The organism is Nocardia sp. NPDC127606 (genome assembly GCF_042671725.1).
GTDB lineage: Bacteria > Actinomycetota > Actinomycetes > Mycobacteriales > Mycobacteriaceae > Nocardia.
Genome location: NZ_JBHXWQ010000003.1, coordinates 397,168 through 511,100 on the forward strand (window position 1 = coordinate 397,168; position 113,933 = coordinate 511,100).

Annotated in this window: 102 protein-coding genes and 2 tRNA genes (1 of these 104 running past the window's edge); 58 read left to right on the forward strand and 46 right to left on the reverse strand. The window is 66.4% G+C overall.

Going from position 1 to position 113,933, the window contains the following annotated elements:
* Positions 1-218: the 3' end of an NAD-dependent DNA ligase LigA gene (gene ligA, locus ACFVJ5_RS17450; RefSeq protein WP_379221892.1), read on the forward strand. It extends 1,879 nt beyond the left edge of the window; only the last 218 of its 2,097 coding nucleotides appear in the window; the start codon falls outside the window, past its left edge; the stop codon is at positions 216-218.
* Positions 219-251: 33 nt separating this feature from the next.
* On the opposite strand, the gene ACFVJ5_RS17455 is transcribed toward ligA, so the two are convergent.
* Complete coding sequence (locus ACFVJ5_RS17455; protein WP_379221215.1) at positions 252-563, reverse strand: hypothetical protein; 312 nt, start codon at positions 561-563, stop codon at positions 252-254.
* A gap of 339 nt (positions 564-902) precedes the next feature.
* Between ACFVJ5_RS17455 and ACFVJ5_RS17460 the strand changes: the two genes are divergently transcribed.
* The 3 genes from ACFVJ5_RS17460 (at position 903) to ACFVJ5_RS17470 (ending at position 3,032) form a co-directional block, all read left to right on the forward strand.
* Complete coding sequence (locus ACFVJ5_RS17460; RefSeq protein WP_379221217.1) at positions 903-2,081, forward strand: ATP/GTP-binding protein; 1,179 nt, start codon at positions 903-905, stop codon at positions 2,079-2,081.
* A 20-nt stretch (positions 2,082-2,101) separates the two neighbouring features.
* Entirely contained in the window at positions 2,102-2,446 is a 345-nt protein-coding gene (locus ACFVJ5_RS17465) for a hypothetical protein (RefSeq protein ID WP_378991589.1), read from the forward strand.
* A 70-nt stretch (positions 2,447-2,516) separates the two neighbouring features.
* Positions 2,517-3,032: a GNAT family N-acetyltransferase gene (locus ACFVJ5_RS17470; protein WP_379221219.1), complete on the forward strand. Its 516-nt coding sequence runs from the start codon at positions 2,517-2,519 to the stop codon at positions 3,030-3,032.
* Positions 3,033-3,037: 5 nt separating this feature from the next.
* Here the strand turns inward: ACFVJ5_RS17470 and ACFVJ5_RS17475 are convergent, their stop codons facing one another.
* Positions 3,038-3,688, reverse strand: coding sequence for an amino acid-binding protein (locus tag ACFVJ5_RS17475; protein WP_358105186.1), 651 nt, complete (start codon positions 3,686-3,688; stop codon positions 3,038-3,040).
* A gap of 299 nt (positions 3,689-3,987) precedes the next feature.
* Here ACFVJ5_RS17475 and gatC point away from each other — a divergent pair, with 299 nt between their 5' ends.
* Together gatC and gatA are read left to right on the forward strand one after the other, a co-directional pair.
* Positions 3,988-4,284: an Asp-tRNA(Asn)/Glu-tRNA(Gln) amidotransferase subunit GatC gene (gene gatC / locus ACFVJ5_RS17480; RefSeq protein ID WP_101466314.1), complete on the forward strand. Its 297-nt coding sequence runs from the start codon at positions 3,988-3,990 to the stop codon at positions 4,282-4,284.
* Entirely contained in the window at positions 4,281-5,768 is a 1,488-nt protein-coding gene (gatA, locus tag ACFVJ5_RS17485; protein WP_379221221.1) for an Asp-tRNA(Asn)/Glu-tRNA(Gln) amidotransferase subunit GatA, read from the forward strand. The genes gatC and gatA overlap by 4 nt, the downstream gene beginning before the upstream one ends.
* A 79-nt stretch (positions 5,769-5,847) precedes the next feature.
* On the opposite strand, the gene ACFVJ5_RS17490 is transcribed toward gatA, so the two are convergent.
* Both ACFVJ5_RS17490 and ACFVJ5_RS17495 read right to left on the reverse strand, forming a co-directional pair.
* Positions 5,848-6,279 carry an SRPBCC family protein gene (locus tag ACFVJ5_RS17490; protein ID WP_379221223.1) on the reverse strand — a complete coding sequence of 144 codons (432 nt, stop codon included), beginning with the start codon at positions 6,277-6,279 and terminating at the stop codon, positions 5,848-5,850.
* A gap of 40 nt (positions 6,280-6,319) precedes the next feature.
* Positions 6,320-7,081: a hypothetical protein gene (locus tag ACFVJ5_RS17495; protein ID WP_379221225.1), complete on the reverse strand. Its 762-nt coding sequence runs from the start codon at positions 7,079-7,081 to the stop codon at positions 6,320-6,322.
* Positions 7,082-7,248: 167 nt separating this feature from the next.
* Here ACFVJ5_RS17495 and ACFVJ5_RS17500 point away from each other — a divergent pair, with 167 nt between their 5' ends.
* Together ACFVJ5_RS17500 and ACFVJ5_RS17505 are read left to right on the forward strand one after the other, a co-directional pair.
* Positions 7,249-8,412 carry a sensor histidine kinase gene (locus tag ACFVJ5_RS17500; protein WP_379221227.1) on the forward strand — a complete coding sequence of 388 codons (1,164 nt, stop codon included), beginning with the start codon at positions 7,249-7,251 and terminating at the stop codon, positions 8,410-8,412.
* Positions 8,413-8,421: 9 nt separating this feature from the next.
* Positions 8,422-9,087 carry a response regulator transcription factor gene (locus tag ACFVJ5_RS17505; protein ID WP_358105204.1) on the forward strand — a complete coding sequence of 222 codons (666 nt, stop codon included), beginning with the start codon at positions 8,422-8,424 and terminating at the stop codon, positions 9,085-9,087.
* Positions 9,088-9,097: 10 nt separating this feature from the next.
* Here the strand turns inward: ACFVJ5_RS17505 and ACFVJ5_RS17510 are convergent, their stop codons facing one another.
* A complete protein-coding gene (locus tag ACFVJ5_RS17510; RefSeq protein WP_379221229.1) occupies positions 9,098-9,994 on the reverse strand; it encodes a hypothetical protein in 897 nt (298 codons plus the stop codon).
* Between the two features lie 154 nt (positions 9,995-10,148).
* Here ACFVJ5_RS17510 and ACFVJ5_RS17515 point away from each other — a divergent pair, with 154 nt between their 5' ends.
* Positions 10,149-12,593, forward strand: coding sequence for a protein kinase (locus ACFVJ5_RS17515; RefSeq protein ID WP_379221231.1), 2,445 nt, complete (start codon positions 10,149-10,151; stop codon positions 12,591-12,593).
* A 115-nt stretch (positions 12,594-12,708) separates the two neighbouring features.
* On the opposite strand, the gene ACFVJ5_RS17520 is transcribed toward ACFVJ5_RS17515, so the two are convergent.
* Genes ACFVJ5_RS17520 through ACFVJ5_RS17530 form a run of 3 tightly spaced genes read right to left on the reverse strand, consistent with a single transcriptional unit; the run spans position 12,709 to position 16,271 of the window.
* Entirely contained in the window at positions 12,709-15,201 is a 2,493-nt protein-coding gene (locus ACFVJ5_RS17520; RefSeq protein ID WP_379221233.1) for an FtsX-like permease family protein, read from the reverse strand.
* Complete coding sequence (locus ACFVJ5_RS17525) at positions 15,198-15,920, reverse strand: ABC transporter ATP-binding protein (RefSeq protein WP_379221235.1); 723 nt, start codon at positions 15,918-15,920, stop codon at positions 15,198-15,200. The genes ACFVJ5_RS17520 and ACFVJ5_RS17525 overlap by 4 nt, the downstream gene beginning before the upstream one ends.
* Before the next feature lie 27 nt (positions 15,921-15,947).
* Positions 15,948-16,271: a hypothetical protein gene (locus ACFVJ5_RS17530; RefSeq protein WP_379221237.1), complete on the reverse strand. Its 324-nt coding sequence runs from the start codon at positions 16,269-16,271 to the stop codon at positions 15,948-15,950.
* A 156-nt stretch (positions 16,272-16,427) separates the two neighbouring features.
* Between ACFVJ5_RS17530 and ACFVJ5_RS17535 the strand changes: the two genes are divergently transcribed.
* The 3 genes from ACFVJ5_RS17535 (at position 16,428) to ACFVJ5_RS17545 (ending at position 21,440) form a co-directional block, all read left to right on the forward strand.
* A complete protein-coding gene (locus ACFVJ5_RS17535) occupies positions 16,428-17,741 on the forward strand; it encodes a sensor histidine kinase (protein ID WP_379221239.1) in 1,314 nt (437 codons plus the stop codon).
* Positions 17,742-17,767: 26 nt separating this feature from the next.
* Positions 17,768-18,427, forward strand: a complete 660-nt coding sequence (locus ACFVJ5_RS17540; protein WP_379221894.1) for a response regulator — start codon at positions 17,768-17,770, stop codon at positions 18,425-18,427.
* Between the two features lie 100 nt (positions 18,428-18,527).
* Entirely contained in the window at positions 18,528-21,440 is a 2,913-nt protein-coding gene (locus tag ACFVJ5_RS17545; RefSeq protein WP_379221240.1) for a protein kinase, read from the forward strand.
* 54 nt (positions 21,441-21,494) lie between these two features.
* On the opposite strand, the gene ACFVJ5_RS17550 is transcribed toward ACFVJ5_RS17545, so the two are convergent.
* Genes ACFVJ5_RS17550 through ACFVJ5_RS17560 form a run of 3 tightly spaced genes read right to left on the reverse strand, consistent with a single transcriptional unit; the run spans position 21,495 to position 25,015 of the window.
* The gene (locus ACFVJ5_RS17550; protein WP_379221242.1) at positions 21,495-21,995 is read right to left on the reverse strand and encodes an NADPH-dependent FMN reductase; all 501 of its coding nucleotides are present in this window, start codon (positions 21,993-21,995) and stop codon (positions 21,495-21,497) included.
* A gap of 12 nt (positions 21,996-22,007) precedes the next feature.
* Complete coding sequence (locus ACFVJ5_RS17555) at positions 22,008-22,673, reverse strand: hypothetical protein (protein WP_379221244.1); 666 nt, start codon at positions 22,671-22,673, stop codon at positions 22,008-22,010.
* A gap of 20 nt (positions 22,674-22,693) precedes the next feature.
* On the reverse strand, positions 22,694-25,015 hold the full coding sequence (locus tag ACFVJ5_RS17560; protein ID WP_379221246.1) for an FdhF/YdeP family oxidoreductase: 2,322 nt from the start codon (positions 25,013-25,015) through the stop codon (positions 22,694-22,696).
* A 296-nt stretch (positions 25,016-25,311) separates the two neighbouring features.
* Here ACFVJ5_RS17560 and ACFVJ5_RS17565 point away from each other — a divergent pair, with 296 nt between their 5' ends.
* From ACFVJ5_RS17565 to gatB, 8 genes are all read left to right on the forward strand, one after another.
* Entirely contained in the window at positions 25,312-26,553 is a 1,242-nt protein-coding gene (locus ACFVJ5_RS17565; RefSeq protein ID WP_379221248.1) for an FUSC family protein, read from the forward strand.
* A gap of 13 nt (positions 26,554-26,566) precedes the next feature.
* Positions 26,567-27,478 carry a LysR family transcriptional regulator gene (locus tag ACFVJ5_RS17570; RefSeq protein WP_379221250.1) on the forward strand — a complete coding sequence of 304 codons (912 nt, stop codon included), beginning with the start codon at positions 26,567-26,569 and terminating at the stop codon, positions 27,476-27,478.
* A gap of 47 nt (positions 27,479-27,525) precedes the next feature.
* A complete protein-coding gene (locus ACFVJ5_RS17575; protein WP_379221252.1) occupies positions 27,526-28,161 on the forward strand; it encodes a DUF1345 domain-containing protein in 636 nt (211 codons plus the stop codon).
* Positions 28,162-28,238: 77 nt separating this feature from the next.
* On the forward strand, positions 28,239-29,048 hold the full coding sequence (gene fdhD / locus ACFVJ5_RS17580; RefSeq protein ID WP_379221254.1) for a formate dehydrogenase accessory sulfurtransferase FdhD: 810 nt from the start codon (positions 28,239-28,241) through the stop codon (positions 29,046-29,048).
* 109 nt (positions 29,049-29,157) lie between these two features.
* Entirely contained in the window at positions 29,158-30,048 is an 891-nt protein-coding gene (locus tag ACFVJ5_RS17585) for a hypothetical protein (protein WP_379221256.1), read from the forward strand.
* A gap of 28 nt (positions 30,049-30,076) precedes the next feature.
* The gene (locus tag ACFVJ5_RS17590) at positions 30,077-31,111 is read left to right on the forward strand and encodes an ATP-dependent 6-phosphofructokinase (protein WP_379221258.1); all 1,035 of its coding nucleotides are present in this window, start codon (positions 30,077-30,079) and stop codon (positions 31,109-31,111) included.
* Between the two features lie 61 nt (positions 31,112-31,172).
* Entirely contained in the window at positions 31,173-32,549 is a 1,377-nt protein-coding gene (locus ACFVJ5_RS17595) for an alpha/beta hydrolase family protein (protein ID WP_379221260.1), read from the forward strand.
* A 45-nt stretch (positions 32,550-32,594) separates the two neighbouring features.
* Entirely contained in the window at positions 32,595-34,100 is a 1,506-nt protein-coding gene (gatB, locus tag ACFVJ5_RS17600) for an Asp-tRNA(Asn)/Glu-tRNA(Gln) amidotransferase subunit GatB (protein ID WP_379221262.1), read from the forward strand.
* Positions 34,101-34,155: 55 nt separating this feature from the next.
* On the opposite strand, the gene ACFVJ5_RS17605 is transcribed toward gatB, so the two are convergent.
* Entirely contained in the window at positions 34,156-35,277 is a 1,122-nt protein-coding gene (locus tag ACFVJ5_RS17605) for a PQQ-dependent sugar dehydrogenase (RefSeq protein ID WP_379221264.1), read from the reverse strand.
* Positions 35,278-35,416: 139 nt separating this feature from the next.
* On the opposite strand from ACFVJ5_RS17605, the gene ACFVJ5_RS17610 reads away from it, so the two are divergent.
* Positions 35,417-36,268, forward strand: coding sequence for a DoxX family protein (locus ACFVJ5_RS17610; RefSeq protein ID WP_379221266.1), 852 nt, complete (start codon positions 35,417-35,419; stop codon positions 36,266-36,268).
* Here the strand turns inward: ACFVJ5_RS17610 and ACFVJ5_RS17615 are convergent.
* Entirely contained in the window at positions 36,261-36,752 is a 492-nt protein-coding gene (locus ACFVJ5_RS17615; protein ID WP_379221268.1) for a MarR family winged helix-turn-helix transcriptional regulator, read from the reverse strand. The genes ACFVJ5_RS17610 and ACFVJ5_RS17615 overlap by 8 nt on opposite strands.
* Before the next feature lie 86 nt (positions 36,753-36,838).
* Between ACFVJ5_RS17615 and ACFVJ5_RS17620 the strand changes: the two genes are divergently transcribed.
* Positions 36,839-38,458, forward strand: coding sequence for a DHA2 family efflux MFS transporter permease subunit (locus ACFVJ5_RS17620; RefSeq protein WP_379221270.1), 1,620 nt, complete (start codon positions 36,839-36,841; stop codon positions 38,456-38,458).
* A 191-nt stretch (positions 38,459-38,649) separates the two neighbouring features.
* Here the strand turns inward: ACFVJ5_RS17620 and ilvD are convergent, their stop codons facing one another.
* Positions 38,650-40,491, reverse strand: a complete 1,842-nt coding sequence (gene ilvD / locus ACFVJ5_RS17625; RefSeq protein WP_379221272.1) for a dihydroxy-acid dehydratase — start codon at positions 40,489-40,491, stop codon at positions 38,650-38,652.
* Positions 40,492-40,795: 304 nt separating this feature from the next.
* On the reverse strand, positions 40,796-41,560 hold the full coding sequence (locus ACFVJ5_RS17630) for a PH domain-containing protein (protein ID WP_379221274.1): 765 nt from the start codon (positions 41,558-41,560) through the stop codon (positions 40,796-40,798).
* A gap of 314 nt (positions 41,561-41,874) precedes the next feature.
* Between ACFVJ5_RS17630 and ACFVJ5_RS17635 the strand changes: the two genes are divergently transcribed.
* From ACFVJ5_RS17635 to ACFVJ5_RS17655, 5 genes are all read left to right on the forward strand, one after another.
* A complete protein-coding gene (locus ACFVJ5_RS17635; protein WP_379221276.1) occupies positions 41,875-43,803 on the forward strand; it encodes an acetolactate synthase large subunit in 1,929 nt (642 codons plus the stop codon).
* Positions 43,800-44,303 carry an acetolactate synthase small subunit gene (ilvN, locus tag ACFVJ5_RS17640; protein ID WP_019048314.1) on the forward strand — a complete coding sequence of 168 codons (504 nt, stop codon included), beginning with the start codon at positions 43,800-43,802 and terminating at the stop codon, positions 44,301-44,303. The genes ACFVJ5_RS17635 and ilvN overlap by 4 nt, the downstream gene beginning before the upstream one ends.
* A 75-nt stretch (positions 44,304-44,378) precedes the next feature.
* Entirely contained in the window at positions 44,379-45,380 is a 1,002-nt protein-coding gene (gene ilvC, locus ACFVJ5_RS17645; RefSeq protein WP_174551969.1) for a ketol-acid reductoisomerase, read from the forward strand.
* A 158-nt stretch (positions 45,381-45,538) separates the two neighbouring features.
* Positions 45,539-46,630 (forward strand): DUF4185 domain-containing protein, encoded by a 1,092-nt coding sequence (locus tag ACFVJ5_RS17650; RefSeq protein WP_379221278.1) that lies wholly within the window; start codon positions 45,539-45,541, stop codon positions 46,628-46,630.
* A gap of 143 nt (positions 46,631-46,773) precedes the next feature.
* Positions 46,774-48,132: a DUF2252 domain-containing protein gene (locus tag ACFVJ5_RS17655; RefSeq protein WP_379221280.1), complete on the forward strand. Its 1,359-nt coding sequence runs from the start codon at positions 46,774-46,776 to the stop codon at positions 48,130-48,132.
* On the opposite strand, the gene ACFVJ5_RS17660 is transcribed toward ACFVJ5_RS17655, so the two are convergent.
* Positions 48,102-48,764 carry a hypothetical protein gene (locus tag ACFVJ5_RS17660; protein ID WP_379221282.1) on the reverse strand — a complete coding sequence of 221 codons (663 nt, stop codon included), beginning with the start codon at positions 48,762-48,764 and terminating at the stop codon, positions 48,102-48,104. The genes ACFVJ5_RS17655 and ACFVJ5_RS17660 overlap by 31 nt on opposite strands.
* Before the next feature lie 109 nt (positions 48,765-48,873).
* Between ACFVJ5_RS17660 and ACFVJ5_RS17665 the strand changes: the two genes are divergently transcribed.
* From ACFVJ5_RS17665 to ACFVJ5_RS17675, 3 genes are read left to right on the forward strand one after another with little or no spacing between them, the layout of a single operon-like run.
* Positions 48,874-49,599: a TetR/AcrR family transcriptional regulator gene (locus ACFVJ5_RS17665; RefSeq protein WP_379221283.1), complete on the forward strand. Its 726-nt coding sequence runs from the start codon at positions 48,874-48,876 to the stop codon at positions 49,597-49,599.
* Positions 49,600-49,653: 54 nt separating this feature from the next.
* Positions 49,654-50,538 (forward strand): AAA family ATPase, encoded by an 885-nt coding sequence (locus ACFVJ5_RS17670; RefSeq protein ID WP_379221285.1) that lies wholly within the window; start codon positions 49,654-49,656, stop codon positions 50,536-50,538.
* Complete coding sequence (locus ACFVJ5_RS17675) at positions 50,538-51,911, forward strand: VWA domain-containing protein (protein ID WP_379221287.1); 1,374 nt, start codon at positions 50,538-50,540, stop codon at positions 51,909-51,911. Before ACFVJ5_RS17670 ends, ACFVJ5_RS17675 begins: the two co-directional genes overlap by 1 nt.
* 1 nt (position 51,912) lies before the next feature.
* Here the strand turns inward: ACFVJ5_RS17675 and ACFVJ5_RS17680 are convergent, their stop codons facing one another.
* Both ACFVJ5_RS17680 and ACFVJ5_RS17685 read right to left on the reverse strand, forming a co-directional pair.
* On the reverse strand, positions 51,913-52,386 hold the full coding sequence (locus ACFVJ5_RS17680; RefSeq protein WP_379221289.1) for a nitroreductase family deazaflavin-dependent oxidoreductase: 474 nt from the start codon (positions 52,384-52,386) through the stop codon (positions 51,913-51,915).
* A 32-nt stretch (positions 52,387-52,418) separates the two neighbouring features.
* Positions 52,419-52,874: a carboxymuconolactone decarboxylase family protein gene (locus ACFVJ5_RS17685; protein WP_301902310.1), complete on the reverse strand. Its 456-nt coding sequence runs from the start codon at positions 52,872-52,874 to the stop codon at positions 52,419-52,421.
* A 182-nt stretch (positions 52,875-53,056) separates the two neighbouring features.
* On the opposite strand from ACFVJ5_RS17685, the gene ACFVJ5_RS17690 reads away from it, so the two are divergent.
* A complete protein-coding gene (locus tag ACFVJ5_RS17690) occupies positions 53,057-55,540 on the forward strand; it encodes a tetratricopeptide repeat protein (protein ID WP_379221291.1) in 2,484 nt (827 codons plus the stop codon).
* Here ACFVJ5_RS17690 and ACFVJ5_RS17695 read toward each other — a convergent pair.
* Positions 55,500-56,027, reverse strand: a complete 528-nt coding sequence (locus ACFVJ5_RS17695; protein ID WP_379221293.1) for a DinB family protein — start codon at positions 56,025-56,027, stop codon at positions 55,500-55,502. The genes ACFVJ5_RS17690 and ACFVJ5_RS17695 overlap by 41 nt on opposite strands.
* A gap of 89 nt (positions 56,028-56,116) precedes the next feature.
* Between ACFVJ5_RS17695 and ACFVJ5_RS17700 the strand changes: the two genes are divergently transcribed.
* On the forward strand, positions 56,117-57,076 hold the full coding sequence (locus ACFVJ5_RS17700; RefSeq protein ID WP_379221295.1) for a helix-turn-helix transcriptional regulator: 960 nt from the start codon (positions 56,117-56,119) through the stop codon (positions 57,074-57,076).
* A gap of 37 nt (positions 57,077-57,113) precedes the next feature.
* Positions 57,114-57,491, forward strand: a complete 378-nt coding sequence (locus ACFVJ5_RS17705; protein ID WP_357212580.1) for a hypothetical protein — start codon at positions 57,114-57,116, stop codon at positions 57,489-57,491.
* Positions 57,492-57,497: 6 nt separating this feature from the next.
* On the opposite strand, the gene ACFVJ5_RS17710 is transcribed toward ACFVJ5_RS17705, so the two are convergent.
* Complete coding sequence (locus ACFVJ5_RS17710; RefSeq protein ID WP_379221297.1) at positions 57,498-58,769, reverse strand: hypothetical protein; 1,272 nt, start codon at positions 58,767-58,769, stop codon at positions 57,498-57,500.
* Positions 58,766-58,981, reverse strand: coding sequence for a hypothetical protein (locus ACFVJ5_RS17715; protein WP_056812051.1), 216 nt, complete (start codon positions 58,979-58,981; stop codon positions 58,766-58,768). Before ACFVJ5_RS17715 ends, ACFVJ5_RS17710 begins: the two co-directional genes overlap by 4 nt.
* Before the next feature lie 968 nt (positions 58,982-59,949).
* On the opposite strand from ACFVJ5_RS17715, the gene ACFVJ5_RS17720 reads away from it, so the two are divergent.
* Positions 59,950-60,237, forward strand: a complete 288-nt coding sequence (locus tag ACFVJ5_RS17720) for a hypothetical protein (RefSeq protein WP_379221299.1) — start codon at positions 59,950-59,952, stop codon at positions 60,235-60,237.
* A gap of 48 nt (positions 60,238-60,285) precedes the next feature.
* Here the strand turns inward: ACFVJ5_RS17720 and ACFVJ5_RS17725 are convergent, their stop codons facing one another.
* Both ACFVJ5_RS17725 and ACFVJ5_RS17730 read right to left on the reverse strand, forming a co-directional pair.
* Entirely contained in the window at positions 60,286-61,314 is a 1,029-nt protein-coding gene (locus ACFVJ5_RS17725) for a DNA cytosine methyltransferase (RefSeq protein ID WP_379221301.1), read from the reverse strand.
* A complete protein-coding gene (locus ACFVJ5_RS17730; RefSeq protein ID WP_379221303.1) occupies positions 61,314-63,137 on the reverse strand; it encodes an ATP-dependent endonuclease in 1,824 nt (607 codons plus the stop codon). The genes ACFVJ5_RS17725 and ACFVJ5_RS17730 overlap by 1 nt, the downstream gene beginning before the upstream one ends.
* Positions 63,138-64,083: 946 nt before the next feature.
* Between ACFVJ5_RS17730 and ACFVJ5_RS17735 the strand changes: the two genes are divergently transcribed.
* From ACFVJ5_RS17735 to drmB, 6 genes are all read left to right on the forward strand, one after another.
* Positions 64,084-65,112: a DNA cytosine methyltransferase gene (locus ACFVJ5_RS17735; protein WP_379221305.1), complete on the forward strand. Its 1,029-nt coding sequence runs from the start codon at positions 64,084-64,086 to the stop codon at positions 65,110-65,112.
* 45 nt (positions 65,113-65,157) lie between these two features.
* Positions 65,158-66,264, forward strand: a complete 1,107-nt coding sequence (locus ACFVJ5_RS17740) for a DNA cytosine methyltransferase (protein WP_379221307.1) — start codon at positions 65,158-65,160, stop codon at positions 66,262-66,264.
* 225 nt (positions 66,265-66,489) lie between these two features.
* Positions 66,490-71,199, forward strand: coding sequence for a DEAD/DEAH box helicase (locus ACFVJ5_RS17745; protein WP_379221309.1), 4,710 nt, complete (start codon positions 66,490-66,492; stop codon positions 71,197-71,199).
* 7 nt (positions 71,200-71,206) lie between these two features.
* The gene (locus ACFVJ5_RS17750; RefSeq protein WP_379221311.1) at positions 71,207-72,940 is read left to right on the forward strand and encodes a UvrD-helicase domain-containing protein; all 1,734 of its coding nucleotides are present in this window, start codon (positions 71,207-71,209) and stop codon (positions 72,938-72,940) included.
* A complete protein-coding gene (locus ACFVJ5_RS17755) occupies positions 72,940-76,068 on the forward strand; it encodes a helicase-related protein (protein WP_379221312.1) in 3,129 nt (1,042 codons plus the stop codon). The genes ACFVJ5_RS17750 and ACFVJ5_RS17755 overlap by 1 nt, the downstream gene beginning before the upstream one ends.
* Positions 76,069-76,070: 2 nt before the next feature.
* On the forward strand, positions 76,071-77,822 hold the full coding sequence (drmB, locus tag ACFVJ5_RS17760; RefSeq protein ID WP_379221314.1) for a DrmB family protein: 1,752 nt from the start codon (positions 76,071-76,073) through the stop codon (positions 77,820-77,822).
* Positions 77,823-78,020: 198 nt separating this feature from the next.
* On the opposite strand, the gene ACFVJ5_RS17765 is transcribed toward drmB, so the two are convergent.
* Genes ACFVJ5_RS17765 through ACFVJ5_RS17795 form a run of 7 tightly spaced genes read right to left on the reverse strand, consistent with a single transcriptional unit; the run spans position 78,021 to position 84,844 of the window.
* A complete protein-coding gene (locus ACFVJ5_RS17765; protein ID WP_379221316.1) occupies positions 78,021-78,563 on the reverse strand; it encodes a DUF3558 family protein in 543 nt (180 codons plus the stop codon).
* Positions 78,560-81,034 (reverse strand): WXG100 family type VII secretion target, encoded by a 2,475-nt coding sequence (locus ACFVJ5_RS17770; RefSeq protein ID WP_379221318.1) that lies wholly within the window; start codon positions 81,032-81,034, stop codon positions 78,560-78,562. Before ACFVJ5_RS17770 ends, ACFVJ5_RS17765 begins: the two co-directional genes overlap by 4 nt.
* Positions 81,031-81,339 carry a hypothetical protein gene (locus ACFVJ5_RS17775; RefSeq protein WP_379221320.1) on the reverse strand — a complete coding sequence of 103 codons (309 nt, stop codon included), beginning with the start codon at positions 81,337-81,339 and terminating at the stop codon, positions 81,031-81,033. Before ACFVJ5_RS17775 ends, ACFVJ5_RS17770 begins: the two co-directional genes overlap by 4 nt.
* A 44-nt stretch (positions 81,340-81,383) precedes the next feature.
* On the reverse strand, positions 81,384-82,013 hold the full coding sequence (locus ACFVJ5_RS17780) for a DUF3558 family protein (protein WP_379221322.1): 630 nt from the start codon (positions 82,011-82,013) through the stop codon (positions 81,384-81,386).
* A complete protein-coding gene (locus tag ACFVJ5_RS17785) occupies positions 82,010-82,408 on the reverse strand; it encodes a hypothetical protein (RefSeq protein WP_379221324.1) in 399 nt (132 codons plus the stop codon). Before ACFVJ5_RS17785 ends, ACFVJ5_RS17780 begins: the two co-directional genes overlap by 4 nt.
* Positions 82,409-82,421: 13 nt before the next feature.
* Positions 82,422-83,192, reverse strand: coding sequence for an ESX secretion-associated protein EspG (locus ACFVJ5_RS17790; protein WP_379221325.1), 771 nt, complete (start codon positions 83,190-83,192; stop codon positions 82,422-82,424).
* Complete coding sequence (locus ACFVJ5_RS17795) at positions 83,189-84,844, reverse strand: hypothetical protein (RefSeq protein ID WP_379221327.1); 1,656 nt, start codon at positions 84,842-84,844, stop codon at positions 83,189-83,191. The genes ACFVJ5_RS17790 and ACFVJ5_RS17795 overlap by 4 nt, the downstream gene beginning before the upstream one ends.
* A 286-nt stretch (positions 84,845-85,130) precedes the next feature.
* On the opposite strand from ACFVJ5_RS17795, the gene ACFVJ5_RS17800 reads away from it, so the two are divergent.
* Complete coding sequence (locus ACFVJ5_RS17800; RefSeq protein WP_379221329.1) at positions 85,131-85,580, forward strand: hypothetical protein; 450 nt, start codon at positions 85,131-85,133, stop codon at positions 85,578-85,580.
* A 60-nt stretch (positions 85,581-85,640) separates the two neighbouring features.
* Here ACFVJ5_RS17800 and ACFVJ5_RS17805 read toward each other — a convergent pair whose 3' ends face one another.
* The 3 genes from ACFVJ5_RS17805 to ACFVJ5_RS17815 all read right to left on the reverse strand — a co-directional run bounded on the left by ACFVJ5_RS17805 (position 85,641) and on the right by ACFVJ5_RS17815 (position 87,354).
* On the reverse strand, positions 85,641-86,069 hold the full coding sequence (locus tag ACFVJ5_RS17805) for a zinc-binding dehydrogenase (protein ID WP_379221330.1): 429 nt from the start codon (positions 86,067-86,069) through the stop codon (positions 85,641-85,643).
* Between the two features lie 47 nt (positions 86,070-86,116).
* Complete coding sequence (locus ACFVJ5_RS17810; RefSeq protein ID WP_379221332.1) at positions 86,117-86,635, reverse strand: hemerythrin domain-containing protein; 519 nt, start codon at positions 86,633-86,635, stop codon at positions 86,117-86,119.
* A 74-nt stretch (positions 86,636-86,709) separates the two neighbouring features.
* Positions 86,710-87,354: a hypothetical protein gene (locus ACFVJ5_RS17815; RefSeq protein ID WP_379221334.1), complete on the reverse strand. Its 645-nt coding sequence runs from the start codon at positions 87,352-87,354 to the stop codon at positions 86,710-86,712.
* 76 nt (positions 87,355-87,430) lie between these two features.
* On the opposite strand from ACFVJ5_RS17815, the gene ACFVJ5_RS17820 reads away from it, so the two are divergent.
* Entirely contained in the window at positions 87,431-87,874 is a 444-nt protein-coding gene (locus ACFVJ5_RS17820) for an NUDIX domain-containing protein (protein WP_379221336.1), read from the forward strand.
* Here ACFVJ5_RS17820 and ACFVJ5_RS17825 read toward each other — a convergent pair.
* Positions 87,864-89,159 carry a hypothetical protein gene (locus tag ACFVJ5_RS17825; protein WP_379221337.1) on the reverse strand — a complete coding sequence of 432 codons (1,296 nt, stop codon included), beginning with the start codon at positions 89,157-89,159 and terminating at the stop codon, positions 87,864-87,866. The two genes, ACFVJ5_RS17820 and ACFVJ5_RS17825, sit on opposite strands and share 11 nt — an antisense overlap.
* Before the next feature lie 170 nt (positions 89,160-89,329).
* On the opposite strand from ACFVJ5_RS17825, the gene ACFVJ5_RS17830 reads away from it, so the two are divergent.
* Positions 89,330-89,533 carry a cold-shock protein gene (locus tag ACFVJ5_RS17830; RefSeq protein ID WP_378626291.1) on the forward strand — a complete coding sequence of 68 codons (204 nt, stop codon included), beginning with the start codon at positions 89,330-89,332 and terminating at the stop codon, positions 89,531-89,533.
* On the opposite strand, the gene ACFVJ5_RS17835 is transcribed toward ACFVJ5_RS17830, so the two are convergent.
* Together ACFVJ5_RS17835 and ACFVJ5_RS17840 are read right to left on the reverse strand one after the other, a co-directional pair.
* Complete coding sequence (locus tag ACFVJ5_RS17835; protein WP_379221339.1) at positions 89,534-89,803, reverse strand: hypothetical protein; 270 nt, start codon at positions 89,801-89,803, stop codon at positions 89,534-89,536.
* An 88-nt stretch (positions 89,804-89,891) separates the two neighbouring features.
* Positions 89,892-90,674 (reverse strand): MHYT domain-containing protein, encoded by a 783-nt coding sequence (locus tag ACFVJ5_RS17840; protein ID WP_379221341.1) that lies wholly within the window; start codon positions 90,672-90,674, stop codon positions 89,892-89,894.
* Between the two features lie 418 nt (positions 90,675-91,092).
* Here ACFVJ5_RS17840 and ACFVJ5_RS17845 point away from each other — a divergent pair, with 418 nt between their 5' ends.
* Positions 91,093-91,296 (forward strand): cold-shock protein, encoded by a 204-nt coding sequence (locus ACFVJ5_RS17845; protein WP_056812000.1) that lies wholly within the window; start codon positions 91,093-91,095, stop codon positions 91,294-91,296.
* 72 nt (positions 91,297-91,368) lie between these two features.
* Here ACFVJ5_RS17845 and ACFVJ5_RS17850 read toward each other — a convergent pair whose 3' ends face one another.
* Positions 91,369-92,172, reverse strand: coding sequence for a DNA polymerase beta superfamily protein (locus tag ACFVJ5_RS17850; protein WP_379221343.1), 804 nt, complete (start codon positions 92,170-92,172; stop codon positions 91,369-91,371).
* A gap of 135 nt (positions 92,173-92,307) precedes the next feature.
* Here ACFVJ5_RS17850 and serA point away from each other — a divergent pair, with 135 nt between their 5' ends.
* Both serA and ACFVJ5_RS17860 read left to right on the forward strand, forming a co-directional pair.
* Positions 92,308-93,906, forward strand: coding sequence for a phosphoglycerate dehydrogenase (gene serA / locus ACFVJ5_RS17855; protein WP_379221345.1), 1,599 nt, complete (start codon positions 92,308-92,310; stop codon positions 93,904-93,906).
* Between the two features lie 118 nt (positions 93,907-94,024).
* Complete coding sequence (locus ACFVJ5_RS17860) at positions 94,025-95,032, forward strand: 3-isopropylmalate dehydrogenase (protein WP_379221347.1); 1,008 nt, start codon at positions 94,025-94,027, stop codon at positions 95,030-95,032.
* Positions 95,033-95,190: 158 nt separating this feature from the next.
* On the opposite strand, the gene ACFVJ5_RS17865 is transcribed toward ACFVJ5_RS17860, so the two are convergent.
* A complete protein-coding gene (locus ACFVJ5_RS17865; RefSeq protein ID WP_379221896.1) occupies positions 95,191-96,366 on the reverse strand; it encodes an MFS transporter in 1,176 nt (391 codons plus the stop codon).
* Between the two features lie 302 nt (positions 96,367-96,668).
* Between ACFVJ5_RS17865 and ACFVJ5_RS17870 the strand changes: the two genes are divergently transcribed.
* From ACFVJ5_RS17870 to ACFVJ5_RS17885, 4 genes are all read left to right on the forward strand, one after another.
* Positions 96,669-97,442: a fumarylacetoacetate hydrolase family protein gene (locus ACFVJ5_RS17870; protein ID WP_379221349.1), complete on the forward strand. Its 774-nt coding sequence runs from the start codon at positions 96,669-96,671 to the stop codon at positions 97,440-97,442.
* Positions 97,443-97,462: 20 nt separating this feature from the next.
* Positions 97,463-98,938: a glutamate--tRNA ligase gene (gltX, locus tag ACFVJ5_RS17875; RefSeq protein ID WP_379221351.1), complete on the forward strand. Its 1,476-nt coding sequence runs from the start codon at positions 97,463-97,465 to the stop codon at positions 98,936-98,938.
* 192 nt (positions 98,939-99,130) lie between these two features.
* Positions 99,131-99,202, forward strand: a tRNA-Gln gene (locus tag ACFVJ5_RS17880).
* A 27-nt stretch (positions 99,203-99,229) separates the two neighbouring features.
* Positions 99,230-99,302, forward strand: a tRNA-Glu gene (locus tag ACFVJ5_RS17885).
* Between the two features lie 51 nt (positions 99,303-99,353).
* Here the strand turns inward: ACFVJ5_RS17885 and ACFVJ5_RS17890 are convergent.
* Positions 99,354-100,055, reverse strand: a complete 702-nt coding sequence (locus ACFVJ5_RS17890; protein WP_101466364.1) for an IclR family transcriptional regulator — start codon at positions 100,053-100,055, stop codon at positions 99,354-99,356.
* 63 nt (positions 100,056-100,118) lie between these two features.
* Here ACFVJ5_RS17890 and leuC point away from each other — a divergent pair, with 63 nt between their 5' ends.
* The 3 genes from leuC (at position 100,119) to ACFVJ5_RS17905 (ending at position 102,994) form a co-directional block, all read left to right on the forward strand.
* Positions 100,119-101,543, forward strand: coding sequence for a 3-isopropylmalate dehydratase large subunit (gene leuC / locus ACFVJ5_RS17895; protein WP_364401667.1), 1,425 nt, complete (start codon positions 100,119-100,121; stop codon positions 101,541-101,543).
* Positions 101,544-101,578: 35 nt separating this feature from the next.
* Complete coding sequence (leuD, locus tag ACFVJ5_RS17900; RefSeq protein ID WP_379221353.1) at positions 101,579-102,187, forward strand: 3-isopropylmalate dehydratase small subunit; 609 nt, start codon at positions 101,579-101,581, stop codon at positions 102,185-102,187.
* 156 nt (positions 102,188-102,343) lie between these two features.
* Positions 102,344-102,994: an HU family DNA-binding protein gene (locus ACFVJ5_RS17905; protein WP_379221355.1), complete on the forward strand. Its 651-nt coding sequence runs from the start codon at positions 102,344-102,346 to the stop codon at positions 102,992-102,994.
* Positions 102,995-103,115: 121 nt separating this feature from the next.
* Here the strand turns inward: ACFVJ5_RS17905 and ACFVJ5_RS17910 are convergent, their stop codons facing one another.
* The 3 genes from ACFVJ5_RS17910 to cofC form a co-directional block, all read right to left on the reverse strand.
* Complete coding sequence (locus ACFVJ5_RS17910; RefSeq protein WP_379221357.1) at positions 103,116-104,063, reverse strand: NUDIX domain-containing protein; 948 nt, start codon at positions 104,061-104,063, stop codon at positions 103,116-103,118.
* Positions 104,060-106,228, reverse strand: coding sequence for an RNA degradosome polyphosphate kinase (locus tag ACFVJ5_RS17915; protein WP_379221359.1), 2,169 nt, complete (start codon positions 106,226-106,228; stop codon positions 104,060-104,062). Before ACFVJ5_RS17915 ends, ACFVJ5_RS17910 begins: the two co-directional genes overlap by 4 nt.
* Positions 106,229-106,300: 72 nt before the next feature.
* A complete protein-coding gene (cofC, locus tag ACFVJ5_RS17920; protein ID WP_379221361.1) occupies positions 106,301-106,972 on the reverse strand; it encodes a 2-phospho-L-lactate guanylyltransferase in 672 nt (223 codons plus the stop codon).
* 31 nt (positions 106,973-107,003) lie between these two features.
* Between cofC and ACFVJ5_RS17925 the strand changes: the two genes are divergently transcribed.
* Positions 107,004-107,999: an NAD(P)H-dependent glycerol-3-phosphate dehydrogenase gene (locus ACFVJ5_RS17925; protein ID WP_379221363.1), complete on the forward strand. Its 996-nt coding sequence runs from the start codon at positions 107,004-107,006 to the stop codon at positions 107,997-107,999.
* A 44-nt stretch (positions 108,000-108,043) separates the two neighbouring features.
* Positions 108,044-109,135, forward strand: coding sequence for a D-alanine--D-alanine ligase family protein (locus ACFVJ5_RS17930; RefSeq protein ID WP_379221365.1), 1,092 nt, complete (start codon positions 108,044-108,046; stop codon positions 109,133-109,135).
* A 66-nt stretch (positions 109,136-109,201) separates the two neighbouring features.
* Here the strand turns inward: ACFVJ5_RS17930 and ACFVJ5_RS17935 are convergent, their stop codons facing one another.
* Positions 109,202-109,951, reverse strand: a complete 750-nt coding sequence (locus ACFVJ5_RS17935; protein ID WP_379221367.1) for a DUF3515 domain-containing protein — start codon at positions 109,949-109,951, stop codon at positions 109,202-109,204.
* 119 nt (positions 109,952-110,070) lie between these two features.
* Here ACFVJ5_RS17935 and ACFVJ5_RS17940 point away from each other — a divergent pair, with 119 nt between their 5' ends.
* Genes ACFVJ5_RS17940 through ACFVJ5_RS17950 form a run of 3 tightly spaced genes read left to right on the forward strand, consistent with a single transcriptional unit; the run spans position 110,071 to position 112,071 of the window.
* The gene (locus ACFVJ5_RS17940) at positions 110,071-111,075 is read left to right on the forward strand and encodes a thiamine-phosphate kinase (protein WP_379221898.1); all 1,005 of its coding nucleotides are present in this window, start codon (positions 110,071-110,073) and stop codon (positions 111,073-111,075) included.
* Positions 111,076-111,086: 11 nt separating this feature from the next.
* The gene (locus ACFVJ5_RS17945; RefSeq protein WP_358064032.1) at positions 111,087-111,770 is read left to right on the forward strand and encodes a uracil-DNA glycosylase; all 684 of its coding nucleotides are present in this window, start codon (positions 111,087-111,089) and stop codon (positions 111,768-111,770) included.
* A 49-nt stretch (positions 111,771-111,819) separates the two neighbouring features.
* Positions 111,820-112,071, forward strand: coding sequence for a hypothetical protein (locus ACFVJ5_RS17950; protein ID WP_266291645.1), 252 nt, complete (start codon positions 111,820-111,822; stop codon positions 112,069-112,071).
* 201 nt (positions 112,072-112,272) lie between these two features.
* Here ACFVJ5_RS17950 and ACFVJ5_RS17955 read toward each other — a convergent pair whose 3' ends face one another.
* The 3 genes from ACFVJ5_RS17955 to rpmB all read right to left on the reverse strand — a co-directional run bounded on the left by ACFVJ5_RS17955 (position 112,273) and on the right by rpmB (position 113,868).
* On the reverse strand, positions 112,273-113,061 hold the full coding sequence (locus ACFVJ5_RS17955) for an enoyl-CoA hydratase/isomerase family protein (protein ID WP_379221369.1): 789 nt from the start codon (positions 113,059-113,061) through the stop codon (positions 112,273-112,275).
* Between the two features lie 9 nt (positions 113,062-113,070).
* Positions 113,071-113,577, reverse strand: coding sequence for a GNAT family N-acetyltransferase (locus tag ACFVJ5_RS17960; RefSeq protein WP_379221371.1), 507 nt, complete (start codon positions 113,575-113,577; stop codon positions 113,071-113,073).
* A gap of 99 nt (positions 113,578-113,676) precedes the next feature.
* Positions 113,677-113,868: a 50S ribosomal protein L28 gene (gene rpmB / locus ACFVJ5_RS17965; RefSeq protein ID WP_011210730.1), complete on the reverse strand. Its 192-nt coding sequence runs from the start codon at positions 113,866-113,868 to the stop codon at positions 113,677-113,679.
* Between the last annotated feature and the right edge of the window lie 65 nt (positions 113,869-113,933).

Genomic DNA, 113,933 nt, shown 5'->3' on the forward strand with positions numbered 1-113,933 from the left:
CGAAGGAGGCGATCCTCGTTCGCGGCGGCAAGGCGGCGGGCTCGGTGTCGAAGAAGACCGCGTTCGTGGTGATCGGCGAGGCGCCCGGTTCGAAAGCGGCCAAGGCCGAAGAACTCGGCGTCCAGATCCTCGACGAAGACGGCTTCCGGCGGCTCCTGGAGGGTGGCCCCGACGCGGTCAGGGTCGCACCGGACGAGGATCCGGTCGTGGCGGACTAGCCGAGTCCGGCGTCGTGAACAGCCCGGTTCACGTCAGTTCGGGGTGACGGTGACCGTGTTGCCGATCTGGGTCTTCATGTCGAACGACGCGCACTGCCCGTTGCTGAGCTCCTGGGTACGCAGCGGCCGCTTCTTGATGTTGGTCTGGATCTCCACCGTCACATCGGTGCTCGACATCGAGCACACCTTCGACACCGGAGCCTCGGTGTAGGACACCGACCCCGCACCCTGACACGAGTTGGTCGAGTTCCCCAGAAACACCCGCGCGGTCCCCGTCGGGCACGGATCAGCCAGCGCGCTGGGCGCACTCACCAGCGCCGCGGGCACGAGCGCTCCCGCGGTCACCGCGGCAACGACAACTCCGCGAACAATTACCCGAACCGCCACTGTTCCGCCTCTCCGTGAATTTCAGCCAGACTACGGGACGGGGAGGCTTTGTGGCGCGGCGAGCTTTGAAGTGGTTGTCGCCTTTGCCCGTGCCCGGTGAGTTACCCATGTACTGACGAGATCAGGGGGAGTCGGCGGCGCTGCGGCGAATGGGCGCTGGTCGTCGCGCCCGATCGGTCTCCGATTCGGCCGAGAATGCTGGAGCCGTGGACCAGCCTGCCGCGTCGGCGAATACCCGACATCCCTTAGTCTTGCCAAGAATCTCGGAGAGGCGGACCCTTGCTGCGCAGTTTTCAGGTGACCAATCATGGATCGCTGGCGGAGGCTCAGCAGTTGCGGCTGACGAAGGGGGCAGGCGGGCCGTTGGCGGTGCCGGTGACCGCGGTGCACGGGGTGGCGGCTGCCGGGAAGACGAGCGTGATCGACGCGATCGGGCAGATGCGGGACGCGGTCCTGAATTCCGTGAGCGGATGGGACCCCTACGCGGGCCCGGTGCGACGACCGCATCTCGGGTTCGCCGAGCGGCCGACGGAATTCGTCGCCGGATTCGTCGCCGAGGGCGTGCCCTATACCTACGGGTTCCGGCTCGACAACGCCGACGTGGTCGCGGAGTGGCTGTACACCCACCCTCGGTCGCGCAAGCGGATCGTGTTCGAACGCCGTGGTGACGAGGTGAAGATCGGGCCGATGTTCGAAGCGGCTCGGTACGGGGTGGCGGCGCTGGTGCCGTTGCTGCGGCCGAACGCGCTGCTGCTGAGCTTGGCGGGGCAGATGTACGCCGAGGCGCTCGTGCCCGCGTACCGGTGGTTCGCGGCGAATCTGACTGTGCAGCAGGGTGATGTCGACACCGACGCGCTCGCGCACGACCTCGGCAGCCATATCTCCCGCTCGCCCGACAACGCGGCGCGTCTGCTGATGCTGTTGCGCACCGCCGATCTCGGGATCGAGGATCTGCTCGTCGCTGAGCACGATCCGATGTACGCGGACTACCTGCGTGATCTGGACGCCGAAATCGGCGCGCTGGCAGGCCATCTCGACCACCCCGAGCAGATTCTCGTGGAACGCGAGCTGAGCACCCTGCGCGCGGCGCGTGACGCGCTGTACCGACGCATGGTCGACCGTCGCGGCGCGGGGCTGAGCCTGGTGCACGAGGGCATCGATGTCCCGTTCGAACTGGCCGACGAATCCACCGCCACCCGTTCGCTGCTGCGTGTACTGCCCGCGATGTTGGAAGCCCTCGACACCGGCCAGGTGCTCGCGGTCGACGATCTCGGCGTCGGCCTGCCGGTCGAGGAGACCGACCGCCTCGTCCAGCTGTTCCAGAACCCGGAGACCAATTCCCGTGGCGCACAACTGATCTACACCACGGCCGATCGAGCGCTGATCGACCGCGGCAACGGACGCTCGCAGCGCACCCGCACGGCGGTGTGGCAGGTGCGCCGTGCGCTGGGGGTCAGCGAACTCACGCCGCTGTGAGCGGGGCATAGCATGGGCGCATGCTCGAAGTGGTGATGGCGGTAGCGCTGGTGACGATGCTGGTGGTGACGATCGCGGCCGTCGTCTCCGGACGGACCGGCCGGGGGCGGGCGAACCTCGAACACGGGTCGCTCTACGTGACCGGTGTCAGCCCGCTGCCCGCGATGACCGGTGAGCACTACGTGACGATCACCGGCACCGTCACCGGCCCGTCGATCACCGGCAAGGTCGTCTACCGCCGCTTCGCCTGGGATGCCGCCCACTGGCCCGCACCCGGCGACCACCTCGCCGTGGCCTACCCACCGCACAATCCCGACGACTGGCACGCCGAGCACCCCGGCTTGCGCCCCTACCTCGGCTCCTGAGCGACCTCACCGGCCCCGCCGGGCATGGGTGAGTCGAAGCTCACAAGCGTCCGGATGGGACCATTCGGGGATGCACGGTAGCGATGACCAGACCACCGGACTTCTGATCCGCCCCGCCCGCCCCGACGAATACGACGCGGTCGCCGCGCTGACCGTCGAGGTGTACGTGGGCGACGGCTACGTCACCGACGGGGACGACTACGTGCGGGAACTCGCCGACGTGCCGCACCGGGCCGCCGAGGCCGAGGTCCTCGTGGCCGTGCACGACGGTGAGGTCGTCGGTTCGCTCACGGTCGCGAAGCCCGGCACGCCCTACGCGGAGATCGCTCAGCCCGGCGAACTCGAGTTCCGGATGCTCGCGGTGTCCAAGCGGGCACGCGGACTCGGAGTCGGCACCGCACTGGTTCGCGCCGTCGTCGACGAGGCGAGATCAGGCGGTTTCGACGCGGTCGCGCTCACCACGATGTTCTCGATGGTCGACGCACACCGGCTGTACGAACGGCTCGGCTTTGTCGGTGTCCCCGAACGTGATTGGGCCACCCACGACGGACTGCAACTGTTCGTGATGCGGCTCGCGCTGCGCTGACCCGATCAGTTCAGGACGGTGGCGACGATGCCGGCGAGGTAGCCGAGCCGCGCCACCTCCGACGGGCGGAAATCGGGCCCACCGGGGCGGCCGAGGAGCAGTGCCCTGCCGGTGTTGCCCAGCGGTGCGGCGGCCAGCTTGGTGTCCATGTCGCGCCAGATCTCCGGCACCCATTCGGCCTCACCGTCGAGCCACATCGGCTTCTCGATGGGCATCCACGGGGCCGAACCCGCTTGTGTCTCAGGGGCGCTCGGGCTGCCGACGATGCGGTAGGCGCCCGCGGGGCCCAAGCCGATGATCGTGGACCAACCGACGCGCAGCACGCGGGGGCAGCCGTCGACGAGCACCTGGAGGCGGTCGTCACGGGCGCTGGCGACCTGGTCGATCAGCTCGAGCTCGCGGTGGGTGTCGAGGACGCCGGAGTACGGGCGAATGGAGTCGACGCTCACATCGCGGACCGACTCCGCGGCGGTGATGAGGGTGTCGGGCAGTGCGCCGGTAGGGACTTCGACGACGAGATCGTCGATCGCGAACCCGGCGCCGCGTTCCACGACATCGAGCGAGAGAATGTCCGCGCCGACCCCGCCGAGGGCGAGTGCGAGGGAGCCGAGGCTTCCCGGTCGATCCGGAAGTTGCACGCGGAGCAGGTATGACACGTGCGTTCCTTTCCATAACGGCCGGGGTTGTTCGAGACGAATACCCGGTGAAGCAATACTTACACCCCTGAACGCGGGTTCTCGACCCGAAGTATGACCCCATCGGCACGACATGCGCGAACTTTCGTGCGAGGCGGGTGCGTCCGAGCTGCGGGGGCGGGCGCGTCGAAACCGATATGACGCGCCGATCAGGCGTACCTGCGCCTGCGCTCCGGCCATGCGCAGGCTGTGGATTGCTTCGCAACCGTGTGAATTAGGCTGTACCGATACTGCCCACCGAAGCCGAAAGGGGTCCCGCGGTGCCCGCAATCTCCCGCGACGAGGTCGCTCACCTCGCCCGGCTGTCCCGGCTGGCGTTGACCGACGCCGAACTCGACCAGTTCGCCGGTCAGCTGGATTCGATCCTCAGCCACGTGCAGACCATCACCGAGGTCGCCGCCGACGTCCCCGCCACCGCGTCGCCGAATCCGACAACCAATGTGACCAGGCCCGATGTGGTCACCCCCGGCCTCACCCCCGAGCAGGCGCTGGACCAGGCGCCCGCTGTGGAAGAACAGCGTTTCCTGGTCCCGCAGATCCTGGGAGAGGGCGAATGAGCGAGTTGACCCAGCTGTCGGCTTCCGAGCTGGCAGCCAAGATCCACGGCGGCGAGGTGTCCTCCACCGAGGTCACCCAGGCGCACCTGGATCGCATCGGCAAGGTCGACGGTGAGCTCAACGCCTTCCTGCACGTGGCGGGGGACGAAGCCCTCGCCGCGGCCGCCGTGGTCGACGCCGCGCTCGCCGCGGGCGAGAAGCCCGCCTCGTCGCTGGCGGGAGTTCCGTTGGCGCTCAAGGACGTTTTCACCACCACCGACATGCCGACCACCTGTGCCTCGAAGATCCTCGAGGGCTGGATGTCGCCGTACGACGCGACGGTCACCGCGCGGCTGCGTGCCGCGGGCATCCCGATTCTCGGCAAGACCAACATGGACGAGTTCGCGATGGGCTCCTCCACCGAGAACTCCGCCTACGGTCCGACCCGCAACCCGTGGGACACCACCCGCATCCCCGGTGGTTCCGGTGGCGGTTCGGCGGCGGCGCTGGCCTCGTTCCAGGCGCCGCTGGCGATCGGCACCGACACCGGTGGCTCGATTCGTCAGCCCGCCGCGGTCACCGCGACGGTCGGCGTGAAGCCCACCTACGGCACCGTCTCGCGCTACGGCCTGATCGCGTGCGCGTCGTCGCTGGATCAGGGTGGTCCGTGTGGTCGCACCGTGCTCGACACCGCGTTGCTGCACGAGGTGATCGCTGGGCACGACCCGCGCGACTCCACTTCGCGCAACGTTCCGGTGGCGCCGGTGGTGGCCGCCGCCAAGCAGGGCGCCAACGGTGACCTGACCGGCGTGCGCGTCGGCGTGGTGCGCGAATTGCACTCCGACAGTTACCAATCCGGTGTCATCGCCTCCTTCGACGCCGCCGTCGCGGTGCTGAAGGAACTGGGCGCCGAGGTGGTCGAGGTGTCGTGCCCGAGCTTCGAGTACGCGCTGTCCTCGTACTACCTGGTGATGCCGTCGGAGGTGTCGTCGAACCTGGCGCGCTTCGACGCCATGCGCTACGGCCTGCGCGTCGGTGACGACGGCAGCCACAGCGCCGACCAGGTGATGTCGCTGACCCGTGAGGCCGGTTTCGGTCCGGAGGTCAAGCGCCGCATCATGATCGGCACCTACGCGCTGTCGGCGGGTTACTACGACGCCTACTACGGCCAGGCGCTCAAGGTCCGCACGATGATCGCGCGCGACTTCGACGCCGCCTACGAGCAGGTCGACGTGCTCGTCTCGCCGACCAGCCCGTTCACTCCGTGGAAGCTGGGCGAGAAGGTCGACGACCCGCTGGCCATGTACCTGTCGGACCTGTGCACGCTGCCGACCAACCTGGCGGGTCACCCCGGCATGTCGGTGCCCTCGGGTCTGTCGGCCGAGGACAACCTGCCGGTGGGTCTGCAGATCATGGCGCCCGCGTTGGCCGACGACCGCCTGTACCGGGTGGGCGCGGCCTACGAGGTGGCGCGTGGCGCGCTGCCGATCCCGAGCGCGGTCTGAGAAGTTCCCCCGAGCGGGGCGTGCCGGTTCGAAAGAACCTGGTGCGCCCCGCTTTCGGCGGTGTGCCCGCCGTGGTGGTTTACGCCACCGCGCGGCGGCCGACGCCCGCCGTCATCGCGGTGAAGCCGGCCCGCAGGTGCTTGCCGAGCGCCACCGTCACCACGGGGCTCAACCAGCCGGCCAGGGTGAATCGGGACTCGTAGCGGCACCGGTCGGGGCCGAGGGGAACGACGGTGTGCGAGCGCAGGCTGTGCAGTGCGCCCAGCGGCACCGGCTTCATGGTGTAGCTGAACTCGACGCCCGGGGTGTGGGTGCGGATCCACTCCCGCTGCGGACGGCGGTTGCTGCCCAGCTGGACCTGCATGTCGATGGTCGAGCCCGGTTCCAGCGTGCTCGACGCCTCGTAGCAGAAGGTGTTCCACTCGCCGTAGCGCTCGAAATCTGTGAGCACCTCCCACACCTTCGCGGCGGGGGCGTCGATCTCGATCGTTTCGTCGATGACTAGAGACATGTGTGAAAACTAGGACATGTTCTAGTTTTCGGCAACCGCATCAGACGAAGCGCCGGCGGAACTTGCGCAGCGCGTCGATGATCACGGCCGAGGCCGCCGTCACCGCGAACAAGCCGAGAACGGTGCGGGCGAGCGGCCAGAGATTGGGGCGGTCGGCCGGGTCGGTCTGGGCGAAGACGTTCTCGACCACCGGTGCGCCGTACTCCTGACGTCGCGAGTTCACGTCCACGGCGGTGAACGCGATATCGGCCATCACGCCGCAGCGAGCACGGGAGAACTCGTCGTCGCGCAGCTGGCAGGAGGCGTGGATGCGCCGGTTCAGCGCCGCGTCCACGGAGCGCCGCGCCCACCCGCCGAGGGGTTCGTCGACCCGCTCGGCGTAGCGCAGCACGTCATAGCCCAGGTCGTGCGCCTTGCACGCCGACTCGAACTCGGCGGGCAGCGTCACCGGCGAGGAGCAGCCGCCGTTCGGATTCACCAGCAGCCCGTCCAGCCGGACGGGGTCGTAACCGAACTTGTAGCCGAAATCTCGGGGGATGAGCGAAGTGGCGTCCGGGCTGTCGTCGATGAGCGCGCGCACCGCGGCGGCGGCCGCGACATTCTCGGTGCCGGTGGGGGTGGTGCCGCCCATGGCGCCCGGTGCCGACATGACCACGGCGGCGGCCATGGCCAGCCCGGCCGTGCACAGCGCGACACCGCTACGACGGCGGTGCTGCGCGGAATCGGGGGACGGCGCGGAGGCGGCGGAATCTGCGGTACGGGCGCGAGCAGCGGCGGGTACCGGGCGAAGCGGGGTGTTCATGGCCTCCGACAGTAAGGAGCGGGTCTCGCGGCGGGTATCCCGCTGCGGACCGGTTTATCGGGGCGCGCGGGTGGCATGCCCGGCGCCGGGGTCACACCAGGGTAGGGGGTCGTATTCGGTTCGTGGGTATGAGGTCCGCTGACCGGACGGTTCGTAGGCTGACTGTCATGTCCGCACCACTGCGCCCCGCCGCGCGAGGAATACCCGCGCGCACCTGGTTCGACTTCGCAACGGTGCTGGTCGCGCTGATTTTGTACAGCATCGCGTGGCCGACGTTGTTCGTCACCCACGAGGTCTCGCCGGTCACCGCGCCCCTGCTGTCGGCGCTGGCGGCCTTCCCGATCCTGTTCGTGCGGGTCAACCCGGCGATGGGGTGGGCGATCTCCGCGGGGGCCGCGCTGCTGTTCTCGATCGGCATGCAGCCGGGCGCGGACAACGATCTGCCCTTCCAGGTCGTGCACATCATCGTGCTGTTCGTGCTGCTGTTCGCGGTGGCGTTGCGGGCCTCGGTGCCGATCGTGGTCGTCGCCTGGGCGGCCACCTCGATGCTGTTCGCCACGACGATGCCCGGCTCGCAGAGCGGTCCGCTGTGGGGCTGGGCGATGGGGTTCGGCGCACTGGCCCTGTTCGGCTATCTCGTACGGATCCTGCTGGCCTCGCGGCGCAAGCTCGAGCGGCAGGAAGAGGTGACCGAACTCGAGCGCGCGCGCCGGGCGATCCTCGAGGAGAAGGCGCGCATCGCCCGTGACCTGCACGATGTGGTGGCCCATCACATGTCGATGGTCGTGGTGCAGGCCCAGACCGCGCCGTACCGGATCGACGACCTCGACCCGGCCTCGCGCGCCGAGTTCGAGTCGATCGGCGCCACCGCCCGCACCGCGCTCAACGAGATCCGGGGCCTGCTCGGGGTGTTGCGCAGTGACGGCCAGCTGCCCGAACACGCACCGCAGCCGCGCGCCTCGGACGTGCCCGCGCTGTGCGCGTCGGCCCTGCGCGCGGGTCTGCCCGTCGACTGGACGGTGACCGGAGACCTGGAATCGGTGCCGGAGACGACCGGGCTGGTCGTCTATCGGGTGGTGCAGGAGTCGATGGCCAACTGCGCGCGGCACGCACCGGGTGCCGCGGTGCACGTGGCAGTGGCTGTCGATCCCGGCGAGGTGAGCGTGACCGTGCACAACGCGGCGACCGCCACGGTGCCCCAGCCCGGTGCGGGCGGCGGCCACGGCATCGACGGCATGCGCACCCGCGTTGTCGCGGTCGGCGGTGAGCTCCACGCGGCGCCCACGCTCAGCGGCGGATTCGAGGTCTCGGTGAAACTGCCCACCCACTAGGGTGGTTGGGTGGCTATTACCGTTTTGATCGCCGACGACCAGGCGATGGTGCGCCAGGGTTTCGGCGCCCTGCTGGGTGCGCAGACCGATATCAGCGTCGTCGGCGACGCACCCGACGGCAAGGTGGCGGTGGCCGAAGCCAAGCGGCTGCGTCCCGACGTGGTGCTGATGGATGTGCGGATGCCGGAGATGAACGGTCTCGACGCCGCCCGCGCGATCCTCACCGCGAATCTCGATCCGCCGGTGCGGGTGCTCATGCTCACCACCTTCGACATCGACGACTACGTCTACGAGGCGCTGAGCATCGGGGCGAGCGGGTTCCTGCTCAAGGACGCGCCCGCCGAGGAATTGGTGCGTGCGGTGCGGGTGGTCGCCGACGGTGAGGCGCTGCTCGCGCCGACGATCACCCGCAGGCTCATCGCCGACGTCACCCGCAGGCGCAATACCGTGCGCGCCGCACCCGCGCCCGCGCTCGGCACCCTGACCCCGCGCGAACGCGAGGTCCTGGAACTGGTGGCCAAGGGGCTGTCGAACACCGAGATCGCCGCGGCGCTGTTCGTGGCCGAGCAGACCGTGAAAACCCATGTCTCCAAGGTCTTCTCGAAGCTCGGTCTGCGCGACCGCGCCCAGGCGGTGGTCCTGGCGTATGAATCCGGCCTGGTCGTTCCCGGCTGAGCCGGCCCGCTCAGCGCGGGCAGACGCCGCCGCGCAGGTTCGGCAGGTGCCGGGCCAGCAGCAGCGCCATCCGGTCGAGCAGCGCGGTGGTGTCGTCGAACGAACCCGAATCAGCTTGTGCCGCAAGGGCTACCGCGAGCTGACCGCTGCCCACGGGCACCAGTCCGAACTGGCGCACGGTGTAGATCCCGGTGACGTCGTCGGGTCCCCAGCCGCCCTTGAACTCGGTGTCGTCGAGCAAGCCGAGACCCCACCCCTGATCTTCGGTGATCTCACCCATCAGCGTGGTGACGACCTCGGCCTGCGGCAGGCACGGCAGGCGCGACGCGAACCGCACCTGGTTGGCCAGCGACCATTCGGTGCCGCCGAAGGAGGTGTCGTCGAGTTCGGTGCGGGTGCCCGACTTGCCGGTGGCCGCGTCGCCCGCCTCGTCGAGGATCTGCTGCACGGCGTCGGCGGCTTCCGGTGCGTCACCGAGGGATTCCCACAGGCCTTCGGCGGCGTCGTTGTCCGACACCGTGATCGCGGCCTCCACCATCTCGAAGATCGACTGGTCGGAGTCGTGGCGCAACGCGGCGACCGCGAGCGGGATCTTGATCGTGGACCAGGCGATGCCGGTGGTCCAGTCGCCGTAGATCGTCATCCGGCCGCCGCCGACCGGCATCAAGGCCATGCCGACCTGGCCCGGCAGCTTCGACTGCAAGAGGGTGAACTCCGCGGCCAGCGAATCGGGCAGCCCGATGGACAGACCGGGATGCCAGGCGTCTTCGCTGTTGACGGTGACCGTGGGCGCGCTCACCGCCGTCGGTGTGCCCGGCGTGGCACACGAGGTGGACAGTGCGGCAGTCGCCAGCACCCCACTGAGCAGCAGCCTGCGACAGGCAGCCGCTGTTCCGGTCGACTTCACCACCGAATCCTCCCCACCACCCATTGCGCGTGCTCCGGCGGTGCAAACTTCTCGTCGAGCGCGTCCGGTCACTCCCGGACGACTGTTAGCAAGTTTCACCGATTTTCGGCGAGAATTCGAATGAGCGTGGTCACACGGTCGGAAGGGGGGCGTAATGCACGACATCGGTGAGGTGTTCGCGGGGTTCACCATCGAGGCGATGCTGGGTCAGGGCGGCATGGGCACGGTGTATCTGGCCCGGCATCCGCGCCTGGACCGGCTGACCGCGCTCAAGCTGCTCAACCGGGATCTGTTCGCCGACGAGCGCGTTCGCGCGCGGTTCGAACGGGAGGCGGATCTGGCCGCCGGGCTCGACCATCCCGGCATCGTCACCGTCTTCGACCGGGGGACCGAGGGCGAACAACTCTGGATCAGCATGCAGTACGTGGACGGGATCGACGCCGCGACGGTCGACCCGATGGCGCTGCCGCCCGAGCGGGCCGTGCAGATCATCGAAGGGGTCGCCGACGCACTGGACTACGCGCACAGCAGGGGAGTGCTGCACCGAGATGTGAAGCCCGCCAACATCCTGCTGGCCCGCTCCACCGGCGGCCAGGGCGAGCGGGTGTTCCTCACCGACTTCGGCATCGCCCGGCTGCGCGCCGACTCCACCCACCTCACCCAGCAGGGCATGTTCACCGCGACACTGGCTTACGCGTCGCCGGAACAGATGACCGGCGCCGAACTCGACCATCGCTCCGACCAGTACTCGCTGGCTTGTTCGCTGTACTGGTTGTTCACCGGACTGGCGCCCTTCGACTCCGCCGACCCGAACGAGATCATCCGCGGCACCCTCTACGCCCCGCCGCCACCCCTGGCGCTGCGCCGCGCGGGTCTGCCGCCGATCATGGACGCCGTCCTCGCCGCCGCGATGGCGAAACACCCTGCGGCACGGTTCGATTCCTGTACGGCGTTCGCCAAGGCGGCCCGCCAGGCGCTGACCTCCAAGACCCCACCGGTCCTACCGCGCCCGCCCGCGAACCCGGCGCCGGGTTACTACCCGCCCGCCCCGCAGCAGGGACCTGGCGCGCCCTTCGCTCAGCCGGGTATGGCGCAGCCCGGGTACCAAGGCCCGCCCGTACAGCCCGCGCCACAACCTCATTGGCAACCGCCCTCGCGGCCCTTCGGTGCTGTCGCGCCGGTCGCCCCGCGACCGGCCCCGCCCAGCGGTGCGATGCCGCCCGCCGAAGTGCCTCCGGTGGCCCAGCGTCCGGCAGCGGGTCCCGGTGCCGGACCGCCGAATGCGCGCCAACCCGCGCCCGGTGCGGCGCCCATGCCTGCCGCCGCGCCGGCGGTTGCGGCGTCATCTGCCGTGCCGCCACCGGCGGGCGTACAGCGTCCCGCCGCGCCGGGGGCCGCCGACGCCGCGGCGGTGCCCGTCGGCGGTGCCGGAATACCTTCCAGCCCAGTATCTCTCGACAAGACGCCCGCTACGGTGGCTCGATCGGACAGCGCCGCAGCGCCCAGCGGTGAGGATCCTGACGAGGTATCGGCCACCGCGGCGACCGATGTCGTGTCGATGCGTGACGCGGACGAACTGAACGCCGCGAACGCGGCGGCCCTGACCAAGGTGACGTCGATCGCCGGTGCCTCGAATGCGGCCCCAGCCGGGCCTGTGACGCCGGAGGAGGCGGCAGGGCAGTCCAGCCGGCCGAGACAGCCCGGCAGCGCAGCACAGGGCAATGCGGGGCAGCCGGGCAGTGCGGGTCAACCGGGCAGTGCGGGTCAACCGGGCGGCGCGGGGCCTCGAGGAGACGCGGGGCAGTCGGGGGCGGCGGGTCGGTCGGGTGGTCCGGTCATGCCGGGTGGTGCGGGTCAGCAGCACGGGGCGGGGCCGCGGGGGCCGTGGATGGTGCCGCATCGGGGGTATTGGCCGGTGCCTCGCCGGGTGTCGGGGATGCAGCGGTTCGGGTGGGTTGTGTTGGTGGCACTGGTTCTGGTGCTGGTCGCGTTGGTTGTCGCGTTGGTCGTGGTGGTGTTGCCCGGAGACGACGACGGTCTCGACGCGGAGGACGGCGCGAGCGGGCCGTCGAATTCGGTGGCGGAGATCGCGGATTCGTTCGCGGAGAGTCGCCGGGTTTTTCCGACCTTGGTTCCGCAGGGGCAGATGAGTGACGGGGTGGGGTATCGGGGGGCGCGGTGTGTGGGGGTGCGCAATGTCAGCGAGTTGGCGTGGAAAGAGCCCGCGCTGCAATGGACGCCGATCACGACCGGGTGGCAGTGCGAGCGGGGCGAGGATCAGGCGGGGGCGGTGAGCTACCTGGTGCTCGAGTACGCGAACGCGAGCCAGGCGCGGTCGGTGTTGGAGGCGCTGCCCGCGACGGTTCGCTACGTGGGGAACAAGGACGAGGTGCCGTTCTCGCTGCAGCGGTGGGTGGTTCCGGATCCGGCGAGCACGCGCGTCCAGACCGCCCACCAGGTGTTGAGCTTCCCCGGCGACTCCGCCCGCTCGAATTACCTTGTCGCGGTGAGTCGCCGGGGCAGCAGCGGCACCGGCGGGGCCACCCGACCCACCGCGCAGGACGAGGTCATCGCGTGGTGGGACGAGGTCCCGCTCTGATCGATGACACGGCCGATACCGGGGCGGTCGACCTGCGAAACCGACGTGACGCTGCGAAGGAAGGTGTCGCCGCCGCGGCGCCGGGCAGGAATGCCGGGCACCGCGGCGACCGACGTCAGTCCACGGCCAGCGCGGCCACGATCGGCATCCGCGCCGCGCGCAGGGCGGGCGGGATCGAGCCCAGCAGTGCCAGGCCCAGCGCGACCGCACCGTAGACCGCGATCAGCGGGCTCGGACGGTAGACGATGTCGATGGTCATCGCATGGCCGATCGCCACCGTGGCCAGATACTGCACCGCGACGCCGACGAGGAGACCGATCGCCGCGCCGATGAATCCGATGCCCGCGGCTTCGGCCAGCACCGAGCGCAGGAGGAACTTGCGGTTGGTGCCCATGGCTCGCAGCACCCCGAGTTCCCTGCGTCGCTCCAGAACCGACAGCATCAGGGTGTTCAGCAACGCCACCGTCGCCACCAGGACGACGATCCACAGGATCATGTTGCTCATCGCCGCACCCTGCTGGACGCTCGAGGAGATCGCGTCGACCATGTCGGCGCCGGTGTCGACATGGATTTCCCGGGGAACCATCGCGCGGACCGCGGCCCGCACCGCGTCGGGGTCGGCGCCGGGCGAGTACTGGATCGACAGTATCGTCTCGCCGGGTCGCTGATACCACTCCCGCATCTGGTCGAGATTCATCATCACCACGCCGGAGACGGCGGTGAAGTACGGAATCACTTGCAGCACAGCCGTTTTACGCTCACCGGAGGGGGTGGGCATGGTGATCTCGTCTCCGACGGCGAGCGAGAGCGACCGCGCCACATCACGGGTGATGACCACACCTTCGCGCCGCTCCATCCGGTCGATCACCGCTCGATCGACCGCGCCGAGACGGGTATCGGAGGTACTCGGCGGATAGCCCTGCAACATCACCCGACCGCTACCGATCGTCGCAAAGGCCATCTGGGCGGGGCTCACCCGTTCCACGCCGGGTACGTTCGCGACCCGCGCGGCCAGCCCGTCGGGCAGGACGGGACCGGTCGGGAACTGTTCGACAGGGCTCGGACTCACGTAAAGGTCGGTGTCGCCGAGACTTTGGAACGAATCGGTCGCCGACTTCACCATGTTGCCCGACGCCCCGCCGAGCGCGACCACCGCCGCGACGCCGATCATCACCGTCATCGCGGTGGCCCACACCCGGCGCGGCGCGCGTTCCAGCGTCGTCGCCCCGAGCGCGCCCGGCGCACCGAACCAGCGGGCGATCGCCGCGGATCCGCGCACGATCGGCCCGGTGGCGGCGAAACACAGGAAGACCGTCGCGGTGAACGACGTGGTGATCGCGGCCAGCGACAGGCGCCCGAGGTCGACGAACGCGATGACCACCGCCGCCGCACCGAGCAGGACACCCGCGGCCAGGGCGACCCAGCGCAACGCCGAGTTGGTTGCCGCGGCATCGCTGGCCTCCACGGGCGCCAACGCCTCGACCGGAGCGACCTTGTACACCTGCCTGGCCGCGATCGACGCCGCCAGCACCGTCGCCACCACACACGCCGTGATCGCGACGGGGATCGCGTAGTTCGGCACCTGGAATTCGGTTCGCGCCTCGACCGATTGCACGATCGCGGCGGGCAGCCTGTCGATCGCGAACCGCCCCATCAGCGCACCGATCCCCGCACCGATCGCCCCGCCGATCAGCCCGAGCATCGCGGCCTCGACGAGCAGATCGCGCACCATCGGGGCACGCTTGCCGCCGATCGCCCGCAACAGCGACAGCGTCGGCCTGCGTTGCGCCACCGCCATACTCATCGCGTTGTAGATCAGAAAGGCCGACACGATCAGCGCCGCCGCCGACGACATCAGCGTGGAATACCGCATGATCTGGATCGCGCCACCGGCCTGCGCGGTGCGCAGACTGGGTTCGGCCACCACGGCGCGGCCGTCCACCGCCTCGGTGAGGGCGGTGCGCAGCGCGGCCACATCGGTGCCGGGTTTCACCACGATCTGCACCGAATCGAGCTTGCCGACCCGGTCGGTGAGGAATTGGATCAGCGGCAGCGGACCCGCCACCACGTGGCCGCCGTTGAGCCGGTCGGTCGCCTCGGAGTCGAGGACTGCGGCCACCTTCGCCGTGCCTGCCCCGATCGGCACCGGGTCGCCCTCGCGCAGGCCCATGGCCGCGCCGACCAGCACGCCGCGCTCGGTACCGAGCAGCTTGGCGGTGTACTGCGACATCGGCCCGGCCAGATCGCTGCCGAGCGCGCCGATCGTCTGATCGGCGCCGATCAGCAGCGCCCGGTCAGGGCCGGCGCCGAGCGTGCCGCGCAGCATCGGCACCGCCGTCGCCACCCCGGGCGTCGCGGCGATCTCGGGTAGCAGTGACTGTTCGAAGCCCGCGTCGGTGATACCGGTGATCTCGAGTTCGGCGGTGCCCGCCAGACCCTTGGTGAGCTTGTCGACCGACCCGGTGACCGACCCGGAGATGCTCAGTACCGCGACGATCAGCGCGGCCGAGACTCCCATCACCGCCCCCGACATCAGGGTGCGGCCGGGATGGCGGAGCAGTTCACCGAAGTTGAACAGCCGCAATCGGTCGATGGCGGCGGCGATCATGCGTCGACCCGCGAACCGACGCGCTCGTCCGCGCCGATCCGACCGTCGCGCAAGGTGATCACCCGGTCGCAGTAGTCGACGGAGCTCATGTCGTGAGTCACCATCACTACCGAATTGCCTTGCGCCGTGATGTCGCCCAGCAGCGCGAGGATCGCGGCGCCGGTCTTGGAATCGAGGTTTCCGGTCGGTTCGTCGGCCAGGATCAGCGGCGGATCCATGATCAGCGCCCTGGCCACCGCCACGCGCTGCATCTGTCCACCGGAGAGCTCCGCGGGGCGGTGCTGTGCGCGATCGCCGAGGCCGACGAGATCGAGCAGTTCCAGCGCGCGGGGCTTGGCCTTACGTAAACCCGTGCCGTCCAACAGCTTCGGCACGGCGATGTTCTCCCATGCCGACAGCGTGGGCAGCAGGTTGAAGAACTGGAAGATGAAGCCGACCTGCTCGAGCCGGAACGCGGCCTGCTGGTCTTCGTCGAGATCGCCGATCTCGGTGCCGCGGAAACGAATCGAGCCCTCATCGGGGCGATCGAGTGCCCCGAGCAGGTGCAGCAGGGTGCTCTTGCCGGAACCCGACGGTCCGATGATCGAGGTGAACTGGCCTGCTTCGATGCGCATGCTCACCTCGTCGAGCGCGCGGACTTCCTGATCACCGACGCGATACTGCTTGACCACCCGGGTCAACTCCAGCATCGGCTGCTGTGGCGATTCGATGTCGGGCATATCTTGTCCCCCAGGGAGTTTCGGGTTTCAGCGTGCGAGTGCGCGGTCGCGGGTAGTCTGCCCGATCGCTGGGCGTGCGTCGAGAAGCCCACGCAGGGCCGGTTGTTCGGCGGCCAGCTCGAGATAGGCCTCCATCGGGGTGCGGCCGTCGATCTCGGCCAGTTCGAGTTTGACGCGCAGATGATTGTCCCAGCGGTTGGCCAATGCCTGCAGCAGGCCGTCGACTCCGCCGAAGAGCGTGTCGAGTTCGGCGATGCCGGCGAACAGGGCCGGGTCGTTCGGGTCGATCGCTGCCCTGGCGAGCACGGTGTGCACGATCTCGGTGCGGTGGTGTAGATCGGTCCAGGTCATGGGCTTCACCTTCCGTGAGCGGGTGAACCGAACGTTACGGGCGGTGAGCGGCCGAATCGTCGTGCCGGGGACCCGACTTCTTCTCCTACCCAGGTAGGAGTTCGCTACCGTTCGCGGGACGATGCTCGCCCGGTACGCGGCGACTAGCCTTACATCATGGATGTGAGCCACGCCATCCCCGCGAAGGCGCCGGGCCGAGCGAGCCTGCGGCAGCGGTTCGCGGCCAGGGCCGGGGTGCCACGGATGCTCACCACAGTCCGCGAACGCATCGAATCGTTGCCCTACGACTATCCGCCCGCGGTGATCCTGGCCGCCGATCTCGCGCTGCTGGTGGTCACCGGTGCGGCGGTGATCCAACGGCATGCGTACTTCCCGAGCGTGCTGCCGCTGGTGGCGATGGCCACCGCGTTCCTGCCGATCCCGCTGTTCGCGATCTTCCGGGTGAATCCGCACCCCGTGCTGCTGAAGGGGAGCGCGCTGGCTTCCTGCGCCCTGTTCCTGTTGCAGCCGGTCAACGCCGACTTCGCGCCGTTCGTGCTGGTGATCGTCGCCGGTGAGGTGGCCGCGGTCTCTTCGCGCGGGTGGACGATCGGATTCACCCTGCTCGCGATCCTCGAACTGGTCGCGTTCGACGTGGCCGGGCACGTGCACTGGGGTGAGCAGCCGCTGGCAGGACTACCGATGTATGTCATCGGCATCCTGCTCGGCATGTTCGTCGGGGTGATGCTGCAATATCAGCGGCGTTTCCTCTATCAAGAGCGCGAGAATCACGCGATCCGCTCCGGTCAGGCCGCCGACGAGGAACGGCGTCGGATCGCCCGCGAAGTCCACGATGTGATCGCCCATTCGCTCTCCATCACCCTGCTGCACCTGACCGCCGCCCGCCGCGCGCTCCAGACCGACGACGACGTCACCGAGGCGGTGGAAGCGCTCGTCGAGGCCGAACGCCTCGGCCGCCAGGCGATGGCCGACATCCGGCGCACCGTCGGCATGCTCGACGCGGGCCCGGCGCAACTGGCTCCCGAGCCGGGCGCCGCCGATATCGACGAACTCGTCGGCGACTTCCGCCGCGCCGGGCTCACCGTCGACTTCACGCGCACCGGCGACCTGACCACCGTTTCCGGCGCCATCGGCCACGCGCTCTACCGGATCGGTCAGGAATCGCTGGCCAACGTCATCAAGCACGCGCCGGGCGCTCCCGCTACGGTTCGCTTCGATATCTCGGCCGAGGCGGCGACGCTGGTCGTGTCGAATCCGCTGCCGTTCGGGCCCGCGCTGCGCCGCGATACCGGGATGGGACTGCGCGGCATGCGCAAACGCACCGAACTGCTCGGTGGGAAGATCACCGCGGGCAACGGCGACGACGGCTGGACCGTGCGGGTCGGCTTCCCGCTGCGCACCGGCTCGTGCACCACCCTCTCGGCCGTGCTGCCGGGCAAGCTCTGGAACAAACCCCAGGAGGACACGTGACGACCGCTTCGCCGATCGAGCAGCTGATGACAGTGCTCGTGGTCGACGACCAGGAACTCGTGCGCGGCGGATTACGTCGCATCCTGCGGCGCCGCGACGGTTTCACCATCAACGAGTGCGCCGACGGCGACGAGGTGGCGGCCGCCGTCGCCGCGCAACGACCCGATGTGGTGCTGATGGATCTGCGGATGAAGCGGGTCGGCGGCATAGATGCGACCCGGTTGCTGCGCGCCCGCCCCGACGCCCCGCCGGTGCTGGTGCTCACCACCTTCGATGACGATCAACTCCTCTCCGGCGCGCTGCGCGCGGGCGCCGCGGGCTTCCTGCTCAAGGATTCGCCCGCGGAGGATCTGATCCGCGCGGTCCGCACCGTGGCGGGCGGTGGCGCGTGGCTCGATCCCTCGGTGACGGGACGGGTGCTCACGGCGTACCGAACGGTGAAACCGGTCGGTACCCGAACCGATCGCCGACTCGGCGAACTCACCGCCCGCGAGTACGAAGTGCTGGAATTGATCGGTTCGGGCCGGGTCAACAGCGAGATCGCCGCCGAACTCGGTATCTCGGAAGTAACCGTGAAAAGCCACGTCGGACACATATTCGGCAAGCTCGACCTGCGCGACCGAGCCGCCGCGATCGTGTTCGCGTTTGACCACGGCGTAGTGACACCGGGAGAATCTTCCTACTGAGAAGCAGGTCCACGGGCCTGCCAGAAGTGGGAGGCGGACGCTGGTGCAGGCACCTGGGTCACGGACGGGGAGCAGATTCGGCCCGTACGAGTTGCGGTCGATGCTGGGCAAGGGCGGGATGGGCGAGGTCTACGAGGCCTACGACACCGGCAAAGACCGAGTGGTCGCTCTGAAGTTGCTGGCCGAGGAGCTCGCGCAGGACCCGGCCTATCAGGTCCGGTTCCGCCGCGAATCCCAAGCCGCGGCCAAGCTGGCCGAACCGCACGTCATCCCGATCCACGACTGGGGCGTGATCGACGGGGTCCTCTTCATCGATATGCGCCTGGTCCCCGGCTCCGATCTGCGGACCGTGCTGCGCGGGGGCGGGCCGATGAGCCCGGAACGCGCGGTCGCCGTCGTCGAGCAGATCGCCGCCGCGCTGGACGCCGCGCACGCGGGCGGGCTGGTGCATCGCGATGTGAAGCCCGCCAACATCCTGGTCACGCCCGCCGATTTCGCCTACCTCGCCGACTTCGGCATCGCGCACACCGAGGGTGACAGCGCGGTGACCCAGGCCGGGATGGCGGTCGGCTCCTACATCTACATGGCGCCGGAACGCTTCGATGTCGGCCCGATCTCGCACCGCGCCGACGTCTACTCACTGGCCTGTGTCCTGCACGAATGCCTCACCGGCGCTTCACCTTTCCCCGCGGCGAGCATGAGCGTGCTGGTCCGCGCGCACCTGTCCGAGGCCCCGCCGCGGCCGAGCGAGTTACTGCACGGGATCCCCGGCGCCCTCGACGACGTCATCGGGACCGGCATGGCCAAGGACCCGGCCGATCGCTACGCGACGGCCGGTGCGTTGGCAGTCGCCGCCCGTCGAGCGCTGGCTTCGGCCGTGCGGGAAGGCGGCGCGCCCGCGCCATCGGGTGCTTTCGCGTCGTACGACGGGGCCCGCCGAGTCCCCGGTGGCCATGATGTGACTCCAGGTTCTCCGTCCGGTCCCACGCTCCGCAGTTCCGCCGGCGCTCCATCGGGTGCCCCGCAAAGTGGCCCCGTTTCGGCTCCCGGGCGCGGTTTCGCCGCCGCCGCCGGTTTCGCCGCCGGTGCGGGACGCGGTGCCGCCGGGGCGCCGGCCGGTGCCGAGCGTGGCGGCCCCGCGGGGTCCGCGACCGGTCCAGCGCGTGCGGTGCCCATCGGTGCCGCGAGTGGTGCCCGGAAGGGAGCCCCTGAGTCGGACGCGCCCGCCGACGTCGAGCAGGTGCCGACGCCGACAGGGGAGTTCCGCGTGATCGGCGCGGTGACCGCGACCGGTGGTGTGGAGACCTCGCGCAGCCAGTCGAGCGCGACCGGCGCCCAGCCGACCTTGATCATCCGCCCGCCCGAGGCGCGCCCCGGGGCATCGGATACCACCGGTTTCCGCCGCGTTCCCGCCGAGGGCACCGGCGAGATCTCGATCCCCGCGGTGATCCAACCGACCGGACCCGCCGAGATCCGGCCCGCCGACACCTACTTCGCCCCCCTCCCGTCGGCCGATGAGCCGGAGGCTCCCGAGCCGCCCCCGGCCTACACCCCCGACCAGGGCCTCCCGCGGATGCGTCCCTTCCCCGACGCGCACCTCTTCGACGGTGCGCAGCCGGGTGAAACGTCGGCTCCGCTCCTGCAGCCACAGCGTCCCGCTTCGGCCACCCCTTACCCGGCGCCCACCGGCCCGCACCGTCTCCCGCCGCAGCAGGACCCCCATCGAGGCGCTCCTACCCAGCGCTACTCCGGCGAACATCCCCTCCCGGCCGCGTACACCCCGCCGACGGAGCAGTACCTCCCGCCTGCGTCGAACCCCAACCCCCGGTTCCCCGCGCCCACGCCGGAATTCGACGCGCCCCGCCCGCACTCGCCTGCCCCCTTCGCGGCTCCGACGCAGCGGTTCGGCGCGGACCAGAACGCCTCCGAGGACCGGTTCGCCAATCCCGCGGGGCCTTTCGGCGCCCGGCCGGACGACGGATTCGACGGGCCTGCCGGCCATGGCCGGGGCGATGCGTTCGGCCCGCCGACCGAGCAGTACAACCCCGCCGCCTTCGCGCCGCCGACGCAGAAGTTCGGCGGCGATCTCGATGATCCGCGAGACCGATTCGGTGGTCCCGCCGAGCGTTTCGACGACGATGCCGACGACCGGTTCGGTGGCCCGCCCGCGCAGTACGCTCCGGCGACCGAGCAGTACGACCCCGCCGAGATGCAGCGGTCGGCGCCGACCCAGCATTACGGCGCCGACGAACCCGATCCGCAGCGCTCACAGCCGACGCATCAATACCGTGGCGGTGCCGCGCCGTTCGCCGCTCATCAGGCCCCGCCGGAGTTCGAGGATCCGGCCAGGGCGGCCGCGACCCGGCAGTACGTGGGTCAGGAGAACGCGTACTCCGACTACGACGAACCGCCCAGCGCCTACGGTGATCACGCCTACCGTGATCCGGGCTACGATCCCGGTTACGGGCCTGATCCGGCCTATGGACCCGACCCCGCGTACGGTCCGGATCCGGCCTGGGCGCACCAGGATTCGGAGCGCAGGCGATCGGTTCTGCTGCCGGTGCTGGCCGGCGTCTTCGCCGTCCTGGTACTCGCGGTCGGTGGCGCGGTCGGTTGGCGCATGATGTCGGCTGCCGAACCCGCCGAGACCGCCACGGCCGCACCGATTTCCCAGGCGCCGGGCGGTTCCGGCCAGCCCGCTGGCACGACTCCGCGTGCCACCACGGCCGCTCCCACCACCTCGGCGGGACCGGTCACCCTGCCCGCGGGCGCGCAGCCCTGTGAAACCGGTACCGCCACAGGCTCTTACAACAAGGTCGCCGTCGGCAGCTCGGTCACCAGCTGCGGTTTCGCCGAAGCGGTCCGGGAGGCCTACGCCGGCGGTGGCTCGGGAGCCCGCTCGGTGGTGGCGACCAGCCCGGTGACCGGCCGCACCTACACGATGACCTGCGCACCGGAGGGCAAACTCGTCACCTGCACCGGCGGTGAGAACGCCGTGGTCTACGTCTACTGACCCGAAAACGATCGCGGCCCCCGATAACTCGGGGGCCGCGGTCGCGTCGAGATCTCAGCTCGCCGAAGCGACCGCGACCACCGTGTCGCCGAGCCGGACCACGGTGTCCGGGTCACTCCACGACCCGGTGATCGACACACCGTCGGCCACCACCTCGGCGCCCGCCTTGCGCAATCGATCCGCCAAGTCCTGATTGATCACCTCACCGGGCCCCACCGTGATCACCGCGACCGGCTTCCCTCCGACGGTCGGTGCGGACTCCGGATTGGCCAGCCACGCGATCACACTCGTCGCCAGCGGCGCCACGGTCTCGCCCTCGGCCGCGAACAGCAGGACACCGTCGGCTTCGAGCGTGGAACGGCGCAGCTGGTTGGCGATCAACGGCCGCCCGTCCTCGGTGTCGATCGCGGGGCTGTAGGCGGGCAGCGTATCGAGCTCGGCCAAGCTCACCACGTCGATACTGTTGCCGATCGCGACCCGCTGGGCCTCGGTCGCCAACTGCTGCGCCGTGGAGTTCTCGCCGGGTTCGGCGATGAGTGCGAGCAGATATGACATCGGTTGTCCCCTCTACTTCGCGTGCTCGAGGATCTTCTGGGCAGCGACCTCGAGCGCCGCGTCGTCGGCCGCACTGAGGTCGATCACGCCGACCCCGGCAATCCGCTGGGCGAGTGGGGGATTGATCTCCCGCAAGCGCTTCACGAAATCATCGGCCACATCGGAATTGCCACGCCCGTGCCCGAGCAGCACGAAATTCTCGGTGCCGATCGACTCGATCAACGCCACCGCGAGATCATCGAAATATTTGATGAACACCTGCTGGTCGTCGTGCCCGGTGTGATGCTCGACAGTGCGGAGGTGGTGGGCGACCTTGTCGTGGTTGGTCACATCGCGTTCGGTCTCGGCGACCGCGGGGGTAGCGAGGTCGAAATGCAACACCCGCGCTTTCTCGCTGTCCATCGCGACCACGAACATATCGCCCGAACCTTTGAGTTCCGGTGTGTCCTTCAGCAATTGGCGCGCATGCTCGATATCGCCGATCGACACCCGCCCGTCGTGCCGGCGATGGAACACCTCGCGATGCCCGTTCATCTTCACCGCCAGCCGATCGCCGTGCTCCTGCTCGACCTCGTCGGCGATGTCTTCCCACATGGTGATGAACTGCGTCCATTCGACATCGTGCGGCGCCGGATGCCCGACGATCGACGCCAGTGTATTTCGCGTGTGCTGGTTCATTGCCATCTCCTCGACAGAGTTCAACTCGACGGTGTGACAGTCACTTTCACGCTCTTCATCATCGGCTGATCGCTCTCGGTGCTGTAATCGCCGATCGCGCACAGCACATTCATTTCCGGCATATACCCGGCGGCACATCCGGGCGGAATGTCGTAGGTGACGACCTTGTACTTGTAGAGCGACCGCGTCGACCCGTCACGGGCGGTACTGGTGATGTCCACCTCGTCGAACTCCTTCAAGCCGCGGTCGTGCATATCGCGAGAGTTCATGAAGACCAGCGTGCGCAGGTTCTTCACCCCGCGATAGCGATCGTTGTTGGAGTAGATGGTGGTGTTCCACTGGTCATGGGAGCGCTGCGTCGCCAGGGTGAGCACCCCGGCCGGGTTGGTCGTGTCGGGCAGCGTCGCGGCGGAGAACTCCGCCTTGCTCGACGGGGTGAGGAAGATCAGCTCCCGCGCGGGCTGGCGGATCCGGAAGCCGAGCCCCAGTCGCACCCGCCGGTTGTAGTCCTCGAAGCCGTCCAAGACCTTCGACATGGTGTCGCGGATGCGGTCGTAATCCTCGACGTAGTACTCCCACGGCGTCTTCGTCTCGGGCAGTGCGGCTTTGGCGATACCCGCCAGAATCGCGGGCTCCGACAGCAGATGTGGCGACGCGGGCTTCTTCATGCCCTTGGACAGGTGCACCACGGCCATGCCGTTCTCCATCGAGACCACCTGCGGGCCGCTGCGCTGCTCGTCGTATTCGGTGCGCGCGAGGCAGGGCAGAATCAGCGCGCGCTTGCCGTGGACGACGTGGCTGCGGTTCAGCTTGGTGGAGACCATGACGGTGAAGTCGGCCTTCCGGAACGCCTCGAAGGTGTATTCGCTGTCGGGCGCGGCCTGGACGAGGTTGCCGCCCATGCTCATGAAGAACTTCAGCTTGCCCTTCTGCATCGCCTCGATGGCGGAGACGACGTCGTAGCCGTTGGCGCGCGGTACGTCGATCTCACACACCTTGGCCAGCCGGTCGAGGAATGCGGCCGGCGGATTGTTGTCGATGCCGCACGTGCGGTTGCCCTGCACATTGCTGTGCCCGCGCACCGGCGACGGGCCTGCGCCTTCGCGACCCAGGTTGCCCCGCATGAGCAGCAGGTTGACGATCTCGCGGATCGTCTCCACGCCGTGCTCGTGCTGGGTGACGCCGAGACACCAGCTGATGATGCTGCGGTCGGAGTCGCAGTAGATGCGGGCGGCCTTGCGGACCTCGGCCTCACTCAGGCCCGACTCGGTCTGGATATCGGCCCAGGTGGTGGCCTCCACTTCGCGCACGTACTCGTCGAAGCCGACGGTGTAGCGCTCGATGAACTCGTGGTCGAGAGCCTTGTCATTGGTCGCGGACTCTTCGAGCACGGCCTTGGCCATGCCGCGGATCAGCGCGAAGTCGCCGCCGATGCGCACCTGCAGGTTGAGCGTGCCGGTCTTGGTCGGGTGGAAGGTGGCCATCGCGAGGAAGTCGTGCGGGATGATCGTGTTGCGCGAGCCCGCTTCGATCAGCGGATTGACGTGCACCACCTGGGCGCCGCGCTTGTAGGCCTCGGCGAGCGAGGTCAGCATGCGCGGCGCGTTCGAGGCGACATTGAGGCCCAGGACGAACAGGGCGTCGGCCTTGTCCCAGTCCTCGAGGTCGCAGGTGCCCTTGCCCGTGCCGAGCGAGGCCTGCAGCGCGCGGCCGCTGGCTTCGTGGCACATGTTGGAACAGTCGGGCAGATTGTTGGTGCCGTACTCGCGCACCATCAACTGGTAGAGGAACGTGGCCTCGTTGGCGAGTCGGCCCGAGGTGTAGAACGCGGCCTCGTTCGGGTCGGGCAGCTCGCGCAGCGCCTTGCCCACCATCTCGAACGCGTCGGCCCAGCTGATCGGCACATAGTGGTCGGTCTCGGGGTCGTAGACCATCGGCTCGGTGAGCCTGCCCTGGTCTTCGAGGTCGAAGGAACTCCAGGTGGCCAGCTCGGTCACGGTGTGCTGGGCGAAGAATTCGGGGGTGCACCGCTTGTGGGTCATCTCCCAGGTGACGTGCTTGATGCCGTTCTCGCACACATCGAGGACCAAGCCGTCGGTCGCGTCGGGCCACGCGCAGCCCGGACAGTCGAAGCCGCGTTCCTGATGGTTCATCTTCAGGATGGCCTTGGTGCCGATGAACGGCTCGTGCTCCTTGCCGACCATGAACTTTCCGACCGCGATCGCCGCGCCCCAGCCCGCCGCGGGATGGTGGTAGGGCTTGGCTTTCGGCACGGCCGCCCGGTCGGCTGCTTCGCTCGGGCCCCGATCGGGATCCCAGATGGTGTGCGGACCGTCAGCCATGTCAAATCTTCCCTTCGCGGTGAATGCGGGTCGAGAAAGATGTGCTCTGTCCAGTGCCTCGGTTGGATTCTCTACCGCCGAGATCACGGAAGGGCGTAGGTAACTTTCGTCGTGTCGCTCGGCGACGTCCAAGACCGATTTCCGACCGGTCGATCGGTCGCGCTTATCACCCCCGGTATAGCGCCGTTTTCGCCGGTGCGACCGGGATCGCCGCAGGTTGACGACGTGCGCGCGGATCGTGCAGGCTTGATCATCGGCCCTACGGGCATGTCCCGCGACCGACTTCGGAGGAACCCTTGCGCACCACGCGAACAGGGGCGCGCCAGATTTATCAACGGTTCGTCACCGAGATCGATCATCTGCCCGCCGCCCGCGTGTTCGTCGGTCTCGCGATCCCCGGCCTCGTGCTGATCGCGGTGGGCCGCACCGATCTGCTCATCTACGCGGTCTTCGGTTCCTTCACCGGGATGTACGGCTTCGCGGAATCGCCGCGCCGGCGCTTGATCCACCAGAACGAAGCGGCGGTGATGCTGGTCGGCGCCGTCGGCGCGGGCATCCTGCTCGCGCGCCTGCACGCCCCTCCCGCGGTGCTGGTGTCGGCGGTCGCGGTGTTCGCCGCGGTGGCCTCGCCGATCACCGACCGCCTCGGGCTCCGGCCGGAGGGGCCGTTCTTCGGGATCTTCGCCTTCGGCGCCATCGCCATGGTGGCCGGGGCTCAGCGCGATCCGCTCCTGGCGTGGGTGCTGTGCGCGGGCACCGCTGTGTTGTGCGTGCTGGTCGGTTATCTCGAGTCGACGCGGCGAGTCCGCCGGGCAGGCATGTGCGCGATGCGGGTACCGATCGCGCCGCATCGCACCGGCGGGGTGTCGTACGTGCAGGCCGGACGCTATGCGCTGGCGATCTCGATCTCCGGCGGGATCGGGCTGCTGCTCGGCGTCGGCCATGCCAATTGGGCGATGGCGGGTGCCGCGGTGCCCCTGGCCGCCGCCAGCTCCCGTGACCGGATCACCCGCGGCATGCACCGGGTGGTCGGCACGTTCATCGGACTCGCGGTCACCGCGCCGCTGCTGATTCCGGGTCCGAGCCCGGCGATGCTCGGCCTGGCGATCATCGCGCTGCTCTACCCGACCGAGTTGTTCATGGCCCGCCACTACGCGGTGGCGATGGGCTTCTTCACGCCGCTGATCATGTCGATGACCGAACTGGCCGATCCGTCCGATCCGCTCACGTTGCTCACCGAACGCGGGGTCGACACGGTGATCGGCGTCGCGGTGGGAATCGCTGTCGCCCTGCTCATTCGCGAACCCGCTACCCCCGCGTTACCCACCTTCGAGACGCCGGTATGCGAAACGTTGCATACTGTCGGCATGGCTGACGACAACGAGTGGTACTACTGCCTGAAGCACCACAAGGCCGAACCGGGCAAGGCCTGCTGGTACGGCGACCGGATGGGCCCCTACCCGGACCAGGCCACCGCCGAGAAGGCGCTCGAGATCGCGAAGGCGCGCAACAAAGCGGCCGACGACCAGGACGACTGACCCCGTACCTCCGATGCTGTTCCGTCAGCTCGAATACTTCGTCGCGCTCGCTCGGGAACGGCATTTCGCCCGGGCGGCGAAGGCCTGTTACGTGTCGCAGCCCGCGCTGTCGGAGGCGATCCGCAAACTCGAACACGAACTCGGCGTGCCACTGGTCCGCCGCGCGCGCACGTTCGAAGGCCTGACCCCCGAGGGCGAGCGGCTGGTGCTGTGGGCCAGGCGGATCATCGCCGACCGCGAGGCGCTCGAACACGAGGTCCGCGCCTTGCAAACCGGTCTCACCGGTGAACTGCGGATCGGGGTGGTGCCGGCGGCGTCGAGCACCGTGGCGCTGCTCACCGACCCTTTCTGTACCGAACATCCGTTGATGCGGGTGCGGGTCGAGACGAGTCTGCGCTCGCTCGACATCGTCGAACGGATTCGCCGATTCGAGCTCGACGCGGGCATCGTCTACGTGCAGGGTATCGATACTGCCGGCCTCACCCTCACCCCGCTCTACGCCGAACGCCACGTGCTGGTCGCGGGAAGCGCGCTCGTCGCGGGCCGCACGGCGATCTCCTGGGCCGACGCGCTGGAACTGCCCCTGTGCCTGCTGCCACCGGGGATGCGCGGTCGCCAGCTGATCGACGACGCGCTCGCGACACTGGGCCTCACCGCCGCACCGCAACTCGAGAGCGACTCGGTGGCGACGCTGCTCGAACACGCCCGCACCGGGCGGTGGGCGTGCATCGTGCCGCAGCCGTGGGTCGCGGCGCTGGGACCCACGGCCGACATCCGGGCGTTCGAACTCGTCGACCCGGTGGTCACCGCGCAGATCGTGCTCGTCACCGCGGCGGTCGAACCGGGATCGGTGCTCACCACCGCGCTCATCGACACCGCGCGGGCTACCGACTTCGCCGTCGCGCCGCGCCCGATAACGGGCTGATCCCATTCAGCTATGACCGGGCAACCCGTTGGGTACTGTGCACGACCATGAGCACCCGGTTGCTGCTGTCGGCTGTCACGCGCCTGGTCGCTTCGGCGGTCATCGGCGTGATCGTCGGGCTGGCCGTCGGGTTGGGGCACGAGGCGCCGCTGGGAATACTCTCCGGAATCGCTTCCGCGGCAACAGTATTCGTCATCGCGGGGTGGTTCGTGTTGTGGCCGATGAGCCCCGAGGAGACCGAGCGGGTCGCTCGGCGGGAAGACTTCCAGCCGTTCATCGAGGAACTGTCGGTGGTGGCCGCCGCGCTGAGCGGACTGGTCGGCATCGTGGTGGTCCTGGTCCTGCGCCATTCCAACGCGTCGAACATCGCGGCGGCGGTCGCGCTGGGCGGAGTGTTCATGGCATGGGCATCGGTACACCTGATGTACGCGGCGCGCTACGCCTACATCTACTACCAGCAGCCACGCGGCGGGATCGACTTCAACATCACCGCGCAGCCGGACTACCGCGACTTCTTCTACTTCAGCTACAACCTCGGCATGACCTACCAGGTTTCCGACACCGATGTCTCCAACGAGAAGATTCGTGCCATCGCCCTTCGGCACTGCCTGCTGTCCTACATTTTCGGGACGGTCATCCTGGCGACGACGATCAATCTGGTCGCCGGACTCGCCACCGATTGAGCGTTGATCCATCGCGCCGATCACCTGATCGGCAACCCGTGTTTGATCAGAACCCTCACAGTGAGCAGAGTCATGGGATGAGCAGAGTGACCGCACGGCGTAAGACGATCCGCCTGTCCCCGGCCGGGCGGATCCAGCGACCCGACACGCTCGCCGTCGAGGAGCCGCTCGAGATCCGGGTGGACGGCCGATCGCTCACCGTCACCATGCGCACCCCCGGCAATGACATCGACCTCGTCCACGGGTTCCTGTTCGGCGAGGACATCATCGGATCGGCCGACGACATCGTCACCGCGCGCTACTGCGCGGGCACCGACAGTGAAGGTCGCAACACCTACAACGTCCTCGACCTGCGCCTGCGCAATCCCGTGCCGATCCATACCCGCAATTTCCTCACCACCGGCGCCTGCGGCCTCTGTGGCAAGTCCGCGCTGGACGAAGTGCGCACCCACAGTCGCTTCCCGATCCCGCACGAATCGGCGTCGATCAGCACCGACGTCCTCACCGACCTGCCGAAACAGCTACGCGCCGGGCAGAAGTTGTTCGAGGCCACCGGCGGCTTGCACGCGGCGGGCCTGTTCACCACCGACGGCACGCTGCTCGCCCTGCGCGAGGACATCGGCAGGCACAACGCCGTCGACAAGGTGATCGGCTGGGCCGTGCGCGAGAACCGGGTGCCCGCGCACGATCTGGTGCTGGTGGTGAGCAGTCGCGCGTCGTTCGAACTGGCGCAGAAGGCGGTGATGGCCGGGATCCCGATCCTGGCCGCGGTGTCGGCGCCGAGCTCACTCGCCGTCGACCTGGCCGCCGAGTCCGACCTCACTCTCGTCGGCTTCCTGCGTGCCGAAACGATGAATATCTATACAGGCGAACATCGTCTGACCTGAGGGTTCGGTGCTCGAAGTGGGCGATCGGCATATGTCGCAGTACGGTAACGGTACGGGTCGCCAGCACCGAACGCCCCGGGGGAGTTTACAAACGAAAATGCTTCACATAATGAATAATGAACGACGCCATCACGTCCGGGTGGCGCTGTCCGCGTTGCTGGGCGTGGTCGTGCTCGCTACCGCGGGTTGCGGTACCGAACCGAAGACCTCCCGGCCGAGCGTGACCACGACGGTGCCCGTCGCCGTCGCCGTTCCCGGCGCCGACAACGGAACGCTATCGATCGCGGTACCGGGCAGCCTGGCCGCCGATTTCACCGAGCTCCAGCAGGGTTTCCGCGGGAGCGCGGGGCTGGCGATCATGCCGGTGGGCGGCAAGAAGTCGGTCACTTTCGGCAACTGGACCTCCGGTCCGGCCTGGTCGACGATCAAGGTGCCGCTCGCCATCGCGGCCCTGCGCAACAGCGCCGCCTACTCGTCGTATGCCTCCGCGGCGATCACCGCGTCGGACAACGGCGCCGCCGACACGCTGTGGGCCTCGCTCGGCAGCGGTGCCGACGCGGCCAAGGCGGTGGAGGGCGTGCTGCGCGAAGGCGGCGACACCCGCACCACCGTGCCGACGACGCGCACCCGCGCCGACGCGTCGGTCTACGGTCAGGCCGAATGGACACTGGCCGACCAGGTGCGCTTCGCCTCCCAGCTGCCGTGCATCCCGCAGAGCGAGCGCGTGGTCGGGCTGATGCAGCAGATCATCGCGAGCCACCACTGGGGGCTCGGCGCATTCGGCAGTGCCGAGTTCAAGGGCGGGTGGGGGCCCGACCCGGGCGGTAAGTACCTGGTCCGCCAGTTCGGACTGATCGACTCGCCCACCGGCCGGATCGCGATCGCCTTCGCCGCACAAGCGGATTCGGGCAGTTTCAACGACGGTATGGCCATGCTCGACAAGATGGCGACGCTCATCTCGAGGCACCTGAGCGAGCTGGCCGGAGGTCACTGCCCCTGATCGAGGCCGGTGCGGCAAGATGAACGCCATGCGCATCGGAGTCTTGACCGGAGGCGGAGATTGTCCAGGTCTGAACGCGGTGATCCGGGCTGTGGTCCGCACCGCGAACGGACGCTACGGCGATGCCATCGTCGGTTTCGAGGACGGGTGGCGCGGCCTACTCGAGGATCGAAAGATCCGCATCCACAACGACGATCGCACCGACCGCCTGCTCACCAAGGGCGGCACGATGCTCGGCACCGCACGCACCAACCCCGACATGCTGCGCGCCGGCCTGCCCAGGATCCAGCAGACCCTCGACGACAACGGCATCGAGGCGCTGATCCCCATCGGCGGCGAAGGCACCCTCACCGCCGCGAGCTGGCTCGCCGACGAGGGCGTGCCGGTGGTCGGCGTGCCCAAGACCATCGACAACGACATCGACTGCACCGACGTCACCTTCGGCCACGACACCGCGCTCTCGATCGCCACCGAGGCCATCGACCGCCTGCACACCACCGCCGAATCCCATCAGCGGGTGATGCTGGTCGAGGTGATGGGCCGCCACGCCGGCTGGATCGCGCTGAACTCCGGGATCGCCGCGGGTGCCCACCTGACCCTGGTGCCCGAGGAACCGTTCGACGTGTCCCGGGTGTGCGCGATGATCAAGGCCCGCTTCCAGCGCGGTGACAAGAGCTTCATCTGCGTGGTCGCCGAGGGCGCGCATCCCGCGCCGGAATCCGGATTCGCGCTGCGCGAGGGCGGGATCGACGAGTTCGGGCACGAGCGGTTCACCGGCGTCGCCCAGCAACTGGGGTCGGAGATCGAACGCCGCATCGGCAAAGAGGTCCGCACCACGGTGCTCGGCCATATCCAGCGCGGTGGCAGTCCCACGCCTTACGACCGCATTCTCGCGACGCGGTTCGGGGTCCACGCGGCCGAAGCGGTGCACGCGGGACATTTCGGTCAGATGGTGGCGCTGCACGGCACCAACATCGGGCTGGTTCCGCTGTCGGAGGCGACCAAGCAGCTCAAACGCGTTCCGCCGGAACGGCTCAGCGAGGCGTCGGCGTTCTTCGGCTGATATCGGCGCGCAGGGCGCGGGTTCCTCCGGCATTGTCGGTGCGCGTCGGTACGGTGGGTTCATGCGCACCGGTCGAGTGATCGTTTCGGTTCTGTTCGTCGCCGCGCTGGTGGCGGGGTGCTCGGAGTCCTCGGACGACGTGGCGGTCCCCGCTGTGCAGGGCAGCTGGCACGGTGACATCGAGGTGCCGGGCCAGCCGATCGCGATCGGGGTGAGCTTCGCCGAGGACGGGTCGGCCACCATCGACATCCCGGTTCAGGGTGTGAGTGACGCGCCGTTGAAAGATGTTCGCACCGAACCGGACCGGGTGGAGTTCACCATCCCCGACGCGCCCGGCGACCCTGGTTTCCGCGGCAAGCTCGACGGTGACCGGCTCACCGGTGACTGGGTGCAGTCCGAGGAGAAGGCACCGGTCACGCTGCGGCGCGGCAAGATCGAGAACCTGCCCCGCCCGCAGGACCCGAAACCGCCGTATCCGTACCGCAGCGAGGACGTCACCTATCGCAACGGCGACATCACCATCGCGGGCACGCTCACCGAACCGGAAGGCAGCGGCCCGTTTCCGGCGATGCTGCTGATCACGGGCAGTGGACCGCAGGACCGCGACGAAGAGCTGATGGGCCACCGCCCGTTCCACCTGCTCGCCGACACCTTCACTCGCGCAGGCTATGCCGTGCTGCGCACCGACGACCGTGGCGTCGGCGGCACCAGCGGCATTCTCGACGACGCCACCTACCCCGACCTGGCCGCCGACGCGGCCGCGGGCCTCGCGTTCCTGCGTACCCGCCCCGAGATCGATCCCGCCCGGGTGGGTCTGTTCGGCCACAGCGAAGGCGGCTACCTCGCCCCGATGGTCGCCGCGCTGCCCGACAGCGATGTCGCCTTCGCGGTCCTGATGGCAGGCCCGTCGGTGCCCGGCGCCGACGTGCTGATCGAGCAGAACAAAGTGATCATGGCCTCGACGGGCGCACCGCAGGACCAGATCGACCAGCAGGTCGCCTACGTCAGTGAATGGTCGAGGCTGCTGCGCGCGGGCGATATCGAGGGCGCCGAGGCCTTCACCCAGCGGCACAACGACTCCCTGCCCGTGGCCGAACGCGCGCCCCAGGAGGTGGTCGACGGGTTCAACACCCCGTACATGACCTCGTTCATCACCCACGACCCGAAACCGACGCTGCAGGCGCTGCGCGTGCCGGTGCTGGCGTTCTTCGGCGACAAGGACCAGCAGGTCGTCGCCACCCAGAACGAAGGCCCGATGCGCGAGAACCTCGCCGCCGCTCCCGACGCGACCGTGCACACCTTCCCCGGCCTCAACCACCTGATGCAGCCCACCGCGACCGGCAAGCCGAGCGAATACGCGACCATCGAGACGACCATCGACCCGGCGGTGCTCACCTACGTCACCGGTTGGCTCAGCCGGCGCGTCCCGCCCCGCTAGGACCACCGGCCGAGTGCGTCAGCGGGCTTACCTAGACTGAGCGTCATGAGTGCACCCACGGTCGAGTTGATGGATTACGCCGATGTCATCTCCCGGTACGAGCCGGTGCTCGGCATGGAGGTCCACGTCGAGTTGTCCACGGCGACCAAGATGTTCTGCGGTTGCCCCACCGAGTTCGGCGCCGAACCCAATACCCAGGTGTGCCCGGTGTGCCTCGGCCTGCCCGGTTCGCTGCCCGTGGTGAACGAGAAGGCCATCGAGTCGGCGATCCGGATCGGTCTCGCGCTGAACTGTTCGATCACCCCGTGGGGCCGGTTCGCGCGCAAGAACTACTTCTATCCCGACCAGCCGAAGAACTACCAGATCAGCCAGTACGACGAGCCGATCGCCACCGAGGGCTACCTCGACGTGACTCTCGACGACGGGTCCATCTTCCGCGTGGAGATCGAGCGCGCGCACATGGAGGAAGACACCGGCAAGTCCCTGCACGTCGGCGGCGCGACCGGACGCATCCACGGCGCCAGCCACTCGCTGCTCGACTTCAACCGCGCGGGCGTGCCGCTGATCGAGATCGTCACCAAGACCATCACCGGGGCCGGTGAGCGCGCCCCCGAGGTGGCTCGCGCGTATGTCACCGCGCTGCGCGAGGTGCTGCGATCGCTCAACGTCTCCGACGTGAAGATGGAGCAGGGTTCGCTGCGCTGCGACGCCAACGTGTCCCTGATGCCGGTCGGCGCCAAGGAGTTCGGCACCCGCACCGAGACCAAGAACGTGAACTCGCTCAAGAGCGTCGAGGTCGCGGTGCGCTACGAGATGCGTCGCCAGGCCGCGGTGCTCACCGCCGGCGGCGAGATCATCCAGGAGACCCGCCACTTCCAGGAAGCCGACGGGTCCACCGCCGCCGGTCGCCGCAAGGAAACCGCCGAGGACTACCGCTACTTCCCCGAGCCCGACCTCGAGCCCGTCGCCCCGGCGGCCGAGTGGGTCGAGGAACTGCGCTCCACCATCCCCGAGTACCCGTGGCTGGTGCGCGCCCGCATCCAGGCCGACTGGGGCCTGTCCGACGAGGTCATGCGCGACCTCGTCAACGCCGGCGCCCTCGACCTCATCATCGCCACCGTCGACGCGGGCGCCCCCGCCAACGAGGCGCGCTCCTGGTGGGTCGCTTACCTGACCGAGAAGGCCAAGGAACGCGACATCGCCCTCGCCGACCTGGCCATCACCCCCGCCCAGGTCGCCGCGGTGATCGCGCTGGTGGAAACCAAGACCGTCAACAACAAGGTCGCCAAGCAGGTCGTCGACTTCGTCCTCGCCGGTGAGGGCGAGCCCGCCGCCATCGTCGAGGCCAAGGGCCTCGGCATGGTCAGCGACGACTCGGCCCTGCAGGCCGAGGTCGAGAAGGCGCTCGCCGCCAACCCCGACATCGCCGAGAAGATCCGCTCCGGCAAGGTGCAGGCCGCGGGCAAGATCGTCGGCGACGTCATGAAGGCCACGCGCGGCCAGGCCGACGCCGCCCGCGTCCGCGACTTGGTCATCGCCGCCTGTAGCTGAGGATGAGAAACGGCCGCCCGCACTGCTTTCGCAGTACGGGCGGCCGCTTCGTCTCCTAGTCCGGGCCGCCGGCTCCGCCCTGCGGGGGTGGGATGCGGACGACGCGGTCGTCGAATTCGCCTGGCTCGCCGTCGGTTTTGTTGGTGGTGGTGACCCAGATGCTGCCGTCGGCGCTGGCGGTGGCGCCGAGGAACCTGCCGTACTTGTCCTGCGCGATCAGGGTGGGGGCGGTGGTGACGGCGAAGGTGTTGGGGTCCGCGGCGACAGCGGCCAGCGCCTTGCCCTCGCTGAGCGCGATGCCGACGCCGTCACCGGTGGCCGTGCAGCCGCCGACGCCGGGACGGTCGGGCCAGGTCCAGGAGACGCTGAGGGTGCCGTCGGGGCTCAGGTGCTGGAGCCGGTCCTCGGCGGCGGTGCGGTCGGTGACCCACATGCCTTCCTTGCCGTCGCGGCAGATGTCGCCGGCCGAGCCGATGCCCGACGCCACCACCTGCGGGTTGTTCGCGCCCGACGACGGTGAGTCCAGCCGCAGCAGCTTGCCGCCGAGCGAGCCGGGATCGGCTGCGGCGCCGGGGTTTCCGGCGTCACCGGTGAGGATCATCAGCTGCGTCGGTGTGGACCATTCCAGTGCGCCGCGATTTCCGCCGGCGCCCTTGGGGATTCCGGTGAGGATCGGCTTGGCGGCCCCGCCCTTGGACAGCCGCACGACCCGATTGTCGCTGCCGGTGGTGATGTAGGCGTACATCAGCCCGTCCTCACCGAAGGTGGGCGAGAGCACGATATCGGAGATGCCCCCGTCGGCCGACCCGTCGACCGGCACGCTGGCGATCTCCACCGGCTCCGGCTGCGGTGTGCTCGGGTCGACCGGCGTCACCTGCAGGATCCGCCCGGTCTTGCGTTCCGCGACGAAGGCGCCCTCACCTACCGCGATCAACCCGGCGCCCGATTCCATGCAGGTGGCGATGACATTGGGATCGGGGTCGATGCACGGCCCGGTCGGCCGCGGCGGCAGCGACGGGTCCGTCGGTGGCTTCTTCGGCTCCGCGCCGGACCCGCCCAGTTGCGGTTCGGTGGTGAACGGACTCGACGCCGACTCGTCGAAACGGGCGCACCCGGCTAGCAAAACGGTGCTCAGTGCCACCCCGACTGCCACGCGGCCCGCGATTCCCGAACTCATATGTCAGACGTTACCGGCAGCGGTGCGGGCCTGACACGCCCGTCGCGCCCGAATGCGGCTGCCCGGAAGTCGAGCGGGGCTGACACGCCCGTTGCGAGGAAGGGCGGCACACCGGCACGGCACGTCATAAGGTGAGTCGGTGACCGACAAGTCGAATGACACTCCGAAGGCCGAAGGTTCGGCACCGGCCGGGCAGGGCGCGTCGGCGGCGGGTCGCCCGGTGACCAGCCCGTTCGATTCGCCGACGACGCAGATGCGTAAGCCGGATCCGAAGGACATCCCACGCACCGACGAGGATCTCGGTCTCGACCCCGGCGACGAGGTTCCCGGTGCGAGCACCGCGCAAACCGGTCGTGGCGGCGGCGACGAGGATTACGGGTACGCGACGATCCCGCCCGCGTCGGCGGCCTCGGCGGGCACCGTCCGCTTGCAGCGCCGCAACCGCGAGGCTCGCCGCGGCACCCTCGACCTCGGCCTGTTCGTGCTGCGCCTGGTGGTCGGCTACACCTTCATCTACCACGGTCTGCAGAAGCTGACCGGCTGGTTCCACGGACCCGGTCTCGACGGCACCAAGACCATGATGGAAAGCGGCGGCTGGGACTACCCGTCGCTGTCGACCGCGCTGGTGATCGCCGGTGAACTCGGCGGCGGCATCCTCCTGGTGATCGGCCTCGCCACTCCGCTCGCCGCGGGCGCCGTCCTGGCCACGATCCTGAACGCCTGGATGTGGAAGCAGGGCATGGTTCCCGGCTTCCAGTACAACGCGGGCACCCCCACCGGCGTCGAACTCGACTCCGTCCTGGCCGGTGCGGCCCTGGCGATCATCCTCACCGGCCCCGGCCGCTGGTCCTTCGACCGCACCCGAGGCTGGGCCACCCGCCCCTCCTACGGTTCCTTCGTGGTCGTCGTACTGGCCGTCGCCGCCGCCGTCCTCACCTTCTGGTTCCTGCACGGCGGCAACCCCCTGAAGGGCATCGGCCCGTTCAGCTGAGTTGTGGCTGCGGCGGTGCCGGTTCGGTCAGGTGCGCGGTCATCGTGGCTTGTAGCTCGGTCACGAAGGCCTCGAACCGTCGCAGTTCCTCGGGGGAGTAGTTGCCCATGACCGCGTCGACCTTCGTGCCGAGCGGACCGAAGAATTCGTCTGCGAGGGTATGGATGCGCGGTGTGCTGCGCAGCGTGATGACGCGACGGTCGTCGTGCTCTCTGCTGCGCACGATATGACCGGCTTGTTCGAGCCGGTTCAGCAGCGCGGTGGTCGCGCTGTTGGACAACGAGATCCGTTCACTGAGTCGTGCCGGTGACAGCGTGCTCCCGCGTTCCTCCGCGGTGAGAATCTCGATCAGTGCCTCGGCGTCGGTGGAGTGCAACCCGAGCCAGGTCGCGAACCGGCGGGTGAACTCCCGATAATTCGCGCCGTAGGCACGCAGGCCTTCGTCGAGCCGTTCGTGCTGGGCCCGAGCGTCCGTCTGGCTCATAGGTTCCTTTCGCATCGTTTGACATCCTATTGCGCAGAATATACTTTGACCATGGAAATATTCCACCATGGAACTAGGAGTGTGCGATGAGTCAAGAGTCGTCCATCCGCCGATGGCTCGGCTTGATCGCCATCGCCCTCGGCGTGGCGCTGATCGTGGTCGATACCACGATCGTGAACGTGATCATCCCGTCGATCATCAGCGACCTGGATACGGGTTCCACCGAGGCGCAATGGATTCAGGAGTCCTACGCGATCGTCTTCGCGGCCCTGCTGTTGGTGGTCGGCCGGATCGCCGACATGGTCGGGGCGCGCCGGGTGTTCGTCGCCGGTGTCGTGGTGTTCGGCGCGACCAGCATCCTGGCCGGGCTCGCGCCGGACGGCGGACTGCTCGTCATCGCCCGATTCCTGCAGGGTGCCGGCGCGGCGATGATCCTGCCGACCTCTCTGGCCCTGCTCAATGCCAACTTCACCGGCAAAGCCCGTGGTCAGGCCTTCGCGGTGTGGGGTTCCACGATCGGTGCGGCGGCCGCGCTCGGTCCGCTGCTCGGCGGCTGGCTGGCCGAACATGTGTCGTGGCGCTGGGCGTTCGGCATCAATGTGCCGCTGGCCGTGCTGATCGTGGTCGGTGTGCTGGCCTGTATCGCGCCGTCGCCGAAGGTCGCCGGCCGACTCGATGTGCTCGGGTCGATCCTGTCGGTGCTCGGTCTCGGGCTGCTCGCCTTCGGGCTGGTCGAGGGCCGCACCTACGGCTGGATCACCACCATTCATCCCGTGGGCATCGCCGGATTCACCTGGGCGAGTGGGCCTTCGCCGGTCTTGGTCGCGCTCGTGCTGAGCGTGCTCGCGTTGGGCGGTTTCGTCGTGCGGCAGGTGCTGTTGCGCCGGGGCGGCAATGCCGACAAGGCGCTGATGGACCTGAGCCTGTTCTCGCTCGCCTCGTTCCGCAACGGCAATATCGCGACCTTGATCATCGGTCTCGGCGAGTTCGGCATCGTCGCCGTGCTGCCGCTGTGGTTGCAGTTCACCCTCGGCTACAGCGCCCTGCAGGCCGGTCTCGCCCTGGTACCGATCGCCATCGGTAGCTTCATCGCCAGCGGCGCCAGCTTCGGGATGGCGGGCAAGGCCTCGCCGCTGAACATGGTCCGCCTCGGCCTCGGACTCGAGGTCGTCGGTCTGGCCGCGCTCGGCTTCTTCGCCGCCACCGACAGTTCGTGGTGGTCGATCGCGCTGGTGCTGTGCGTGTACGGCATCGGTGTCGGCTTCGCGACCGCCCAGGTGACCAACGTCGTCCTGGCCGATATCCCGGAGGCCGACAACGGCCAGGCGTCCGGCATCCAGAGCGCGTTCCGCCAACTGGGCTCCGCGCTCGGCATCGCCCTGCTCACCACGATCTTCTTCACCACCCTGAGCTCGAACGTCGATGACGACCTCACCGCCGCCGGAACGCCCCCGGCGCAGGCTCAGCAATACGCCCACGCAATCACCGGCAGTGCGGGCGCGGCGATCGAAGGTTTTGCCGCCCAGCCGGATACGCAAGAGGTAGCCACCGCGGGCCGATCCGCCATGACCGCCGGCGTCAACCTCGGCGCCTACCTGGCCGCGGGCTTCGTGCTCCTCGGCCTCGTGGCCACCGCCCTGATTCCTTCCAGAACCGGGCGCGACGACGAGTCATCAACGACGACAACACAACCCGCGCTCGTCTGACACCGAGAAATCTGGCCCCGTCGCACATATCGACGGGGCCAGACCTACTTCGATCGGCGAAAAGAACCCCTCATCTCGCAAGAACATGGGTAACTCACCGGGAACGGGCTGACCCAACCAACAGGCGCGCCGCCGGTCGCATCGACGACTGGCGGCGCACCTGGGTCTGGCTTGAATACGCGGAGAGGCGGCTAAGGCACGCGCCGGACTGCGCCCTTGTCGGCCGATGTGGCCAGCGCCGCGTAGGCGCGCAGGGCGGTGGTGACCGTGCGCTCGCGGTTCAGAGGCTGCCACGGGCGCTCCGAGGCTTCCATCTTCGCGCGGCGTTCGGCCAGGACCTCGTCGGAGACAAGGACTTCCAGCGCACGGGTGTGCACATCGATGCGGATGCGGTCACCGTTCTCGATCAGGCCGATGGCACCGCCCGAGGCGGCCTCGGGGGAGATGTGGCCGATCGACAAGCCCGAGGTGCCACCGGAGAAGCGGCCGTCGGTGATCAGCGCGCACACCTTGCCGAGGCCCAGACCCTTGAGGAACGAGGTCGGGTGCAGCATCTCCTGCATGCCGGGACCGCCGGCGGGGCCTTCGTAGCGGATGACGACCACGTCGCCGGGCTGGATCTTCTTGCCGAGGATCATCGAGACCGCGTCCTCCTGCGACTCGACCACCACGGCCGGGCCTTCGAAGGTGAACAGGTCTTCGTCGATGCCCGCGGTCTTGAGGATCGCGCCGTCGGGAGCGATATTGCCGCGCAGCACGCACAGCCCGCCCTCGACGGTGTAGGCGTTTTCGACGTCGCGGATGCAGCCACCGGCGGCGTCGGTGTCGAGCGAGGACCAGCGGTTGCTGGTGGAGAACGGTTCGACCGTGCGCACCCCACCGGGGGCGGCGTGGAAGAGCTCGATGGCCTCCTCGGACGCCTTGCCCGAGCGCACATCCCAGGTGTCGAGGTACTCCTCGAAGGAGGCGGTGTGCACGGTGGTGACGTCGGTCTCCAGCAGCCCGCCGCGACGCAGCTCGCCGAGGATGGCGGGGATGCCACCGGCGCGGTGCACGTCTTCCATGTGGTAATCCGAGTTCGGCGACACCTTCGACAGGCACGGCACCCGGCGGCTGATCTCGTCGATGCTCTGCAGATCGAAGTCGATCTCGCCTTCTTGCGCGGCGGCGAGGGTGTGCAGCACGGTGTTGGTCGAACCGCCCATGGCGACGTCGAGAGCCATCGCGTTGCGGAAAGCCTTGGCGTTGGCCACGTTTCGGGGCAGCACCGAGGCGTCGTCGTCCTGGTACCAGCGCTTGGCGATATCGACGATCACCGTGCCCGCCCGCTCGAACAGCGCGCGACGCGAGGAGTGCGTGGCGAGGGTGGATCCGTTGCCCGGCAGCGCGAGGCCGAGCGCCTCGGTCAGGCAGTTCATCGAGTTCGCGGTGAACATGCCCGAACACGAACCACAGGTCGGGCACGCGGACCGTTCGACCTCGTCCAGTCCTTCGTCGGACACGGCCTGGCTCGCGCTCGCGGAGATCGCGGTGATCAGGTCGGTCGGCGCCTGGGCGACACCGTCGACGATCACGGCCTTACCGGCCTCCATCGGCCCACCGGAGACGAACACGGCGGGGATGTTGAGGCGCATCGCGGCGTTGAGCATGCCGGGAGTGATCTTGTCGCAGTTGGAGATACACACCAGCGCGTCGGCGGTGTGGGCGTTGGCCATGTACTCCACGGAGTCGGCGATGATCTCGCGCGAGGGCAGCGAGTAGAGCATGCCGCCGTGACCCATGGCGATGCCGTCGTCGACGGCGATGGTGTGGAACTCGCGCGCGATGCCACCGGCGGCGGCCACCGCCTCGGCGACGATCTCGCCCATGTTCTTGAGGTGCACGTGCCCGGGCACGAACTGGGTGTAGGAGTTCGCGATCGCGATGATCGGCTTACCGAAATCGGAATCGGTCATGCCGGTCGCGCGCCAGAGTGAGCGCGCGCCCGCAGCATTGCGGCCGATGGTGGTGGTGCGTGAGCGAAGCGGTGGCATGGAAGTCCTCGTGATGTCGCTGGGTGCGTGGCGAGCGTGCGCGCAGGGGGCTGACCTGCGTGGCACGTGCGCGATCGCGGTGCGTCCGGCAGCCCTTCACGTTACTCCGGCGGGCGATGGTCGCATCGCGCCGGTGGTGGCGTGCTGGGGAGCGGGAACCGGGCTCGAGGCGGGAGTGTCGCTCCGTGAGGTGTCGCCGCGGTGGTGCCGTCGGCGCGGGTTGCCCGGTTGCCGTCAGCTTACCGGTACAAGGTCGCCGCCGACCCGCTGATTCCCGACGTGCTGATTCCCACAGTGCCGACCGTCACTGCTCGGACTTCGGTTCGTCCTCCGACTCCGGCGACGCCTTCGCGTCGGGCTCGGTTTTCGCGTCGGATTCCGCCGCGGCCCGCTCGGCGGCAATGCGTTCGGCCTCGGCCGCCTCGGCGGCAGCGAACACATCGGGCAGCCGGCCGCCGGACGCCTCGATCAGTTCCCGCAGCCGGTCGTACCCGACCGCGGGCAGTTTCACCTCGGAGTCGTCGTCGAGCCGGGCGCGCACGTATCCGCGCTTGGGAATGCTGATCCCCTTGACCCGCGCCCAGTCGAGGTGTTTCTTGCCGATGATCGAACTCAGATCCAGCCCGGCCTCGGACACCGTCGTGTGCGTCCGCGTCACCCACAACACCGCGATCACCGGGAACAGCAGCAACCACCACAGCCCGACCGGCCATCCGACGAACGGGAAGAACACGCAGAACGCCAGCACCAGCACGCCGATATAGGCCAGGCGGGGAACGCCGATCACATGCACACCCGGCGTCGGCGTGTTCGTCCGGCGCGGCACCAGCAGCCAGACGACCACCGCGACGGGCACGATCAACCCGATCCGCACCCCCAGCGACCAGTCCTGCACGGTGCCGACGACGACGAAGACCAGGTAGGCCAGCACCACCGCGCCGATCGCCGCGAGCCGCCCCGCACTGGCCGAGCGCAGGCCGCCGGGTCGCGACGGGCGACCCGTATCGGTTCCCTCGTCGGTGGTGTGGGACGATCTAGCCGGTGGCACGGACTGATGCGGTGATGACACCCTCCTATCCTCGCATCTTGGTACACGGACCCACGCAACCACTCGAGTCCCACAGAATGGGACCGGAGCGGAAAGCCTGTTTGACTCGACGCACTACGCGCGCCTAACGTCGTATGCGTGATTCGAAACGAGCTCGTAATCGGCCGGCGCGTCCAGCGCTGAGCCTGACACCTAGTCAATACGTCAGCTCGCGTTTGCGACGCGCCACCCTCGAACAGCCATGCGCTGGGCGGGGGCTTTTTTGTGTTCGGGCGAATGCCAGCGGCCCTGTCGGGTCAGTCCGAGTCAGAACGAGACAGTGAGGAACGAAGACGGTGAGTGCACCAACCGCACGACCCGGGCCATCGGCCCGCAGGTCAGCGCCTTCAGCTACCCCTGGTAGCCCGGCGACCAACCCCACCCGCCGCCAGGTCGCGCCCGAGCGCGTGACCGGCGCCCAATCGGTGGTTCGGTCCCTCGAAGAGCTCGACGTCGACACGGTATTCGGCATTCCCGGCGGCGCGGTCCTTCCTGTCTACGACCCGCTGTTCGACTCGAAGAAGGTCCGCCATGTCCTGGTCCGGCACGAGCAGGGCGCCGGTCACGCGGCGACCGGTTACGCGCAGGCCTCGGGCAAGGTCGGTGTGTGTATGGCCACATCCGGTCCCGGCGCCACCAACCTGGTGACCCCGCTGGCCGACGCCCAGATGGACTCGGTCCCGATCGTGGCGATCACCGGTCAGGTGCCGTCGAGCCTGGTCGGCACCGACGCGTTCCAGGAAGCCGACATCTCGGGCATCACGATGCCGATCACCAAGCACAACTTCCTGGTCAAGGACGCCGCCGAGATCCCGCGCACCCTGGCCGAGGCGTTCTACCTCGCCGCCTCGGGTCGCCCCGGCGCGGTCCTGGTCGACATCACCAAGGACGCCCTGCAGGCCCAGACCACGTTCTCGTGGCCGCCGGAGATGCGTCTGCCCGGCTACCGCCCGGTCACCAAGCCGCACGGCAAGCAGGTGCGCGAGGCCGCCAGGCTGATCCTGGAGTCCAAGCAGCCGGTGCTCTACGTCGGTGGCGGTGTCATCAAGTCCGACGCCTCGCCCGAACTGCTCGAGCTGGCCGAACTCACCGGCATCCCGGTGGTCACCACCCTGATGGCGCGCGGCGCGTTCCCCGACAGCCACACCCTCAACATGGGTATGCCCGGCATGCACGGCACCGTCGGTGCTGTGGCCGCGCTGCAGAAGTCGGACCTGCTGATCACCCTCGGCGCCCGTTTCGACGACCGCGTCACCGGTCAGCTGGACTCCTTCGCCCCCGATGCGAAGGTCATCCACGCCGATATCGACCCGGCCGAGATCGGCAAGAACCGCCACGCCGACGTCCCGATCGTGGGCGACGCGCGTGAGGTGATCGTCGAGCTGATCGAGACCCTCAAGGCCGATCCGCAGTCCGGCGACGCACCGCTGCTGAACCTCACCGAATGGTGGGCCTACCTCAGTGGCATCCGCGAGAACTACCCGCTGGGCTGGAAGACCCCCAGCGACGGCTCGGTCTCGCCGGAGTACGTCATCGAGACGCTCGGTCGTCTGGCGGGCCCCGAGGCCATCTACTGCGCGGGCGTCGGCCAGCACCAGATGTGGGCCGCGCAGTTCATCAAGTACGAGAACCCGCGTACCTGGCTCAACTCGGGTGGTCTCGGCACCATGGGCTACTCGGTTCCCGCCGCGATGGGCGCCAAGATGGGCGCGCCGGACAAGGAAGTCTGGGCGGTCGACGGTGACGGCTGCTTCCAGATGACCAACCAGGAACTGGCCACCTGTGCCATCGAAGGTGTGCCGATCAAGGTCGCCCTGATCAACAACGGCAACCTGGGCATGGTCCGCCAGTGGCAGACCCTGTTCTACGAAAAGCGTTACTCCAACACCGATCTCGGCACGCACTCCCTGCGCATCCCCGACTTCGTGAAGCTGGCCGAGGCGCTGGGTTGCGTCGGCATCCGGGTGGAGAAGGAGTCCGAGGTCGAGGACGCGATCCGTCAGGCCCAGGCCATCACCGACCGCCCGGTCGTCATCGACTTCATCGTCGGCAAGGACGCCCAGGTGTGGCCGATGGTCGCCTCGGGCACCAGCAACGACGAGATCATGTTCGCCCGCGGCATCCGTCCGCTCTTCGACGAGGACGAGTCGGTCTCCGAACCGGCCGTCATCCACGAGGCGATGGAACGCGAGCAGGCCACATTCGAGAAGGGCACCGACGAATGAGCACGACTCACACCCTGAGCGTCCTTGTCGAGGACAAGCCGGGCGTGCTGGCGCGAGTCGCGAGCCTGTTCTCGCGCCGTGGCTTCAACATCGAATCCCTCGCCGTCGGTGGTACCGAGATCCCCGAGATCTCGCGCATGACGATCGTCGTGACCGTCGACGATCTGCCCCTCGAGCAGGTCACCAAGCAGCTCAACAAGCTGATCAACGTCATCAAGATCGTGGAGCAGGACGCCGACGCCTCGGTGGCCCGCGAGCTGATCCTGGTGAAGGTGCGGGCCGACGCGTCGGTGCGCACGCAGGTGATCGAGGCCGTGCAGTTGTTCCGCGCCAAGGTGATCGACGTGTCGCCCGACGCGCTGACCATCGAAGCGACCGGCACCCGCTCCAAGCTCGACGCGCTGCTGCGCATGGTCGAGCCGTACGGGATCCGCGAGATCGTGCAGTCCGGTGTCGTGGCCGTCGGCCGCGGACCCAAGTCGATCACCGCGACCCGCTGAACCTCCCTCAGCAACCTCCGCGATAACTTTTCCTGACCATCATTGAAGAAGGGACCAACCAAAGTGGCAGTCGAGATGTTCTACGACGACGACGCTGACCTGTCGATCATCCAGGGCCGCAAGGTCGCCGTGATCGGTTACGGCAGCCAGGGCCACGCGCACTCGCTGAGCCTGCGCGACTCCGGCGTCGACGTCCGCGTCGGCCTGGCCGAGGGTTCGAAGTCTCGCCCGAAGGCCGAAGAGGCCGGTCTGACCGTCGGCACCCCCGCCGAGGTCTCCGCGTGGGCCGACGTGATCATGGTGCTCGCGCCCGACACCGCGCAGGCGTCGATCTTCACCAACGACATCGAGCCCAACCTGAAGGACGGCGACGCGCTGTTCTTCGGCCACGGCCTCAACATCCACTTCGGTCTCGTCAAGGCTCCGGCCGGCGTCACCGTCGCGATGGTGGCCCCCAAGGGCCCCGGCCACCTGGTGCGTCGTCAGTTCGTCGACGGCAAGGGCGTTCCGGCTCTGATCGCTGTCGACCAGGACCCGACCGGCGAGGGCCAGGCCCTGGCGCTGTCCTACGCCAAGGGCATCGGCGGCACCCGCGCCGGCGTCATCAAGACCACCTTCAAGGAAGAGACCGAGACCGACCTTTTCGGTGAGCAGGCCGTGCTCTGCGGTGGCACCGAGGAACTGGTCAAGATCGGTTTCGAGGTCATGGTCGAGGCGGGCTACGCCCCCGAGATGGCCTACTTCGAGGTTCTGCACGAGCTCAAGCTGATCGTCGACCTGATGTACGAGGGCGGCATCGCCCGCATGAACTACTCGGTCTCCGACACCGCCGAGTTCGGTGGCTACCTGTCGGGCCCGCGCGTCATCGACGCCGGCACCAAGGAGCGCATGAAGGCGATCCTGACCGACATCCAGGACGGCACCTTCGTCAAGCGCCTCGTCGCCAACGTCGAAGGCGGCAACAAGGAGCTCGAGGGTCTGCGCAAGGAGAACGCCGAGCACCCCATCGAGGTCACCGGCGCCAAGCTGCGCGGCCTGATGAGCTGGGTCGACCGCCCGATCACCGAAACCGCGTAAGGTTTCACCGCGTCTCGAAAGGCCCGTTCGCCACGTGCGAGCGGGCCTTTCGGCCTTCTGACGTAACCTGGTGGCGTGACGGAAACAACACCGGCCCAACGACTTCGGCTCGAGCCGACCGGGGTGGGTGTGTCATTCGCGTCACGGATCTGAACCCTGTGCCTTCGGCCGACCTCGGTGGCGGCGATCTCGCGATTCCGTTCGAGCTGCCCAATGGCGATGTCGGCTTCATCTGGGGCGACTCGTTCTCCGGGGACGGCCCGTACGGCCCACCGATGGACGGCATCGGGAACTGGCGTTCCCCCGTCATCACTCGCACATCTGCGCGCGACCCCGCCGAACCGATCGTCATGGCCACCGCGCCGGGCACCGACGGCCGCCAGCTGTGGGACTACCAGCACGACAACGCCGAGTACTCCACCGTCCTGCCGTGCGACGCGATGACCATCGACGGCCGGATCTACCTGTGGGTCATGTACACCCAGGGCCTGGGCAACGAGAAGTGGTGCGAGGTATGGACATCCGACGACAGCGGCATCACCTGGGCGCGCCGCGGTTCGAAGTTCTGGTGTGGCGCCTTCGCCGGCAAGCGGGTGATGATCTCCTGGGCCAAGGACCCGCACAGCGACTGGGTGCACATCATCTCCACCGGCGGCCTGGCCAGGAACAAGGACATGCTGCTGTGGCGCACGACGGTCGAAGGCCTGTCCGATCCGCACGCCTGGCAGGGCTGGGGTTGGGATGGCGACAACTGGGCCTGGAACCGTGAGCCCACGCCGATCCTGCCCGGTTGGCGATTCGGCGAGATCTGCCTGCGCTATGTCGAGAACAGGGCCGTGATCTCCGGATTCGACGCCGGGGACTACTCGATCTTCGTCAAGGTCGGCGACCGCATCGACAACACGAACTGGATCACGACCCACACCCACCGGCCGATCACCGGGATGCCGCGCGGTGTCGACACAGTCCCGCGCCTGTACGGCGGCTACATACACCCCTACAGCAGGCTCGAGGACGGCAAGTTCACCCTCATCGTCTCCGAGTGGGCGCAGAGCGGGAATCCCTATCGGGCGACCCAATTCACCTGCACCGGGATTCGCCGGAAGGTGCTGGTCCCGGTACCTGACCCCGAACCGACGCCCGCGCCGACCCCGGAGCCCCAGCCGACTCCACCACCGGACCCGCATCGGACCTGGTGGCAGGAGCTCGTCCGCCGAGTCGACGAGTGGCGCAGGCGGCTCGGTCCGTAGCGCCAGCCCCTTGCTGTCGGCGGTCGACAGCAGGGGACTCGCTCGATGAGCCGTTCGCGTTTGCCGGATGGTGGCGCGCGCTGTCACCTCATGGTTATCCGCTGGTCCTTGCCGTATCGGCCCGGTAGCGCGAGACTTGCTCGATGACGACGGTTGAGGAATTCGATCGGCAGGCGGCAGAGGTCGGCAAGGCGGCGCGCAAGCGCGTTTCGCGGTCCGAGCTGGGGGAGTGGAAACCGGAGCCGGGCCGGGAGGACCCGGTGGCGATTCTGCAGAAGCAGAACGCGAAGCGGGTGCCGAGTCTGGTGCCGATCCGGATGGCGCGAATGGCGGTGTCGCCGTTCACCTTTCTGCGGGGTGCCGCGGCGGTCATGGCCAATGACCTCGGATCCGGTCCCGATACCGGGCTCATCGTGCAACTGTGCGGCGACGCGCACCTGTCCAACTTCGGGCTCTTCGGCACTCCCGAACGCAATCTCGTGTTCGATGTGAACGACTTCGACGAGACGCTGCCCGGCCCGTTCGAGTGGGACGTCAAACGCCTGGTCGCCAGTGTCACGGTCGCGGCGCTCAACAACGGCTGTTCCGATGAGGACGCGGCATCGGCGGCGGAGACGACCGCCCGCGGCTATCGCGAGGGCATCGAGGCGATGACAGAGCAGGACAGTCTCGAGATCTGGTACGACCGGGTCGACTCCGACATGGTCCTCGAGCTGGTCCAGAAGAAGAAGGGCCGCAAGCTGGCCGAGAAGACGATCGCCGCGGCCAAGAAGCGCACCAGCCTGCAGGCACTGGACAAACTCACCGAACCCGATGCCGACGGCATTCCGCGGATCAAGAATCAGCCGCCGCTGCTGGTACCCATCACCACTCCTGACGCGGCGACCGTGACGGCGCTGTTCGCCGAATACCGGCGCACCCTGCCCGATCACATGCGCGTGCTGCTCAACCGCTACACCTTCATCGAGGCCGCCGTGAAGGTCGTCGGGGTCGGCAGCGTCGGCACCCGATGCTTCATCGCGCTGCTGATGGACAAGGAGTCCGGCGCTCCGCTGTTCCTGCAGTTGAAGGAGGCCGACACGTCGGTGCTGGCGCCGTATCAGAAGGCGAGCCGGTACAAGCACCAGGGACATCGCGTCGTCGCCGGTCAGCGCTTGATGCAGGCGTCGAGCGACATCTTCCTCGGCTGGGCCACCGGCCCCGAAGGCGTGCATCACTACTGGCGTCAGTTCCGCGACATGAAGGGTTCCGTCGATATCGACAATCTGACCCACCGGCAACTGTCCAACTATGGCGCCGTCTGCGGCGGCGTGCTGGCTCGTGCCCACTGCCGCTCCGGTGATCCGCTGGCCATCGACGCCTATATCGGCGGCAGCGAGAAGTTCGACACGGCTCTGAGCGATTTCGCGATGTCGTATTCGGATCAGAGCATGGCCGACTACCGCCTGCTGCTGGCCGCGATCAAAGACGGTCAGGTGAAAGTGGCCGACAACCCGTACTGATCCGCCCGGTTCGGGCTCGACCGAAACAGCGCGATCCCGATCGCGAACAACCACAGCGTGGTGAGCCCGCCGACGGTCGCCGTGGTGCCCCACCCGTTGGCCGCGTAGAAGTCGGCCGGTACGTTCCCGAAGAACAGCGACGGCACGAACGCGAAGTTCACCGCCGCGAGCGCCCAGCTGGTCACGATGCACCAGCGGGGCAGTAGCCGTGCGGCGGCGATGGCGAAGGCCACGAGGAACAGGCCTTCCAGTAGTCGCGAGACGGTTCCGTACAGGATGTAGGTACCGGTGACGGTGATGGTGGGGTCGATCGGTTCGGGCGCCGCGATCACCGCACCGGCCTCGAGGCCGGTCGACACGAGAACGACGGTGAGCCAAGCGGTTCCGGCCGCGGCGGCCAGCGACCCGAACCATGCGCGTTCCGGGTCACGGTGTCGCACCACGGCGGCGAGCCCGCTCATGAACACCACGAACAGCGTGACGCCGATCAGTCCGAGCAGGCATCGGGTGAGCACATTCGCGTCCGGCGGTGCCCCCGAGTACACGAAGTACAGCGGTAGTTCGATCAGCGTGCAGCCGGCTCCGGCGAAGGCAGCTGCTCCGGTGATGCGCTGAATCTGGTTGATGTCCACAGGTATTCGCCCCTCGCCTCCGAGCTGTCCCGCTCGGCCGGAATTAATATAGGACTTAAACTATAACCTCTATGTTAAGTTGGGGGAACCCCGAACGAAGGAGGAGACGGTGACCAGCGAGCAGCCCGGTCCGGCTCGACCGCGCGTCGGGCGTCCGGCCGAACTGGACGCGGACCGCATCGTCGCGACGGCCATCGCGCTCGCCGATCGCGAAGGTCTGCGCGCCGCTTCGCTGACGAAAGTGGCTGCCGCACTGGATGTCACACCGATGTCGCTCTACCGCCACATCGGTTCGAAAGACGGCCTCACCGACTTGATGGCCGACACTGCCTTCGGGCCGCCTCCCGTCATCGGTGCGGCCTGGCGCCCCGCCCTGCGCGAGTGGGCGACCGGCCAGCGAACAGTGTTCGCCCGCCACCCGTGGCTGACCCAGATCCCCATCACGGGCCCGCCCCGCGGTCTCAACGCCCTCGCGTGGATGAATGCCGGCCTCGCCGCCTTGCGCGAGACCCAGCTGGACTGGGGCGCCAAGATCGGTGCGATCACCGTGATTGGCGGCTACGTCCGTCAGGCGTTCGTCACCGACCGTCACACGGCCGAGCAGCGTGGCGCCGAACAGCGCAGCGAGGCTCAATCCCTCGACGTGTACCAGCGCGACGTGTCGACCCTCGATCTGTCCCGCTTGCCCGAGATCGCCGCCCTCTTCGCCGATCAGGCCTTCGCCGAGGTTCCCCCGGACGAAGAGTCGGCGGCCGGCGATTTCGCCTTCGGTCTCGACCTCATCCTGGACGGCGTCGCCGCCGCGGTCGTCACGGCCGAAAAGCCGCGGTCGTAGTCACCGGGACTCGCGTCGCCGCCGGGTGGGCGGCAGTGGATACACTCATTACCGATGAGTAACTTCTTTTCCTCGGTGGACCAGGTGACCGAGCGGCTGACAGCCGCCGGTTACTTGCCGTCCCTCGATATCGCGACCGCGGTCTTCCTCGCCGACCGCCTCGGTAAGCCCTTGCTGATCGAGGGACCGGCGGGCGTCGGTAAGACCGAGCTCGCCAAGGCTGTCGCCGCCGCGGTGCGCGCCGAGCTCATCCGCCTGCAGTGCTACGAGGGCGTGGACGAGGCCCGTGCCCTGTACGAGTGGAACCACGCCAAGCAGCTGCTCCGGATCACCGCCACCTCCGGCGAGGACTGGGACAGCACCCGCGACCACGTCTTCACCGAGGAATTCCTGCTCGCCCGCCCGCTGCTGGCAGCCATCCGCAACCCCGACCCCACGGTCCTGCTCATCGACGAACTCGACAAGGCCGACGTGGAGCTCGAGGGTCTGCTGCTGGAAGTCCTCGGCGACTTCCAGGTGAGCATTCCCGAACTCGGCACCGTCACCGCCGTCCGCAAACCCTTCGTCATCCTCACCTCCAACGCCCACCGCGACCTGTCCGAAGCGCTGAAGCGCCGCTGCCTGTATCTCCATATCGACTATCCGACAGCGGAATTGGAGAAGGCGATCGTCGCGCTCAAAGTTCCCGAGCTCGACGCCGCGCTGGCCGAACCGGTGGTGACGACGGTGAGCGCGCTCCGGCAGCTCTCCCTGCGCAAGGCGCCCTCGATCGCCGAAACCGTCGACTGGGCACGGACTTTGGTCGCGTTGGGAACGCGGACACTGACCGGCGGTGTGGTCCGCTCGACGCTCGGGGTGCTGCTGAAGTACCAGTCGGACCATCGCATCGCCATCGATCGGCTCGGTCTCGACGACCAGGCGGACGGCAGCGTGCAGTGATGAGCCCTTCGCGCGTCGTTCCCACGAGCGCTCGGCTCGTCGATTTCGTCACCCTGCTGCGCGAGCACAACATTCACGCTGGTCCCAGCGAAACCATCGACGCGGCAGCCGCGATCGTAGCCCTCGGTGACGCCGACCCCCGCGTCCTGCGCGCGGGCCTGGCCGCCTGCCTGCTCCGGCGCAACGGCCAACGCAAAGTCTTCGACCAACTCTTCGACCTGTACTTCCTCGGCGTCTCGCTGCCACCCGCCCGCCCGAGCGAGAACGCCGAAGACCTGCGCGAACGTCTGATCGCCACCCTCGTCCAGGGTGAGGACACCGCCGAACTGGCCCGCGAAGCACTCAACACCTTCGGCGCCTACGGCGGTGCGGGGGAGAGCGCGGGCCGGGTCACTCAGGCCTCCGGTGCGGGCTGGTCCTCGTACCTGACCATGAAATCGCTACGCCCGGATGAGATCTCCGAGCAGCTCGCCCAAACCATGGGTGGCACAGGGCAGTTCGACGCCGCGGTGCGCACCATCGAGGCCCGTCGCCGCGTCGACCGGTTCCGTGCCGATGTGCAAACCGAGGCGCGCCTGCGCTCGGCCGAATTGCGCGGTACCGACTACATCGCCCGCCGCGGCGTCGAAAACTCCGCGGACCGCACGGATTTCCTCGGTGCCCGCGAACAGGACCTCGCCGAGATGCGCCGCCTCGTGCACCCGCTGGCCCGCAAGCTCGCCACCCGACTGGCGGTGCGCCGCAAGAAGGCAGTCCGCGGCCAGATCGATCTGCGCCGCACCCTGCGTCGTTCCATGGCCACCGGTGGTGTCCCGGTCGATCCGGTACTGCGCGCCCGCAAGCGCGGGCGCCCCGACCTCGTTGTGCTGGCCGATGTTTCGGGCTCGGTCAGTGGTTTCGCCGAATTCACCCTGCAATTGGTGCAGGCCCTGCAGGACCAGTTCAGCAAGGTCCGCAGCTTCGGCTTCGTCGACACCTGCGCCGAGATCACCCAGTACTTCACCCCCGGCGAACCGCCGCCGCCGGGCTTCGCGCAGAACATCGTGCGCGAAGGCGGCGTCGCCCGGTTCGGATCCAGCAATTACGGCGAGGTCCTCCAGGGTTTCGTCGACCACTACCTCGACGCTGTCGGCCCACGCACCTGCGTGCTGATCCTCGGTGATGCCCGCACCAACCGCACCGACCCGAATCTCGCCGCGCTGCAGACGATCACCGAGCGTGCGAAGGCGGTCTACTGGCTCAACCCGGAGCCGTCGCGCTCGTGGTCGACCGGTGACTCGGCCGCCGAGGACTACACCGAGATCGTCACCATGCACGAATGTCGCAACGTCGCCCAGCTCGCCGAGGTGATCGGCAGACTGCTGCCCGCCTGATTCAGCGGTACTTCGTAGCAGTGGCCGCCAGTTGCACGACCGCGTACTCCCGACCTGCCTTGGCCTGGTACTTGTCGTAGCGGGGCTGCGCGGCGGTGATGTGCTCCCATGCCGCCGCCCGCTCGGCTCCTTCGAGTACCCGGGGCGTGACGGCGACCGTGTCGCTGTCCGGCAGCTGGACGGTCGCCTGATCGGGGTGACCCATCAGGTTGAGGAACCAGTCGGGGTGACCGTCCTTGCCGCCGGAGGCGACGAGCAGCCAGGACTCGTCCTCGCCGGGGAACCAGGAGATCGGGGTGTCGCGCGGCTGGCCACTGCGGCGGCCGACCGTGTGCAGGATCAGCACATCCATTCCCATGAAGGTGCCTTTGCCGCGACGGATCTTGCGGTTCATCCGCGCGTTCATCCGGTGCTGCATCCAGCGAGAGAAGCCGCTGTGTGAGTTGCTCGTGCTCGCTTGCTGATTCGAAGACATGGTGACAGTTCCTTTCACGGGGAGGGGGAGCCTCAGCCCCAGGCGCCGGCGATCTGACGGGTGCTGGCGTTGAGCCGGTTGAACATGTTGGTGACGCCGATCATCAGCACGATCGACGCGAGCTGCTTCTCGTCGAAGTAGCTGGCGGCGCTGTCCCAGATCTCGTCGGTGACCGCGTCGGGACGGTCGGCCATCCGGGTGGCGGCCTCGGCGAGTTCGAGGGCGGCGCGCTCCTCCTCGGAGAAGAACGGGGTCTCACGCCAGGCGACCACGGTGGCGAGGCGGTCTTCGCTGACGCCCGCTTTGCGCGCGGTGGTGGTGCCACCGAGAACGCAGGCGCTGCAGCCGTTGATCTGGCTCACCCGCAGGTGCACCAGCTCCAGGATCTCGCTGTCCACGCCACCGGTCTCCACGGCCTTGAGCACCTGCTGGATCGGGCCCATCGCGTCGGTGAGGACCATGGCGGGGTTCTTCATCCGAGACTGCATGTCGTTCTCCTTGTTCGGTGTTTCTCCGCTGCTTGCGGTGTGACCTAATAACAGCCCGTCCGGCGCTGGAACAGAATGACTGTGGGACACTGTGGGACAGCTGAAAACGGCCCTGACCACCGGCTTGTCGGTCGTGAGATTTCTGGTCCAGGCCGGGACAACGGGAGTGGAATACGGTGGTTGTGCAACAGCAGACGGCACGGGCGTACCCGCAGGACGAGCTCGCTTCGCGCCTGCGCCTGATCCAGGAACTGTCCGGCCGTGGCGTGCGCGCCCTGGCCCGCGACACCGGCCTGAGCTCGTCCTCGCTCTCGCGCTACCTCAGCGGCCAGACGGTCCCGCCGTGGCCGGCGGTCATCGAGCTGTGTCGCCTGGTCAAACGCGACCCGCGCCCGCTGCGTCCCCTCTGGGAACGCGCCAACAACCCCCTGCCTGCCCCGCCGAAGACCAGCCGCCAGCCCGCCCCGCCGAGCCCGCCGGCCGACGCCCCACCACCGCCACGCAACGACCTGCCCCGCGACGTGCCCGACTTCACCGGCCGCGAACAGGCACTGGCCGATGTGCTGGCCGCCGTCCGTGCCGACCGCGTGGTCGCCATCGACGGCATGGCAGGCGTCGGGAAAACCTCCCTCGCCGTGCACGCCGCGCATCGACTCACCGCCGAATACCCTGACGCTCAGCTGTATCTGGACCTCCACGGCTTCACCGACGGACGCCAACCGCTCGACCCCGACGCCGCCCTTCGCGCGCTGCTGGCCGCCTTGCAGGTGCCCTCGGAGAAGGTGCCCCAGGACGGGGAAGTCGAACTGCGGGCGGCCTGTTGGCGTTCGGAGCTCGCCCGGTTGCGCGCTGTCGTCGTACTCGACAACGTCGCCGATGCCGCGCAGGTCAGCCACCTGTTGCCGGGCGCGGGCGAGTCGGTGGCCATCATCACCAGTCGCAACCGGTTGCTCGAACTCGATGAGGTCCCGCCGGTGACCCTCGACGTGCTCACGCCGGAGGAGAGCGCCGAACTGCTGGTGCGGGCCAGCGGCGACGCTCGCGTCGGACGGCTGGCCAAGGAGCCCGAACAAGCCGCCGAAGTGCTGCGCCTGTGCGGCAACCTACCCCTGGCACTGCGCTTGGCGGCCGCTCGTCTCCGGCATCGCCCGGGCTGGTCGGTCGGCATCCTCGTGGAGCGAATGGCCGAGGGCGCCAGCGAATTCGACACCGCCTTCGGCATGTCGGTGCGTCAGCTCAACCGCGACCAGCGCCGCCTGTTCCGGCTGCTCGGCCTGATCCCCGGCTCCACGTTCACCGACTACGTCGCCGCCGCCGTGGCCGACGTCTCGCTGCGCAGCGCCCGCACCATGCTCGAAGACCTCCTCGACGCGCATCTCGTTCAGCAACCCGCCGACGGCCGCTACCGCCTCCACGACCTGGTCCGCCAACACGCCCGCACCGCCACCTTCGAGCACGACACCCCCGCCGACCGCGAACGCGCCCTGCACCGCACCCTCGACTACTACGTACACGCCGCGGCCGCCGCCGACACCGCCATGCCGTTCCTGTCGCCGACCCGCCCCGTCTCCGCCGGTTTGCCGCCCGCCGAGCTACCGCATTTCCCCGGTCGTGACGCCGCGTTCTTCTGGTTCGTCTCCGAGTACACCAACCTGATGGCTGTGTTCTACGCTGCCGTCGAAGCCGGCGCCGACACCCACGTGTGCGAACTGCCGCGCTTCATGCGCGCATTCTTCGCCCGCCGTTGCGGCACCACACATCTCAACGCGCTCTTCGAGCAATCCCTCACCGCCGCACAGAATCTCGGTGATCCACGGCAACTCGCCGAAGCGCACAGCGATCTGGGTTTCGCCCGCTACAACGCGGGCCGCATGACCGAAGCGGCCGCCGCCTACGCCGCCGCCGCACCCCTGGTCGTCGAAGTGGGTGACCCGCTGCCCCGTGCCGAACTGACGATGCGCTGCGCCCAATTACGCTGGGACGAAGGCAGTATCGAAGAACCGCTGGAACTGTTCCGGCAAGCCCGCGACCTCTACACCACCGGCGGTTGCCCGACCAGCGCCGCCGACGCCATCGCCGGCGAAGCCTGGGCCATGCTCCAGCTGGGTCAGCGCGACCGGGCCGCCCAACTGGCCCGCGAAGCCCTCGCCGTCCCTACCGGCAACCCCTCGCTCCAGGCCCAGATCACCCTCGGCGTGGCGATCGCGGCCGACGAACCCGAAGAAGCCCTCGACCACCTGAACCGCGCCCTCGCCCTCGCTCGCGAGGACGGCCACAAACACAACGAAGCCTGGTGCCTGAACTGCCGGGGTGTCGCCCTGCGTGAAATGGGTCGCTACGAGGAAGCGCTCGCCAGCCACCGAGAAGCCTTCGCCCTGTTGGACGCACTCTTCGAAGACCACTGGAAGATCCACTTCCTCAACAGCTACGCCGAAACCTGCCGTCTCGCAGGACTACCTGATGAGGCCCTCGACCTCTATCGCCAAACCCTCACCCTGGCACCGGAACTGGGCCACCGCTTCGAGGAGGCGACAGCCCACCAGGGCATCGCCGAGGTCCTCGACGCGACGGACCCAGCTGCCGCCACCGAACACCGCGCGGCCGCCGAGTCCCTCTTCGCCGATATCACCCCATCGACTTCGCTCCATCCAGCGATTCCCGAATGATGTCGGCGTGGCCGGAGTGCTGGGCGGTCTCGGTCATGATGTGCATCAGCGTGCGGCGTGCGGTCCAGCGTCCGCCGGGCTCGAACCACGGCGCCTCGGGCAGGGGCTGACTCACGTTCAGATCCGGGAGGGTGCGCACGAGCTCGTCGGTGCGTGCGGCCACCTGCTCGTATTCGGCCAGCACACCCTCGAGCGTGTCGCCGGGCAGCATCCGGAAGATCTCGCCCCACTGCGCGATCTGTTCCTCGGTCATCGAGGAGAAATCGGGGGCTTCCGCGGGCCCGTTGAGGATGAAACCCGCCCAATTCGCCTCTACCGCGGCCACATGCTTGATCAGACCGCCCAGGCACAGCTCGCTGGCCGTCGTGCGCAGACCCGCCTGCTCGTCGGTGAGGTCGCGGACGGTGAAGCGCAGGAAGTGCCGGTGCTTGGCGAGCATCTCGAGGATGTCGGTGCGCTCGGTGTCGATCTGGATGCTGGTGGTCATGAGCGGATCCTTTGCTTGTCGGTGTGGTGAAACCCAAGGTAGAACCCATTGCGGCCAGTTTCTGTCCGCAATTGCGAGATAATCGGAATATGGCCGATACGAGCGCGCGCACCCTCCGACTGCTGTCGCTGCTGCAGACCCACCGATACTGGCCCGGCACGGAACTCGCTGACCGCCTCCGTGTTTCGGCCCGCACCCTGCGCCGAGACATCGACCGCCTGCGCGAACTCGGCTATCCGGTCGACGCCCGTCCCGGTGTCGACGGCGGCTATCAACTGGCCGCGGGCGCCGCCCTGCCGCCCCTTGTCCTCGACGACGACGAGGCCGTAGCCATCACCGTCTGCCTGCAAGCAGGCTCCCAGGGCGCGGGCGACGGCCTGGCCGAACCCTCCATCCGCGCACTCGGCAAATTGGTCACCGTCCTACCCACCCGCCTACGCCGCCGCGTGGACGCCCTGCGCGCCATGACCGAATCCTCGGCCTGGACCGCCGTCCCCCTCTCCGACGTCGACCCCGCCGTCCTCACCGACCTGGCCCTCACCTGCCGCCGCGAAGAACGCCTCACCTTCACCTACACCGCCGCGGACGGCCGAACCAGCACCCGAGAAGTAGAACCCCACCGCCTCGTCTCCCTCGGCCGTCGCTGGTACCTCGTCGCCTACGACCTCGCCCGCCACGACTGGCGCACCTTCCGCGTAGACCGCCTCACCGCCTCCGCGACCACCGGCACCCGCTTCCGTCCCCGCACCCTCCCGGCCCCCGACGCCGCCACCTTCGTCCGAAACGCCATCGGCGCCCGCCGATCCGGCTACACGGTCACCGCCGAAATAGAAGCCCCGGCCACCGACGTCCACACCCGAGTAGGCCGCTGGTGCACCATCACCGCCCTCCCCGACAACCGCACCCACATAGAAATGACCGTCGACGAGCTCGACTGGCCGATCCTGTTGCTGGGCAAGGTAGGAGCGGATTTCCGCGTCCTCGGCCCACCGGAACTGGTTACGCAGCTGCGGGAGTGGGGAAGCCGCTTCACCCGCACTCAGCTGTGAGTTCGCCCCGTCTGCCTCGGCGCGCTATACCTAACTCATGAATCTGTCCCAGCTGAGCTCGGCGATCGAGGCGGCTGTCGCCCAACATCTCAACGAACTCGGCAAAGCGGTCGGATTGCTGCCGTTGACCTGGTTCGTGGCGCCGTCAGTGACCAGCGATGACAGCATGGAGGCCATCCTGTCCGTGGAAGGTCAAGCCGGTAGCCATCTTTCGCAGCACCCGGGCCGGGTGGTCGATCAATGGGCCAATGTCCTCGGACTACGCCGGGTGTTCTCTCCGACCCCCGGGGTGCATGCGGTGGAAGGTCTCCTCGAGCCTCAGCCCGGGGAATATCGGTTCGAGATCCGCATCTGGGGTGTCGTCGACCCCGCTGTGCTGCACGCCCAAAGGGATTGGGGCCGATGGCAGGGCTGACCCGAGTCAGCCGCGATACCGGCCCTTCTGCCGCCGCTGATAGAACAGCAGATCCACCTCCACCGGCTCGACCAATGCCGTGATCTCGGCCAACCTGGTGTCGTACCGGAGCTCGGTGATGCACCGATGCAGATAGGCCCGCCGCTCCGGCCCCAACTGCGCCCAGATCGACCCGAACCGCGACTGCCCCCGCTCCCCGGAAACCGCGACAAGATCGAGCAGCGCAGGCCAGCAACCGGTTTCGGTCGCCCGCGCGGGCAATTCCGCCACCGCCGACTCCGACAGCAACGCCAGCGCGTACCCCACGGCGCTCCTGACATCGTCATCCATCCGCGACATCAACGTGAACAACCCACGCCAACTCTCCGCATCGCCCCGCCCATCCATCGGCGCGACCAGATCCACCCCGACATCCGGATCGCTGAACACCGGATTGCCGACCAACGTCCACAGCCCCAGCGGCGTGAGATACCCAGCCAGCGTGAGGAATTCGGGCACAGCCCCGAGTGCGAGCGCGTTGCGCACCAACCGCGCGACATCAGCGGGCTGCGCGCTCCCGAACAGAATGTCACCCACCCGGCGGATCACATCGGGCGCGCACCGCGAGAACACCGACAGTGCAGCATGTTGCAGGTCAGGAGAACCTGTCAACACCATCTGTGTCATCCTCGGCACCCGCCGATGGGGTCCATCGAGCAGCTGGCGAACCACCGCACTGAGCACGTCGACGTCGTAGGAGAACGCAGCCGAGAAGATCAGCCCTGCGTCATCGCGCACCCCCGCCTCGACGGCCGCGATCAATTCCGGTGTGGCACAGGACAAGAACGGCCCAGCCGTCACATAGTCCTGCCGCCGCAGCAACTCGTTGACGATATCGACGATCGGCCCCGGCGCCATCTGATCGGCCAACTGCTCGATGGCCCGCGGATCGAGATAGGGCGCACAATCGGCCGCATACCCCGCATCGAGCATCATCAACGTCTCAGCGGCCTTGCCCGGATGATCCAGCCCCACCGACCCCGCCGCCCGCCCCGTCATCATCGGCGGAACCAGCTTCTGCACCAACGGAATCGAGATCGTCAACGGAATGAACGGCACCAGCGCACTGATCCGCCGAAACGTCTCCGTGTGCTGATCGAACAACACCCCCGAGATCTGCTGATGCAACGCATGCAGCCGATCGGCCCCCAGATACCGCAGGTGATCCAACCGCTGCGGATGAACATGCAACGTCCGAGCCAGCAGAATCAACTGCGCCCGCGTAGTCAGGTCCGTCATCTGCCGCCGAACATGATCTTCTTCGTCACCCGACGCAACGGCCGCGGCAACGCAGAGACCATCGAATCGATGGACTTGTCCAACGCGGCCGCCTCGAACGTACTCGCGGCCCTCATCAACTCGAACAGATCCCGAGCCTCATCCGCCGGCAACTGCTCCAGCGCGGGCAGTGTCTCCGGCAAGCCACCTTCACGGTCACTTCTGACAGTCATGCGGCTCCTGGGTAACGCGATCTCTCCCCTCCGAGAGTGCCCCCTTCGGCCGCTACGCGCTAGAACTTCGCCGAATCACTGTGCACGACAACGAAAACCCCAGTCGAACTACATGTGAACGGCCGTACCGCTTTCCTTTGGTGTGCCTGCGGAGAGGGCTACGCAACTATCAATTGATAAATTGTCAAACAAGTGAGTGTATGATTCTTTGGAATCAGTTGTAGAGATGGGTTCACCTCGCGAGAAGGGGTATGGAGCCGAACGTGCGGCGCGACCTGGTGCGATTGCTGCAGCGCGCAGGTGTGAGTGTTGTCAGCGGCGAACCTGGCCTCCTCCTCCTCCTCCTCCTCCTCGCGCCGACGGCACCCCTCGGTCGACAGCGCTGAAGATCCAGACCTGCGCCAGATTGACTCCCTCGGTACTTCGGCGTTTGGGTCAGCACCACCGCGATCTCCCCAGCTCAGTGGCTTCGCTATACGCGGCGAACGAGGCAGCTGCGACAGTCGTCGCCGCCGCAGAAGTCGGCGAGTTCGACCTCGTGCTCGCGGATCCGCCGATGGTCATCATCAACGGTTCGGTGCTGTTGAACGAGTCGCCACCACAACGTTCCGACCAGCACCACCGGGTTGCCTGGCAGCGCCTGGACGTCGAACGCGTCCTGGCGATCTGGGAACGCCCGATGACCAGCGTGACGTGGCCGCTGTTACCGCGGTCAGCCAGCAGGCCGTCTCGACCGCGATCAGGTCGAACGGCCGCATCGCGCACGCACCGAGCAAAGGCTGGATCGGCACCTCGGAGCTGCTCGATATGTGGCTGCGCGAGTATCCCGGCCACGAGGAACCCAGACATATTGGTTCGGCCTCGATACCCCCGCGGAGCAATACCGTGCGGCCCGGGACTTGTTGAGCGAGTTGGCGGTTGGGTCGGTGCTCACCGGCGACCTTGCGGCTGATCAGTATGCACCCTGGATGCTGCCGTCCTCGGTCAGGCTGCACGTTGACGAGATCATCGACTTCACCGCAGCCGGATTCTCACCCGCCGACCCCGCGGACGCGACGATGACAATCGTGATGCCGGACGATCGCTCGATCCGAACCGTGGCCGCTCACCTCCACGACGAGGCCCCCGCCGATGGCCATGTTGTCGCCGACCCGGCGATCATCCTGTGGGATCTACTGCACAACAGCACCGACCCGACTTCGACAGAGGCAGCTCATGTGGTGCGAACAGCGATCGACACGCACAGGGCCAGGTAGCCGGGCGATCCTGTGTTTGGCAGGAACGGCCCGAGCGCGGGCGCTGCCTTAAGCTGCAACAGTCAATGCCTGGCCGATTCGCTGGGCCATCAACGGCGGCACAGCGTTTCCGACCTGTCGTGCCTTCGACGTCAACGTGCCCGCGAAGCGGAAATCACGAGGGAAGGTTTGCAGGCAGGCGGCTTCCCGGACACTGATGGCGCGGTGCTGCTCGGGGTGACCGAACCGACCATTGGAATAGGAGATACAGCGAGTCGTGAGTCCTGATGCCGCGCGATCCCACCACATCCGACCATAGGTATCGGTGTGGCCACCGTGTTTGGTATGGCAGGGAAGGACCAACTCCTTGTCCCAGTGGCGGCGGTCACCGCCTTCCGGCGTGGAGCGGATGCGCAGCTTGTTTATCTCTGACAGTCGCATGGTCGCGTGATCCGGGTCGTCCGGGTGTACCTCGCCATCCAAGATTGCAGGTAGCGTTTCGATGGTCTGGCGAACGGTGCGCGCCCGTTCCTTACCGGCAACGTCGTGGGTGGCGGCAGGCAGCGCGGAATCGCCGACCCGTGAAGCGACGATTACGAGCCGCTTGCGCTCTTGGGGAACACCGAGTTCGAGGGCTCGGAGAATTCTGAACTCCGCGTTGTATCCGGCCTCAGTGAGGGCTTTCATGAAATCCTCGAGGGGTCCCCCTTTTTTTGGATTCTGCAGCCCGGGCACATTTTCGACAACGACGAATTCCGGGCGCAGTTTTGTCACGAACCGACTGAATTCATAGAGGAGGTTTCGGCGAGGATCCTGCGCTGTCGTGGTCTTGTTCTGACGGGAGAACGGCTGGCATGGCGCGCATCCAGCAAACAAGGTAGGAGCATCAGGCATCAATTCTCGCACCTGATCGACATGGATATTTCGAATGTCGGATTCGATAAATTTAGAACCGCGAAAATTGTTTCGGAACGTTTCAGCTGAATCGGGGTCAAAATCGATGCCGGCGACGATGTTCATGCCCGCGTCTTTGAATCCTTGGCTGGTTCCGCCGCAGCCCGAAAAGAAATCGATCACCGAAACGTCTTTCGGATCCATTACAAACTCCCGATGAACTCGTCGACGATGCCGCGGATTTCGATCATTGTCGCACAGTCTCGCTCAACACGTCGAAGCGCCTGCAGCTGGAACGTGTAGATCGTGGCGGCGTCTGACTGGCTCGTCTCGGCCTTGGTGAACTCGCGCCACGAGTCCTTGCCATTCGCGGTGGCCGTAGCGGGGGTCGGAGACGTCGGATCCTGGACGCGGTAGTCCCAGAGGAACCGCTCCGGGGTCCAGCACGGGAGGAATCTGACGAAGCGTCGGCGCCACTCCAAGGTGCATTTCACGGACTCGATTCGGTGTGCCGTGCTACCGGCATCGGACGCGCTGAAGGGGAGTTGGGGTCCGGCCTTGCCCTTGAAGGTCTTGACGATCTCGGCCTCCAGCTCGCCAGGCGGGATCTCGTCAACAGGCCTGGGTGAGGTGACGATCTGATCGCCGTCCAAGAGTAGGAGCAGGTCCGTCCGCTTCTCCTGCGCCCACATCGGCACATAGTAGGTCCACAGCGTGTCAGCCCCACCTGGCAAGTATTTGACCTGAACGGCTTCTCGACCCGGGTGGCCTTCGAGTGCCTGCTCGACCAATTGGGCCGCCAATCGATCCTCGACGACGATGGTCGGATGGTCGTAGTGGGCGCCGATTGCGTCGAAAGCGAACTGCGGAGCCGAGTCCTGCACGGGGATATCGACCTTGCCGTCGGACGCTCGAACTGTCAGCACTTTCACCGCAGTGGGCGGCAGGTCGCGAATCATCTCCGACGAGTGGGTTGCGAAGACGATCTGGTGCTTGTGAAGTTTCGCGACCTCGCCGAGGTAGCTGACAACCTGACGTTGAGCATAGGGGTGGAGGGAAACCTCCGGCTCGTCCAAGAGAATCAGCGATCTTTCTCGTGCGCCGCTGATTCGGTGGACGAGAAGGGCCACCGCGTACTCGCCACTACCCGCGAATGCTTCTGAATATTTCAACCCTTTGGGCGATTCGAGTATGACGGTCCAACCGCCCGGGCGGCCGAAGTAGCGGTGCTGTATGAGTCGAATTCGAGAGTATTCTTTACCGAGAATTCGTTCAACCCACGTCTTCTGCTCTTTGGGCATGTCCAAGATTGGGTGCATAATTCGCTCAATATTAAAATACACGTCTGAATTGACAGAATTTATCAGCGCCTTCGAGAGACGTGAGGTTCGATTTCGTAGGACCTTCTTTCGCGCATTGACCAGGTTGAACTCTTCCTGTGGAGTTCCGATGTCGAACTGCACGTCAGCATGGTTCATTGCCCAGTCGAATGCAGAAAGCTGCGCTCGAAAATCGATGTAAAGGACATCCTTCGATATCGTTGCCCACCGAGTTCTAGACGCATCCTCGTATTGCCCGTGCACATCTTGAATGAACTTGTCCATGTTGTCAGGGGCTGTCGTCAACGGGCGGCTGGGCTCGAAGAGATCGGGGTCGGCTACTGGTCCTGACCGTGAGTCACGGCGTCGGCCGATGCGCGTCTTGATGACCTCCACAATGCCGTTGGTGCTCTTCGAATAGCGACCGTAGATGAACCGATGTCGTTCGCCCACCGGAATCACGTCGACGGCAGTACCGAACCAGTACTTTCCGAGGTCGTTACCGCGGGGGCAGCCTTGTAGGGCCCGCAGGATCGCCGACTTATTGGAGCCGTTCGGTCCTGTGATGGCAGTGATGGGGTGGTTGAACTCGATTGTGAGATTTGTCGAAAGGTTCCTGAACAGCGGGAACCTGATGTGCCGGATGGCGGGTTCGAACACCTCGCCATGCCACATCTTTGCCAGCGCGTCGTGCTCGGCTCCATGCATCGCGGCCCCCTTGACCTTCTGTGTCGAACCACCCCTGAGCGGCGGCAAACCCGCAGCGCACAAGAACTTACACTGCCTGTCCCGGCGGGAGACACCTCTTTGTCAACCTATCCGGTGTGAAATCTGTTCTGCTGCCCCAACTTCCGGTCGGCAGCATGGTCGTGCGATCCCGCTGGGAGTGAGGGAGCGGAGGGAGTGCAGGGGTACCCCGGTACCGCAAGGTACGGATGCACCCTTGACGCGAAGTCCGCCGGTCGGTCGCCGCTACGGTCGATTGGTGATGCACGCCCGCCGGGCATTACTCGGCAAGGGCCGGGACTGGGATTCTGCACAGAGCCAGGAACACCCAGGGAAACCCTGGTATCCACGCCACCAACCACGGTAGGGCCGTCCGAGTCCGCCTTTACCGGCCGACTCTGTGTCATCGGAATGGTTGCAGCGGCCCCTCTGACGGGCGACGACTGCGCGAGTAAGGCGCATCACCCGCACAACTCGCCCGGGCGCACAGCGGCAAGGGGGAGATTGGCGGAGATGCCAGAATCATCGGTAGGCTTCCTGCCTACGGCGGTGAGTCTGCTGAACCCAGATTCTCGCCCAGGGCCTCGGCGGTGTTACAGCACCTCCGGGGCCTGACTTGTGCGCGAACCGTACCATAGCCGTCGGCTATCCAAGAAACGTCGTTAAATCCTCAGACCACCGATCCTGGTCTGACACAGCCTTTTTCCACCCTTTCGGCGGCGGCCACGTCACACCCCACTCCGCCAACTTCGCCTGCGTGAACCCACCCTTCGGCGTCTGGTTGGCCATCAGCTCATCCGGAGACACGTACCGCGTCGGCACCCAATCGGTCACGGCGTCACAGTATGCGCAGAGGCGCGGGCGTTGCCGGTCTTCGGACGCTATTCTTGATCGAATTGCAGTCACTGCGGCAGCGAGGGGGGCAGCGATGGGGGCCGAACTGGATAGCGGAATGGGCAACCTATTCCGAACAGGACGCCTTACCTCGATCGAGTTGTGCGCCGGCGCAGGCGGACTCGCGCTCGGGTTGGAACAAGCCGGCTTCGATTCAGTGCTTCTGCTGGACAACCGCGACGTGGCTTGCGCGACGCTGCGAGCAAACCGCCCCGACTGGAACGTCCTGCACAAAGACCTGCTCCGATTCGAGCCGAGACTCGACCTACCGGGACACCGTGAAATCGACGTTCTCGCCGCAGGGTTGCCGCGTGTGAAATCGGCAGCGACCGCATCACGGCCAAGGGGAAGTAGCTGGGAACTGGAGCTGTTCGAGACGACCGCACGGTTGACGGTGGAACTACGCCCGCGCGCCTTGCTGATCGAGAATGTTCCTGACCTGCTCAAACGGGACGAATACGCATCGAGTCGCGCCCGGGTTACCAAGCATCTCGAGGACGCAGGCTACGAGTACTGTTGGTTGCTTGTCGATGCGTGCGATTTCGGCGTTCCGCAGCACCGCGAGTACGCGGTCCTGGTTGCCCTGCGCGACGGTGGCATCGATACCTTTACCGCGAATCTGCATCCGGTCCCGCCTGCGCCAGGTCTGACAGTCGGAGCAGTTCTGCGCGGATCGATGGGCGCACGTGGGTGGCCGCAGGCCGCGGAGTGGGCCGCCAAGGCCGATGGGATCTCGCCGACGATCGTTGGAGGGTCGTGGGATCGGGGTGGCGGTGACTTGGGCCCACAGGGTTCGGTCCGCGCATGGGCGAAGTTCGGGGTCAATGGGCGTGCGCTCGCCGACGACGTGCCATCGGCAGACTTCGACTGGGATCCAACTAAGGGCGTCGGCCACATGCTCAAACTCACCGTCGACCAGGTCGCCGCACTGCAGGGGTTCCCGCCGTCCTGGACGTTCGAGGGTCGAAAGACTGCCAGGTATCGGCAGGTGGGCAACGCAACACCGCCGCCGTTCGCGCATGCGCTGGGAGTCGCATTGAGGACAACCCTGTCAGCCGGCTAACTGCTGGTATCACGAGGTGCCTCGTGCCGGCTAAGATCTCGTGTCATGCCCACCGACCGCGAGCCGACGCTGCCACGCCGAGCGGACATGGTCGACCTTTTCGCCGGGCCAGGGGGACTCGATGTCGCCGCGCGATGGCTGGGTTTGGACGTCTACGGGTTCGAGTGGGACCGCAATGCGTGTGCGACCAGGGCAGCCGCGAGTTTGAACGAGCGCCCGCACGATGTCCGTGACTTCGGTCCGGCGGACGTGCCGGGTGCGTGGATTCTCACGGGCGGACCACCCTGCCAGACCTTCACCGTCGCGGGTGCCGGGGCGGGCAGAAAGGCGCTGGACGAAGTACTGAGCTTCGTCGACCGGATGGGTGCGGCCGACAACATATCCGAGGATCTCGATGGTCTCGAAGACGAGCGAACGGGCCTCGTCCTCGAGCCTCTGCGATGGGCTCTCGAAGCACACGGTCGTGGGAATCCCTACAAAGTTATTGTGCTGGAACAGGTTCCGGCGGTCCTGCCGATCTGGAGACAGATGGGCAAGGTCCTCGAGGGAATCGGCTATCAAGTCACCGCAGATGTTCTTCGCACCGAACAGTTCGGAGTTCCGCAGACGCGCAGACGTGCCATTCTGATCGCGCGGCTCAGAGGCGAACCCGAACTCCCGAATGCCACTCATCGTCCTTACCGCAAGGGAGTGGGCCGAGCGCTGGGCGCGGAGACTCTTCTTCCGTGGGAGACGATGGGGGATGCTCTGAATCGCGGCTACGACTTTCAGGTCATCTCCAATTACGGCACTGGTGGTGACCCGAAGTTGCGTGGACGCCGTAGTTCGCTGGAACCCTCGGCGACAATCACGGGGAAGGTCTCGAGAAACCAGATCGTCGACAGCACCGGATTTCCCTGCCCTCGATTCAGCCCGGCCGAGGCCGGTCGCCTGCAGACCTTCCCGCTGGACTACCCGTGGTCGGGTGGTGATATCGCGCAGCAGATCGGCAACGCGATCCCGCCGGTGTTGGCACTGCATGTGCTCTCGGCGGCGTTGGGGAGTCAGGTGAGCCACGAGGAAGCCGCGAAGGTCGTCGATCGCCCCTGGCTCGACACCCGTGACTCCGCCCCGCTCGATCACCTGCAGCGGATGGGCTTGCTCTTCAGCTGAGGTGTAGCGAACTGCGGTCGCTCACCGATAGCTCCACCGGCCGGGTAACAAACTTTCGCACTCGCTTCCAACTGGTCGTACCGAGCCGATACTGTTACCCACAACGTGGGGGAGTGCAACCTCCTATCGTCGACCAGGTGGTTCGTGCGCAGGTGGGAGTTCGATGATTGATCTGATTGATGGGCAGTACAAGGTGTTTGAGTTCCCCGACACTCGGACGGCCCGATGAACACCGCACAGTGGTCCCGTCCGGACCCGAGCCTGGTCAACCTGGTCAACAAGTACCACTCCACTTGCATCGAGGTGTATCGGAAGGACCCGGACCGGATCGCCGAGGACGCCGGTAAGGAACGCGGCATCGCGGAAGGCGGCTATGGGCGCAAGCAGATCCAGGAGCTGGTTCAGAACGCAGCCGACGCGCTTCCTGAGGCGGGAGGCCGGATCGAGGTTGTTCTCACCGACGACACGTTGTACGTAGCCAACGAGGGGCACCCGTTCGTCGATACAGGTGTGCGCGCACTGCTTTACACCCATCTATCAAACAAGACGGGCGGGGAGATCGGTCGCTTCGGGCTCGGCTTCAAGTCGATCAGTGGGATCTCTGACGAACCCCAGATCTTCAGCCAGTCAATCTCCTTCGAGTTCAGTCGCGCTGAGTCGGCGAGGCAGCTGACGGTCGAGACAGGGCGACACTTCGATCCTGCAGAGGTTCCTTCGCTACGCCTCGCCTGGGTGCTCGACCCGACGATCGAATTCGCGAGCGACTCGACTCTCAAGGAGCTTTCGCTCTGGGCAGCCACCATTGTGAAGGTTCCACTCAAGGACGGTGCGGCCATTCAGCTCTCCGAGGAGATCTCGGAGTTCGACCCTTCGTTCAACCTCTTTGCGCCTAGCGTCAAACAACTTCGCCTCCGCGATGAGCTCGGCGCTGCTGATCGGACGATCTCGACGAGACGAACTGGAAAGCGGGTGGTTCTGGCTACCGACGAAGGCGAGCAGACCTGGTTGGTCGTCTCAAAGCTCCATCACCCTTCGCCCGAGGCTCTTGAGTCTGCCGGTTACGCGGCACGCCGGGATGCTGTCCCTGTTTCCTGGGCGGTCCCCGCGACTGGTGCCACCGGTGTGGGTCGCCTGTTCGCGTACTTTCCGGTCAAATCAGAAGTCACGCTGAGTGGGCGGCTCAACGCCCCGTGGAAACTCTCCGACGATCGCATCAACGTGATCGAATGCCGGTTCAACTACGAGATACTGACCCAGGTCGTGCCCGAACTTGTCGACGCCGCGCGGCTCGAACTCGTACAGGACGGCGCCTACGGTCGATACATCGACGTCCTTCCCGCACGTGGTAAGGAGAGTCGGAGTTGGGCGGATACCGTCCTGAACGAGCCTGTGATACAACGCCTTCGGGAAACGCGGTCGATCCCCACCCTCGACGGCGAGCTACGTTCTCCCACATCGGTCCAGATGATCCCAGAACCTGCCATGGATTGGGTCAGATCTTGGATGACCGTGACTACCCAACGGGACGTCTGGGTCCATCCCGACTGCCTGACCAGAGAGCGCCGCGCAAAAGTCAGGCGCTTGATGGAGGAGAACCCGCGCGCCGAGGGCAGAGTCCTGGATTGGCTCCACGCAGCGGTCGCTGACAAGACCGCTAGAAGCTCATCTACCGTAATCGAAATCGCGGCTCAGATGCCTACTCGAGTGGATGCGAAGTTTCGCGAAAATGTCACTAGCGACGTACGGGACTCTCGGATTGTCCTCCTCGAGAACGGAGAGCTCCAGCAGCCGCTGCCGGGACGATGCTTCATCCGGTCCGACGCTGCCCAAAGGGGGTCAGCGTTTATCGACAAGGACATCACGGCGCGGCCGTCAACCGTAGCGGCGTTGGAATCGCTTGGGATTGCCGCGTTCGATGACGGCGGTGAGATGCTCCAGCTCCTCACAGATCTCAGGACGAAGGCCGATGTCAATTTCGATGCCCTGTGGACCGCGATGCGTGGTTCCGGCGGTGACGCAGTCGCGGAGGGGTTCGAACGGATCCTCGAGGGACGGGCACACCGGCTTGTCAAGGTACGAAATGGGAAGGGCGCCTGGGTCTATCCTGAGAATATGTATATCCCGGAGGATCTCCTGGAAGATCGGAAGAGCGACGCCAAGTTTCTAGTGGATCGGTCTTATCACGCATCCGACACTGAAATCCTGGGGTTTCTCGGCGTTTACACTGCTCCGAAGCGGAGGTCGCTGGACGATGCCGTGCGAAACGAGGAATGGTTCACGACGTATTGGAAGCTTGCGACCGACCTCATCGCAAAGGAGATGTGCCTCGGCCCCCGCCAGCGGGAAGATCTTCGGATTACCTCGGATCGTTCCGTTCTGGGGCCGCTACAATGTCTGCCTTCCCTCTCGGAAACCAACCGCACCGCACTGACATGTGAGGTTCTGCGGACCCTCGAGGACCCGCTGATCCGTGTGGGCCATCCCTCGGTGAACAAGTATGGTCGTTTCATCGCGCCGGAACTTTGGTGGGTGCGTAAGGAAGGGCTCCTTCCCACTGTTCTCGGCCCGGTCCCCGTCGATCAGACGTTCGCACCGACCGTTGAGGAGGCCTACCCTGAGGTCAAGGGCCTGCTCCCTGTTCTATCGGGTGTCGAGATCGGTGACGACGTCGTCGAACGCCTTCAACTACTCACTGATCTCGAGAGCCTCACGAGTGAGCGCTTCGAGTGGATCGTCGGCAAGCATGTAGAGCGAAAAGACAAATCGATGGTCGGCCGTGCATATGCATGGTGGGCATATCTGAAACCCGATTCCGCACCAGAACTTCTGTGGTGCTCCGCCCCGGAGGGGTGGGTTCAAGTGCCCGCCGGCGAGATTGCCGTGGCCGCCACAGCGGAGAACCTCCGTGAATTTTCAACGTTCGGAATTCCGTGTCTTCAGGTAGACACGCCTGAGGATGCGGCGATCCTCCGGGCAAACTGGGGGTGCCTTGACCACGACCTGCCCGTCACCTATTCGTACGAGTCGAGTGCGGAGACTTCCGGCCTCACTGAACTCTTCGACGTCTTCCGCGAAGACGACCTTGACATCGATCCGGATGACCTCGTCGTGCAGAAGTGCTTGTCCCTGAACAAGGTTGCCGCCATCGCAGGCCGTCCCGAAGTTCGCATCGATGTCGCGTGGGGGCGCGATGGCGATACCCTCCTCGTCACCGGTACGAACGACCGCGAGATCCTGAAACAGTCGCTCTCGAGTCTTGAGCTCGATGATTCCGACGAGGCAGTCGACGCCCGGTTGATGAACCTCGCGGAACGCAAAAACAACAAGAAGCTTTTGAGGGTCCGCAATGCGCCGAACGACGCGGAGCGCCTTCTTGAGCTCGTAGGGGAAGAGCGACTGCGGGCTCTGATCCCTGCGGATGCGCTGAACTACCTCGAGCGAAATGGCGAAGCGCCACCACATGGTGTCGCATTAGCGCAGTTGTGTATCGGCATGCTAGGGACTAAAGCCCTTGAGCGTGCGTGCCGGGTCGATCCGTCTGGCTTGCCCATCAGCCCGCCTGCCCGGTGGTCCGGCTCTCACGCCACCCGAAACTGGGTGCGGGAACGCGGTTTCAGTGAGGAGTGGGCTGGCAAGAAGGCGCCGCAGCGAAATAAGCCAACGGAGTACATCGACGGTCCAGCCGTCCTGAAGAAGCTGCACGATTACCAGGAGACGGTTTCCGAGCGGCTCCGCGCATTGATTCGTGGGACGGATGGCAGCCCTCGTCGCGGAATCATCTCCCTGCCCACTGGTGCAGGTAAGACCCGCGTGGCTGTTCAGACGGTGATCGAGGCCGTTGCTGCCAAAGACTTCGGCCCCGACGGCGAGGTGCGCGGGCCCATCCTGTGGATCGCTGACGGGGAAGAACTGTGCGAGCAGGCGATCGACACGTGGTCCTTCCTCTGGCGTGCGAAGGGACGTCACGACACTCAACTCATCCTCAGTCGGTTCTGGTCGAATTACTCGGTCGAGGAGGAGCTCGGCGGAGTGCAGGTTGTTGTCGCGTCATGGCAGAAGCTGGTGTCCAATGCATTGGGCAACAATGAATTTGACTGGCTTGCGGACACTCCCCTCGTCATCATTGATGAAGCGCACGGAGCGACGACACCCTCTTACACAAAGATTCTCAATTGGACGGGACGGGGACTCTACGAGCGCACGTTGCCGCTCGTTGGACTGACCGCCACACCATTTCGCGGGCGAGACGACAGCGCTGAAACACAGCGACTGCTCAACCGATTCGACAACAACCTGCTCGACGCTGGTGTCTTCGGGGACGAAGTTCCGCAGCGCCGACTTCAGCGCGACCAAGTACTCGCACGTGCGCAGCTTAAGATTCTGCACGGCGTCAACATCGACCTGAGTGTCGCTGAGCTCGAGGATTTCAGAGAGAAGTACTGGCTGCCCAAAGGTGCTGAACGTAGACTCGGTCAGAATGAGGAGCGCACGCAGAAGATCGTTAATTCAATAATCGACCTGCCGGAGGAATGGTCGATTGTCGTTTTCGCCGCGTCTGTTGAGAATGCGCAGACTCTTGCAACGCTCCTGACGTTGCGCGGTCGCCCGGCAGCGTCAATCGATAACGACACCAGCCCCGACGATCGAAGGGTTACGATCGATCGGTTCAAGAGTGGTGATCTCAAGGTCTTGACGAATTACAACGTTCTGTCCCAGGGCTTCGACGCTCCTAAGACACGTGCTGTCTACATCACCCGCCCCACTTCGAGTAAGGCAAGGTATCTTCAGATGGTCGGTCGAGGAATGCGTGGCCCGAAGAACGGCGGCAGCCAGGATGTGCTCGTCGTCAACGTTCTCGACAATATCGTCGAGTTCGGTGACAGCATCGCCTACGAGTCGTTTGAACGCAATGTGATCAACTCCGAAGAGGGCTGATACAGGGGTGGAGTTCGATGAGTTCCAGCAGCGAGTTATCTATGGGGACGTCGATGCTCGCCGCATCGTCGTTGCTGGACCCGGTGCCGGAAAGACCGCGACAAGCGTAAAGCTGATTAATAGGCTCGACTCGGAGATTAATCCCGACTCGGACGATCAGATCATCTTCGTTTCGTTCTCCCGGGCGGCTGTTCGGGCGGCCTTCGATGCATTTGCGTCCGTTGATGACGACTACCGGAGCGAAGTCGCAGCTATGACTCTCGATTCGCTTGCATGGCAGATCACGGATAATGAATTTGACGAGTCCGGTTCGGCAGCACCGGACTTCGATGGAAGAATCAGGGCCGCAACTCACCAACTACGGGATCGCTACGCTGGCGAACTCGATCATGTTGTACACCTCATCGTCGACGAAGCGCAGGACCTCTCCGCAGTCCGACGCGAACTGTTGCTGACGATCATCGACGCGCTTCCAATCGCTTCGGGTGTTACCATATTCGGCGACCCTCTGCAGTCGATCTACGATTTTCTCGACGATGAGGAAACAGTCGGCTGCGAACGGTCGGCGTGGGATCTGCTTTGTGAGGCGCTCGCGGAGCGGTCGATCACCGAGATCTGCTACCTTGAGAACAACTACCGAGCGCAACGGAAGTCTGCGCGCGACGTTGTGCGCACTGAACGACTCCTTCGAGGGGCGAACTCGGCGACGAGAACCGCGCTACTTGACGAACTGGTTTCTGACCTAACCCATGTAGACCTGGACGAGTTGGCACTCAGGGCAAGCGTGTGGAGCGGTTCGACCGCTGTACTCGCTCGTGCCAACGCCGATGTTATCTGGCTCTTCGACAGACTTGGGCGCGCCGGACTTCCCTGCACCTGGCTGAGTCCTGGACGGAAACGCAGGGTCGCGCCCTGGGTAGCTGAATTGTGGGAGTTCACGTCAGGAATGCCGTTTACCCGAGACATATTCAATGAGTTTGTCTCACTGCATCGCTCGTTAACCGAGGACGCATTCCGCGACCTCGTGCACGCAACCGATGCCGGTCCGTACATCGATTGGCGGTCGTTCGCGCGCAGGCTCTCCGGTGGCACAGACCCGATCGAGCCCTGGTTCAACGGTGAGGAGGCGGGCACGGTCAAGGTGTCTACGATTCACCAATCGAAGGGCCTCGAGTTCGACAACGTTGCGGTCGCGGGTTCATCGGCCATGCTCAGGCCTTCGAAAGGCACACCGGAGAACGAATTGCTGCTCGTCGCCCTGTCCCGGGGACGACAGAAGGTGGTCGTTCTGAATCACCAATCCCCGTTCACTCGCAGACTGCCATGCGGTGGGTTCCTTTATCAGCCACACCCGCGGACGCAAAAGGCCACGGCTGTTGCGATCGAGCCCCACCATCTACAGTCGGAACGACCTGTCGGGGGTGAGGAAGGTCAAAGAGCGTTGCGCAGCAGGGGGCAATCCAAACCACTCACTTTCGAACGGTTGTCGACCGGCGGTGCGGAGTGGCCCGCATACCGCTGCCTCATCGACGGCCATGCTGTCGGCTCGACGACCGAAGACTTCGGACGCAGACTCGCACACGCTATCGGCAAGTCCGGCCACACGACCGGCTGGCCTGACCTCGGCTCGGTACTTCTCGAGGGCACCGAAACCTGCTGGAACACGACCGAGGGCACATCGTTCTGGATCAAGCCACGGCCGTTGGGGTTCGCCACGGTCGTGTGGAAGAAGGAAGGCTGATGGCCGAAGACCTCGCTCCCTGGTATGAGGCCCGCGACAGCCTCGTAGAGTCACTCGAAGAGGAATTGATGGGCCCGCGGGAGCCGGAGCCGCTACACGAACCACCACTCAATCGCATCATCGTCGGCGTGCTCTATCCCCGAGTCGAGAATTTGTCGGACATCTACAAGCCCGGCCTGTCAGAGGACACGGATGGAGAAGCAGGGAGCATCGCCGACGACACTGCAACCGAAGTTGCTGTTTCGCTCTCTCACGCACACAAGCCCTCATCGGTCGGGCTCACATTCACTGTCGATTCTGTGCAGACGCCACAAATCACGATCTGCGCGTCTGCACGGAAGTACACGGAATCCGAGGACATTTGGTATCCGCACGAGGTAGCGACAGATACGGATATCGTGGTCGACAGCACGATGGCGGGTCGGATCGATGAGCCAGTCGCAGATGGCGAGATGCTGCGGATCATCGGTGTGGTTCGCGCCCCGACCACTGCGGGGCACGTGCGGATCTCGGTGTCCCTCGTGAACGGTCACACCCGCACTGACACGTCAGGGGCGATTGATGGATTGTCGTGGTTTCGGCCGACAATCACTGTTTCCACGCCACATGGTGGATTCGTCGACCGCAGCATCGACCCCTCGCGCGTGAGTGCCGATGCCGATGATCGCTCATCACGATTTCTCTACCGCGACGAACCGGTCTTGGCTATTGGGCATGGCTGTGCGGCAAGTTGGGACGAGCACGTGCCCAGTCCTGACTCGATCCGGACGACGTTCATTCCGAGCCAGGAAGTTCATCTCGCTCGCCCGGCAGGCGGCGACGAGCAGGACGACTTCGGCCGGTACGACCTCCGGATGGATCAGCTCTCCGATACCTCCGACCGCACGCAACTCCACGCGATGGCAGATGCCTACGAGCGATGGATATCGACCCGACGCAACGATGCCGAAAGCATCGACACGCCCACACATCGGTCCGTGGCGCTCGAACACATGGACAGGGCCGCGGAGTGCGCCGGACGTATCCGGGCAGGCGTTAAGGCGCTTGACGATCCTGAAGTCGACCGGGCGTTTCGACTGATGAACCGTGCAATGCTGGACCAGCGCCATGCACAGGACCGCTCGCGAGGTGAGGTGCCAAAAACCCAACGATGGCGTCCATTCCAGCTGGCGTACATCCTGATGAATATTCCCGCTCTCTCCGATCCAGGCCACCCCGACCGCGATGTCGCCGATCTACTCTGGTTTCCCACCGGCGGTGGCAAGACCGAGGCGTACCTCGGCTGCATCGGTTTTACCGTCTTACTCCGGCGGCTTCGGCGGGAAGACAACGGCGGCGTATCCGCGATTATGCGGTACACACTACGACTCCTGACTCGGCAGCAGTTCGAACGTGCAGCTGGTCTCATCTGCGCTCTGGAACTCGTGCGCCGCACCGAAATTCCCAATGCTTCGCCGATCTCGCTGGGCCTCTGGGTGGGTAATGCGGCCACACCGGCCGACACAAAAGAAGCGCGAGGGATTCTCCGCAAGATCGCTGACGGCGAGCACGTCCAGGGCTCTACGCCCATGCAGCTCGTCAGATGCCCATGGTGCGGTGTCCAGTTGACTCACAAGCATTACGACGCATCCGGTGAGTCAATGATCATCGCGTGCCGTGAATCCGGCTGCAATTTCCGAGATGGTCTTCCACTGTACGTTCTCGATTCCGACGTCTACGCGAATCGTCCGTCATTGATCATCAGCACCGTCGACAAGTTTGCCCTAATGACGTGGAAGAGTGAGGTGGGTCTGCTCCTCGGCACCAATGGCCCTGCGGACTCCCGTCCGGACCTCATCGTGCAGGACGAACTGCACCTGATCTCTGGACCACTCGGCACGATCGTAGGTCTCAACGAAGCGGCGATCGATATGGCATGCACCGGGGAAGGCCGACCCAAGGTCCTTGCATCCACCGCGACAGTCCGTCGTGCCGCACAGCAGGTTCGTGCGGTATTCGACCGGGACACAGCACAATTCCCTCCGCCTGGGCTCACGCCGTCGGACAACTACTTCGCTGTGAATGCATCCGCGCAGGAGAAGGGTACGCGGCGCTACGTCGGAGTGATGGCCCCCGGAACAAGCCAGTCCACCTTGCTTGTCCGTATCTACTCAGTTCTGCTCCAGGCGGTCGGTGACCTTGACTCGCCCGACGAAGTACGTGACAGCTACTGGACCCTACTCGGCTACTTCAACGCCCTACGAGTACTCGGATCGGCATATCTACAGGTGCTCGACGACGTTCCTGACCGAATGGAAGTCCTCGCTGCTAGACGACAACGATCCGTCCGGGAGATCTCTCAGGAGCCTGTTGAGCTCACATCGCGCGTCGACCAGATGGAGATCCCCAATTCGATGGCGCGGCTTGAGACCAGCTACCCGGACCCCCAAAGCCCGGACGTGGCTCTTGCCACCAACATGATCTCGGTCGGCCTCGACATCGACCGACTAGGTCTCATGGTGGTCGCTGGTCAGCCCCAAAGCGCCTCCGAGTACATCCAGTCCACAAGCCGCGTTGGCCGTCGCAACCCCGGCCTAGTGATCACGGCATTGAATAGTCAGAGATCTCGGGACAGTTCACACTACGCGTCCTTCATCCCGTTCCACCGTGCTTTGTATCGTGAAGTCGAATCGACGACAGCGACGCCGTTTGCCCCTCGTGCTCGCGATCGTGCAGGCCACGGCGTGCTTGTCGCATCGACTCGCCTGATGGTTCCGGAACTGAGTACCGATGAATCAGCGAAGAATGTCGCCGACTACTTGAGCCAAATCGAGGCAGTCATTGACCGTTTGGTCGATCGGGCAGACCGGATTGCCCCTGCCGAGGCCGGCCCATTCGGCGAACAACTGCGTGAGTTGCTAGCACGCTGGAAGAACGACGCCGGTCTCGATGCAGTCAAGCGCTATGGGTCGATGCGGCCCCCCAAGGCAACTACGCGATTGGGTGACAAGCCACTGATCAATCCGGCCGAGGATGTCGGCGCCGGAAGCTTTCCAGTCCGCGGCGCTCCGTGGCCCACCATGACCAGCATGCGTGATGTCGATGCAGAGACCGGCCTATACGTCAAATATCTGAAGCGGAAGGACTGACGGTGCCGCCCGTTACGAAAAAACTCAAGCAGGGCAACACGCCACCGGTCAAGACGACCGTGCGGAGATCGCAGCTGATCACTACTTTCGGAGTCGGCTCAGTTATTCCGGTGGAGTCCGAGAGCTTCATGATCGCGGGGCTCGACCTGTGGAACACCAAGGAGTCCGATCGAATTCACGAACCGCGGCTCAGTCGCTCATTGGGTGCCACCAGCCTTTTCGCACCACCAGCGTCCGCCAGCATGGTGCCGATGGTCCGATTCCCTGAATGGGTACACTGCCCGAAATGCACACACCTCGACCGCTTCTGGCGTATCGCTGACAAGGACGGCAAGGGCGACTACATCAACCGGTGCCGTCACTGCATCACTCCGCGACTCGTCCCCTCTCGATTCGTGGCGTGCTGCATCAACGGTCACATCGAGGACTTCCCCTACGATTCCTGGGTCCACCGCGGAGCAGTACGCGAATCCGCGGAGAAACACTCACTCTCGTTGAGAACGGACTCACGGAACTCGACCCTCGCCGGGGTGACAGTCACCTGCACGTGTGGAGTCTCTCGAACTCTCGAAGGAGCGCTGGGCCGAGGATCGCTCACCAAGCGCTGCAGCGGTTCGTCCCCCTGGCTGGGGCGCGACGATGATGCATGCTCGGAATCACTCGTGGGCCTCCAACGAGGCGCGTCCAACGTGTGGTTCGCAGATGTCCGATCTGCGCTCACCCTCGATCACGCTGTCAGCCCAGCCGAGGAACTGCTCGAGCGGAGCCGCTCCACCCTCGAGAATTTGACAGGCACCGACCTCGACGCGGTGCTCGAGATACTCGCCCGAACGAACGGCGTTGACTTCGACGAACTTAAAGAGGCCGTTCGTAGACAATCGGAAGAGGAGCCCAACGGCCGCGAAGCATTTCTACAGCTTCGGCGCGACGAATACGGTGCACTGGGACGCGAGCACGCCGAGGAAGACGGATTCGAAACCTTCGTATGTGAGCCCCAGGTCGTCGAAGCCGATACCGAAGCGGGGCGTATTCTCGACGTCGTCTCGAAGGTGTCGAAGCTGCGTGAAGTCCGCGCTTTGAAAGGCTTCTCCCGCGTGAGCGTCGCTACCGGAGAATCGAAGTCACCACGCGCAAAGCTCTCAACAGAGCGGGTCGGATGGCTACCGGCCATCGAAGTGCTCGGGGAAGGAATCTTCCTCCGCCTCGATGAGGAGGCGGTCGCCCAATGGGAGCAGTCCGCATTTGCCCTCACGCGCGTATCACTGCTGAACAAATCGCTTAAAGCTGCCGCTCCTGAGTGGGTGGAAGCAGTGCAACCAGTATCGCCCCGCGAGCTACTGACCCATTCTCTGTCGCATGCGGTACTGAATGAGCTTGCGATCGACACCGGCTACCCCGCGTCGTCGATTCGTGAGCGCTTGTACACCGAGCCCGGCCAAGCCGGAATCTTGCTCTACACGGCGACCGCCGATTCAGCGGGTAGCCTAGGTGGCCTATGTGCGCGGGGAACAGTCGATAACATGCGCGGTGTCCTCGAAGCCGCGACTGAACGTTCCCAGTGGTGTGCAGCAGATCCCGTCTGCCTGGAATCCCTGGCTACCGGCGCCGGAGCGAGGAACCTTGCGGCGTGCCATTCGTGTCTCTTGGTTCCCGAGGTGTCCTGCGAACTGATGAATGGCTACCTCGACAGGGCGACGCTTGTAGGCACAGTTTCTGATCCGAACGGTGGATTCCTAACCACGGGATACATGTGAGCCGTCGCGCGCCCAATCTGACCGGTCAGTGGGTCCGGTCGCGGTGGTGGTTCAGGTTCGCCGGTGGCGGCGTCGAGTCCGGGCCGCGCGGTCGCGTGCACGCCGGGTTTGGGGACCCGACCGTCAGATCACCATGCGAGGTCCAATCTAGCCGTCACAGGTTCGGCTGACCGGACTCGCTCTGGTTATCGCATCGGTTCAGCCCTCGAGCGCAACCAAGAATTTCTCAGCCAAATTAACGCCATTCTCGCACGTCTCATCGCTGAAACGGCCATCGAGGAGAACCGAGTATTGGTCCACCTGAACCAATATTTTGCACGTTCCCGGGAACTGCTTGTTGTTGGCGATGGTCGACGTTCTGTTGTCGATTGTTCGGTCTGTGAAGTTGTAATTGCCGGAAATCTTGCTTTGTCGGAAGTGATCTACCGTCGTATTCGTCGTCTGCAAATAGAATGCCGCAGAGGATGGGGGACCGCCAATTAGGCAGCCGCTATAACGCACACCAGGGTCGGTGGGGGTTGCTGGGTTTGACCTCTTGGCCATTTGAATCCGTAAACCCTCGGCGGTCAGTAGCTCGGGAGGCAATCGGTCGCAAGGATCATAGGGGAGGTCGGCTGTGCTCAGTTGCATCGGGGGTGTGGTTGAAGATCTCACCACTGGGTCGTCGCTTATTGTGCAGCCAGCGCTGCAGAAGAGCAGGATGATTGGGGCTATTGATCGCCCGATTCTCGTTGGTCTCATTTCCCTGCTTTCCTGCTGTCGCCGATATATGCGGTATTTCCGGCCAGGAACTGCTTCAGGCGGTCAGGGTTTCCGGCAAATCCGGTATCAAGATCGTTGTACGCTCCACTGTAGTCTCGCCGGTACTGGTCTGTGATGACCGTCGGGAGTTGGCTACCGCCAGCTGAATTGGCGGTGTCGAGTTGAGTTCGGAAGTTCTCCCATGCCCTGCCTTGGAGTGTTTCCACATTGGGAAATTGTACCGGTTGAGGATCGGGCTCGGGATTCCATTTCTCGACGACGGATTCCATTCCCTTGTCACGCATCTCGCCGACGATCCCGTGGACAATCGCCCCGCCGGGAAGTCGTTCGACAGCTTGGTCTGTTCCGCCGCTGATGAGCATCGTCGCAAACTCTGCTGCCTTTTGCTTGGTTTCGTAGATTTCGTTCGCGTGGGTGAATTTGTCGGAGGCCTCCGACACATCCAGGTTCGTTGCTGCGTTGTAAAGGGCATTGTCGATTCTGGCATCGAGGCCACCAATCATCGCTGCGGTGTCGAGCGGCGTGGTGTCTTGTCCGTCCGTGATCTGGTTTATGACGGCTAGATCGAAGGTTTGTCGTGCGGTCTCTAGGTACAACTGGCCGTCAGGTGAGTGAGCGCCTAGAAACAAGAGTCGTTCGGCATCTTCGTTGGATACGGATGCAATCCCGTTCGTAAGACCCGAATTCTCGTGGTGTCCAGCGATCGAGTCGAGATTTGGTGCAAGTGTTTTGCTCAGGCCAGTGGCTAACTCGGGGTTCTTGATGAAGTTTTCCGCATTCGATTCGAATACCGACTTTCCATCCTTTGCGACGAGCATGCCACTCTCGTCCCGGGGCGCGAATACCTCGGGAAGTTCGAGGTAGGCGTCGCGGGCGAGGTCGCCCATACGACCTGGCTCGTGAGTTTGCTCGCCGACCCAGCTGTATAGGCCGGACGCGGCACTGCCCTCGTCCTCCCATTCGTGTGAGAACACACTTGAAGTAAACTTTGAGGGGTCGTAGTTTCCCGAAGGCTGGTATTCGGCGCCGCCTGCACCAAACGACAGGTCGGCTGGCAGCGGCTCGCCGGTGTGGGAGTTCTTGCCGGTTAGAAGTTGGTACGCAGCTTCGGGATTCGACGTTCCGAGATCCATGTATTTCTGGGCCGTCGCGTCCAGAGTGTCCTTGTCGGGCTCGCGGAAGAATCCTTCGGTGTCGATGGATCCTTCTGGCATTGCTTGGTTCCACCACTGGTTGGTCCACTCATTGACGTGGGCGTCTTTGCCGTCGACGTAGGCGGCGAGGTCGGCGCCCTGGCGGCCGAGTTCAGTGCCGAGGGTGGTGCCGGGCTGGATGCCGGAGTCGGCGTGTGACATGAGGTCGGCGAGCCCGACCTTGTCTTTGAGTCGGTTCTGGAAGTCGTAGGGGCCCTGGGGTGCGATCTTGCCCCAGTCGCCGTCGCCGAGGCGTCCGGAGACGACGTTGCGAATGCCGGCAGGCAGCTGGTTGTAATCGCCGGCGCCGACGAGTTTGCCGTTGTCGAAGCCGGTGCCGATCCGCTCGTTGGAAACCATCATCAGGCCGCTGGCGAGCGTGGTTTGTGCGGCTGCGGCGGCGGGTGCGGTGGAAAGTCCCGGTTGGTTCTGGGTGTCGAGATAGGTTCCGAGGGACAGCAATCCGTCTTTTCCGAGGTCTTGGTACAGCGACTTGTAGTAGTCGCGCAGCTCAGCCGGAACCGCGATTTCCTTGCCGTTGGCGAGCGCTTCCTTGTCTTCGTCAGACAGGGCGTTGTCCGGCATATTTGCGAGGATCTCGTTGATCGTTGCGGTGTCGTTGGTGCGCAACGCTTCTGCGAGAGCCTTGCCGTCATCGGTCCCGCTCTTGCCGTACTTGCTGGGGTCTTGTGGGCCGAGGCCGTATTCGCCGTTGGCCTTCTGGATCATGTCGACAAGTTCTTGACCGGCGGCCTGAGCGAGTTTGATGTCTTCGGCGACGAATTGGCCGATCAGGCCCTTGATTCGGGTGGTGCCCTCGACGGCGTAGGTGGCGAGTTGTTCTTCCGACATCGGGATGGTCAGGCCGGGAACAGGGCCGGGGACTTCCTTTTTGCCTGCGGGGACGGTGACGGTGCCGTCGTCGGCGACGTTCAGACCTTGGTAGAGGTAGTCGTCGGCGGCTTTGACGGCGGCGTTTCGGAAGCCGTCCATCGCGGATCCGTGGGTGCGGTAAGCAGTGGCGATGTCTTCGAGTTCAGTGGCGAGCTTGTTGCCTGCGAGGCGTTCGCCGAGGGCTCGCTCATTGGCGGCTCGCGCCGCGTCGCCTTTCCAATCATCTTGGGTCGCGTCCACTTTGGTGTGGACGTCGGACATGTGCTTCTTGAAGTCGGCGACGAGGGTGTCGATGCCGCGGGCTACCGCGCTGGTGGTCGCTTCGGGATGGAAACCGCGGAGGGCGGCGAGGCCGATGGTCATGAGTACACGCCTCCGGTGGTGGTTTTGAGCAGGTCGGCGAAGGCTTGATCGGCTTCTTCGTAGTTCACCGAGCAGCGGATCGCGGCGTCGCCCATGGCGTTGATGCGGGTGGCGACGGAGGTGAGGGCTGTTTTTACCTGGTCAATGGCTGCCGCTGAGACCGCCGCGGTGGCGGTACCCGGCAGGTCGTCTACGCCGCAGCGGAAGGGTTCGCGCGTGTCGGTGGCCTGGAGTGCTGCGCCGATGCGGTTGAGTTCCGTGCCGAGGCCGACAAGGATTTCCTTGTTGACGGTGAGATCTGTCATCGTTGGTCCCCCGGTGGGTGGGCTGCAGTGTGTGTTGGGTTGGGTTACTTGGACTTCGGTAGGACTGCTTCGATTGTTCGAGCGGCTTCCTCGATGTGGTCGCAACCCATCCAGAGGGTGAGCGCGGCGGCACTTTCGACAGTGACGTCGATTGTGCCGTCAGGACCAGCCATCGCGATGCTGCATCTCTCGCGCGAGGTGCGACCGCGCAACCGGTAGCTGATTGCCTCGCGCCCGTTGATCAGCGTGGTCTGCTTGTCTACGAAGTCGTCACGTTTCCGGTAGTCGGCAAGCTGAATGTTGCTGGACCGGACTGCCAGTGTCGCGACCGAAAGTGTGTTGGTTCGGATGGTTTCCATGCGTTTGAATTCACATCCGATGAACGCGTAGTTGTCTGCGATGAAGTCAGCTCGTGTACGTGTGTCGACAGCAAACCCCAGTGACGCGGCTGGTTCGTCTCCGATCGTGAAGCAGGGGTCGTAGCTCACGGTTGAGCCTGATCTCGCTGGCTGGGATGGAGCTGGAGGAACCGTTACCGCCTTCGCGGGCAGTTGCGAGGTCGATACGGCGGTGGAGGTAGGGCTGGTCAAGTCGCCCGTGCCGTCTGGAGTGCATCCTGTGAGCGCGGCGCAGCCAATGATGGCGATGGTGGTTGCGGTCGTTCGTAGCGTCATGAGTGGTTGTCGACTCCGTCAGCGGCAAGGTTGATGCGTTTCTGATTCAAGGCATCTATTTCCGGGACCAGGTTTGCAGCCCGGAGGTAGCCCTCCTGGATGTCGTATATCCCACCGATGATCTGGTCGAGAACGGTGGCCCCGTCAGTGGCTTTCTTGGAAAAGCCGTCCTGGAGTTCTAGCGCGGACTGCAGGCCCCCGAAGCCCTTGAAGTTCGCGGCGTCGCCGACCTGCTTGCGAACTGTGGTCAGCGTGTTCAGAAGAAGGTCGTACTGGCCGACCATCTCGAGCACGGCCTCACGTTCAAAACTGAACTGCCCATTGCGCGCCCCCTCCAGGAAGGCCGAGATCTCAGCCTGTCCGTAGTCGAGGTTGACTGGTACTTCGGAGGTCATCGGTGGCTCTCTTTCACCGTGTCGGCACGCGGTCGAAACCGGCACGGGTGTGGAGTTCGGCGGCGAGGCTTGGGAGGTCGGTCGGTACGACGAACGTATCGTCCTGGTCGACCTGGATCAGGTAGCGGCCCGATGCGAATTGACCGGGGACTACGTCGATCCAGTTCAAATACTGTGTTGGCGAGGGGTATTCGGCACGGAGGCCGCGTTCGATGATCAGTTGGCCTTCGGCGCTACGGGGTTTGCGCATCAGTGTTCGGATGCGTTCGTCAACGGGCCGGCGGCCGTCGGAGCCGCGATTCCAGTTCGTGGGAGGTTCGAGGCCCCGCACACGAGGCGTGTAACCGAGCATTCGACCCGCTCCGCCCGCTTCAGTTGGGGGAAGGGTGGCCGCGAGGTGGACAGGCACCGCGTGCGGGCGCACGGTCGATATCTGAATCGGGCCGGAGGCCTCGGCGGTGGAGCAGCGTTGGAAAACCACGACGCCGATCCGGCCGGAGACCACGCCGTGTGAGTGGACTTCTTGGCCATCGGAGAGGGTGCCGAAGCACCGAATTCGAGTTTCCGGATTGGCCAGCGCGGTGAAGGCCACGCGCAGCGGGGAGTCTTCGTCGCGCAGGAAACCCTCAGCGAGAACGGCTTTCATGTGCCGATCCCCATCCTCGGTGGTCGGGGTTTGGCGGATTCGTATCGGGTCGGGGTAGTCGAACTCGTCGTGGCCGGGAAATTGTCGCCACAGCCAGGCAAACTGGTTGGAGTCGAGGGTCCAGTTCGATGTGGTCACGGTCGTTCACGCTCCGTTGGTGCGGCGGGCGGCGGGGGAGTAGATGCTCCCCACCCGTAGGCGGACAGCAGCGACGCCACGTCGGGAGTGAGTCCGGCCGGTTGTTGTTCGGCTGGCGGATCGGCAGCCGGAGTCGGTTCGGGCTGATCGACCTGGGTGGGCACGGCGCTTTCGGGAACGGACTCCGGGATGCTTGTGGAAGGTGGCACTTCAGCTGGAGTGCGCGAATTATCTACGGGAGCAGCACTATTCGAGGCAGGGGTAGTCGGCGCCGCGGATACCGCGGCCTGTCTTGCGGGCGGAGCGTCGGAGTGTTCCACGGGCAGGGCCGATGGTGCGTCCGCGCCGACCGCCGCAGGACGGCTGTTGATGCCCTCGGTCCAGTCGTCGTGGACGCGACGGAGGTAGTCCGGGCTCTGGTGCTCGTCGTCGTTGCCGCCTCTGCGCTGCCCGGCGCCGGGCGCCATCGGCCCCATCGGACCGTGAGCGCCCGCCCGGCCACCACCGGCTCCCGCGGATCCTGCGACCGAGGTGGACGGCGACTGGGCGTTCACTCCTGGCAGCGGAGCGCCGAGGTTGGGTGTGGACGGCGAACCGGCGCCCGGCAAACTCGCGCCCGGCAGGCCCGAGCTTGGCGAACCCGTGCCCGGTGTGCCCGACATCGGCGATCCGGCTGCGCCGAGAGGGCCGGACTGTGTTCCGGCCGCGGTTGTTTGCGGTGACGATTCCGAAGGTGATCCGCTCGAGTCCTCGGTTTGCTCGGTCGTGTCCTCGTCGGTGCCGGATGGGTCGGTCGAATCATCTTGGGCACCTTCGACATTCGACGGTTCCTCGGTCGCGGTGTCGTCGTCGGCGCCAGTGGGCGCCGTCTCGCCGTTGGTGGCCGGAGAGGTGGAGGACGGCGAACCTTCACCCTGGGTGCCACCATTGCCGCCCGCCGCGGATTGATCGCCCCCGGCCAACGCATCTTGCACCACCGGATAAGACGGAACTCCCGAACCGTTCGGAGGGTATGACGGTGTGTAGATCTGCTCCATCGCCGCGCGGGTTGCGGCGAGTGCCTGGTCTTGCTCGGCCCGCTGGTCGGTCGCAGTTGTCGGGTTGACCAGGCCCGGAATAATCGACGACATCGGGTCGTCGGGGTTCAGGGTTGTGACCAGGGTTCTAGGGGCCTGTACCGCGGCCCGAACGGCCTCGGCTGCGCAGGCCAATCCCTCGACTCTGGTCCCAACTGCCCCGAAGACCTGTCCGACGACGTCGATGACTGTCGCCATTCGCTGCGATGCGGCCCGCGCCGCGTCACCGCTGGAACCGGACCACTCGCCATTACCGAGCAGGCGGGCCAAGTCCTTCGCGTTCGACTGGGCTGCTGTTGTCAGCTCGGTTGACGCTTTCTGCCACACCGTGCCGAGGGATTGCAGGCCGGCGACGTCCATGCCGCCGGCTCCGTGCACCGCGTCGTAGATTTGTTGATGCGACATCGTCTGGAACTGCTCGAGAGTCTTGGCGTAATCCGGGTCGGTGCTCGTGCCTTGGCCGGACAGCGCGGCTTCGATCGCCTGCGAACGCGACCGGACCCCACCCAGCTTGCCCAGCTCGGCAGCCGCTACCGACACCCCTGCCTGCAGGATCACTTCAATCGGCGAAGTCACCGCACCCCCTCGTCGTTGTCCCGGGGAGCTTACCGAAGGGCTCTCGCCGGTCGGATCGCTCTGCCGGAAGCGCAAGCCTGACCAGGGCAAACCTGCCGCCGCCAGACCGCTGTCATTCCGTCCTGAAACGCCTCTCGATCTCTTTGACGCGAGCCGGTGCGATTCGGTTCCATGGTTCGGAGAATCGCGCCCAGGTGCGATGGCGGAGTCGATCGTTGCGACTATGGTCGAGCGGCGATACTACGACGAGATCGAGCTCTACGCCGCCTAGCTTTGGAGCGACAAATTGGCCACGGATCTTTCGTTCTTCCGCTCGGAGACTGCCCAGCGGTTGCGCGCGCAGGGTGGTGAGCTGGCCCGCATCGAGGAAGCCGCACGTGCATTACTTACCGTGCTGGCCGGTCGCGGAATCGAGCTGTCCTCTGGTCAGCTGAAGGTGGTCGCCGACACTGCTGACCTCGATCAGCTTCGGGGATGGTTGGTGCGGGCGGTGACCGCGACCCATGCGGACGAGCTGTTCGCGGGGCAGGCGTACTTCGAAGGCTACGAAGAGGGGTTGCGGCAGGGACAGCTCATGGGAGCATCTCGCTCGGTTCTTGCTGTTGCGACGGCCCGCGGAATCGAACTTTCCGCCGCACAGAGTACGACTTTGAACAAGACCGGCGATCTCGATCAGCTCCACGCATGGCTCGTGAAAGCCATGACCGCGGCCGTTGCGGACGAAATCTTCGACTGACCGACGGCACAGCAAGTGATTGCCTTGCTCGCTGATTGGTTGCATCGGTTGGACAAACTGTCATGACACCTTAATGACGACTTTGCCTGCGGCGTGGCCGTTTTCGATGGTGTCGAGGGCGGCTGGGGCGTCCGAGAGCGGGTGGATCGAGGTGATCACGGGTGTGAGGGCGCCGTCGAGACCAGTCGGGCGGAGCGGTCGAGCGTCGGTGGTTGCGCGGGCTTCGGTGAGTAGGTAGGTGTCGCCCAGGGCGTTGATGGTGAGGCTCAGGGCGAAGCCGATCCAGCCGAGGATGGGGGAGAAGTCGGTCGCGAGGTAGGAGATCCAGATCATGAGCCACAGGGTGACGCTGGCGAGGTGGGCCAGGACCAGGGTGGGTGGGCGTTGGGTGGGATTTCTCGGGGAGCTGAGTGGGGAGCCGCCACCGTGGAGGAGCCAGCCGACGAGGATGTTCAGCAGGCCCAGGACCAGCGCAATGTAGGCGGTCATGGGTCAAACGGTACGCGGCCTCCCGCTCGAAGCGAGCAACTTTCGGTCTACGAGAACATCAGGCGGAGAGGACCGGGGACCGTGGACAGTGCCCTGCGGCGGGGTTCACCCTCGATGTCCCGCAGGAGCCACGAGTAATAGGGCCGAAGACCGCGGAGTCCGATGCGGCGGCGCATTTCTCGGTCCAGTAGCGACCATTCTCGATCGTTGATCAGTGGCAGTGTTTCTTGTTCTTCGTGCTGTAGGTGGTTGTGCAACAGTTCGGACAGTGCCACGAGCGTCGGTCGCGCGGCCTCGGGTCCTGAAGTGTCGAAGGTCCCGTTCACTTGGGCGAGGAGTGGATCGATTCGGTCGTGTTCGGCGGCCATCGCGTCGACCAGCTGCGCGTTCACGCCGCGGCGGCGCAGGCTCGGCCAGAGTACGACGTCCTCGGCGGTGTGATGGACGGAGAGTTGGGTGCGAAATTGCGTCCAGCGTTCGCGATCCGGGGCGGCGCCGAGTGCTCGGAGATCGCGCCGGAACGCGTCGTGTGCTGCGTACATCATGGCCAAGTCGCGTTGAGTCATGGATCAATTACATCGGCGTATGACGAGACCGGACATCGTTCATTCACCCAGGTCCATGCGTGAGCGTCTCAGGATCAGTTCGTCTGGCGGACTTTGATGGCGTCTCGGGAGATGTAGACGTCGTATTCGCCGGGGGTGGCGATGGTGGCGTTGCCGTAGGCGGAGCGGATGAAAGGGCTGGTGTACCAGCGGTTTTTGTTCATGTCCTCGAAGAAGTCGCGGTCGCCGCCGTTGAGGAAGGTCTGGTCTTGGGCGGGGGATTTGCCGTCGAGGCGTTGGCCGTACAGGCGGCTGAGCTTGTAGCCGGAGTGGAAGCCGAGGGCGTTGACCCACGGTTCGAGTTCGACGATGTTGGACTGTAGGGCGAACATGTCGCCCTCGATGCGATGGGTTGTCGGCTCACCCGCGTTTCCGTCTTCGTCGAACTGGGTGAGGACCAGGTCGAGTTGGTGTTCCTGGCCGGCAACGGGTTTGGCGACCACATGGGCGGCTTTGATCTCGCCGGTGAGGCCGAGATAGGTCTGCAGGAGGGTGGCGATCCAGAGTAGGAGGACCGCGACCAGGAGGAGGGCGGCGCCGGGGACCGCGCGGCCGAGAACGGCTTTGGGGCCGCGACGGCGGGTGGCGGCCAGTGCGGCCATGATCAGTAGGGCGATTGCGAGGGCGATCAATGCCAGGAGACCGACCTGGGCGAACCCGAAGGAAACCGGGAAACTCATGATGTGGGTATACCCCGAAAACATCTGCAACAGCGGCGGTCTCGAAGTTCTTGGGTGAGCAATTCGATCAGGAGGGGTGACAGTGGAGAAGTACCGGGTGCTGGTGGGGGTTCATCTGGTGTTGGTCGACGCGCAGGAGCGGGTGTTGTTGGGGCGCAGGGTGAACACGGGGTTCGGCGATGGGTTGTTCCACGTGCCCGCGGGACATCTGGAGGCGGGGGAATCGGCGGTGGCCGGGTTGATCAGGGAGGCCCGCGAGGAGGTCGGGGTAGAGATCGATGCTCGGGACGTGGAATTCGCGCATGTGCTGCACAGCGACGAGCGGGTCCAGATGTTCTTCACCGTACGACGCTGGACGGGTGCGGTCGCCAACTGTGAGCCCGAGAAGTGTTCGGAACTGGGATGGTTCGAGCCCGAAGGGTTGCCCGAGGAGATCGTCGACTACTGCCGGGTCGGCATCGGCAAGGTGATGACAGGGGAAGCGTTCTCGGAATACGGCTGGGATCCGGCTAGGGGCTGACGATCTCCGGGGGCTCGGTGCGCAGGCGCATCAGGGCCAGGACGGCGATCGTGCAGCCGAGTGCCACGGCGATCGCGACCGCACCGGGGGCCACCCCGCGGTCGACGTCCGTGGTGCGGTACCAGGACGACGAGTAGGCGAGGTGCCCGAAGTCGGTGTCGCTCAAGGCGACACCGATCGAGGGCACGAACAGGATCGCCAGGCCGACGGTCCCGGATGTGGGGTTCTGCGGAACCGCCGTGCCGAGGCAATACCCGGCGACCGAGCCCAGGGCGAGGCACCCGAGGGCCGCGGTGAGCGTGGCGGGTGGGGCGAAGACGTCGGCGGCCAGGACGAGGCAGGCCAGGGCGAGCACACTCGTCGCGGCTACCAGCGGTCGCGGTCTGCGGATGCCGATCAGTAAGCCGGCGGCGGTGGCGGCCAGGGTGGCGAGATCGATCCACCCGGAGCGCGGCAGCGTGATGACGAGGCTGCCCGCGACCGAGAAACTGCTCATCAGCAAGACCAGCATCCCGTCGCGTCCCGGCAGGATCATCGCGGCGGCGGCCGCGGCCGCGATGGCGACGATCGAGGCGACGATCAGATAGGGGGCGCTGGTCTTGTGGGATGCCACGGCGAGCGCGCTGATGATGGTCGTCGTGAAGGCGATGACGGCGGAGAACACGGGCGCGAGCGGAATGGCGGTTTCGGTGGTCCAGCGGGGCGTGGTCGCGGTGGTGAGCGCGAAGTACCCGAGCGCGAGCACGCTCGCGGCGATGAACCACAGGGGCAGCGCGCCGCCGAGCGCGCCGCTGAAGCCGTCGGAGTTCGGGTCGGTGGGCGATTGGGTCAGGTCGCCCAGGATGGTGCCGCCGAGCGTGCCGAACAGATAGACGGTGCGCAGTAGCGGTTCGTTCCAGACCGCGACCGCGAGCGCGCCGATGACAACTCCGGCGAGTAATGCGTCGATGAAGTTCAGGGTGGGCAGCGACAGAATGTCGAGGTGACCGTCGGCGCTGTCCGGGACATACGCGAGATGGTTCACCAAGATGCCGACCAGGGCGATCAGCGCGGTCCAGCGGGCCGTTCGCACGCTGCCGATCGCCACCGTGACGGCGGCGGTGATCACCGCGATGAACGCCGCACCGGTCATCGCCCGCGGAACGTTGAACACCAGCAGGTCGACGTGCAGCGACGCCGCCAAGGACGCGAAACTGATCGGCAACATGATCGCGAGCGTCGCCACCGAGGTGGCGACGAAGATCGTGACGGCTTCGGCCGTGCAGCGAACGGTGGAAGGCTGCACCGAATCCCCGTTCTCGCGGCTGACCCGGTCCGGTCGGACCGTGTCCGGAGCATATCCAGTTCGTCACCGGGCGATCGGCTCCTCGAATCGAATGCCGTTCGTGTCGCGGGCACCGGCATGCGACGATTAGCGAATCAGGTTGGCAGGCACAGGAGTCGGAAGGTCGGTGGATGCCGAGCGGGATCGTGACCTGGTTCGACAGCGGCAAGGGATTCGGATTCATCACCCCTGACGCCGGCGGGCCCGACGTGTTCGTCGAGTACACCGCGCTGGCCGGTGCGGGGTTCCGTACGCTGCGCGACGGTCAGCGCGTGGAATACACCGTCACCGAGACCCGGCGCGGACCCGAAGCGCACGATGTGCGGGCCGGGTGATCAGAGGATAGCCACCGCGTAGACGGCGAAACCCGTTGCCGCCAGCGAGACGACCGCGCTCAGGATGAGCAGCCGAGTGTTGAGGCGGTGCAGCCGGTCGTGCCGGGCGCGGTGCGCGAAAAAGGAGCTCGTGGGGTTGCCGTCGCCGACGAAGCTCGACCGGGAGTCGTGCAGGGCGCGGTTCGCGCGGGTTTCGGCGACGGTGGCGCCGAACAGGCTGAGTGCGCCGAGAACCGCGCAGGCGATGGTGACGACAATGACGATCGGCATCTGGAACTCCCCCGTGAAAATCGGCATAGCCGCAGCTCATGCCGGTGTTCTCTCCTTCCTCTATTGTCTCACCGGGGTCTGACAGGTTTCAGTTCTGGCCGCTCGGCCAGAAGCGGCTCGCGCGTTGACCGTGGACGGGTCGGGTGAGGTTGGGGTCCTCGGCTTCGGTGATGCCGACCTGCATCAGCAGGATCATGGTCACCATGCTGATGCCGATGATCAGCGGTGTGAGCAGCTGGGCCGCGGTGGCGCCGCTGGCATGGGCCACGTGGGCGCTGGTGTGCGCGCTCATCGAGAACATGCCGGTGTAGTGCATGCCGGTGACGGCCACGCCCATCAGCAGGGCCGCGCCCATGGTGGCGACGATGCCGTGGATGTGCAGGGCGAACCACAGCGCCGCGATCGAGGCGACCACCGCGATGGCGAGCGACGCGGCGACCACGACGGGGTCGTAGATGATCTCGGCGTCGGTTTTCATCGCGTACATGCCCGCGTAGTGCATGGCCCCGACGCCGAGCCCGGTGATCGTGCCGCCGACCGGTAACGCGGCGCTGTCCCAGCTGCGGCGCACCACGATGGACAATCCGAGCCACACCACGCCCATGGCGACAGCGGCGCTGAACAAGGTGACGGGAACGTTGTAGCGGATCGTCACGCCGCGTACCGAAAAACCGAGCATCGCGATGAAATGCATGACCCAGATACCGGTGCCACCGAGTGCGATCGCGGCCGCGGTGAGCCAGCCGCCGTGCATGCCCGAAGCGCGCGAGCGAACCATGCAACGCAGCGCCAGCATCGACCCGACGACCGACATGACATAGGCCAGCAGGGGGGTCACCCAGCCGTAAGTGAAATGGTTGATATCCAGCACCGTCTACTCCTAGCGTGGTTTCTCGGCGAGGCGTGCGATCCCTCACGAACTCGGAAAATACGCTGGTAGAGAATTTGCCGTACTGGGTTTCTCGAAAATGTCTAGGGCTGCTGACGATGACATGTCTCTATTGCGTAGAGTTCTCGATGGTGAAGTGTTCCAGTCGGTTCGGTGGGTGCCCGCCGGTTAATCCGGCATCCGCGGAGCAACTACCTCGGCATACGGCGAGCATCCGCCTCGAAGCGGGCCGCGTCACGTCCGTGCCAGTGTCTGCTGGCAGGATCTGGGGGTTGCCTTCCTCACAGTTCGCACACTTTGCACTGTGCGATGTGGCCGAATTCGTCGGATCATGGCATGGTGGACACCGAGACCAGGGCCGGACTATTAGGACCTAGCTCATCTACAGAAGGTTTTTGAAATGGCACAGGGTGTTGTTAAGTGGTTCAACGGCGAAAAGGGCTTCGGCTTCATCGCCCAAGACGGAGGCGGCCCGGACGTCTTCGTTCACTACTCCGCGATCGGCGGCTCCGGCTTCAAGTCCCTCGAAGAGGGCCAGCGCGTGGAGTTCGAGGTCGGTCAGGGTCAGAAGGGCCCCCAGGCTCAGGACGTTCGCGCCATCTGATTCTGCGCTGACCAGCGTACGAATGTGAAGCTCCGCACCAGTTGGTGCGGAGTTTCTGCTATCCGGGGGTAGTCACCTCAGCGCCTCGGCGCGGAAGAACTCGCCGGTGACGGCCATCGACGCGGTGAGATCACGCGGCCCGCGGGAGTCGAATTCCGTGGTGGCCCTGTCGAATTCGGCGTCGATGAACGCCGTGATCAGCGCGGGCGGGGCGGCCGAACCCATCTCTCTCGTCTTCGACTTGAGATCGGTCAGTTCGGTGATCGCCGCGACGAGATCGAGCGGCAACTCGCACTCGGCGAGCAGCGTCGGCAGGTGCATCGGTGCCACCGCGGCACCGGGATGCTCACGCAACCAGCGCAGCGCCATCGCGGGCCGCAGCGCGTAGAACACCTTCTTCAAGCCGCCGTTGCGCTCGAACAGCGCCCACTGGCGCGCGCCGAGGTGCAGGTAGTGCCGAGCGATCCGGTCGCGATCGGCCACCTCCCGCGCCACCTCCCGCAGCCGGGTGCGAAATGCCTCGTCACCGCGGTAGACGATCGGCGACATCAACCATTCGACGAGCACCGCGTTGCCCGCCACCAGCAGGCGCAGCGCCTTCGCCAGATCCCAGCCGTTCACGTCGAGCAGCCCGATCAACGGCGTTTCGATCACATCGCGGGTGCGCCACGGAGACAGGTAGGTCTGCAGGCCCGCCACGTAGACGAAACGGCAGTCGTAGTCGGAGTCGGGCGAGGGGAAACCCCAAGCACGGCTGCCGCTTTCGATCGCGAGGCGGATTGACACGTTGTGCTCGGCAGCCACCCGATCGAGCTCTGCATCGACGGCGGCCACCACGGCCGGGTCCATCGATTCGGGGACGGTGCGCAAGGACATGCGGTGATCGTAGAGCGGCCGGTGCCCAGGGTTCACCCGGTTTTCGGGCAGGGGGGTAAGGGCAGCCGAAGTCCGGGCGACTATTCTGGGCCGCGGTAACTGCCGACCCCCTTTCTTCCCCAGGAGTACCCCACAGTGAGCCAAGCAGGCCGTCCTGTAGTTCTGATCGCCGACAAGCTCGCCCAGTCGACCGTCGACGCACTCGGTGACGGTGTCGAGGTTCGCTGGGTCGACGGACCCGACCGCCCGGCGCTGCTCGCCGCGGTCCCCGAGGCCGACGCACTGCTCGTGCGCTCCGCCACCACCGTCGACGCCGAAGTGCTCGACGCGGGCAAGAAGCTGCAGATCGTCGCCCGTGCCGGCGTCGGCCTCGACAATGTCGACGTGCCCGCCGCCACCGAGCGTGGCGTGATGGTCGTCAACGCGCCGACCTCCAACATCCACACCGCCGCCGAGCACGCCGTCACGCTGCTGCTCTCGGCCGCGCGCCAGATCCCGGCCGCCGACGCGACCCTGCGAGAGAAGACCTGGGCGCGCAGCAAGTTCAACGGTGTCGAGATCTTCGGCAAGACCGTCGGCGTGATCGGCCTCGGCCGCATCGGGCAGCTGTTCGCGCAGCGTCTGGCCGCTTTCGAGACCAAGATCGTCGCCTACGACCCCTACACCTCGCCCGCTCGCGCCGCCCAGCTCGGCATCGAGCTGCTGAGCCTGGAGGAGGTGCTCGAGCGCGCCGACTTCATCTCCATCCACCTGCCGAAAACGCCCGAGACCAAGGGCATGCTCAACGCCGAGACGCTGGCCAAGACCAAGCCGGGCGTCATCATCGTCAACGCCGCCCGTGGTGGGCTGATCGACGAGCAGGCGCTCGCCGACGCCATCAAGTCCGGCCACGTGCGTGCCGCCGGCCTGGACGTGTTCGAGACCGAGCCGTGCACCGACTCGCCGCTGTTCGACCTCCCGCAGGTCGTCGTGACGCCGCACCTCGGCGCTTCCACCTCCGAAGCCCAGGACCGCGCGGGCACCGACGTCGCCAAGTCGGTGCTGCTGTCGCTGGCCGGTGAGTTCGTGCCGGGCGCGGTGAACGTCACCGGTGGCGCCGTGACCGACGAGGTCGCCCCCTGGCTCGACGTCGTCCGCAAGCAGGGCGCGCTGCTGGGCGCCATCGCCAGCGAGCTGCCCGTCAGTGTCGAGGTGCAGGTTCGCGGCGAGCTGTCCGCACAGGACGTGGCCGTGCTGGAGCTGTCCGCGCTGCGCGGTGTGTTCTCGGCGCTGGTCGAGGACCAGGTCACCTTCGTCAACGCCCCGGCGCTGGCCAAGGATCGCGGCATCACCGCCACCGTCACCACCGCGTCGGAGAGCCCGACTCACCGCAGCGTCGTCGACCTGCGCGCCGTGTTCGGCGACGGGTCGACCCTGAACGTGGCAGGCACCCTGACCGAGCCCAACCTGGTCGAGAAGATCGTCAACATCAACGGCCGCAACTACGACATGCGCGCCGAGGGCCTGAACCTGGCCGTGCTGAACTACAGCGACAAGCCGGGCGCGCTGGGCAAGATCGGCACCCTGCTGGGCGAGGCCGAGATCGACATCCTGGCCGCGCAGCTGAGCCAGGACGTGGATGCCGAAGGCGCCACCGTGGTGCTGCGCGTCAACGCCGAGGTGTCCGCCGAGGTGCAGACCGCGATCGCCGAGGCCGTCGGCGCGTCCAAGGTCGTCCTCGTCGACCTGGCCTGAGTTGTTCGTCCCGGTACAGCCGGGACATCGGCAGCTGCGCGCCGTCACCTCACGGTGGCGGCGCGCACCTGTATCCCGGCGCGGCACGGTCCGCCCCGACTTCGAACGGAGCTAGTTCATGAAACTCGCAGTTATCGCCGGTGACGGCATCGGTCCCGAGGTCATCGCCGAGGCGCTCAAGGTGCTCGACGTGGTGGTGCCCGGTGTGGACAAGACCGAGTACGACCTGGGCGCCGCGCGCTACCACCGCACCGGGGAGATCCTGCCGGAGTCGGTGCTGCCCGAGCTCAAGCAGCACGACGCGATTCTGCTCGGCGCCATCGGCGATCCGTCGGTGCCCAGCGGCGTGCTCGAGCGTGGGCTGCTGCTCAAGACCCGTTTCGCGCTGGATCACCACGTGAACCTGCGTCCGTCGAAGCTGCACGCGGGCGTCACCAGCCCCCTGTCGGGCAACCCGGATATCGACTTCGTGGTCGTGCGTGAGGGCACCGAGGGCCCGTACACCGGCACCGGCGGCGCGATCCGCGTCGGCACTCCGCACGAGGTGGCGACCGAGGTCTCCAACAACACCCGCTTCGGCATCGAGCGTGTGGTGCGCTACGCCTTCGCGACCGCGCAGGCCCGTCGCAAGCACCTCACCCTGGTGCACAAGAACAATGTGCTCGCCTTCGCCGGCTCGCTGTGGCAGCGCACCGTCGACGAGGTCGCGGTCGAGTTCCCCGACGTGACCACGGCGTACCAGCACATCGACGCCGCCACCATCCACATGGTGACCGACCCGGGCCGCTTCGACGTGATCGTCACCGACAACCTGTTCGGCGACATCATCACCGACCTCGCCGCCGCCGTCAGCGGTGGCATCGGTCTGGCCGCCTCGGGCAATATCGACGCCTCGGGTGTGAACCCGTCGATGTTCGAGCCGGTCCATGGCAGCGCCCCCGATATCGCCGGTCAGTCCAAGGCCGACCCGACCGCCGCCATCCTCTCGGTCTCGTTGCTGCTCAACCACCTCGGCAACACCGAGGGCGCGGCACGCATCGAATCCGCCGTCGCCAAGGACCTGGCCTCGCGCACCGGCGCCGCGTCCACCGTGCAGGTCGGCGACCGCATCGCGGCCATCGTCTGATCCCACCGCACGCGAAAGGCTCGCTCCGGCTGAATGTCGGAGCGAGCCTTTGTCATTGGCGGGTCGGATCGAATCACGTTCGGCGAGTAAGGAATACCGGTATCAGCCGCTGGCGGAACGCCATTCACCGGGTCGCGATGATCCGGCCTGACGTGCAGCTACTTTCGCGAGTCTCGGGGTACCAAGGGCACCGCCGCCACTGCGGCGACAGCAGCCAACGCGTACACCACGGGGAAGCCGGTCGCCGTGATCACCGCACCGAAAAGTGGTGGGACGGCGGCTATCGCGAGGTTCTGGCCGGTGTTCTGGATGCCGAGGCCCCGACCACTCCAGAAGGGGCCGGCGATCTCGGCCACGGCCGTGAACGCCAAACCGTTGTCGGACACCGAGATCACCGAAGCCGCGACCATCAACGGGACGGCGGCCCACCACCAGTCGGTCCAGGCGGTGACGGTCAGGGCGGCCATGGCGAGGGCGGCGGCGATGGCTACCTGGCGCAAGGGACCCAGGCGGGAGCCGACTCGGTCCGACCAGGCTCCCGCGCCGATTCTGCCTGCGGCGCCGAGGAATTGGGTGGCGGTCATCACGGCGCCCGCGGCGGCCAGTGACCAACCCAGGTCGACGTGGAGCCACAGCAGGCCGAAGGTCCACAGCGTGGCCTGGGGGACGACCAGCAGGATCGAGACGCCGTGGATGCGCCACAGGGTGGAGTCGCCGCGATAGGGGTTGGTGCGGTCGGCGGCCTTCGCGGCCGGTCGCGGTGGGTCGATGATGCCGACCAGGCAGCCGATCGCGGCGACACCGGCCATCAGCGCGGGCACCAGCAGCGCGGCGGGGATGCCGTGATGCGCGGCCACCCACGGAATGGTGAGCGCGCCGATGCCGACGCCCAGTGGCTGCGCGGTCTGGCGGATACCCATGGCCAGGCCACGCCGGTCCGGCGGGAACCAGCCGACGATCACCCGGCCGCTGGCGCCGTTGGAGCTGGCGGCGCCGATACCGCCCACGAACAGCAGCGCACCGAACGCGACCGGGTTGTCCACCACGGCCGCGGCGACGCCCGCCACGAACATCAGCAGGGTTCCCGCCACCAGCACGATGCGTTCGCCGATCCGGTCGACCACATACCCCCAGGCGATCAGGGTGCAGACCAGACCTACGGTCGGTAATGCCACCAGGGCCCCGGCGGACACGAGCGAATCGCCACGAGCGGTGAGCGCGGGCAGCAGGAACGGGGTGCCGTGGATGAAGATCGAACTCGAGGTCTGCGCGAAGACGCCGAGGGCGAGCATCAACCAGCGTCTGCCGTCACCGATCTGCGTCACTGGGGCCATCGGCCGCGCGTCTGTCACGATTTCACCTCGCCGGATTGCACGATTGCATCTCATTATTTGAGATTGATGTCTCATTGTTTGAACATCGATGATCACGCTACACCGATGACCCGTGGAATCTCCCCACCGGCGAGGTGTCTGACAGGTCACATCGGCGCACCCGCGAATCCCGCACGCGGGCAGCGGCTTCGAATCACATCGGTGTGAGCTTGCCCGCACTTCGCCCGAGCGGCTATCGAGCGACCGATGCCGCTTCCCGGGCGCGTTCGGGCAGGTAGCCCCGTCTCGATAGACTCCGGGGCATGCGCTTAGGTCGAGTTGCCAGTCCCGATGGAGTTGCTTTCGTCAGCATCGAGGGCGACGGAAGCGATGCCGTCGCCAAGGAGATCGCCGAACATCCGTTCGGCTCGCCGACGTTCACCGGACGGAGCTGGCCGCTGGCCGATATCCGCCTGCTGGCGCCGATCCTGGCGAGCAAAGTGATCTGCATCGGCAAGAACTACGCCGCCCACGCGGCCGAAATGGGCGGTGCGGCGCCGGTGGACCCGGTGATCTTCATCAAGCCGAACACCTCGATCATCGGGCCGAACGCATCGATCATCCTGCCGCCCAGCTCTTCTCAGGTCGACTACGAAGGCGAGCTGGCCGTGGTGATCGGCCGCCCGTGCAAGGACGTGGCCGCGGCGAAGGCGTCCGAGGTGATCCTGGGCTACACGATCGCCAACGACGTCACCGCTCGTGATCAGCAGCGCCACGACGGCCAGTGGACCAGGGCCAAGGGCTACGACACCTTCTGCCCGCTCGGCCCGTGGATCGAAACCGCGCTGGACCCAAGCGATCTGGAGATCGTCACCGAGGTCGACGGCGAGGTCCGCCAACGCAGCCGCACGTCGCTGTTCCTGCACGATATTCCGAAGATCATCGAATGGATCAGCGCGGTGATGACCCTGCTGCCCGGTGACGTGATCCTCACCGGCACACCGGAAGGCGTCGGTCCGCTGCAGGCCGGGCAGAACGTGTCGGTCACCGTCGAGGGCATCGGCACCCTCACCAATCCTGTTGCCACCAAGCGCTGAGACAAGCGGAGAAGAGAGTCATGACTGAAGTACGGGTCCGTTTCTGCCCGTCGCCGACCGGCACGCCGCACGTCGGCCTGGTGCGCACGGCGCTGTTCAACTGGGCGTTCGCGCGCCACCACGGCGGCAAATTCGTGTTCCGCATCGAAGACACCGACGCCGCACGCGATTCCGAGGATTCCTACCGCGCACTGCTCGACGCGCTGCGCTGGCTCGGGCTCATCTGGGACGAGGGCCCCGAGGTCGGTGGGCCCTACGAGCCCTACCGGCAGTCGCTGCGCCGCGATCAGCACCTGGATGTGGTGCGCCGGTTGCTCGAGGCCGGCGAGGCCTACGAGGCCTTCTCGACGCCGGAGGAAGTCGAGGCCCGTCATCGCGCCGTCGGCCGCGACCCGAAACTCGGTTACGACAATTTCGATCGCGATCTCAGCGCCGAGCAGATCGCGGCGTACAAAGCCGAGGGTCGCCCCGCCGTGGTCCGTTTGCGGATGCCTGACGAAGATCTCGGATGGAATGATCTCGTTCGCGGCGAAACCACCTTCAAAGCCGGAACCGTCCCCGATTTCGCCCTCACCCGTGGCAATGGTGACCCGCTCTACACGTTGGTGAATCCGGTCGACGACGCGATGATGCGGATCACCCATGTGTTGCGGGGTGAGGATCTGCTCTCGTCGACACCACGTCAGCTCGCGCTCTATGCCGCGCTGCAGCGTATCGGGGTTGCCGAGTTCACACCCGAGTTCGGTCATCTGCCGTTCGTGATGGGTCAGGGCAACAAGAAACTGTCCAAGCGCGACCCGGAATCGAATCTGTTTCTGCACCGGGACCGCGGATTCATCCCCGAGGGTTTGCTGAATTACCTCGCTCTGCTCGGCTGGAGCATCGGCGAGGATCGCGATGTGTTCTCCATGCTGGAAATGGTCGCGGCTTTCGATATCTCCTCGGTGAATTCGAATCCGGCTCGCTTCGATCAGAAGAAGGCCGACGCCATCAATGCCGAGCAGATTCGCCTGCTCGAGCCCGGCGATTTCGGTCACCGTTTGCGTGAGTTCCTCACCGCGAAAGGCCACATCGGGGCCGAAGTCGACGAGAAGACCTTCCTGGTCGCCGCCGAACTCGTGCAGACCCGCATCGTGGTGCTCGGCGACGCGTGGGACCTGCTGAAGTTCCTGTTCGTCGCCCCCGCGGAGTTCGCGATCGACCAGGCGGCGGGCACCAAGAATCTCGGCGCCGAGGCCGACCCCGTGCTCGACGCCGCGATCGCCGCTGTGGAGCCGCTGGGCGAGTGGACCACCCCGGCACTGGAGGAGGCGCTGAAAAAGGCGCTGATCGACGATCTGGGGCTCAAGCCGCGTAAGGCGTTCGCGCCGGTGCGGGTCGCGGTGACGGGCTCGCACATCAGCCCGCCGCTGTACGAGTCGATGGAATTGCTGGGCCGGGAGGCCTCGCTCGATCGACTGCGTGCCGCCCGTGGTTGGGCTCCTGCCGCGCAGTAGCTGTGGGGAGCGGGTGCGGCTCTTGCGTCGCATCCGCTCCAGCAGGGTCGAAAACGGCCGAAAAGCGGCTTCTGACCAGGCGATTTGTAGTTTACCCCCTAGTGTTTGGTAATCTTCTCATCGCCGCGGAACACGGCCTCGCAACACCGACAACCACTCGGTGGAGATTGCAAGGTCGGGCGTTTCGGTCTTTGGGGTATGGTGTAATTGGCAACACAGCTGTTTCTGGTACAGCCATTCTAGGTTCGAGTCCTGGTACCCCAGCAAGGTTTCACTCTGTGAGATCGTCCCGGCCCCGTCGTCTAGCGGCCTAGGACGCCGCCCTCTCAAGGCGGTAGCGCGGGTTCGAATCCCGTCGGGGCTACAAAGCAAAGTAAGGCTCCCGGTCGAATCCGACCGGGGGCCTTCTTCGTTTCTACAATCGCTTGTGCAACGCCTCGGCGGCCGCGACCAGATCGGCGGCCCAGCGCGCGCCCGGCCTACGGCCCATTCGATCGATCGGCCCCGATACCGAGACGGCGGCCACGATCACCCCGCCGGCATCGCGCACGGGCGCCGACACGCTCGCCACGCCCTGTGCGCGCTCGGCGGCGCTCTGCGCCCAGCCGCGCTTGCGCACCTCGGCCAGTGCCCGGTCGCCGAACACCGCGTCGGCCAGGACCGTGCGCTGCAACTCGGGATCGGCCCATGCGAGCAATACCTTCGCCGCCGAACCCGCGGTGAGCGGTAGTCGCGAACCGACCGGCACCGTGTCACGCAGGCCGACGGGCGGCTCCAGCGCGGCGACGCAGACGCGGGCGTGACCGTCGCGGCAGTAGAGCTGGACGCTCTCGCCGGTGATCTCGCGCAGACGGGGCAGAATGGCACCGGCGGCCTCCACCAGTGGATCGGCCGCCCCCGCCGACAACTCGGTGAGCGCGGGCCCCGGCCGCCACAATCCGTTGCCGTCGCGGGCCAGCAGCCGGTGCGTCTCCAGCCCGACCGCCAGCCGGTGCGCGGTGGCGCGCGGCAGGCCGGTGCGGGTGCACAGGTCGTTGAGACCGCAGGGCTCGTCGGCGACGGCGTAGAGCACCGCCACGGCTTTGTCGAGAACACCGATACCGCTATGCTGTCTCATAGAACGATACTAACGTCTCAAATGCTGAGATACCAAGTATGTCCGTCGAAAGGTGATCAAGCAATGGCCGAGCGCGCTCGCACACTGGCCGAGAAGGTGTGGGAACAGCACGTCGTCGTCACTGGCGAAGGCGATGGTTCCTCCCGTGAACCCGACCTGATCTACATCGATCTGCACCTCGTGCACGAGGTGACCAGTCCGCAGGCCTTCGACGGGCTACGCGCGGCGGGCCGTCCGGTGCGCAGAACCGATCTCACCATCGCCACCGAGGACCACAACGTCCCCACCGCCGATATCGACAAGCCGATCGCGGACCCGATCTCGCGCACCCAGGTGGAGACGCTGCGCCGCAACTGCGCCGAATTCGGCGTGCGCCTGCACTCGATGGGCGACGCGGAGCAGGGCATCGTGCACGTGGTCGGTCCGCAGCTGGGTCTCACCCAGCCCGGCATGACCGTCGTCTGCGGTGACAGCCACACCTCCACCCACGGTGCGTTCGGCGCGCTGGCGATGGGCATCGGCACCAGTGAGGTCGAGCACGTGCTCGCCACCCAGACGCTGTCGCTGCGCCCGTTCAAGACGATGGCCATCACCGTCGACGGTGAATTGGCGCCGGGCGTCACGAGCAAGGACCTGATCCTGGCCGTGATCGCCGAGATCGGCACGGGCGGTGGCCAGGGCTATGTGCTGGAGTACCGCGGCGAGGCGATCCGCAAGCTGTCGATGGAAGCGCGGATGACGATCTGCAACATGTCCATCGAAGCGGGCGCACGCGCCGGCATGATCGGCCCCGACGAGGTGACCTACGAATTCCTGAAGGGCCGCCCGCACGCACCGCAGGGAGCCGACTGGGATGCCGCAGTGGCCTCCTGGGACGCGCTGGTCACCGACGAGGGCGCGCAGTTCGACGCCGAGGTCCACATCGACGCGAACACGCTCACCCCGTTCGTCACCTGGGGCACCAACCCCGGCCAGGGCCTGCCGCTGGGCGCGAATGTGCCCGACCCGGCCCAGATCGCCGACGAGAACGAGCGCGAATCCGCCGAGAAGGCCTTGCGCTACATGGACCTGACGCCGGGAATGCCGCTGCGTGAGGTGAGCGTCGACACCGTATTCGTCGGCTCCTGCACCAACGGCCGGATCGAAGATTTGCGCGCGGTGGCCGATGTTTTGAAGGGACGCCAGGTCGCCGAGGGCGTGCGAATGCTGGTTGTGCCGGGCTCGATGCGGGTGCGCGCGCAGGCGGAAAAAGAAGGACTCGGCGAGATTTTCACCGCCGCGGGCGCGGAATGGCGTCAGGCGGGCTGCTCGATGTGCCTGGGTATGAATCCTGATCAGCTCGAACCCGGCCAGCGCTGCGCGTCGACCTCGAACCGCAATTTCGAGGGCAGGCAGGGCAAGGGCGGTCGCACGCACCTGGTCTCGCCGCTGGTCGCGGCCGCCACAGCGGTCCGTGGAACCCTGTCCTCGCCTGCCGATCTGGCCTGAGTCACCGATCACCTACAGATCGAAAGGGAATCGTTATGGAAGCCTTCACCGTTCACAAAGGCATCGGCGTACCGCTGCGCCGGTCCAATGTCGACACCGATCAGATCATCCCCGCCGTTTACCTGAAGCGCGTGACCCGAACGGGTTTCGAGGACGGCTTGTTCGCCGGTTGGCGTGCCGATCCGGAGTTCATTCTCAACACCGAGCCGTACAACCGGGGCAGCGTGCTGGTGGCGGGCCCGGATTTCGGCACCGGTTCTTCGCGTGAGCACGCCGTGTGGGCTCTGTCGGACTACGGCTTTCGGGTGGTCATCTCGTCGCGTTTCGCGGACATCTTCCGTGGAAATGCGGGCAAGGGCGGGCTGTTGGCCGCGCAGATGTCACAGAACGATGTCGAAATGCTCTGGAAGCTGATCGAGGAACAGCCCGGCATCGAATTGGTTGTCGACCTGTCCTCACGCACCGTCACAGCGGGAACCGTCGTGTTGCCGTTCGATATTGACGACTACACCCGGTGGCGTCTGCTGGAGGGTTTGGACGACGTCGGCCTCACGCTGCGCCGCGCCGACGAGATCAGCGAGTTCGAAAAGGGAAGGCCGTCATGGAAACCCGTGACGCTGCCGGAGCCTATTTCACGGGCGTAATCAGCTGGGGCGCTTAGGGGCGCATCCCGGGCGGCGGTAGCTGGACGTGTGCTAAACCACATGAATTTTGGCGTGGCACATAGACTCTTGCTCAAACTGGGTTTACCGTGGTACCTAGTCGGTCCGACGACGGGCCATTAGTCTGCGGAGGATTCAATGAACAAGGCGGAACTGATCGACGTTCTGACCGAAAAGTTGGGTACGGACAGGCGGACGGCTACCGCGGCTGTCGAGAATGTTGTCGACACCATCGTCCGTGCCGTGCACAAGGGTCAAAGCGTCACCATCACCGGATTCGGTGTGTTCGAACAGCGCAAGCGTGCTCCCCGGGTTGCCCGTAACCCGCGTACCGGTGAAACCGTGAAGGTGAAGGCCACTTCGGTGCCCGCCTTCCGACCGGGCGCGCAGTTCAAGGCAGTCATCGCGGGTAAGCAGAAGCTGGCCTCGTCCGGGCCTGCCGTCAAGCGGGGCGTGAATGCCCCGGTGGCGGCGAAGAAGGCGGCAGCCAAGAAGACCGCGGCGAAGAAGACCGCGGCCAAGAAGGCCACGCCGTCCAAGGGTCCGGCCAAGACCACGGCCCGCAAGGCCGCCACCAAGGCACCTGCCGCCAAGAAGACCACGACGGCAAAGAAAGTGACGGCGGCCAAGAAGGCGCCCGCCAAGAAGGTGACGGCGGCCAAGAAGGCTCCTGCCAAGAAGGTGACGGCGGCCAAGACCACGGCCGTCAAGAAGACCACCGCTGCGAAGAAGGCTCCTGCCGCCAAGAAGACTGCTGCTAAGAAGACTGCCGCCCGTCGTGCTCGTTGATCCTGCCGCAGCGGGATCAGGTCGGGGAATGTGCACGTAAGCCGCATCACCCACCACTGGACCGAGAACGGCCCCGGGAATCCCGGGGCCGTTTCGGCTGTTTCGAGCCGACCGGGGTGACTCAGGTAGTGACGATTGCCGTCGACAACGAACGGTCCATATGGTCCGCCGCGACCAATCGGTCCGCGACGAACGACAATGCCCAGACGCTGCCCTTGCGATTGCGCGCCGAGGGCAGCGTGAGCCCGCCCTGCTCGGCCAGCCACTGGGTGAGATCGGGAATCACCCCGCCCTGACTACACACCACCGGCACCCCCCGATCGGTTACCAACGACAGAAATCGTTGCCGCGCCGTGCTTTTCGCTGAATCGTAACCTTGCTCGGAAAACATTGGCTCGCAATTGATTTCGGCGTTGAGCTGTTCTGCCAACGGGGTCACGGTTTGGATGCAGCGCAGGGGATCGGCGGAATAGATCTCGGATGCGCCGAACGCCAACAGATTCGGCGTCAATCCCTTCGCCTGCTGTTCCCCGGCGGCCTCGAGTGGCCGTAACTCGTCGGGTCCGTCGAAGCGGTTGCGCTTGCCCGCCTTGGCGTGGCGCACCAGCAGCACCGTGTTGGTGCGGGCGGGCAGCCGGGCGAAGATCCGCACGATCTGGCGATCCATCGGATACGACAATTGGTCCATCACCTCGGCCAGCGGGAACCACCGCAGCTGGTCGACTTCGTCGTTGACGGCGAAGTCGCCGTCGGTCGCCTCGGCGGCCCAGTAGTCGACCCGCTTGAGCTGGCGGTGACCCGGGATGGGATAGGTGACATGGCCGAGATAGCGCCCCAGCGTGGCGGCGAGGCCGGTTTCCTCGCCTACCTCGCGCACCGCCGCGACCACCGGGGTCTCGCCGGGATCGAGCTTGCCCTTCGGCAGCGACCAGTCGCCGTATTTCGGCCGGTGGATCACGCCGATCTCCGGGCCGAGCGCGCCCGCACGCCATAGAACCGCACCCGCGGCATGGATATTGGGCCGTACGCGCGGGTCGCGCAACGACGCGTCCTTGCGCTGCGTGCTCACGGCTGATCGGGGCGACGCCGACGCATGAGGAAGGCCTGGTGATCACGCACCTGGTCGGCCTCGACATCGGTCGGACTGGCCTGCCAGGTGCCGTCCGGCAGCAGGATCCAGCAGCGGGTCGCCGGATCGAGCGCGGAATCGAACACCTGCGCGAGCTGATCGACGAGTTTGGGATCCTTCACCTGCACCATCACTTCGACACGGCGGTCGAGATTGCGGTGCATCATGTCGGCGCTGCCGATCCAGGTCTGTTCCTGCGCCCCGAATTCGATGAGCCGGGAATGTTCGAGGAACCGGCCGAGGATCGAACGCACCTCGATGTTCTCGCTCAGACCGGGCACACCCGCGCGCAGGCCGCAGATGCCGCGCACCACGATCTGCACCGGCACGCCCGCTTGGGAGGCGCGGTAGAGCGCGTCGATGATCTGCTCGTCGACGATCGCGTTGGCCTTGATCCGGATCCGGGCCGCCGAACCCTGCCCGGCCAGTTCGATCTCGCGATCGATCCGCTCGATGATGCCCGCCCGCACGCCCAGTGGCGCGACCATCAGATTGCGGTAGTCCTCCTTGCGGGAGTAGCCGGTGAGCGAATTGAACAGGTCGGTGAGATCGGCGCCGATCTCCGGTGCGGCGGTGAACAACCCGACGTCCTCGTACAGGCGCGCGGTCTTCGGGTTGTAGTTGCCGGTGCCGATGTGGCAGTAGCGCCGGATCGTCGAACCCTCGCGACGCACCACCAGGCAGGTCTTGCAGTGGGTCTTGAGACCGACCAGGCCGTAGACCACGTGCACGCCCGCCTGTTCCAGCTCACGCGCCCATTTGATGTTGGCCTGCTCGTCGAACCGCGCCTTGATCTCGACCAGCGCGACGACCTGCTTGCCCGCCTCGGCGGCCTCGATCAGTGAATTGATGATGGGGGAGTCACCGGAGGTGCGGTAGAGCGTCTGCTTGATCGCCAGCACCTGCGGGTCGGCCGCGGCCTGTTCGATGAACCGCTGCACGCTGGTGGAGAAGGAGTCGTAGGGGTGGTGCACCAGCACGTCGCCCTCGCGCAGCGCGGCGAAGACGTTGCGCGGAGTCTCGCGCTCGCCGAAGGCCGCCGGAGTGGCCGGGACATACGGCGCGTCTTTGAGCTCGGGTCGGTCGACACCGTAGACCTGCCACAGGCAGGACAGGTCGAGCAGGCCCGGCACCTGGATCACATCGGCGGGGTCGACCTCCAGCTCACGTAATAGCAGCTCCAGCATGTGCTCGGTCATGTCGTCGGAGACCTCGAGGCGCACCGGCTTGCCGAAGCGGCGGCGGGCGAGTTCGCGCTCCATCGCCTGCAGCAGGTCTTCGTCGCGGTCCTCGTCGACCTCGAAATCGGCGTTGCGGGTGATCCGGAACGAATGCGTCTCCACCACGGTCAGACCGGGGAACAGCAGGTCGAGGTGGGCGGCGATGAGGTCTTCCATCGGCAGGAACGCCGCGATCGCCGACGGCGCGCCGGTGCGGCGTACACGCACGAAACGGTCGACGTTGTCGGGCACCTTCACACGGGCGAAGTGCTCACCGCCGGTGCCGGTATCGCGCACGGTCACGGCCAGATTCAGGCTCAGGCCGGAGATGTAGGGGAACGGGTGCGCCGGGTCGACGGCGAGCGGTGTGAGGACCGGGAACACCTGGTCGGTGAAGTAGCTCGACAGGCGTCGGCGCTCCTCGTCGTCGAGGTCGCTCCAGCCGATGATGTCGATGCCCTCGGCGGCCAGCGCCGGGTTCACCGCGTCGATGAAGACCTTCGCGTGCCGCTCGGCGAGCTCCTGGGCGCGGGCGGTGATCATCTCCAGCTGTTCCGACGGTGAGCGACCATCGGCCGAGCGCACCGACAGCCCGGTCTCGGCACGGCGTTTCAAGCCGGCCACGCGCACCATGTAGAACTCGTCGAGATTGGACGCGAAGATCGCAAGGAACTTGGCCCGCTCCAGCAACGGCAGCGAGGCGTCCTCGGCCAGGGCCAGGACACGGGCATTGAAGTCGAGCCAGCTCAACTCGCGGTTGAGGTAGCGATCTCTGGGCAACCGCTGCGTGCTCGCGTCACCGCCCGAGGCGAGGGCGGCCGCAGGTGGCGGGGAAATCGGGGGCAGCTGCTTGATGGTTTCCGTATCGCTCACGAGATCAATCATCCCTCGAGGAACGGGCGCCGCGCATCACGACATTGCACGATTCGTCCCGACCGGTCCGATTGTGGCGATCAGCTAGCACACAGTGCGAACGGGATCACTTCTGTGTGATGCGAATCCGAACGCGCGCAGGGTCGATGTGGTGAACTCGCCGACGCCGAGCGTGCGGACCAGGTCGAGATCCTCGGGGGTGTCGACATCGCAGCGCAGGCCCGGCCAGTGCCCGAGCAGCGGCACCGCGCCGTCGTCGCGGTGTGCGCGCGCGGAATCGGCGCCGAAGCGGGGCGACAGCGGCGCGGTGGTATCGCGGATCAGCAATGCGGCGGTGCCGGTACCCGTGTGATCGATCACCACCGATCGCGCGCTGACGGCGACGGCGAGCACGTCGGCCAGCTCGGACGGGCGAAGGGCGGGCAGGTCGGCCTGCAGCGCGAGCAGCGCGGTGGGTCCGTGGCGATCACGTACGTCGGCGGCGCCCGCGGCGAGCGCGGTGTTGAGCGGATCGGCACCGGCCGGTGGCTCATCGATCACGTGCGCGCCGAGCTCGCGCGCGCGGGCGGCGACCAGCGGATCGGGAGTGACCACGGTCAGCGACAACAACTCGGGCACCGAGGTGGCGGCCACGGCGGTGTCGGTGAACATGGCCAGCACGAGCTGGGCCCGCTGCTCGGTGCTCAGCACGTTCGCCAGCCTGCTCTTGGCCCGGCCGATGTGTTTGACCGCCATCACGGCGTGCACGGTGTGCATAGTTCCGATCCTTGCATGGCATATTGGGCTGATGACGAGGGCGGCGGTTATGGGTGCGGGGTCGTGGGGTACGGCGTTCGCGAAGGTGTTGGCCGAGGCGGGAACCGACGTGACGATCTGGGCCAGGCGGCCCGAGGTGGCGCAGGCGCTCGATACCGAGCACCGCAATCCGTTCTACCTGCCCGGCGTGCAGTTGCCGCCGGTGCGGGCGACCGATGACCATCGGGTCGCGCTGGACGGGGCGGATCTGGTGGTGCTGGCGGTGCCGTCGCAGTCGTTGCGGGCGAATCTGGATCTGTGGAAGGGCGATGTCGGGTCCGACGCCACGCTGTTGAGTCTGGCCAAGGGAATCGAGACCGGCACGCTGCTGCGGATGAGTCAGGTGATCGCGGAGGTCACGGGGGCCGAGCCGGGGCGCATCGCGGTGTTGTCGGGTCCGAATCTGGCGCACGAGATCGTCGAACGTCAGCCCGCGGCGACGGTGATCGCCTGCACCGACAGCGAGCGGGCCGGGGTCGCGCAGCGCGCGTGTGCCACCGGGTATTTCCGGCCGTACACCAATACCGATGTGATCGGCTGCGAGATCGGCGGTGCGTGCAAGAACGTCATCGCGCTCGCCTGCGGTATCGCGTCGGGAATGGGGCTGGGCGACAACACCGCGGCCAGCCTGATCACGCGCGGGCTCGCCGAGGTGATCCGGCTCGGAGTGGCGCTGGGCGCGCAACCGGTGACACTGGCCGGGCTCGCGGGTGTCGGCGATCTGGTGGCTACCTGTACCTCGCCGCTGTCGCGCAATCGGTCCTTCGGGTACGCGCTCGGCGCAGGCGGCACGATGAGCGCCGCGCAGGAAGCGACCAATGGGCAGGTGGCCGAAGGTGTGAAGTCGTGCACATCGGTGCGGGCCCTGGCCGCCGAGCACGGGGTGGAGATGCCGCTCACCGACGCGGTGCACAAGGTGTGCCACGAGGGGCTATCGGTGAGCGAGGCCGTCGGCAGCCTGCTCGGCAGGCGGATCAAGCCCGAATAAGGGCGATAGCGCCCTGCCGGCGAGAACCTACTACGGTGACGTTCATGACGGAACGGATCAGGGTGGCTGTGGTGTTCGGCGGGCGCAGCAGCGAGCACGCCGTCTCGTGTGTGTCGGCGAGCAGTGTGCTGCGCAACCTCGATCCCACCCGCTACGAGGTGGTGCCGATCGGCATCACCCCGGGCGGCGGCTGGGTGCTGGCCGACGGGATCGGCGAGCTGGCACTGAGCCACGGCGTGCAACCACAGGTCGACGCCTCGGGAACCGCCCTCACCCTCGCCGCTGACCCCGGCCGCTCCGGTGCGCTGGTCGCCCTCGACTCGAGCGACGTCCTCGGCAATGTCGATGTGGTGTTCCCGATCCTGCACGGGCCCTTCGGTGAGGACGGCACGCTGCAGGGCATGCTCGAACTGGCCGGTATTCCCTACGTCGGCGCGGGCGTGCTGGCCAGCGCGGCGGGCATGGACAAAGAGTTCACCAAAAAATTGCTGGCGGCCGAATCGCTGCCCGTCGGCGTGCAGGTTGTGCTGCGGCCGGGCACGGAAACCCTGTCCGAGGCCGACCGCGCCCGGATCGGCCTGCCGGCCTTCGTGAAGCCCGCGCGCGGTGGCTCCTCGATCGGCATCACCAAGATCACCGACTGGGCCGATCTCCCCGCGGCCATCGCCGCCGCCCGTGCGCACGACCCCAAGGTGATCATCGAAGCGGGCATTGTGGGACGCGAAGTCGAGTGTGGCGTACTGGAATTCGCCGACGGTGAGGTGCGCGGCAGTGTCGTCTCCGAGATCCGGATGCCCGATGCCGACGCGGCAGCGCCCGAGTTCTACGACTTCGCCACCAAATACCTCGACGACGTGTGCGAATTCGATGTGCCCGCCAAGCTCGACGACGATGTCGCCGACGAGATCCGGGAGCTGTCGGTGCGCGCGTTCCGTGCGCTGGACTGCCAGGGGCTGGCGCGGGTCGACTTCTTCGTCACCGAGAACGGTCCGGTGATCAACGAGATCAACACGATGCCCGGCTTCACGCCGATCTCGCAGTACCCGCGGATGTGGGAGGCCACCGGCATCGATTACCCGACGCTGGTGTCGACGCTGATCGAGACGGCCCTCGCGCGCGGAACCGGGCTGCGGTAATTCTGTTCGGCCGCAGGGCTTTCGGCGGATTCGTGCACGAAAGTCCTACGGCGACAGACGATTAGCTCAGAGATCGCCCGGAGTCGGTTCGCGGGCAGGCAGATTCGCGTTGATGATGTCGGACACGGTCTGCACCGCGCTGGTGCCGGAGCCGTCGGGGACGGTCAGGGCGATATAGGTCTCGCGGTCGACGGCGAACCAGGTGCCCGTCTTGCCGACCTCGTCGCGGACCTGGAACCACTTCACGCCGTCGATCACCGTCAGCGGGGACGCGCGGTTGAATTCGAGGGGGCGGTCCAGGCCGCAGCGCAGCGTGATCGGGTCGCCGCCGTCGGGGAGCTGCCAGGCCCGGGTGGCCGGCGGGGCGGGTTCGACGAGGGTCGACTTGGTGTAGTCGCCGAGCTCGGCGGGCAGGGCGGGGAGCAGTGTTTGACAGGCGGGACCGTCGGCGGCGGGGGCCGGCACCGGACCGAGGGCGAGAGGCTCGCGTTCGACGGGGGCGCGCAGGGCGATGAAAGCGGCGACCAAGACGGCGACGATCAAGACGACGGGCAGGGCGACCGCCGTGGCGATGAGCGCGGGGGAGTGGTGGGACTCGAGGTCGGCCTCGTCGGAGTCCGGGTCGTCGGAATCCGAATCGTCGGCGTCCCCGTCTGTGTCGAGACCCGTCTCGGCGGCGGGATCCGCGTCGGCGCCTTCGCCCGATGTCGGCTTGTCGTCCGACGTCGGCTCGTCGCCGGACGACTTCGCGTCGGCAGCGGCGGTGTCGTCGGGGGTGCTCGCCTCGTCGCGATCCTCCGGTGTCGAGTCCGCCATAGCTGTGTGGTCCTTCCGTTCGCGGGTTCGCCTGCACCGTCGGTGGTGCCCGATCGCCTCCGAAAGGGTACCGTCGGGGCGATTTCGTCGGTCAGCAGCACAGCGGGAAGGGGTCGGTCATCAGCGAGGACAGCCGTCCGCAGACGGTGCGTGAGCTGGGCGAATTCGCCTTGATCGACCGGATCAACGCCGGCCGGGAGCAGGCCGCGCACGTGCTACTCGGCCCCGGTGACGACGCCGCGCTGGTGGCGGCGCCCGATGGGCGGTTCGTGGTGAGCACCGACATGCTCGTCGAAGGCAGGCACTTCCGCCTCGACTGGTCCTCGCCCGTCGACATCGGCCGCAAGGCCATCGCCCAGAACGCCGCCGATGTGGTGGCGATGGGCGCGCGGCCGACGGCGTTCGTGGTCGCGCTCGGCTGCCCGGCCGACACCCCCGTGTCGGTGGTCGAAGGGATCGCCGACGGGATGTGGATCGAGGCGAGCCGCGCCGGGGGTTCCATCGCGGGCGGCGATCTGGTGCGCAGCGAACAGCTGGTCGTCTCGGTGACCGCGTTCGGCGACCTCGGTGGACAGCCCGCGATCACCCGTTCGGGCGCGGTGGTCGGTGACATCGTCGCGGTGGCAGGCGAACTCGGCTGGTCCGGCGCAGGCCTGGCCGTATTGACCGGCGACGCGGACCTCGCTGATCCCGAGTTCACCTATGCCCTTGCGACACACCGGGTTCCGCAGCCGCCTTACGCGGCGGTGATCGACGCGTTCGGCGCCCACACCCCGACCGCCCTCACCGATGTCTCCGACGGACTGCTCGCCGACCTCGGGCATCTCGCCGCCGCCTCGAACGTCGCGATCGACGTGCACAGCGCGGCACTGACCGACCCCGAACTGGCGGCACTGGCGAAATTGCTCGATGCCGATGCCGCGCAATGGATTCTGGCCGGCGGCGAAGACCACGCCTTCGCCGGAACCTGGCCGGCCGAGGTGGCGCTCCCCACGGGCTGGCGGCCGATCGGCGTAGTAACCGCAGGCAGTGGCGTCACGGTCGACGGCGTGGCACCCACCGGCGGCATCGGCTGGGAATCGTTCCGTGGGGCGGACGCCACGCCCACCGACGACGAACGATAGGTTGTGCGGTCATGGGTGCCAAACCACTGTCGGAGATCATCGATCCGGGCTGGGCCCGGGCACTGGAGCCGGTCACCGACCGCATCAGCGAAATGGGCGAGTTCCTCCGAGAAGAGAACGCGGCGGGCCGCGGCTATCTTCCCGAAGGGGAGAACGTGCTGCGCGCGTTCCAGCGCCCGTTCGACGCGGTGCGCGTGCTGATCGTCGGCCAGGACCCGTACCCGACACCGGGCCACGCGATGGGGCTGAGTTTCTCTGTCACACCACAGGTTTCGCCGGTTCCGCGCAGCCTGTCCAACATCTTCGCCGAATACAGCAAGGACCTCGGCTTCGATACGCCGACCTGTGGTGACCTGAGCCCCTGGTCGGATCAGGGTGTGCTGCTGCTGAACCGGGTACTCACCGTCACCCCCGGCGCGCCCGCCTCGCACCGGGGCAAAGGCTGGGAAGCGGTCACCGAGCAGGCGATCCGGGCGCTGGTCGCCCGTGACGAGCCGCTCGTGGCCGTACTGTGGGGCAACGACGCCCGCTCACTGAAGCCCACGCTGGTCGACGCCGAGGTGCCCTACGTCGAATCGGCGCACCCCTCACCGCTTTCCGCCTCGCGCGGGTTCTTCGGTTCACGACCGTTCTCGCGGGTCAACGAACTGCTCGACGAACTCGGCGCCGACCCCGTCGACTGGCGGCTGCCCTGACCCGGGGCGTCGCCCGCACCAGAAGAGAATGATGAAGGAGCACAACCCGATGCACATCTCCACCGTTCGCGCTGCCCTCGCGACCGCCGCCGTCGCCGCCGCCATCACCGCGGGCGCGGGCTCGGCCACCGCCGCAGGCCTGCAGCTCGAGCCCTACAACGAGCAGGCCGCCCCGGTGGCCACCACCCAGGTCGGCGAGGAATGGACCTCCACCGGCACCTCGACCATCTCCTCGGGCGTGAACGCGAAGGTGACCTGCCTCCTGCAGAACACTTTCAGCGCCCTCGGCGCTGCATGTTAGAGCGGCTGGCGCCGCTGGGTTTTCGGCCCTGAGGGCCTCGCATCCGAAGGGCGATACTGCGCCTTCGGCGTTCCGTCTCGCCCTTCGGATGCGAGGCGGCCGAAAACCCGTGGTGGCTGACACCCGGCGTGGCGTTTGTCGCGCCGGGTGGGTCAGCTCAGTCTCGGGAGTTGGTGACTTCTACGTCGGAGTTGGTGGCTTCTAGGTGAGGCCGACGTAGTTCGGCTTGCGCTTGCCTACGAAGGCGTCGACGCCTTCGCGGCCGGTGTCGCTGTTCGCGGCGGCCGAGATGCTGTCGCGTTCGGCGTCCAGCTGCTGGTCCAGAATCGCTGTAGGCGACTGGGCCAGCAGCTTTTTCATGGCCGAGTAGGTGGCGCGGGGACCGTTGACGAAGGTCTGCGCCACACGGAGGGCTTCGGCGCGGATGTCGTCGTCGGCGACCGTGCGGCTCAGAATGCCCAGGCGGACGGCTTCGTCGGCGTCGAGGACAGCGTCGGTGAGCAGGATCTCGCTGGCGCGGCCGAGACCGACGATGCGGGGGAGCAGCCAGGACATGCCGCCGTCAGGGGACAGGCCGATGCCGGGGTAGGCGGGGCGCAGTTTCGTCGAGGGCCCACCGATCGCGATATCGGCGGCGCAGACCAGGCTCATGCCCGCACCCGCCGCCCAGCCCTGCACAGCGGCGACCACGGGGACCGGGGCGGCCGCGAGCGCGCGGACGAACTCGTGGAGTTCGTCGGCCAGCGTGTGCAGGTAGGCGCCGCGGTCATCGGCCGCGGCGAAGTTGCGGACATTGCCGCCCGCGCAGAAGTTCGCGCCCGCGCCGGTGAGCAGGATCGCGCCGACCGACGGGTCGAGGGCGCGCAGGGCCGCGGTGCCCGCGTTGATCAGATCGAAATCCATCGAGGTGCCCGCGGCGGAGGTGGCGATGGTCAGCTGGAGCACGCCGTCGATGATCTCGGCGGCGGCGACCGGTTCGGTGGTACTCATGGCGTCACATTAACCCGGCTCGCGTCGCCACAATTGTTCGGGCAGCAGGGTGAACGGGTCGGTGCGGCGGTCGCCGGTGTCGGTGAAGCCGTGCCTGCGGTAGAAGGCGTGGGCACGCGGATAGTCGGCGAAGACCCAGAGGGTGCACGGCGATCCGGGGGCGGCCGCGTCGATCAGGGCGTCGGCGATGCCGGTGCCGTGCCAGGCGCTGCGGACGTAGAGCGCTTCGAGTTCGGCCTCGGTGGACGGGCACCGGTCCGCAGGCCGACCGGGTACGGGCCGATCCCTCCCGGCCGCGAAACCGATCAGGCGGTCGCCGACCAGCGCGACCGGCAACCGGTGGGTGCCCGCGGCACGACGACGTTCCCAATTGATCGCGGAGCGCGCGAGGTCGAAGCCGTCGAGGATGTGGCCGGGGACGAGCGTGTCGTAGGCCTCGCGCCAGCTGGCGATGTGGCACGCGGCGAGTTCGGTGACCCGGTTCGCCGTGAGCGGCGCGATCCGCCAGTCAGACACGGCGAGCTCGTCCGGCGGCGCGGGCCCGTGGTACGACAACGCCCCGGATCACCCACGAGGGGTGCCGGGGCATTGTCGGCAGAATGTACGGGCTGAAAATCAGCCGCGGACGACCTTGCCCGCCTTCAGGCAGGAGGTGCACACGTTCATCCGGCGGGTGTTGCCAGGGGCAACCTGCGCACGCACGGTCTGGATGTTCGGGTTCCAGCGACGGTTGGTGCGCCGGTGCGAGTGCGAGACCGACTTCCCGAAACCGGGGCCCTTGGCGCAGACGTCGCAAACGGCAGCCATGTCGCGAGCTCCTTCATGTCATAAGCGGCCAGCGGCGCACGTATGCCCGCTGAACCGGAAACTGA

Excerpts from the sequence above, each read along its gene's own strand:
- ACFVJ5_RS17465 (WP_378991589.1), top strand. The coding sequence starts at position 2,102 with ATGCTCGAAGTGGTGATGGCGGTAGCGCTGGTGACGATGCTGGTGGTG.
- ACFVJ5_RS17470 (WP_379221219.1), top strand. The coding sequence starts at position 2,517 with ATGCACGGTAGCGATGACCAGACCACCGGACTTCTGATCCGCCCCGCC.
- gatA (WP_379221221.1), top strand. The coding sequence starts at position 4,281 with ATGAGCGAGTTGACCCAGCTGTCGGCTTCCGAGCTGGCAGCCAAGATC.
- ACFVJ5_RS17490 (WP_379221223.1), bottom strand. The coding sequence starts at position 6,279 with ATGTCTCTAGTCATCGACGAAACGATCGAGATCGACGCCCCCGCCGCG.
- ACFVJ5_RS17495 (WP_379221225.1), bottom strand. The coding sequence starts at position 7,081 with ATGAACACCCCGCTTCGCCCGGTACCCGCCGCTGCTCGCGCCCGTACC.
- ACFVJ5_RS17500 (WP_379221227.1), top strand. The coding sequence starts at position 7,249 with ATGTCCGCACCACTGCGCCCCGCCGCGCGAGGAATACCCGCGCGCACC.
- ACFVJ5_RS17515 (WP_379221231.1), top strand. The coding sequence starts at position 10,149 with ATGCACGACATCGGTGAGGTGTTCGCGGGGTTCACCATCGAGGCGATG.
- ACFVJ5_RS17520 (WP_379221233.1), bottom strand. The coding sequence starts at position 15,201 with ATGATCGCCGCCGCCATCGACCGATTGCGGCTGTTCAACTTCGGTGAA.
- ACFVJ5_RS17525 (WP_379221235.1), bottom strand. The coding sequence starts at position 15,920 with ATGCCCGACATCGAATCGCCACAGCAGCCGATGCTGGAGTTGACCCGG.
- ACFVJ5_RS17530 (WP_379221237.1), bottom strand. The coding sequence starts at position 16,271 with ATGACCTGGACCGATCTACACCACCGCACCGAGATCGTGCACACCGTG.
- ACFVJ5_RS17535 (WP_379221239.1), top strand. The coding sequence starts at position 16,428 with ATGGATGTGAGCCACGCCATCCCCGCGAAGGCGCCGGGCCGAGCGAGC.
- ACFVJ5_RS17540 (WP_379221894.1), top strand. The coding sequence starts at position 17,768 with ATGACAGTGCTCGTGGTCGACGACCAGGAACTCGTGCGCGGCGGATTA.
- ACFVJ5_RS17545 (WP_379221240.1), top strand. The coding sequence starts at position 18,528 with ATGCTGGGCAAGGGCGGGATGGGCGAGGTCTACGAGGCCTACGACACC.
- ACFVJ5_RS17550 (WP_379221242.1), bottom strand. The coding sequence starts at position 21,995 with ATGTCATATCTGCTCGCACTCATCGCCGAACCCGGCGAGAACTCCACG.
- ACFVJ5_RS17555 (WP_379221244.1), bottom strand. The coding sequence starts at position 22,673 with ATGAACCAGCACACGCGAAATACACTGGCGTCGATCGTCGGGCATCCG.
- ACFVJ5_RS17560 (WP_379221246.1), bottom strand. The coding sequence starts at position 25,015 with ATGGCTGACGGTCCGCACACCATCTGGGATCCCGATCGGGGCCCGAGC.
- ACFVJ5_RS17570 (WP_379221250.1), top strand. The coding sequence starts at position 26,567 with ATGCTGTTCCGTCAGCTCGAATACTTCGTCGCGCTCGCTCGGGAACGG.
- ACFVJ5_RS17575 (WP_379221252.1), top strand. The coding sequence starts at position 27,526 with ATGAGCACCCGGTTGCTGCTGTCGGCTGTCACGCGCCTGGTCGCTTCG.
- fdhD (WP_379221254.1), top strand. The coding sequence starts at position 28,239 with ATGAGCAGAGTGACCGCACGGCGTAAGACGATCCGCCTGTCCCCGGCC.
- ACFVJ5_RS17585 (WP_379221256.1), top strand. The coding sequence starts at position 29,158 with ATGAATAATGAACGACGCCATCACGTCCGGGTGGCGCTGTCCGCGTTG.
- ACFVJ5_RS17590 (WP_379221258.1), top strand. The coding sequence starts at position 30,077 with ATGCGCATCGGAGTCTTGACCGGAGGCGGAGATTGTCCAGGTCTGAAC.
- ACFVJ5_RS17595 (WP_379221260.1), top strand. The coding sequence starts at position 31,173 with ATGCGCACCGGTCGAGTGATCGTTTCGGTTCTGTTCGTCGCCGCGCTG.
- gatB (WP_379221262.1), top strand. The coding sequence starts at position 32,595 with ATGAGTGCACCCACGGTCGAGTTGATGGATTACGCCGATGTCATCTCC.
- ACFVJ5_RS17605 (WP_379221264.1), bottom strand. The coding sequence starts at position 35,277 with ATGAGTTCGGGAATCGCGGGCCGCGTGGCAGTCGGGGTGGCACTGAGC.
- ACFVJ5_RS17615 (WP_379221268.1), bottom strand. The coding sequence starts at position 36,752 with ATGAGCCAGACGGACGCTCGGGCCCAGCACGAACGGCTCGACGAAGGC.
- ACFVJ5_RS17620 (WP_379221270.1), top strand. The coding sequence starts at position 36,839 with ATGAGTCAAGAGTCGTCCATCCGCCGATGGCTCGGCTTGATCGCCATC.
- ilvD (WP_379221272.1), bottom strand. The coding sequence starts at position 40,491 with ATGCCACCGCTTCGCTCACGCACCACCACCATCGGCCGCAATGCTGCG.
- ilvN (WP_019048314.1), top strand. The coding sequence starts at position 43,800 with ATGAGCACGACTCACACCCTGAGCGTCCTTGTCGAGGACAAGCCGGGC.
- ilvC (WP_174551969.1), top strand. The coding sequence starts at position 44,379 with ATGTTCTACGACGACGACGCTGACCTGTCGATCATCCAGGGCCGCAAG.
- ACFVJ5_RS17655 (WP_379221280.1), top strand. The coding sequence starts at position 46,774 with ATGACGACGGTTGAGGAATTCGATCGGCAGGCGGCAGAGGTCGGCAAG.
- ACFVJ5_RS17670 (WP_379221285.1), top strand. The coding sequence starts at position 49,654 with ATGAGTAACTTCTTTTCCTCGGTGGACCAGGTGACCGAGCGGCTGACA.
- ACFVJ5_RS17675 (WP_379221287.1), top strand. The coding sequence starts at position 50,538 with ATGAGCCCTTCGCGCGTCGTTCCCACGAGCGCTCGGCTCGTCGATTTC.
- ACFVJ5_RS17680 (WP_379221289.1), bottom strand. The coding sequence starts at position 52,386 with ATGTCTTCGAATCAGCAAGCGAGCACGAGCAACTCACACAGCGGCTTC.
- ACFVJ5_RS17685 (WP_301902310.1), bottom strand. The coding sequence starts at position 52,874 with ATGCAGTCTCGGATGAAGAACCCCGCCATGGTCCTCACCGACGCGATG.
- ACFVJ5_RS17695 (WP_379221293.1), bottom strand. The coding sequence starts at position 56,027 with ATGACCACCAGCATCCAGATCGACACCGAGCGCACCGACATCCTCGAG.
- ACFVJ5_RS17700 (WP_379221295.1), top strand. The coding sequence starts at position 56,117 with ATGGCCGATACGAGCGCGCGCACCCTCCGACTGCTGTCGCTGCTGCAG.
- ACFVJ5_RS17705 (WP_357212580.1), top strand. The coding sequence starts at position 57,114 with ATGAATCTGTCCCAGCTGAGCTCGGCGATCGAGGCGGCTGTCGCCCAA.
- ACFVJ5_RS17710 (WP_379221297.1), bottom strand. The coding sequence starts at position 58,769 with ATGACGGACCTGACTACGCGGGCGCAGTTGATTCTGCTGGCTCGGACG.
- ACFVJ5_RS17715 (WP_056812051.1), bottom strand. The coding sequence starts at position 58,981 with ATGACTGTCAGAAGTGACCGTGAAGGTGGCTTGCCGGAGACACTGCCC.
- ACFVJ5_RS17720 (WP_379221299.1), top strand. The coding sequence starts at position 59,950 with ATGCTGCCGTCCTCGGTCAGGCTGCACGTTGACGAGATCATCGACTTC.
- ACFVJ5_RS17725 (WP_379221301.1), bottom strand. The coding sequence starts at position 61,314 with ATGGATCCGAAAGACGTTTCGGTGATCGATTTCTTTTCGGGCTGCGGC.
- ACFVJ5_RS17730 (WP_379221303.1), bottom strand. The coding sequence starts at position 63,137 with ATGCATGGAGCCGAGCACGACGCGCTGGCAAAGATGTGGCATGGCGAG.
- ACFVJ5_RS17735 (WP_379221305.1), top strand. The coding sequence starts at position 64,084 with ATGGGGGCCGAACTGGATAGCGGAATGGGCAACCTATTCCGAACAGGA.
- ACFVJ5_RS17740 (WP_379221307.1), top strand. The coding sequence starts at position 65,158 with ATGCCCACCGACCGCGAGCCGACGCTGCCACGCCGAGCGGACATGGTC.
- ACFVJ5_RS17745 (WP_379221309.1), top strand. The coding sequence starts at position 66,490 with ATGAACACCGCACAGTGGTCCCGTCCGGACCCGAGCCTGGTCAACCTG.
- ACFVJ5_RS17755 (WP_379221312.1), top strand. The coding sequence starts at position 72,940 with ATGGCCGAAGACCTCGCTCCCTGGTATGAGGCCCGCGACAGCCTCGTA.
- ACFVJ5_RS17765 (WP_379221316.1), bottom strand. The coding sequence starts at position 78,563 with ATGAGACCAACGAGAATCGGGCGATCAATAGCCCCAATCATCCTGCTC.
- ACFVJ5_RS17770 (WP_379221318.1), bottom strand. The coding sequence starts at position 81,034 with ATGACCATCGGCCTCGCCGCCCTCCGCGGTTTCCATCCCGAAGCGACC.
- ACFVJ5_RS17775 (WP_379221320.1), bottom strand. The coding sequence starts at position 81,339 with ATGACAGATCTCACCGTCAACAAGGAAATCCTTGTCGGCCTCGGCACG.
- ACFVJ5_RS17780 (WP_379221322.1), bottom strand. The coding sequence starts at position 82,013 with ATGACGCTACGAACGACCGCAACCACCATCGCCATCATTGGCTGCGCC.
- ACFVJ5_RS17785 (WP_379221324.1), bottom strand. The coding sequence starts at position 82,408 with ATGACCTCCGAAGTACCAGTCAACCTCGACTACGGACAGGCTGAGATC.
- ACFVJ5_RS17805 (WP_379221330.1), bottom strand. The coding sequence starts at position 86,069 with ATGACCGCCTACATTGCGCTGGTCCTGGGCCTGCTGAACATCCTCGTC.
- ACFVJ5_RS17810 (WP_379221332.1), bottom strand. The coding sequence starts at position 86,635 with ATGACTCAACGCGACTTGGCCATGATGTACGCAGCACACGACGCGTTC.
- ACFVJ5_RS17815 (WP_379221334.1), bottom strand. The coding sequence starts at position 87,354 with ATGAGTTTCCCGGTTTCCTTCGGGTTCGCCCAGGTCGGTCTCCTGGCA.
- ACFVJ5_RS17830 (WP_378626291.1), top strand. The coding sequence starts at position 89,330 with ATGCCGAGCGGGATCGTGACCTGGTTCGACAGCGGCAAGGGATTCGGA.
- ACFVJ5_RS17835 (WP_379221339.1), bottom strand. The coding sequence starts at position 89,803 with ATGCCGATCGTCATTGTCGTCACCATCGCCTGCGCGGTTCTCGGCGCA.
- ACFVJ5_RS17845 (WP_056812000.1), top strand. The coding sequence starts at position 91,093 with ATGGCACAGGGTGTTGTTAAGTGGTTCAACGGCGAAAAGGGCTTCGGC.
- ACFVJ5_RS17850 (WP_379221343.1), bottom strand. The coding sequence starts at position 92,172 with ATGTCCTTGCGCACCGTCCCCGAATCGATGGACCCGGCCGTGGTGGCC.
- ACFVJ5_RS17860 (WP_379221347.1), top strand. The coding sequence starts at position 94,025 with ATGAAACTCGCAGTTATCGCCGGTGACGGCATCGGTCCCGAGGTCATC.
- ACFVJ5_RS17865 (WP_379221896.1), bottom strand. The coding sequence starts at position 96,366 with ATGGCCCCAGTGACGCAGATCGGTGACGGCAGACGCTGGTTGATGCTC.
- ACFVJ5_RS17870 (WP_379221349.1), top strand. The coding sequence starts at position 96,669 with ATGCGCTTAGGTCGAGTTGCCAGTCCCGATGGAGTTGCTTTCGTCAGC.
- gltX (WP_379221351.1), top strand. The coding sequence starts at position 97,463 with ATGACTGAAGTACGGGTCCGTTTCTGCCCGTCGCCGACCGGCACGCCG.
- ACFVJ5_RS17890 (WP_101466364.1), bottom strand. The coding sequence starts at position 100,055 with ATGAGACAGCATAGCGGTATCGGTGTTCTCGACAAAGCCGTGGCGGTG.
- leuC (WP_364401667.1), top strand. The coding sequence starts at position 100,119 with ATGGCCGAGCGCGCTCGCACACTGGCCGAGAAGGTGTGGGAACAGCAC.
- leuD (WP_379221353.1), top strand. The coding sequence starts at position 101,579 with ATGGAAGCCTTCACCGTTCACAAAGGCATCGGCGTACCGCTGCGCCGG.
- ACFVJ5_RS17905 (WP_379221355.1), top strand. The coding sequence starts at position 102,344 with ATGAACAAGGCGGAACTGATCGACGTTCTGACCGAAAAGTTGGGTACG.
- ACFVJ5_RS17915 (WP_379221359.1), bottom strand. The coding sequence starts at position 106,228 with ATGATTGATCTCGTGAGCGATACGGAAACCATCAAGCAGCTGCCCCCG.
- cofC (WP_379221361.1), bottom strand. The coding sequence starts at position 106,972 with ATGCACACCGTGCACGCCGTGATGGCGGTCAAACACATCGGCCGGGCC.
- ACFVJ5_RS17925 (WP_379221363.1), top strand. The coding sequence starts at position 107,004 with ATGACGAGGGCGGCGGTTATGGGTGCGGGGTCGTGGGGTACGGCGTTC.
- ACFVJ5_RS17930 (WP_379221365.1), top strand. The coding sequence starts at position 108,044 with ATGACGGAACGGATCAGGGTGGCTGTGGTGTTCGGCGGGCGCAGCAGC.
- ACFVJ5_RS17935 (WP_379221367.1), bottom strand. The coding sequence starts at position 109,951 with ATGGCGGACTCGACACCGGAGGATCGCGACGAGGCGAGCACCCCCGAC.
- ACFVJ5_RS17945 (WP_358064032.1), top strand. The coding sequence starts at position 111,087 with ATGGGTGCCAAACCACTGTCGGAGATCATCGATCCGGGCTGGGCCCGG.
- ACFVJ5_RS17950 (WP_266291645.1), top strand. The coding sequence starts at position 111,820 with ATGCACATCTCCACCGTTCGCGCTGCCCTCGCGACCGCCGCCGTCGCC.
- ACFVJ5_RS17955 (WP_379221369.1), bottom strand. The coding sequence starts at position 113,061 with ATGAGTACCACCGAACCGGTCGCCGCCGCCGAGATCATCGACGGCGTG.
- rpmB (WP_011210730.1), bottom strand. The coding sequence starts at position 113,868 with ATGGCTGCCGTTTGCGACGTCTGCGCCAAGGGCCCCGGTTTCGGGAAG.